The sequence below is a fragment of the Pseudomonas sp. 6D_7.1_Bac1 genome (assembly GCF_025465945.1).
Classification (GTDB): Bacteria; Pseudomonadota; Gammaproteobacteria; order Pseudomonadales; family Pseudomonadaceae; genus Aquipseudomonas.
Genome location: NZ_JANLNW010000006.1, coordinates 114,396 through 211,757, shown reverse-complemented (window position 1 = coordinate 211,757; position 97,362 = coordinate 114,396). Strand labels below are relative to the sequence as shown.

The following is a 97,362-nucleotide window of genomic DNA, read 5'->3' as shown; positions in this document are numbered from 1 at the left end:
CACTTAATTTTGCTTTTCTATCAATGAGTTGCAGAAAGCCCAAAAAACGGTGTTTCCCCCTCTATATAGGAAGGGGAAAACACCGCCTCTATATAGAAGGAATCCTCAGAGCACTCCAGCCTCTTTAAAAGCAGCAACCGCGGCAGCCTCAAGACCCAACACACGCTGCAGCACCTCAAGCGTGTGCTCACCTAACAGAGGAGGGGCACTGCGGTACTCCACTGGCGTCTCAGACAAGCGAATAGGACTGGCAACCTGCGGCACCAATCCAGCCAACGCATGAGGAAGCTCGATCGCCAAGCCACGCGCCTTAACCTGCGGATCGGCAAACACCTGCGATAGATCATTGATCGGCCCGCACGGCACACCCGCCTGTTCCAGCTGCGCCACCCACTCGACAGTAGTCTTGAAGACCGTTGCCTGGCGAATCAGCGGAATCAGTACCGCACGATTCGCAACCCGCAGCTTGTTCGTCGCAAAGCGAGGATCATCCGCCCACTGCGGCTGACCAGCCACTTGCGCAAACTTGCGAAATTGCCCGTCATTACCCACCGTCAGAATGAAGCCACCATCCGCCGTCGGGAAGTCCTGGTAGGGAACGATGTTCGGGTGAGCGTTACCCAAGCGCTTGGGAGCAATGCCGGTAGTCAGGTAATTCATCGCCTGGTTAGCCAGGCACGCCACCTGAACGTCCAACAGCGCCATGTCAATGTGCTGACCACCACCCTCATGCTCCCGATGAGCCAGCGCCGCCAGGATCGCGACCGTCGAGTAGAGCCCTGTCAGAATATCCGTCAGCGCCACGCCGACTTTCACCGGCCCGGCACCCTCATCACCTTCAGGGCGACCGGTCAGGCTCATCAAGCCACCCAGGCCCTGGATCATGAAGTCATAGCCTGCGCGCTTGGCATAAGGACCGGTCTGGCCGAAGCCAGTGATCGAGCAATAGATCAGATCAGGGTTAATCGCCTTGAGCGATTCATAGTCCAGCCCATAGGCCGCCAAACCACCGACCTTGAAGTTCTCGATCAGGATGTCGGACTTGGCCGCCAACTCACGAACCAAACGCTGACCTTCGGCTTGAGTAAAGTCGATGGTCACCGACTGCTTGTTGCGATTGGCCGACAAGTAATAAGCCGCCTCGCTGGTGTTCTCGCCGTAAGCGTCCTTAAGAAAGGGCGGCCCCCAGGCGCGAGTGTCATCGCCATTGCCCGGGCGCTCGACCTTTATAACCTCGGCGCCGAGATCCGCGAGGATCTGCCCGGCCCAAGGCCCGGCCAATACTCGCGATAAATCCAGTACCCGCAAATGCGATAACGCACCCATGGCCGCTCTCCTATTAATAGAACGCCTGGAGACCGGTCTGCGCGCGACCCAGGATCAGCGCATGAACGTCGTGAGTCCCTTCGTAGGTGTTTACCACCTCAAGGTTGACCAGGTGACGCGCAACACCGAACTCGTCGGAGATGCCATTACCACCCAACATATCGCACGCCATACGGGCGATGTCCAACGACTTGCCGCAAGAGTTGCGCTTCATCATCGAGGTAATTTCGACGGCAGCGGTGCCTTCATCTTTCATACGCCCCAGACGCAGGCAACTTTGCAGGGCCAGGGTAATTTCAGTCTGCATGTCCGCCAGTTTTTTCTGGATCAACTGGGTGGCTGCCAATGGCCGGCCAAACTGCTGACGGTCCAGGGTGTATTGGCGGGCGGTATGCCAGCAGAATTCGGCCGCCCCCAGAGCGCCCCAGGCGATGCCATAACGTGCAGAGTTAAGGCAGGTAAAAGGGCCTTTCAAACCACGGACATCCGGGAAGATGTTCTCTTCGGGAACGAATACGTTGTCCATCACGATCTCGCCAGTGATGGAGGCACGTAGACCAACCTTGCCGTGGATCGCCGGAGCGCTCAGGCCTTTCCAGCCTTTTTCCAGAACGAAGCCACGGATATCGCCAGCGTCATCCTTGCCCCACACCACAAATACGTCAGCGATCGGGCTGTTGGTGATCCACATCTTGTTGCCGGTCAGGCTGTAGCCGCCTTCCACTTTGCGCGCACGAGTGATCATCGAACCCGGATCGGAACCATGGTTCGGCTCGGTCAGACCGAAGCAACCGATCCACTCACCAGTAGCCAGCTTCGGCAGGTATTTCTGTTTCTGGGCTTCGGTACCAAACTCATTGATCGGCACCATGACCAGAGACGACTGCACACTCATCATCGAGCGATAACCGGAGTCAACACGCTCGACCTCACGGGCAATCAGACCGTAGCTGACGTAATTCAGACCGCTGCCGCCGTACTGCTCAGGAATGGTCGCACCCAGCAGACCGATCTCGCCCATTTCGCGGAAGATCGCCGGATCGGTTTTCTCATGACGGAACGCTTCCAGAACACGCGGCGCCAGTTTGTCCTGAGCAAACTGAGCGGCGGTGTCGCGCACCATGCGCTCTTCTTCAGTGAGCTGTTGATCCAGCAGCAGGGGATCGATCCAGTTGAAGCTAGCTTTACCGGCCATGAGAGAGTCCTCGCGAAGTAGGTCAAATATCGTGGACTGATCCTAGGCGCCGTTGCCGTATTGGGCAAACGAGGATTTTGCATACTGTTGTGCTAATTTCTCACTCCGTAATGGCCTTAAATGGCATCTATGCAAACTATTAGTGAGGTTGCCGTACATGCGCAGGAAGATACCCAGCACTGCCGCGCTGATCAGTTTCGAAGCGGCAGCCCGCCATGAGAGCTTTACCAAGGCCGCTCAAGAGCTATCGCTGACCCAAGGCGCGATATGCCGACAGATCGCCAGCCTGGAGGAGTTCCTCAGCGTCGAACTGTTCCGACGCTCACGACGCGGAGTGAAGCTGACCGAAGCAGGGCTTTCCTACAGTCGGCGCGTTGCAACCCAACTGGACGCCGTTGAACGGGACACGCTGTCGGTGATGGGCCAGCAGGGCGCCAACGTCATCGAGCTGGCGGTTGTGCCAACCTTCGGCACTCAATGGCTGTTGCCACGACTCAAGGACTTCCAGCAGCAACACCCGGAAGTCACGGTCAACCTGACCAACCGCACACGACCCTTTCTGTTTGCCGACACCGACTTTGACGCGGCGATCTACTTTGGTGACGCCGATTGGTCCGGCACCGAATCCCACAGGCTGATGGGCGAGAATCCGATGCCGGTGTGCAGCCCGACACTCATCGGTGATCGCACACACCTCAGCGCCGAAGTCATTGCCGACCTGCCGCTGCTGCAACAGACCACGCGCCCTTATGCCTGGCGCCAGTGGTTCGACTCACAGAGCCTGAATGTCCCCCGCGACATGACAGGTCCGCGTTACGAGCTATTCTCCATGCTGGCTCAAGCAGCGATGCATGACATGGGCATCGCTCTGATCCCTCCATTCCTGATTCAGCGCGAGTTGGCGGAGAAACGACTGGTGATTGCCAACCCTCAGGCACTGTCGAGCATCAAGGCTTATTACCTGATGATTCCTGACCGAAAGGTCGAATCAGCTTCTCTACGCGCATTTCGCGATTGGCTGGTCAACCAGGCACACAGCTACAACCTAGAGGGGCAGGGCTTATCCATCACTTGTTGACCCCGTAGTCAGCAAAACAAAAGCACTACAGATATAACTAATTGTCGCATTTAAGCAGACTGTATCCACGGGAGGCACAATCGTCCCACAAGCGCCTAACGACGTGGCTTTGAGGTGCTGATTCAAAGCAATGCTGCGTCATTCACAGCGCCGATGTGTAAATTCTTGAATTTCGGCAAAAACCCTTACAAGGCACGGCTTACAAGGGATTGAAGCGGTTACTTGCGACATTCGGTCACGGGGTGACTTGTAGTTAATTTTCCGTCACCCGTCATAATCCCTTGAAGGCCACAAAGTTCGCCTGCAAAATGCCGCGCCCCGCCCGAAATACGGCGGGATCGTGCTGATCGGCCGCCCCAGCCGCACCCTCCGCAGTGCGCTGGCCATCTAAGAAAGATCGAAAGCAATAAGATCAAGCAGGAGATTTGACGTGCACATTGGTGTTCCTCTCGAAACCCAGACCGGTGAAACGCGGGTTGCTGCAACCCCGGAAACCATCAAGAAACTGATCGGCCAGGGTCATAAGGTCACTGTGCAAAGCGGCGCCGGCATTAATGCCAGCGTTGTCGACAGTGCTTATGAAGCGGCAGGCGCAATGATTGGCAGCGCCAACGATGCATTTGGCGCAGAGCTGATTCTCAAGGTCGTCGCCCCCAGCGACAGCGAACTGACCCTGATCAAACGCGGCACCGTGCTGGTCGGCATGCTCAACCCGTTCAGCAATGAGACCATTGCCAAACTGGCCGAGTGCGGCATTACCGCGTTCTCCCTGGAAGCGGCGCCGCGCACCTCCCGCGCGCAAAGCCTTGATGTGCTGTCCTCGCAAGCCAACATTGCCGGCTATAAAGCCGTGCTGTTGGCCGCCCATCACTATCCGCGCTTCATGCCGATGTTGATGACGGCAGCAGGCACTGTGAAGGCCGCTCGCGTGCTGATCCTTGGCGCCGGTGTGGCAGGCTTGCAGGCGATTGCTACCGCCAAACGTCTGGGCGCGGTGATTGAAGCGTCCGACGTGCGTCCGGCCGTGAAGGAACAGATCGAATCCCTTGGCGCCAAGTTTGTCGACGTCCCGTACGAGACCGATGAAGAACGCGAATGTGCCGTCGGTGTCGGCGGTTACGCACGCCCCATGCCGGCCAGTTGGATGCAACGTCAGGCCCTGGCCGTGCACGAGCGCGCCAAGCAAGCCGACATCGTCATCACCACCGCACTGATTCCTGGCCGCAAGGCACCGGTATTGCTGAGCGCTGAAACCGTGGCGCAGATGAAACCAGGTTCGGTGGTCATCGACCTGGCAGCCGCGCAGGGCGGCAACTGCCCACTGACCGTGGCCGATCAGGTGATCGTCGCTCATGGTGTGACCATTGCTGGCCCAACCAACCTGGCAGCCCAGGTCGGTGCAGACGCCTCAGCGCTGTACGCCCGTAACCTGCTGGACTTCCTGAAGCTGGTCTTCACACCCGAAGGCCAATTCCAGATCAACCTAGAAGACGACATCGTCGCTGCGTGCCTGATGTGCCGCGACGGCCAAGTCATCCGCAAAAACGCCTAAGCAGGGATTCAGACGATGGAAGAGCTTATCTCCCCCGGTATCTACAACCTGATCATCTTCGTGCTGGCGATTTATGTCGGTTATCACGTGGTCTGGAACGTTACACCCGCACTGCACACACCGCTGATGGCGGTAACCAACGCCATTTCGGCGATCGTGATCGTCGGCGCCATGCTGGCGGCGGCACTGACCGTGACGCCGCTGGGCAAGACCATGGGCACCCTCGCGGTGGCTTTGGCTGCGGTCAACGTGTTCGGTGGCTTCCTGGTCACTCGCAGGATGCTTGAGATGTTCAAGAAAAAAGCCCCGAAAGCCGTAAAAGAAGAGGCGCCTAAGTAATGAGCATGAATCTCGTAACGACGCTCTACTTGATCGCGTCGATCTGCTTCATCCAGGCCCTGAAGGGTTTGTCGCACCCGACCTCGTCGCGACGCGGCAATGTGTACGGCATGCTCGGCATGGCGCTGGCCATCGTCACCACCGTCGGACTGGTGTTCAAACTCGGCTCTGAGTTGGCCACTGCCGGTATCGGCTACGTGATCGTCGGCCTGCTGATCGGCGGAACCGCCGGTTCGATCATGGCCAAACGCGTTGAAATGACCAAGATGCCGGAACTGGTCGCCTTCATGCACAGCATGATCGGTATGGCCGCCGTGTTCATCGCCATCGCCGCCGTGGTCGAGCCGCAATCGCTGGGCATCGTCAAACAACTGGGTGATTCGATTCCTGCCGGTAACCGTCTGGAACTGTTCCTGGGCGCGGCCATCGGTGCCATTACCTTCTCCGGTTCGGTGATTGCGTTCGGCAAACTGTCGGGTAAGTACAAGTTCCGCCTGTTCCAGGGCGCACCGGTACAGTTCGGCGGCCAACACAAAATCAACCTGCTGTTGGGTCTGGCGACATTGGGTCTGGGCATCACCTTTATGATGACCGGCAACCTCGGCGCCTTCGCCCTGATGCTGGCCCTGGCCTTCGTACTCGGTGTGCTGATCATCATCCCGATCGGTGGCGCCGACATGCCGGTGGTGGTCTCGATGCTCAACAGCTACTCCGGCTGGGCAGCGGCGGGTATCGGCTTCTCGCTGAACAACTCGATGCTGATCATTGCCGGTTCCTTGGTCGGTTCGTCCGGTGCGATCCTCTCCTACATCATGTGCAAGGCGATGAACCGTTCGTTCTTCAACGTACTGCTCGGTGGCTTCGGCAACCATGCAGACGCGGCTGGCCCGGCTGGCTCGAAAGAAGCCCGCCCGGTGAAATCCGGTTCGGCAGACGATGCGACGTTCCTGCTGACCAACGCCGACACCGTGATCATCGTTCCAGGCTACGGCCTGGCGGTAGCTCGGGCACAACATGCGCTTAAAGAGCTGACCGAGAAGCTGACCCACCGTGGCGTAACCGTGAAGTATGCGATCCACCCGGTAGCCGGTCGTATGCCCGGCCACATGAACGTCCTGCTGGCCGAGGCCGAAGTGCCTTACGACCAGGTGTTCGAGATGGAAGACATCAACTCCGAATTCGGTCAGGCCGACGTGGTGCTGGTGCTCGGTGCCAACGACGTGGTCAACCCGGCAGCGAAGAACGATCCGAAGTCGCCCATCGCCGGTATGCCGATTCTCGAAGCCTTCAAGGCCAAGACCATCATCGTCAATAAACGCTCGATGGCCAGCGGCTATGCCGGTCTGGACAACGAACTGTTCTACCTGGACAAAACCATGATGGTCTTCGGCGACGCCAAGAAAGTCATCGAAGACATGGTTAAAGCCGTCGAATAAAGACTGCGCAAGCAGCAATACCGAAAAACCCTGGCCTTAGTAGGCTGGGGTTTTTTATTGCCGGCTAAAACCCGACCAAAGGCTCTAAATCAGAGGCCGGCATTCGACCATGGTCGCGGGGCGAATTTTTTTGAAATCACTAGACTGCGCATCTTGCTTCCGTTGCCCGAGATAACAATCCATGTACCGTGATCGTATCCGCTTGCCTTCGTTGTTGGATAAGGTAATGAGCGCCGCTGACGCTGCCGCTCTGATTCAGGACGGCATGACCGTCGGCATGAGCGGGTTCACCCGCGCCGGCGAAGCCAAAGCCGTGCCCCATGCACTGGCCGAGCGCGCCAAGGTCACGCCGCTGAAAATCAGCCTGATGACCGGTGCCAGCCTGGGCAACGACCTCGACAAACAGTTGACCGAAGCCGGGGTGCTGGCCCGCCGCATGCCGTTTCAGGTCGACAGCACACTGCGCAAGGCGATCAACGCTGGCGAGGTGATGTTCATTGACCAACACCTGTCGGAAACCGTGGAGCAACTGCGCAACCAGCAACTCAAGCTGCCGGACATCGCGGTGATTGAAGCCGTGGCGATCACAGAGCTTGGCCATATCGTGCCTACCACCTCGGTCGGCAACTCGGCCAGCTTCGCGATTTTCGCCAAACACGTGATCGTCGAGATCAACCTGGCGCACAATCCGAATCTGGAAGGTCTGCACGACATCTATATCCCGACCTACCGTCCGACCCGCACGCCGATTCCGCTGGTCAAGGTCGACGACCGCATCGGCAGTACCGCGATCCCGATACCACCGGAAAAGATCGTCGCCATCGTCATCACCAACCAGTCCGACTCGCCGTCCACGGTGTTACCGCCAGACAGCGACACCCAGGCCATCGCCGATCACCTGATCGACTTCTTCAAGCAGGAAGTAGCTGCCGGGCGCATGACCAACAAGCTCGGCCCGCTGCAGGCGGGTATCGGCAGCATCGCCAACTCGGTGATGTGCGGGCTGATCGACTCGCCGTTCGAAGACCTGACCATGTACTCCGAAGTCCTGCAGGACTCGACCTTCGACCTGATCGATGCCGGGAAACTGAGCTTCGCTTCGGGCAGCTCGATCACCCTGTCGAGCCGACGCAATGCCGATGTGTTCGGCAATCTTGCGCGCTACAAGGACAAACTGGTGCTGCGCCCGCAGGAGATCTCCAACCACCCCGAAGTGGTTCGTCGCCTGGGCATCATCGGCATCAACACGGCGCTGGAGTTCGACCTGTACGGCAACGTCAACTCCACCCACGTCTGCGGTACGCGGATGATGAATGGCATCGGCGGCTCCGGCGACTTCGCCCGCAACGCGCACCTGGCGATCTTCGTCACCAAGTCGATTGCCAAGGGCGGGGCGATTTCCAGTGTGGTGCCGATGGTTAGCCACGTTGACCATACCGAGCATGACGTCGACATCCTGGTGACCGAGATCGGCTTGGCCGACTTGCGTGGCCTGGCACCACGGGAGCGGGCGCGGGTGGTGATCGACAACTGTGTGCACCCGGACTACCGCGAAGCGTTGAATACCTACTTCGAGGCGGCCTGCGCCGTCGGCGGACACACCCCGCACATCCTGCGCGACGCCCTCAGTTGGCACATCAACCTGGAAGAAACCGGCAGAATGCTCGCCGTGTGATTGATACAGATGGCAGCTGGCGCAAACACACTTTCGTCAGCTTGCCATCGCCAATCAAATATCTTGCAGAAACTGTACTGCTGTACCGGTCATTTCCTACCGTAATTACCTACACTTTCAAGCCAAACACCTAAAAACGCACCATTACAGTGCCGACAGGTACAGTTGCCTCATTTCCGAGCAGTACAGCACCTATTAACAGTTAACTGGTCCCTCACAATACAGGTGAACTGTATCTAGAGAGACTGGCCAAACGAGAGGATCATTGGCATCAGTTAAACCACTACCTAATCCCGCCATAAGCGGAAGGATGTCAACCATGGAACGTACACTCAGTTCCGAACTGTTCTTCGAAGACAACGCTGCAAAATCCCAGGCTGCTATGCCTCTTCGCGTTATCGCCAACCTGATGCTGTGGCAGCGCCGCATCTCCAGCCGCCATCAACTGGCTCGTCTGGATTCGCGTCTGCTGGCTGACGCCGGGATTAGCGAAGCACAACGCTACGAAGAGCTGAGCAAGCCGTTCTGGCGCTAAGTTAGCGTCGCTGGCCCTGACCCACCGGGTCCACCGCCAGCACCCCGAATTGAATACACAAAACCCGTCGTGGGAAACCGCGACGGGTTTTGTCGTTTCAGGGTTGAAAAACGGCTGGTACAGAAGGGCAATCAGACACAGGTACAGTTTAAATAAATCTACAACTGAACCAGTACAATTTAACGCTGGTGTAGCTGCTCTAGCGACTGCGAAGCGACCAACATGGTGTCCCAAGGCTGTTCAATCGGCCTCTCCGCGAGGAATACACCATGAATCGGTTACTTGATACTTCGCTCCCGCGTACTCGCCGACCTTCGTTACTCACACTCGTGATCCGACTGATCACCGCTACCGGTCGAAGCATGGAAAGAGCCCGCACCCGGCGCGTGCTGGCGCAACTTAATGAACAGCAGCTGTCTGACGTAGGTATCAGCCACTCTGATCGACTGGTCGAACTGGATAAACCTTTTTGGCGCTAACTGTGTCTAGATGGGGTGACAGGGCTATTCGAACGGTTGGACAACGGCCTAATATCCGAAGACAACGTGGCGAGCCCCGCGCAGGGTACGTCTGATCTCTCAGACGTTACGCATCACGCAGTGGCTGCCCGACGTTATTCTTGGCGTCACTATTTATGGTTTATTCACAGGAGTTATCCCATGTCCCGTCTTCGTCTGCTCAGCGCTGCAGCCCTGCTGGCCGTGGCTGCCAATTCGCATGCCTCCAGCTTCATTATCACCACTGACACTGTCGTCGGTGCACTCAAGGACAGCTCCGACGCCACAACCAACCTCTCGTCTTCGCTGCGGGACAAGAAGATCGTTCGCGCCGCCCGTGATGACGCGGCCAGTTTCGTGGCCAGCGAAGGCGCGATCCGTGGCGTCCGCCTGGAAAGTGCTCTCGACTACATCCACACACAGGCTCCAGAGTTGAAAGCCACTGACGCACAACTGGCTCAAGCCATTCTGGCCATCTGATCGACGTCGGAAAACGGGGCTCTCACCGAGTGCCTCGTTTCCTCAGCGCTGGCTCTGGCCCGGGCATTGCGCTAGCCTTGACGCTCGTTTCCAGTCGTCGAGTCTCATGCGTTTTCTTTCAAAACCGTTCATCGCCCTCCTGTTTATCTCCACCTGCTGGATCAGCCCGGCCCATGCCCTGGACCTGTCCACGCAGAACCTCGTCGTCACCACGTATGCGACAAGCAAGGTGACCTCCGCGCCCTTCGACCATAAACTGCTGCTCGCCGCTCACGATGAAGCGGCAGCGTTCATAGCCAGTGATGGTCAACTGCGAGGAGCGCAACTGGAGTCCGCCCTGGTTTACCTGCGTCAGACCCAGCCAAAACTTCACGCCAGTGACCTTGAACTGGCGCAGGCAATTCTCGTCCAATAGTTATCCCTGTTCTTCCGGAGTCGTTTCATGCGTAGCCCGCTGATTGCTGCCACCCTTGGTCTGTTGCTGTTGGTCGACGTGGCCCAGGCACACACCCTGGAGGCCACCAGTAACATGATCATCCGCGCCTCCCAGCGCACGCTCGATTTCACCTCCGACACCACCACCTCGATTCGTGACCTGAAAGTCGTGCGCGAAGCCCATGATGACGCGGCCAGTTTCGTCGCCACCAATGGTGATATCCGCGGTGCGCATCTGGAGGCCGCCTTCGACACCTTGCGCACCCGCGTGCCGGAAGCTCGCGACGCCAGTGATCAGGTACTCGCCGAAGCCATCCTCGCACTGTGAGAACACTAGCCACCTGGCTGTTGACCGCGACCCTGTTGCTGCTCGGCAGCACGGCTCAGGCCAGCCTGCAATTACACCTCATCACCGACGGTTTGAGTCCGGCAGAGCAACAGGCCAGCCAGGCGCTGCTGGATGAAGCGATGCAGGCACTGCCGCCACGTTTTATCGAGCAACTGGACCGCAGCATCGATGTCGGCTGGACCACCAACATGCCCGACAACGCCTACGGAGAGGCGTCTCTGGTGTCTGAGCTGGGCCTCAATCGCAACCTGCTCAAGGGGTTGGTCGACGGCAGCGCAGCCACTCAAAAAACCAATCGTCCCCACGGCACCGTACGCCGCGAAATGCTCGCCACGGTGCTGCATGAACTCACGCATATTTATGACCGTGCGCGCTTGTGGAGCAGTGCCGAGCGTTTACTGATCCAACGCTGTACGCGACAGAGCAACAGTTCGGGTCTGGTCGGCATTCCCGATCAGTGCCGTGGTCAGACTGACCGTCGCTTCACCTTGAGCGATGATCCGCGCCTGCTGGACCTTGCCGGCTGGCCGCAATACGTCGGCCGTCGCGGTGAGCGCGAACAGCACAACCGTCAGATCGCCCGCAGCCCGGACCTCTACGAGACGAGCAGCCCCAAGGAGTTCGTCGCGGTCAACATGGAGTACTTCCTCCTCGACCCGAGTTACGCCTGCCGCCGTCCGGCGCTGTATCGCTATTACCAGGAACACTTCGGCTGGGCTCCGCCAGCCAAAGAAAATTGCACGCAATCCTTTGCCTTCCTGAACGCCGGTAACGACTTCGCCAAACAACCCCTGGGCCAGGTCGATCCGGAGCGGGTCTACGCCGTCGACTACCTGCTGGCCGAGGCCAACCAGAATCTGGTCAGTCGCTGGGGTCACAGCATGTTACGGCTGGTGATCTGTGCACCGGGGCGCCCACGCGGGCCGGACTGTCGACTGGATCTGGAATATTCGCTGGTGCTGTCCTACCGCGCCTTTGTCGGTGACGTACAACTGTCGAGCTGGGATGGTCTGGTCGGAAAGTACCCGTCACGACTGTTCGTGCTGCCACTGTCGCAAGTCATCGACGAATACACCAAGACCGAACTGCGCAGCCTGGCCTCGGTGCCGCTCAATCTGTCGCGCAGTGAAATTGGAGAGTTGGTCGAACACGCCGCCGAGATGCACTGGAGCTACGACGGCAATTACTTCTTCCTGTCCAACAACTGCGCGGTCGAGAGCCTGAAGCTGTTGCGCAGTGGCAGTAACAATCCGCAACTGGTCGGCCTGGACAGCATCATGCCCAACGGCTTGCTGCAAGTGCTCAAGGCCCGTGGGCTGGCGGACACCAGCGTGCTCGACGATCCGCGTGAGGCCTTGCGTCTGGGCTATCGCTTCGACTCGTTCCGCGATCGCTATCAGGCCATGTTCGAGGTGCTTAAAAAGCACCTGCCGATCAAACAGGACAAGGTTGAAGACTGGTTAGCCCTGAGTGCCGCAGAACGCCGCCCGTGGTTTGAACAGGCCGACTTGCGCACCAGCGCGGCTCTGCTGCTGTTGGAGCAAGCCAGTTTCCGCCAGCAATTGCTACTGGCCCAGAATGAAGTGAAACAACGTTACCTCGCTGCCCGCGAGTTGAAAAACGGCGGTATGGACCAGGCCAATCAGACCTTGAAGCAGATTCTCACCAACAGCGGTTTCCTCAGTCGTCCGGCAGAACTGCTCGACAGAGGCGGCTACGGCTTGCCGCAGCCCGATGAATGGAAACGTCTGGAGTCGGAAAGCAGCACGCGGCAAAAAAAATTGCAGGTGTTGACCGGAGATCTGGACAAAGAGGTCAGGGTACTGCTTGAGCCAGGCCGAGCGGCCGAGATCGCGGCGAATGAGGCCAACGTCAAACAATTGGGCGAACACTTGCGAGCGTTGCATAAGGCGGCCGGTGGGCTGGAGTTGCCGTGACGTAAACAGCGTCGCCGGCAAGCCGACACCTACAAGTTCTCCTGCGCCTCACTCGGCAACTGCTCATCCAGATGCAGCCATGGCAATCGGCTGTCAGTCCAGATATGCCGGTCGGCCGGCGCCAACTCTGGATGGTCGAGGGTGGCGACGGTCACGTCGATGCTGTCCGGGCTCAAGTGCGTGGTCAACGCCAGGTGTGCGCCGCAGTTCGAACAGAAATACCGCGTGCAGCTTTCAGAAGAGTCGTACCGCGCCGGGATGCCGGTCAGCCACTGAAACGCCGAACGGGGCAGGGTGATCCAGGTCGTGACCAGGCCACCACTGACCCGCCGGCAAATCGAACAGTGGCAGTGGGCAATGTCACGCAACGGCCCGGCGAATTGATACCGCAGTTTTCCACAATGGCATCCGCCTGAGTGCAGCTGGCTCATTCCGATTCCTCCCGTCCTCAGTTTTAACGCCATCAATCCGCTGTCCTGGCCACTACTTTAGTCCCCGTTCACCCACCTTGAACATCAAGCCCGGTGTTTGCCCAACGAAAGCTGGCTGAAAGCTTTCGCGATTAGGATCGCCCGCACTGCCGGCAACAGACCGGTTGGCCAACACGAACGTTGCAACGTTCGCCCGGCCCAATTAACAACAACAATGGTGATTCTGATGTCCGCTCGTACCCGCCTGTTTGCCCCGACTCCTCCCGTACGCCTCGTGCTTTCCGTTCTGCGCTGACCCCACCCGGTTCGCCATTCCCTAGCCGCGCTACGCCTGGAGTATTCCCATGCTGACTTTCCTTGGCTTTGCCATGGTCATCACGTTCATGTACCTGATCATGACCAAGCGCCTGTCGGCGCTGATCGCCCTGATCATCGTTCCGATCCTGTTCGCCCTGTTCGGTGGCTTTGCGCCGAAGATCGGCCCGATGATGCTCGAAGGCATCACCAAGCTGGCCCCGACCGGGGTGATGCTGATGTTCGCCATTCTCTATTTCGCCTTGATGATCGACTCCGGCCTGTTTGACCCGGCCGTGCGCAAGATCCTCAAACTGGTCAAAGGCGACCCGCTGAAAGTTTCCGTCGGCACCGCCGTGCTGGCCCTGGTGGTTTCCCTGGACGGTGACGGCGCCACCACCTACATGATCTGCGTGGCCGCCATGCTGCCGCTGTACAGCCGCATCGGCATGAGCCCGCGGATCATGGCCGGTCTGATCATCCTCGCCGGTGGTGTGATGAACATGACCCCATGGGGCGGCCCGACTGCCCGTGCCGCCAGTGCGCTGCATGTCGACCCGTCGGACATCTTCGTGCCGATGATTCCGGCCATGCTCGCCGGCGTGGTGGCGATCCTGGCGATTGCCTACCTGTACGGTAAACGTGAGCGTGCGCGTCTGGGTGAATTGCACCTGATCGGCGATGAAATCGACCACAGCGAAATCAGCGTTTCGCAATTCCCGGATGCTCGCCGTCCGAAGCTGATCTGGTTCAACGGCGCCCTGACCCTGGCCCTGATGTGTGCCTTGATCGCCGGCCTGCTGCCACTGCCGGTGCTGTTCATGGTGGCGTTCAGTGTCGCGATGATCGTCAACTACCCATGCCTGCAGCAGCAGAAAGATCGCGTTGCGGCCCATGCCGGCAGCGTCCTGGCGGTGGTCGGGCTGATTTTTGCCGCCGGTATCTTCACCGGCATCCTGACCGGCACCGGCATGGTCGATGCCATGTCGAAAAGCCTGCTGGCCGTGATCCCGGACTTCCTCGGCCCGTACCTGGCTGTGATCACCGCACTGGTGAGCATGCCGTTCACCTTCTTCATGTCCAACGATGCGTTTTATTACGGCGTGCTGCCTGTTCTGGCTGAAGCGGCCAGTCACTACGGCATCACCGCCGTGGAAATGGCGCGCGCCTCGATCGTTGGTCAACCCGTGCACTTGTTGAGCCCGCTGGTTCCTTCCACCTACCTGTTGGTGGCGCTAGCCGGGATCGAATTCGGTGACCACCAACGTTTCACCCTGAAGTGGGCGGTGCTGGTCTGCTTGTGCATACTGGTCGCCGCGTTGCTGATGGGAATTTTTCCGCTGTTCAGCACGCTGTAACAGCATCAACTCACCCTGCCGGCAGCCAGTCTGAAGCAGCTGCCGCTGTGGTTTAACACTCGTTCAAAGGAATACACATGGAATGGCTGACCAACCCGGAAATCTGGGTTGCCTTCTTTACGCTGACTGCCCTGGAAATCGTTCTGGGCATCGACAACATCATCATGATCTCGATCCTGGTCAGCCGCATGCCCAAGCACATGCAGGCGCGTACCCGAATCTTCGGTCTGGCACTGGCCATGATCACGCGGATCCTCTTGCTGCTGTCGATCACGTGGGTCATGCGTCTGACCGACGACTTGTTCGTGCTCTTCGGTCAGGGTATTTCCGGGCGAGACCTGATCCTGTTCTTCGGTGGCCTGTTCCTGTTGTGGAAGAGCTCCCAGGAGATGTATCACGCGCTGGAAGGTGAAGACGAAACTGACGATACGCCAAGCGGCAAGGGCGGCAACTTCCTCTATACCATCATCCAGATCGCGATCATCGACATCGTCTTCTCCCTGGATTCGGTCATCACTGCGGTCGGCATGGTGTCCCATGTTCCGGTCATGGTTGCCGCGATCATCGTTGCAGTACTGGTGATGATGATGGCCTCGGGCAAGATCAGCGAATTCATCGACAAGCACCCGTCGCTGAAAATGCTCGCGCTGTCGTTCCTGTTGGTGGTCGGTACCGTTTTGATCGCCGAAGCCTTCGATGTGCACGTACCAAAAGGCTACGTCTACTTCGCCATGGCGTTCTCGCTGGCCGTGGAGGCGATCAACATCAAGATGCGTACCGCCATCGCGAAAAAGAAAAAACAACAGGAACCGGTGAAACTGCGCAAGGACATCCCGAGTCAATAACCGGTGTAGCGAGGGGGCTTTCGAGCCCCTTTTTCACGCCTGCACGAAGCTGTTTTCATGACGGCTTTGTTTCATCGGTACTTTAGCTATGCGATGCTGGCGCCCGGACCGTTCGCCAACTACAGCTTAAGTACAGAACGTAGAACGTCGCAGCACCGTCAATTTGCTCCATCGGGGCGCTGTTCAATCAGGGGGCCCAGTATGCTGACCCTGCTCAATTTACTGTCCGCCGTCGCCTTGCTGGTTTGGGGCACGCATATCGTCCGAACCGGCATCCTGCGGGTCTACGGCTCAAACCTGCGCCATGTCATTGGCCAGAACATGTCCAGGCGCTGGCTAGCCTTCATCGCCGGGATTCTCGTCACCGCCATGGTCCAGAGCAGCAACGCCACGGCGATGCTGGTGACCTCGTTCGTCGGCCAGGGCTTGATGGCACTGACGCCCGCCCTGGCGACCATGCTCGGTGCCGACGTCGGTACCGCACTGATGGCGCGGGTCCTGACCCTCGATTTGTCGTGGCTGTCGCCGCTGCTGATTTTCCTCGGGGTGATTTTCTTTCTGACACGCAAGCAGACTCGTGCAGGCCAGCTCGGCCGGGTCGGCATCGGTCTGGGGCTGATTATTCTCGCGCTGCAACTGATCGTCGAAGCCGCCGATCCGATCACCCACGCTCACGGCGTCAAAGTGCTGTTTGCCTCACTGACAGGCGACATCCTGCTCGATGCCCTCATCGGTGCGCTGTTCGCGATGATTTCCTATTCCAGCCTGGCCGCCGTCCTACTCACCGCCACCCTCGCCGGAGCCGGAGTGATCAGCCTGCCCGTGGCCATCGGTCTGGTGATCGGCGCCAACATCGGCAGCGGTGTGCTGGCGTTTCTCAGCACCAGCATGCAGAACGCCGCCGGACGTCAGGTAGCATTGGGCAGCCTGCTGTACAAAGTGATCGGCCTGCTGCTGATCATTCCAGTGCTCGGCCCGCTGGTGCACTGGATGGACAAACTCAATTACCGTCCGCAAGGCCTGGTGATCGGTTTTCATCTGCTCTACAACACGATTCGTTGCCTGGCGCTGTTGCCCAGCGTTGGCCCAATGGCCAGGCTCTGTGCCTGGCTGTTACCGGAGCGCCCGGAAACCACTGGCCAGACCAAGCCACGCCATCTGGACCCAGCGGCACTCGCCACGCCGAGCCTGGCCCTGGCCAACGCCGCCCGAGAAATCCTGCGCATGGGCGACCTGATCGACAACATGCTCGAAGCCATGCTCGATGTGCTGCGGGGCAAGCAAACCGCCGTCACTCAGGAAGTGCGCCGCTTGGGCGATGACGTCGAAGTACTCTGCAGCGCGATCAAGCTCTATCTGGCGCAGATGCCCCGCGAAGACCTCAGCGAACAGGACAGCCGGCGCTGGGCGGAAATCATCGAGCTGGCGATTAATCTGAAACTCGCCTCGGACCTGATCGAGCGCATGTTGCGCAAGGTGCAGCAGCAAAAGACCTCACTACAACGCTCGTTTTCCGAAGTCGGACTGGAAGAACTGGCCGGGTTGCACCATCAATTGATCGCCAACCTGCGACTGGGGCTGTCGGTGTTCCTCAGTTCCGACAAGGAGAGCGCCCGGCAACTGCTGCGTGAGAAACGCCGCTTCCGTGCGCAGGAAAGACGCTTGGCCCATGCGCATGTCAGCCGCTTGCAACGCAAGATCGTGCAAAGTATCGAAACCAGCTCGTTGCACCTGGAGTTGATCGCCGACATGAAACGCTTGAATTCGTTGTTCTGCGGCAGCGCCTATGTGGTCCTGGAAACCGTCGAAACCAGTGCATTGGCCACCGACGAAATAGCTGACATCCCCCATTCACCCTGAACGTCTAGCGTCGAAGGAAGTCACTTAGCAGGTTGAAGGTAAAGCCGTGTGCCTGCATTTACTCGCCAGGAAGGTTGTTATGCGTTGTTTATTGTTCGCGTGTCTGTTGTTCGGCTCCACCTGCTCGTTCGCCCTGGATCGCTTTCAGGTCGAAGGTTATAAGCTGCCCAACGGTCTGCAATTACTGCTCAAACCCGGCAGCGAACGCGGGCATGTGGCGATTCGTCTGGTGGTGGGCGTTGGCCTGGACGACTTCGCCTGCGCCGACAAAGAGCTGCCGCACCTGCTTGAGCATTTGCTGTTCAGCGGTATCGACGCCAGCGGCGAAGGCGGGCTTGAGGAGCGCATGCAGGCGCTGGGCGGTGAATGGAACGCCTACACCAGCAACGCCGACACCACATTCGTGATCGAAGCCCCGGCAAAGAATCAGCGCAAAGTCCTCGACCTGTTGCTGGCGCTGCTGACCCAGACCCGAATCGACGACAACGCAATCAGCGCGGCCAAACAGGTGGTCGAACGCGAAGACGGCGGCCATTACTCCCACTTGCAGCGCTGGCTTGACCGTCAGGACCTAGGCCACACGGCGAGCAATCAGCTGGCGGTGGAACTGGGGCTCAAGTGCCCGGAGCGCGCCCAGGTAGAGCACCTGACCCGCGGGCAACTGGAGAAGCTGCGCAAGGATTGGTACGCACCGAACAACATGACGCTGATTATTGTCGGCGAGCTCGATCGCCTGCTGCCAGCCTACCTGGAGCGCACCTATGGCGAACTCAAACCGATTGATCCCACCGAGCATTTGCCGCTGCCGGATATCCAGCACCCGGCGCTCGACGAACGCAATCTGATCCACGGCTGGGTCGGTGGTGGCGCCAAACTGCATTGGTTGTTCCCGGAACCGGCACTCGACGATCAGTACGACGAGACGTTCGACCTGCTCAAGGACTACCTCGACTGGGCGCTTTATCGTCAGCTGCGCTTGGCGCACGGGTTGTCCTATGGCCCTTGGGCCGAACGCGAAGTGTTCGGCGGTGTCGGTTTCTTCAGCCTGAATGCTGACCTGGAGCGCGATGATCTGCCACAAGCGCAGCAAGTACTCGATGAGCTGAAAACCGATTTGCTCAAGAACGGCCTCGACCCGGCAGGCTTCGAACGCCTGAAACAGGCCGCCATCGCCCGACAGGCCTGGGCCGTGCAAGGCAACAGCGGGCTGGCCGACTACTACTGGAGCGCCCTTGGCGACTACGAGGACGGACGTTTCGACGACCCGGCCAAGCGCCTGCAAGCGGTCACCCTGGATCAGGCCAACCTGGCCCTGCGCAAACTGCTCGAACAACCCGGTTACCTGCGGATCGAGAAACCGCTGCTCAGTTATGACGAGGTGCTGTGGTTGCTGGGTGGGGTGTTGGGGTTGATGGTGCTGGGACTGATGAGTTGGCGCATCCATCGCAAACAGTGATGGATGTGGCGAGGGAGCTTGCTCCCGCTCGGGTGCGCAGCAGCCGTAAATTCGTCGTCGGAGTTCAACGTTCATAATTGTGTTGGCCGTTTTTCAGGGCCGCTTCGCGCCCCAGCGGGAGCAAGCTCCCTCGCCACAGGTTCTGTACCCGGCCACACGGCAAGCTTTCTCGCAACATCAGTGTGCCATCGGTATCCTGTCGGGGTTTTCCCCTACGACCATTGCGAACTGCCGAATGCCTATCCTGACCCTTTACGTACAGCGCATCCTCGAACTGATGCAGCGCTATCCTGGGGTCATTGCGCTCGGTGGTTTCATATCGGGGGTCGGCAGCTTCATTCTGGTCGACCGCCAACAAAGCCTGGCGTCCTGGATTGCGATTGTCATGCTGGTCAGCTGGCTCTGGCTGATGCTGGAAAACAGCCTGACGGAGCTGTTCGCCAAGGTTTTCAAGCGCGAAATCCCGCAGCCGCTGCTGCGCTATGCGACACAGATGATCCATCAGGAAAGTCTGTTTTTCGTCCTGCCGTTCTTTCTTGTCACCACCACCTGGAACAGTGGGCAGCTGGTATTCACCGGACTGCTCGGGGCCGCAGCACTGGTTTCGATCATCGACCCGCTGTATTACAAATGGCTGGCCCCGCGCCGCTGGCTGTTTCTGGCGATGCACACCCTGACGCTGTTCGCCGCATTGCTGACCGCATTGCCGATCATCCTGAACCTGACCACTGCTCAGAGCTTCAAACTGGCGCTGGGCATCGCCATGCTGCTGTCCTTCCCGAGCCTGGCGTCGATCTTTCCGATTCGCACGCTCCGTGGCGGGCTGAGCGTACTGTGCATCACCCTGGCTATCGGCAGCGCCGGCTGGTTGCTGCGCTCCTGGGTGCCACCGGCCACCCTGTGGATGACGCAAGTGGCGATCAGCACGCAACTGCAGGACCGTACGCCCGGCGACAGCCTCGATGAAGTCAGTGTCGCGCAATTGCGCAAGGACGGCCTCTACGCTTACACCGCGATCAACGCGCCGCGCGGGCTGGACGAGCGGATTTATCACGTCTGGCAATTCAACGGCAAAGAGGTCGACCGCATTGCCCTGGATATCCATGGCGGGCGCAAGGAAGGCTACCGGGCCTGGACCCATAAACAGAACTTCCCCGGTGACTCAGTGGGCGACTGGCAGGTGCGGGTACTGACTGAAGACGGTCAGGTGATTGGCGTCCTGCGCTTTGATGTGACCGACTCAGGTCAAAACGGCAATACGCCGAGCAAGGCAAAGTAACCGGGATCGTGCTATTACGTAGCACTGCGTATCAGCCGAACAAGCACGGAGCGTATGAGCAACAGCACACTGGCCGGCAGTGCCCATCTCGATACTTCGATCACCCCTGCGCGTTTGCGGGTCACGGGTGACTGGACGCTCGCCCATTACGCTGACCTCAAGCGCCTGAGCGATTCGCTCAAAGGCCAGTACGACGACCGCACCCCCATCGACCTCAACAGCCTCGGCGCCCTCGACACCGCCGGTGCCTCGCTGCTGGTCGAACTGCTCGGTGCCGAACGCCTCGGCAAGTCCGCCGAACACCCAAATTGCAGCCTGTCCGCCGCCGACCGTGCGCTGCTACAAACGGTCTATTGCTCGCTGACCGACTTCTGCGTCCCCGTCAAAGAGCCCGAAATCAGCGTCGGTATTCAACTGCTGACCCGCATCGGGCGTGCGGTTGATACCGTCTGGCAGGACACCCTGCAACTGCTGGGCTTTGTCGGCCTGATTCTGGAAACCATCGCTCGCAGTCTGTTTCGCCCCAAGCGCTGGCGGATCACCCCGATGATCGCGCACATCGAACAAACCGGCCTCGACGCCGCGCCTATTGTTGCCTTACTGACCTTCATGGTGGGCGCGGTGGTGGCCTTCCTCGGCGCCACGGTACTCGCCAGTTTTGGTGCGAGCGTTTTCACCGTGGACCTGGTGGCATTCTCCTTCCTGCGTGAATTTGGTGTGCTGCTGACCGCGATCCTGATGGCCGGGCGCACCGCCAGTGCCTTCACCGCGCAAATCGGCTCGATGAAAGCCAACGAAGAAATCGACGCGATCCGCACGCTAGGCCTCGATCCAATGGAGCTGCTGGTGGTGCCGCGGGTGTTGGCGTTGCTGGTGGCGCTGCCAATGCTGACGTTTCTGGCGATGCTCTCGGGGATTGTCGGAGGCGGGGTAGTCTGTGCGATTTCGCTGGGCATCTCGCCGGCGATGTTCCTGTCCTTGCTGCAATCTGACATCGGCGTTCAACATTTTCTGGTCGGCATGGTCAAAGCTCCAATATTCGCCTTCCTGATTGCCTCCGTCGGCTGCCTGGAAGGCTTCAAGGTCAGCGGCAGCGCGGAATCCGTCGGTGCGCACACCACCTCTAGCGTGGTGCAATCGATTTTCGTGGTGATCGTGCTCGACGCAGTCGCCGCGTTGTTTTTTATGGAGATGGGCTGGTGAGTCGTTTACCCCGTGCGCCCTCCGAGTCGGTGATCGAAGTCCGTGGGCTGTGCAATCGCTTCGGCCACCAGAGCGTGCATGAAAACCTCGACCTGGACTTGTACAAAGGTGAAATTCTCGCCGTGGTCGGTGGCTCCGGCAGCGGCAAGTCGGTGTTGCTGCGCAGCATCGTCGGCCTGCGTCGGCCCAGCGAAGGCGTGGTGAAGGTGTTTGGCAAGAACTTGCCGAGCCTGTCTGGGCATGAGCGCTCGATGGTGGAACGACGCTTCGGCGTGTTGTTCCAGAAGGGCGCGCTGTTTTCGTCGCTGACCGTGACCGAAAACGTCGCCCTGCCGTTGATTGAGCACGCCGGCCTGAGCCGTGCAGACGCCGAGCATCTGGCGGCAGTGAAACTGGCCCTGGCCGGTCTGCCGCTGTCGGCGGCCGACAAGTACCCGGCTTCGCTGTCCGGTGGCATGATCAAACGCGCGGCGCTGGCCCGCGCCTTGGCGCTGGACCCGGACATTCTGTTCCTCGATGAGCCGACCGCCGGCCTCGACCCTATCGGCGCCGCGGCGTTCGATCAACTGATCCTGACCCTGCGCGATGCGTTGGGGTTGAGCGTCTTCCTGGTCACTCACGACCTCGACACGCTGTACACCATCACCGACCGGGTGGCGGTGCTGGCGCAGAAAAAAGTGCTGGTGGCCGACGCCATCGACACAGTGTCGGAAACCGACGACGCGTGGATTCACGAATACTTCCATGGCCCACGCGGTCGCGCGGCGCTTTCGGCCGCTTCACAGCTCAACGAGGTATGACATGGAAACCCGAGCTCATCATGTATTGATCGGCCTGTTCACCGTAATCGTGGTGGCCGGTGCGTTGCTGTTCGGTCTGTGGCTGGCGAAGTCCAGCGTCGATACCGCCTTCAAGGATTACGAGGTGGTCTTCAATGAGGCGGTCAGCGGCCTGTCCAAAGGCAGTGCGGTGCAATACAGCGGGATCAAGGTCGGCGATGTGGTGACGTTGCGCCTCGACCCCAAAGACCCACGCCGGGTACTGGCGCAGATTCGTCTGGGCGGCGACACCCCGATCAAGGAAGACACCCAGGCGAAACTGGCGCTGACCGGCATCACCGGCACTTCGATCATTCAGCTCAGCGGTGGTACGCCGCAGAGCCCCGAGCTGCGCGGCAAGGACGGCAATCTGCCGGAGATCGTCGCCTCACCATCACCCATCTCGCGGTTGCTGAACAACAGCGATGACCTGATGAGCAGCGTCAACCAGTTGCTGCATAACGCCAACCAGATGATGTCGCCGGAAAACGTCGATCGTCTGAGCAACACCCTTGAGAACCTGGCGCAAACCACAGGGGCCGTCGCCGAGCAGCGCGGGGATCTGCGCCAGGCGATGCAGCAACTGGCCTCGGTGGGCAAACAGGCCAGCGCCACCCTGGAACAGACCTCGGCGCTGATGCGCAACGCCAACGGCCTGCTCAACGATCAGGGCAAACAGATCTTCGGCAGTGCCGATCAGGCCATGAAGTCGCTGGAGCAAAGCTCGGCGACCATCAACAGCTTGCTGACGGACAATCAGGACGCGCTGAGTAACGGCATGCAAGGGCTCAACAGTCTGGCCCCGGCGGTACGTGAGTTGCGCGATACCCTGAGTTCGTTACGCGCCATCTCTCGTCGCCTGGAGTCCAACCCCAGCGGTTACTTGCTGGGCGGCGACAAGAATAAGGAGTTCACACCATGAAGCCTGTCTACCGCGTCTTCGCCCATTGCACGCTACTGACGAGCTTCGCACTGAGCAGTGCCTGCTCGATTTTACCCAAGACCGACCCGCTGGATGTCTATCGCCTGCCTTCCACGCAGAGTGCTGCGTCGTCGACGCATGCCAACTCTGTGCCCTGGTCGCTGCGTCTGGCTAAACCCCAGGCGGGCGATGTGCTCAACAGCGCAAAAATCGCCGTGATCCCCCAAGGCGATCTGATCAGCAGCTACAAAGCTTCGCGCTGGAGCGATCCGACGCCGATCCTGTTGCGCAATCGACTGCTTGCCGGTTTTGCACAGGACGGCCGCGTACAGCTGCTGAGCACCGACGACAGCAACTTGCAGACGGACCTGGAGCTGGGCGGGAATTTGCAGGCGTTCCAGACGGAATACCAGGGCAACGCCGCGCAAGTGGTGATCAGCCTGGACGCGCTGCTGGTGCGTGGCAATGATCAACGGATCCTCGCCAGCCGACGCTTCGAAGTGCGCCAGCCATTAAGCGATGTGAAGGTCCCCGCGGTGGTGGCCGGGTTCGGTCAGGCCAGTGACACGCTCACGGCGCAGGTGATTGCGTGGACGGTAGAGCAGGGGCAGAAGAACGTATCCGGCAAAAGCGCCGCAAATCCCCTGTAGCAGCTGGCGCAGCCTGCGTTCGGCCGCGTAGCGGTCGTGAAATCATTCACCGCGGTCCGTCAGATAGACACGACATATCGGACATGCGACTGCTGCGCAGCCGAACGCAGGCTGCGCCAGCTGCTACGGGACCGAGGCGGCCTTACGAACCGAGCTTATCCAAAGAACCAGTAGCAAACCCCAATCGCCCCCAGCACCCCGGCGAGCTCCGCCAGCAGTGCGCAACCCACGGCATGCCGGGCACGCTGAATATTCACCGCGCCGAAGTACACCGCCAGCACATAGAAGGTGGTTTCGGTACTGCCCTGGATAGTCGCCGCTACCAATGCCGGGAAGCTGTCCACACCTTGAGTCTTCATGGTTTCGATCAGCATTGCCCGCGCGGCGCTGCCGGAGAAGGGTTTGACCATCGCGGTCGGCAGGGCGTCGACGAAACGCGTGTCCCATCCGGCCCACTGCACCAAATGACGAATCCCGTCCAGACCGAAGTCCAGTGCACCCGATGCCCGCAGCACACCCACCGCGCAGAGCATCGCCACCAGATACGGCAGCAGGTTCTTGGCAACGTCGAAGCCCTCTTTGGCGCCTTCGACGAATGCTTCGTAGACCTTGACCTTGCGCAGCGCGCCGATCACCAGAAACAGCATGATCATCCCGAACATCGTCAGGTTGCCGAGGATCGATGACAGGCTCGCCAGAGCAGTGGCTGAGAGCGTCGCCAGCAGGGCCATGAACCCACCCAATATCAGCGCACCCGGAATCAGATAGGCCAGCACCACCGGGTCCCAGAGCCGCAGACGCTGCATGAGCGACACCGACAGCAGGCCAACCAGCGTCGAACAACTGGTCGCCAACAGGATTGGCAGGAACACCAGCGTCGGATCCGGCGCACCTTGCTGGGCGCGGTACATGAAGATGGTCACCGGCAACAGGGTCAGCGACGAAGCATTCATGACCAGAAACAGAATTTGCGCGTTGCTGGCCACCGTCGTGCTGGGGTTGAGTTCCTGCAACGCTCGCATGGCCTTGAGACCAATCGGTGTCGCTGCGTTGTCCAGGCCCAAGCCGTTGGCCGCGAGGTTGAGGGTAATCAGACCGATGGCTGGATGGCCCGGTGGCACTTCCGGCATCAGGCGCAGGAACAGCGGGCCGAGCGCCTTGGCCAGCCAATCGACGATCCCGGCCTTTTCGGCGATTCGCAGAAAGCCCAGCCACAGGGTCAGGGTGCCGAACAGCAACACCATCACGTCGACCGACAGCTTGGCCATGGCGAAAATGCTTTCCACCAGCGTCGCGAAGATCCCGGCGTTGCCGCCGATCAGCCATTGCGCCAGTGCCGAAACGGCCGCCACGATGAAAAAGCCAAGCCACAGGCCATTGAGCATCAGTCAAATCCCCCAGAAGATTCGCGAATGATAGCGGGGTGGGGAGAAACGACAAACCCCGGATTTCTCCGGGGTTTGTTTGTGCTGCCTGCGAGAACTGATGTGGGAGCGGGCTTGCTCGCGATAGCGGTGTATCAGTCGACATCAATGTTGGCTGTTACTCAGTCATCGCGAGCAAGCCCGCTCCCACAGGTTCGCAATTAGTTGCTGGAGGTTTCGCCAGCCGGCAGCTTTTCTTTGCTGCGCCAGTGCGGCAGGGAGTTCCAGTAGCGCTGACCCTTGGCGTCGTCGTACATGCCTTCCCAACGGGACACGACCAGCACGGCCAGGGCGTTACCGATCACGTTCAGTGCGGTACGGGCCATGTCCATGATGCGGTCGACACCGGCGATAAACGCCAGGCCTTCCAATGGAATGCCCACGCTGCCCAAAGTGGCCAACAGGACCACGAAGGACACGCCCGGCACACCGGCGATCCCTTTGGAGGTGACCATCAGGGTCAGTACCAGCAGCAACTGCTGGCTGATCGACAGATCGATACCGTACAACTGGGCAATGAAGATGGCCGCGATGCTCTGGTACAGGGTCGAACCGTCGAGGTTGAACGAGTAACCGGTCGGCACCACGAAGCTGCAAATGGCTTTCGGCGCGCCGTAGGCTTCCATCTTCTCGATCACGCGCGGCAACACCGTTTCGGAGCTCGCGGTGGAGTAGGCCAGCACCAGCTCATCTTTGAAGATGCGCATCAGCTTGATCACCGAGAAGCCGAACAGGCGAGCAATCAGGCCCAGCACCACAAAGGCGAAGAAGGCGATGGCGACGTAAACCAGGATCACCAGTTTGGCCAGCGGCAGCAGGGACGCGAAACCGAAGTTGGCAACGGTCACGGCGATCAATGCGAAAACGCCGATCGGGGCGTAGTTCATGATCATGTGAGTGACCTTGAACATGCTTTCCGATACGCCCTGGAACATCTTCACCAGCGGCTCGCGCAGGTCCGATTGCAGGCTCGACAGACCGAGACCGAACAACACCGAGAAGAAGATGATCGGCAGCATCTCGCCACGCGCCATGGCGGCAAAGATGTTCGATGGAATCAGGTTGAGGATGGTTTCGATGAACGCGTGTTCATGCTGAACCTCGGCAGCAGTTGCCTGGTACTTGGAAATATCCACAGTGCCCAGGGTGCTCATGTCGATGCCGGAACCCGGGTGGAACACGTTGGCCAGCACCAGCCCCACCAGAATGGCGATGGTGGTAACGATTTCGAAGTAAACGATGGTCTTCAGACCAATGCGCCCAAGCTTCTTCGCATCCCCCACACCGGCAATACCGACGACCAGCGAGGAAATCACGATCGGGATCACGATCATCTTGATCAGACGGATAAAGATATCGCCTGCCGGTTGCAGGACGTTGCTGATCCACCAGGCCTTTTCAGCACTGAAATGGTTGAGCAGCGCCCCAATTGCAATCCCCAGCACCAGACCGATGAGGATCTGCCAGGCGAGGCTAAGCTTTGCCTTCTTCATATCATTACCCTTTCTTATAAATGGACTCGGGAAGATGCGCAAACTGGAACGCTCAAGTGCGAACAGTCTGTGCATCTGCCCCCGTATCAGGTCGCCCGGAGCGCGTAATTACGGCTCTCTGGCAGATAAAAAAGGCGCAACTATTCCGATGCACAGGAGCGACGTCTAATGCCGTAAACGCCTACCCTATGCCGAATCGGCATGAACTTTTTCAACTAAAACGACCGTCCCACCCGGTTCGAATACGACATTTCGGCAGGCATAAGTGCCGTGAACCGGCCATCGCAGAGGAGATTGGAGGTTTTTTGAGCAGCGGAATAGGGACGAAAAACAGGGAAAATACCTACGAGCCATAATGAAAAGTCAGCGGAAATTAGCGCCAAATTTCTCGATATACGGTCGCCCGAAAACACTGCGAAATGCTTTGTGAAGACTGTCGATGTTTTTTGCCGGCAAACGCCGCGATAAAAATCGTTTGGCCGCTCTGGGGCAATGCTTTGCACACATAAGCACGCCGCAGGTTTGCCACGTCATAAGCGACGGGTAAATCTGCGGCGCAATTTTTCCTGACCCGGCCCTTACGCAAGCACTCCCTGTACCCGTAGATCCTGGCGTTAGCCTCGACCGCGGCGGCCAAAGAAGAACGAAGCAACAAACATCACCAGGAACACAACAAAGAGAATCTTGGCGATACCCGTGGCGGTGCCCGCGATACCACCGAAGCCCAGTACGGCAGCGACAATGGCAATGATCAAGAAGGTGATTGCCCAGCTCAACATGGTGATTCTCCTTACGCTTCTATTTAGAGGTACTACTGTTCCCGGCATATGGACATCGCGCCAAGCCTGTTACCTAGAACACCCAACGTTCCTGACGCAGCATCCCGGACTCAGGTTCTGCCTGGTCCATACTCATCACTCTCATCGGGGCCGCATCCGCAGACCGGCTGCCGACTGCGCTGAAATGGGTTTGGGTCAAGTGATGGGTCGGCGCAATCGCTGCCTCTAGCTGCCGGCTTTGTTCCCAGCGCAAGAACTGCTGACCGCCGATCAACGTGATCAACAACGCAAGAACGGCAAACAGCCCTTGCTGGATAGACAGTGGCGAGATACGCAATTGGGCGGCACGTTGGCGATTCATCCCGAACTCCTCCCACACTGGTGGCTATTGGTTAGGGGGCGCTCCTTCATAAATGCCCCGGCTTAACCAGACCATTGCAGCCTGCATGCCAGCTTCTTTACTGAAATAAAAACAAACAAAATCAACTAATTACGATAAATATCAGAATATGTACGGACGCATCCTGCACGATGGCCCACGGCGAGTCGTGCGTAATGCATGATCGATTTTCAGAAATTCGAAAATTTTTGGAATGCATGAAGGGTCACGGATGTCAGAAAAAGAGAGAGGAGAACATCAGCACAGTCACGCGCTTATAAAAAACTAAGAAAATCAGATTGTTATGACTATTACGGGCAGATAACTACCCCGCTCTGACGAGAAGCGCCCAGAATCAACCATGCAACTTGCCCGGTTTTTCCGACACTAAATTAAGATATTCATTTAAGGAGCGTAGGGAAAATGGAATCAGCCAACGAGCATCAAGGCCGCATTCTGCTGGTAGATGATGAATCTGCCATCCTGCGCACCTTCCGTTACTGCCTCGAAGACGAAGGCTATACCGTCGCCACCGCCAACAGCGCGGCCCAGGCCGACGTTTTATTGCAACGGCAGGTCTTCGACCTGTGCTTCCTTGACCTGCGCCTGGGCGAAGACAACGGTCTCGACGTCTTGGCGCAAATGCGCATACAGGCACCCTGGATGCGCGTGGTCATCGTCACCGCGCACTCGGCTGTGGACACCGCCGTCGATGCGATCCAGGCTGGCGCCGCCGACTATCTGGTCAAACCTTGCAGCCCCGACCAACTGCGCCTGGCCACCGCCAAGCAACTGGAAGTCCGCCAGCTCTCGGCACGCCTGGAAGCCCTCGAAGGTGAAGTCCGCAAGCCCAGTGATGGCCTGGATTCCCACAGCCCGGCGATGAAAGTCGTACTGGAAACCGCCCGCCAGGTTGCCAGCACCGACGCCAACATTCTGATTCTCGGCGAGTCCGGTACCGGTAAAGGCGAACTGGCACGGGCCATTCATGGCTGGAGCAAACGCGCGAAGAAACCCTGCGTCACCATTAACTGTCCGTCATTGAGTGCCGAGCTGATGGAAAGCGAGCTCTTTGGCCATAGTCGCGGGGCCTTCACCGGCGCCAGCGAAAGCACCCTCGGCCGGGTCAACCAGGCCGACGGCGGAACACTGTTCCTCGATGAGATCGGAGATTTCCCGATGACCTTGCAGCCCAAACTGCTGCGTTTCATCCAGGACAAGGAATACGAACGGGTCGGCGACCCGGTGACCCGTCGCGCCGACGTGCGGATCCTCGCCGCAACCAACCTCAATCTCGAAGACATGGTCCGCGACGGTCGTTTCCGCGAAGACCTGCTCTACCGGCTGAACGTCATCACCTTACACCTGCCTCCGCTGCGCGAACGGGCCGAGGACATCCTGACCCTGGCCGATCGCTTCCTGGCGCGCTTCGTCAAGGAATACGCACGACCGGCCCGCGTTTTCAGCGACCAAGCACGCGAGGCGCTGCTCGGCTATCGCTGGCCAGGCAACATCCGCGAACTGCGCAACGTGGTCGAGCGAGCGAGCATCATTTGCCCACAGGAACGGGTCGAGATCAGCCATTTGGGCATGGCCGAACAAACCACCAGCAACGCCCCGAGAATCGGAGCGGCGCTGAGCCTGGATGAACTGGAGAAGGCCCACATCGGTGCGATACTGGCCAGCGCCGCAACCCTCGATCAGGCCGCCAAGACACTGGGTATCGACGCCTCGACGCTGTACCGCAAACGCAAACAGTACAATCTGTGAGCGGCGCCTTATGAAACTGGCGATGAAGTTGCGCACACGGCTGTTTCTGAGTATCTCGGCACTGATCACCATGGCGTTGGTCGGGTTGATACTCGGGCTGGTCAGCGTGATGCAGATAGCCAACAACCAGGAAGCGCTGATCCGCGACAACTTCATCACCCTGGATCTGGAACTCAAGCTGCGCCAGACCCTGGGCGATCAGTTGATCATCATGCTCAACGAAAAGCCTGATCTTCAAGCACTGGAAACCTCGGAACGACATTACTTCGAGCTGCTGGACCAAGGCATCGAGCACGAAAACAGCGTCACTGGCGACCACTACGGTTTCCAGCAGGCCCGCGAAGACTACCTGGCCTTTCTCAAAGCCTTCAGCTACTCGCAAGAGCCATCCGCAAAACTGGCCGGCAATCAGGACCTCACCGAAAAATTCAACGTGCTGCGCAACGGCCTGATCGCCGAACACAAACAGGCGCTGGACAACATCAATGACACCCAGCGCAATGCCCGCGAACATGCGCTACTGATTGCCGGTTTACTCGGATTGGTCGGGCTGGCGGTACTGATCATTGGCTTCATCTCCGCTCACGGCATCGCCCGGCGGTTCGGTGAGCCGATCGAGGCACTGGCTAAAGCCGCGGATAACATCGGCCAGGGCAACTTCGATGTCACCCTGCCGATTTCCCCGGCGGCGGAAATGAACCAACTGACCCGACGCTTCGGGATCATGGCCGAAGCCTTGCGCCAGCATCAGGCGACTAATGTCGATGAACTGCTCGCCGGTCAGCAACGTTTGCAGGCTGTGCTCGACAGTATCGATGACGGCTTACTGATGATGGATCGCCAGGGCCATCTGGAGCACCTCAACCCGGTAGCGCAGCGCCAGTTGGGCTGGGACGAAGATCGTCTCGGTTTAAGCCTGGGCACAGTGCTCCAGCGGCCAGAGCTCGATGAACAGCTGCAACTGGTGCTACGTGGTGGAACGCTGGAGCGTGCGCCTGAGGACCTGAGCATCGAAGTCGACGGTGAGTTACGGCTGTTGACTTACAGCCTGACGCCGGTCATCCATACCCAGGGGCATATTCTCGGTGCCGTCATGGTCCTGCACGATGTCACCGAACAGCGGGCCTTTGAACGGGTACGCAGCGAGTTCGTGCTGCGCGCCTCCCATGAACTGCGCACACCGGTCACCGGCATGCACATGGCGTTCGGCCTGTTCCGGGAACGTGCGCACTTTGCCGAGGACTCGCGCGAAGCCGACCTGTTGAACACGGTGAATGACGAAATGCAGCGCTTGATGCAGTTGATCAACGACCTGCTGAATTTCTCCCGTTATCAGAATGGCTTGCAAAAGCTCACCTTGGCGCCGTGCAACATCGATGACCTCTTAGAGCAAGCACAAGGGCGTTTCGCCGAACGGGCCAACGAGCAAAGCATCGAGTTGCTGGTGGAAGTGCAAGCACCGCTGCCGCGACTGCAGGCCGATCAGGCGCAACTCGACCGGGTGCTGGACAACCTGATCGACAACGCTCTGCGCCATACCAGCCACAATGGGCAGATACGCTTGCAGGCGCGCCGGCATGGCGAACGGGTGATTGTCAGCGTCGAGGACAATGGCGAAGGTATCGCTTACGGCCAGCAGGGACGGATTTTCGAGCCCTTCGTTCAGGTCGGGCGCAAGAAGGGTGGTGCAGGGCTTGGTCTGGCGCTGTGCAAAGAGATCGTGCAGTTGCACGGTGGCCGCATGGGCGTGTATTCCCGGCCGGGGCAGGGCACTCAGTTTTATATGGCGCTGCCGCTGTAACGAGTGCTCAGGCCTCGTCATCCAGCCGCCGCGACGCCAATCGACGGCCACGGGTGATCAGTTCAATGAACTGCGTCGCGGTCAAGGCATGGGCAAACAACCAACCTTGGCCGTAGTTCACGCCTTCGCTGCTCAGCAACACGACCTGGGACTCATGTTCGATACCTTCGGCGATCACCTTGAGCTGCAAGGCATGCGCCATGCGAATGATGTGCGGCGCCACACCGCTGCTGGCGGCGTCGTGGCCCAGCGCATCAATAAAGGCCTTGTCGATTTTCAGGCAGTCCACCGGCAGGGTTTGCAGGTAGGCCAGGCTGCTATAGCCGGTGCCAAAGTCGTCGATCAGCACTTGATGCCCGGCATCACGCAAGGCTTGCAGGTTCTCCCGCGCCACCACCACATCGATCAGCCCGCGCTCAGTCACCTCAAACGCGATCTGCCGCGCAGCGACCCGGTGCAGGGCCAGCAAGCGTGCCATGACCTGGCCGATTCGCGGCACCATGACGTCGCAGGCAGCCAGATTGACCGAGATATACAACTGCGGGTTGGCACGAAGCAACTTACCGAGCTGCTCCAGCAATCGCTGCAACACGAAGTCAGTGATCTGACGGATCTGGCCAGTGTTTTCCGCCATGGGAATAAACAGATCCGGACTGGTCAGCGTGCCGTCCGGCCGACGCCAGCGCAACAAGGCTTCGGCGCCGACACAGTTACGGCTTTTGAGGTCGAAGATCGGCTGATACAGGACCTGTAACTCGCCACGCTTGAGGGCTCCCTGCAACTCGCCGCCCAACGACTGCCGCTGACGGGCCAGCAGAAACACCAAACCACCAATGCTCACGCCCAGCACCAGGCTTGCCGGCACCAGCCACCACCACAGCGTGGGCAGGTGCAGTGCGGTTCGAGGACTGATCAACACCAATTGGTACTCGGGATTGTTGGTCGGCATGCGATAGATCAGCCGGGTTTTCGTGACCTGCAACGGTTCACTGCTAAAGGGCGACCAAGGGTCGGTCGGTGGCCAGGCTTGCAGTGCTCCGAGAACCGGGATTGCCCGAGAGCCATGATCGACCAGCACCACCAGGCTGCTGCCGGGCGTCAGATCAACCATGTCGGTCAAATGCCCGCGAGACGTCGCTACACGAAAGTTACCGCGCCCCAGCATCAGCACTGCGCGGTCCTCGTCGGGTTCGGTCGAGGTGTTGAGCCAGTAGCTGTAGGTCGGCCCTTTGATGTCGGGTGGGCGGATCGATGAAAGCGAATCCTGTCGCGGTCGGTTCGAACACAATTGCGTGGCGTCGATATAGGCCGCTTCATACACGAAGCGGTAGTTGAAACTGGCTTGCTGCAAGGTCGCGATCATTTCCACGTCGCAGCCACGCAACGGCTGCGCTTCCAGGTCATCCAGGCTTGCACGCAGCTGGCCAAACAGCTGCTCCAGGCGCTCCAGAAATCGTTCGCCCTGGGCATTCATCTGTTCGCTTTCGCGTTGCTGGACCTGTCGCAGCGCCACGCCCAGGCTACCGGCCAACAGCAATGCGGCACTCAGCGCAGCCGCGAGCATCGCCAAAAACCAAGGGCGATAGAACCAACTGCGCAGGGTTTCGCCAGCGGCTGCCATCATTGAATATCCGAAGGATTACCAATGAGTTATAGCTACTGATTCGGAAAAAGCCCTGACCGTCGGGCGGGCGTCATTATTTTGTCTGGTTGAGCACTTGCAGTATCGCGGCACTTTCCGCGTCTGGCGTACCGTCAAACCGTGAAGGTCGGTAGTGCATCTGGAAGGCCGCCAGCACATGCCGGGTGGCCACATCCAGCTCACCGGTCTGCGGCGTCGCGTAGCCCAGACGTGCGAGCTCTTCCTGGAACCAGATGATGCTTGGAAGCTGCGCTTCGTACAACACTTGCTGACGCGTCACCGCCTGGGCATCGGGCCAGACCGCCAGGCCTTCGTCGGCCAGACGCTTCCATGGAAACAGCGGCCCCGGATCAAGCTTGCGCAGCGGCGCGATGTCACTGTGGCCGATGACGTGTTGCGGGCTGATGTTATTGCGCTTGCTGATGTCCTTGACCAGGAAGATCAAAGACTGAACCTGCGCCTCGCTGTACGGATACCAGACGCGCCCGGCAGGCGTATCGCGAAAACCCGGGTTGACGATTTCGATGCCAATCGAGCTTGAGTTCAGCCAGGTCCGACCCTGCCACTCACTTTCCCCGGCATGCCAGGCCCGGCGGCTTTCATCCACCAGTTTGAAAATCGTGGCGTTCTTGTCGTCGCCAATCAGGTAATGACTGCTGACATCGCCATGGGTCAACAACGCCAGTGAACGCTCCTGCGAGGCGTTGGTGTAATGCACCACAATAAACTGCACGCGGTTGTCGTGATTCACCGAAGGATGGCTGGCGTCGATTCGAGGACCGCTGGCGCAACCCGTCAAGACAAGAAGCACCAATAGCAGAGGAATAGATTTCATGATCAAGGCGATACGCTGAAGTAGTTATGCAACAGTGTAACGTACTGCCTGCTTCTGGGCCGGCAAATGCTTGGCATTAAACAGAATGGACCAATTGTCGTCAGCCCAGCTCCACTCGGTTACGCCCGGCATTTTTCGCCCGGTAAAGCGCCTGATCGGCTCTTTTCAGCACAAGATCACTGTGTTCTCCCGCTTTGAATGCCGTCATTCCCACGGATACGCTGATCGTCACGCGCTCACCCTTGAAGTGAAACGGACAGGCTTCGATAGCCGCGCGCAGGGTTTCCGCCAACCTGGCACCGACCGCCAAAGGGGTGTTGGGTACCAGCAGGACAAACTCCTCACCACCGAAACGGGCAATGAAGTCCGTACCGCGCAGGCGCTTGCGCAGCACGTTGGCAATGATCTTCAACACTTTGTCACCGGCCAGGTGGCCGTAGTTATCATTGATTCGCTTGAAGTGGTCGAGATCGAGCATCGCTAGCAACAGCGAATTGCCGTGTTGCTGCCACTGGGCAATCTCGTGCTCCAGACGCTCACTCCAGGCCGCCCGGTTCGGTAAGCCGGTCAGCGGATCGACCAGGGCTTTCTGGCGTTGCTCTTCAAGGTGTTCGCGATAGCCCTGAGCTTCCTGCTCCATGCTCGCGACCCGCTCGGCCAGGCCTTGCAGGCGTGCCGCCACTTCCTGCTCACGCTCATCGCGCTGCTTCTGGTGCTGATCCATGGTGCCGAGCAGCCCTTCGAGGTGGTTCTCCAGCACATGCTTGAGGCCTTCCAGATCCGCGGCGTCCTGCATGCTGCTCTGCAGGCCATCGACCTGCTCACGGATCTGCGTGTCCATCTCCCGCGCCGCAGAGCGGTTGTCGGCATGACCTTCGCTGGCGGCTTGCAGGTTGCTTTGAAAGGACTCCAGTCGCTCATTGAGTTGCTTGAGGTAGACCTCGAACTCATGCTGACCGCTGTCGGTAATCGCCAGCATCAACACCGCAAGATCATCGAGAATCGGCAGCAACTCGTACCAGTTCAAGCCATTTTGCAGCCGATCGCGCATTGCCTCGGCTTGCGGTCGGTGACGCTCGGGCAACGACAAATCGTCCAGCAGACCCAGCAACGTGTCTTCGATGTGCTTGGCCACCGAGCTGTAGGACGGTTCCGGCGAATCCGGCAGTGCATACAGAGCATCCTGCTCTGGTTGTTCTGGGTCCAGAGCTGCCGGAGCTTCTGCCATCGTCGGCGGGAGCGAAAGGCTGCCGAGTAATAGCAAGGTTTCATCGCCCGCTTGAGGGACAACGGATGTCAGCTCGTCGGGATTGATCACCATTGAGTCGGAAGTCGTCGTCGGGTTGGGTAGCGAAATAGCCTGCGGCTCTTCCAGCGTACCCACATCAGGCAGACCCTGATCCGCTACCAGCGCTTTGGCACGCGGTGCTTCGGCGGCAAGTACAGGAGGAACAAAAGCTACCACTTCAGGCAATGGCTTTGTTTCTTCCAGCAACTGAGGCGGCTCTGGCTCTGGCTCTGGCTCTGGCTCTGTAATCACAGCGTGCGGCACTTGCGCGGCCGGTGACGGGATTTCCTCAACCGTTGGGACAGCAACCTGGATCGGCGTCGGTGACTCACGCACCGGCTCAGGCATCGCTTCTACAACACGGGCCGGCGATTGCTCGACGGGGCTCGGGGCAGGTGCTTCGTGCTGAGGCGCACTGGCTTCACCAGCCTGAGCCTCCGCGTCTCGATTACCAAACAAGCGTTGTAGCAGACCTGGGCGGCTTGGCTCGGCGGGGTTTTCCAACAGGCTCAGCGCCTGACCTTGCAAACCACTGAGCTCACCCAGCAGCAAAGGGATCTCACGCGCCTGGCTGACCCGGCCGTCCAGTTGCTTGGCGAAAGCCTTGAGTGGACGGCTGATCTCGCGCGGCAACGGCAACGTCTGGAGCTGACTGACCAAAGCGGTCAACGCCGTGCCGATTTGATCGACCCGGGTCTCGCGACGCTGCTCGGAGTCGAGCACGGCTTTTTCCAGGCGCGGCAGCAATGCAGCCAACCCTGCATCCATATCGTTGGTGCGGATGACTTCGCGCATTTCCTTCATGCACTGGTCAACCGCACGGTCGGTACCCTCAGCGGCCAGCGTGCTGCGCACCAGCCCGCGACGCAGCAAGTCGAGGCGGGCATCCCAGCGACGCTCGAGCTTTTCCTGCTGTTCGATACTTTTGAGGTATTTCTCTTTCCAGCGCTGTGCTTCGTCGCTCATTCAGGGGTTCCGCGAAAGGCCGGACTCAACGCGGGCAATGCGTCGGCCGTGAGCGAACCCGGCAGACGAATCTCTACCGCGACCGGCAGGTGATCGGAAATCGGTTGTGCCAGCACTTCGACTCGTTCGAGTATCAACGTCGGGCTGAGCAGAATATGGTCCAGACAGCGTTGCGGGCGCCAACTGGGGAAGGTCGCTTCGACTTGTGGCGCGAGCAGACCGAGGTCACGCAGCGGTGAGGTTTGCAACAGATCACTGGCGTGAGTGTTCATGTCACCCATCAGCACTTGATGTTTAAAGTCGCCGATCAGCTCTCGAATGTAGGCCAACTGCATCGTCCGCACGCGTGCGCCCAACGCCAGGTGCATCATCACGACCACCAGCGCCTCCGGCCCCTCGCCGAACCGCACGAGAATCGCACCACGGCCCTTGGGCCCGGGCAGCGGATGATCTTCAATCGCCCACGGGCGCAAACGGCTGAGCACTCCATTGCTGTGCTGAGCGAGGCGACCCAGGTTGCGATTGAGTTGTTGATACCAGTAGGGGAAGGCGCCGAGTTGGGCCAGGTGTTCGACTTGATTGACGTAGCCTGATCTCAGGCTGCCGCCATCGGCTTCCTGCAAAGCGACCAGATCGTAGTCACCCAGCAGATTGCCGATTTTTTGCAGGTTATCCGCTCGACCGGTGTGCGGCAGCAAATGCTGCCAGCTACGGGTCAGGTAATGCCGATACCGCTCGGTACTGATGCCGACCTGGATATTGAAGCTGAGCAAACGCAAACGGCTGTCTGCGGGCAAGCCCGAGGATTCCAGGTGATGCTCGTTGACCTGCGGGTCGTGCAGGCCAACGAGACGTTCAGTGCCCCAGCGTCGCATGGCAGGCGCCGCGCTTAGTGGGCAACCGCTGCTCGCTCTTTGGCGATCAGCTGGTCAGCCACGCTCAAGGTACCTTCAGGACCGCCGGCAGTGCCCAGGTCGAAGCGGTATTTACCGTTGACGACCATGGTCGGTACACCAGAGATCTGATAGGCCACCGCTTTTTTCTTGGCCTCTTCAACTTTGCCTTTGACGGCGAACGAGTTGTAGGTGCTCAGGAACTTTTCCTTGTCGACGCCTACGCCAGCCAGGAACTCCGCCATTTCTTCCGGGGTAGCGAGCTTCTTGCCACCGTGGATCGCTTCAAACACGGCTTTGTGAACCTTGTGCTCCACGCCCATCGCTTCCAGGGTGATGTACAACTGACCGTGCACGTTCCAGATACCGCCGAACATGGCTGGAATACGCACGAAATTCACATCGGCAGGGAGTTTTTCAACCCAAGGATTGATGGTCGGTTCGAATGCATAGCAGTGCGGGCAGCCATACCAGAACAGCTCCACGACTTCGATCTTGCCAGGCACAGCCACCGGAACGGCGCTGCTCAATTCAACATATTGCTTACCGGCTTCAAGCGGTTCGGCAGCTTGGGCGGTCATGCCGAACAGACTGGCAGTGACGAGTGCGGCGCTGAGAATCAGATTACGCATGCTTTACTCCTGGACAAATTGGGTCGCCTCGCGCGGCCTGTTTTCTGATAGGTCATGGCGGGCTTTAGTTGACTAGTGTAACGGCAGCGGCCACAAAAAAGGGCGGCCAAAGCCACCCTTTTTATGCTTGCATCGAAGGATTAATCGAGCGTTAACATTGCGCGAGTTCAGCACCCTGCGCAACGCCCGCTCAACCGGCCTTAGTGCAGGCCTTGAATGTAGCTGGACACTGCTTCGATGTCCTTGTTGCTCATTTTTGCAGCAATGCTTTGCATGATTTTCGTGTCGCCGTCGTTGGTACGGTTGCCTTCACGGAAATCGGTCAGCTGCTTGGCGATGTATTGAGCATGCTGGCCACCCAGATGCGGGAAGGCAGCAGCGGCGTTGCCTGCACCGTTAGGCGAGTGGCAACCGATGCACGAAGGCATGCCCTGATCCAGTTTTCCACCACGGAATAACTCTTCACCGTGAGCCACGACTTTCGGGTCTGCTGCGCCGACGCTGCCTTTCTGGCTGGCAAAGTAGGCAGCGAGGTCGGCCAGGTCCTGATCGCTCAGGTTGGTCAGCAGGCCGGTCATCTCCAGAACGGTGCGCTTGCCCGACTTGATGTCGTGCAATTGCTTGTTCAGGTAACGCTCACCCTGACCCGCCAGCTTTGGAAAGTTTGGCGCCATGCTGTTGCCATCCGGACCATGACAGGCGCCACACACTGCGGCTTTCGCCTGACCAGCGGTCGCATCGCCTGCAGCATGGGCAATGCCGGAGATCCCCAGGGTCAACAGCAGACTCACGATCAATTTGTTCATCAGCTAATCCAACTACGGCTAAGGGTTAAAGAGTTATGGACCGGGATCACTCGTTCATCCACTGGATGATTGCTCGGTAATCCTCGGCACTGCAGTCCATGCACAAACCACGCGGCGGCATCGCCTTGAAACCCTGGGTCACGTGTTGCACCAGCGTCTCCATACCTTGCGCCAGTCTTGGCGCCCAAGCTTCCTGATCACCCTTTTGAGGCGCCGTTGGGAGTTGGCCGGAATGACAGGCTCCACAAACACGGTTGTACACAGCTTCCGGATCCTGTGTAGCCTGAGCGCTGTAAAGCGGCATCACGACACCGGCAGCTAGCAGCCATTTCGTCATAAAACGACCTTTTCAGGGTTGAGAGCGTGCTGCGTTCTAGTGCGCAATCATGGTCAATCGCTCTCGTGAACTTCATCCTACGCCGGGACAAAGCGCACACAAAATCTGCGGCATTATATACTGGCGTCACTGAAACGGAAACGACGCTGCTCTTTGCGACCATTCTCGGCACCGCCCACATCGGAAATCCCATGCAACTCAAGAACCCCATCCTCGGTCTGTGCCAACAGTCCACGTTCATGCTCAGCGCCGCCAAAGTCGACCAATGCCCTGACGACGAAGGCTTTGAAGTGGCCTTCGCCGGGCGTTCCAACGCCGGCAAATCGAGCGCCCTGAACACCCTGACTCACGCCAGCCTGGCTCGCACCTCGAAAACGCCAGGTCGCACGCAACTCTTGAACTTCTTCAAGCTAGACGATGAACGCCGTTTGGTCGACCTGCCGGGTTACGGCTACGCCAAAGTGCCGATCCCGTTGAAGATGCACTGGCAGCGCCACCTGGAAGCCTATCTGGGCAGCCGTGAGAGTCTGAAGGGTTTGATTCTGATGATGGACATCCGTCATCCAATGACCGATTTCGACCTGCTGATGCTCGACTGGGCTGTGGCCAGCGGCATGCCAATGCACATTCTGCTGACCAAGGCCGACAAACTGACCTACGGCGCTGCGAAGAACACCTTGCTCAAAGTTCAAGCGGAAATCCGTAAAGGCTGGGGCGAAACCGTGACCATCCAGCTGTTCTCGGCACCCAAACGCCTGGGCCTGGAAGACGCCTACACTGTATTGGCGAACTGGATGGAACTGGCGGACAAGGGCGCCGAGACAGAAGCTCAATAAGCTTTTAGGGGGATACAGAAAACTGTCTGTGGGACCATCAGGCAAGGCAAAAGCGCGGTTCGAAAGCGGAGTTTAGGGACCTAAATGAGCATTTCGAACCGCGCTTTTAACGCCGCATGATGGTTCCACAGGCAGTTTTCAGGCAAAAAAAACCCCGAATTACGTATGGGGAGGGAGTAATTCGGGGTCTAAATTTCCGGACCGCTAGGGCGGGGTCCAGATATCTGCCAACACTTAACACAACATAGGAGCATCGAAGGGCTTCACCACCCATTCAGTAACTCTGAGTGGCGGTTCACGGATTTAGTTCCGATTAATTTCAAAACCCATTGGGAATAACCCAAAGAATTTTCCGAACTAATAGCCCTTCGCCAGTGATTCGCCGCGACACTATGCCGCGGCATTGCCCTCGACAAAAAGCCACTTCTAACCGGCTTAGTGCGCCTCATCCCAATTGTTTCCGACGCCGACTTCCACCAAAAGTGGCACATCCAGAGTCGCTGCGCCGCTCATGTGAACGCGAATCTCCTCACGAACCTGATCGACCAGGTCTTCGCGAACCTCAAGCACCAATTCATCGTGCACTTGCAGAATCACTTTGGCGTCCAGACCTGACGTCGTCAGCCAGTTATCCACCGCCACCATGGCTTTCTTGATGATGTCCGCCGCGGTGCCTTGCATCGGCGCGTTGATCGCCGTGCGCTCGGCGCCTTTGCGCAGGGCAGGGTTTTTCGCGTTGATATCCGGCAGGTACAGGCGACGACCGAAGATGGTTTCGACAAAACCCTGCTCAGCCGCCTGGGCGCGGGTTCTCTCCATGTACTCAAGCACGCCAGGGTAACGGGCGAAATAACGGTCGATGTAGGCTTGGGACTGCTTGCGGTCGACGCCAATCTGCTTGGCCAGGCCAAATGCGCTCATGCCGTAGATCAGACCGAAGTTGATCGCCTTGGCGCTGCGCCGTTGGTCAGTCGTGACGTCCGCCAGCTCAACCCCGAACACCTCGGCAGCGGTGGCTTTGTGCACGTCCAGGTCGTTGCGGAACGCATGCAACAACCCTTCGTCCTTGGCCAGATGAGCCATGATCCGCAGCTCGATCTGCGAATAGTCCGCCGCCAGCAGCTTGTAGCCTTTGGGCGCGACGAACGCCTGACGAATCCGTCGACCTTCGGCGGTACGAATCGGAATGTTCTGCAGGTTTGGATCACTGGACGACAAACGCCCGGTCGCTGCCACCGCTTGATGGTAGGACGTATGAATCCGCCCGGTGCGCGGGTTGATCTGCTCCGGCAGACGGTCGGTGTAGGTGCTTTTAAGCTTGCTCAAGGAACGGTACTGCATCAGCACTTTGGGCAGCGGGTAATCCTGCTCGGCCAGTTCCGCCAGCACCGCTTCGGCGGTTGAAGCCTGGCCCTTGGCAGTTTTGCTGAGAATCGGCAGCCCGAGTTTTTCGTACAGGATCACACCCAATTGCTTCGGCGAACCAAGGTTGAATTCTTCACCGGCAATGGCAAACGCCTCACGCTCCAGCGCAACCAACTTGTCGCCCAACTCAACGCTCTGGATGCCCAGCAGGTTCGCGTCGACCAACGCACCTTGACGCTCGATACGCGCCAACACCGGCACCAGCGGCATCTCGATTTCGTTCAGGACTTTGTTCAGGCTCGCAATGGCATTGAGTTTTTCCTGCAGGGTCTGATGCAGACGCAGCGTCACGTCGGCGTCTTCGGCGGCGTACGGCCCGGCCAGTTCCAGGGAGATCTGGTCGAAGGTCAGTTGCTTGGCGCCCTTGCCCGCGATGTCCTGAAAGCTGGTGGTGGTGTAGCTCAGGTACTTGAGCGCCAGGCTGTCCATGTCGTGACGGGTCGCAGTGGAGTCCAGCACGTAGGACTCAAGCATGGTGTCGAAGGCGATGCCTTGCACCATGATGCCGCAGCCCTGATCACCACCTATGGCGCAGTTGGCCAGGATGTTCATGTCGAACTTGGCGTGCTGGCCGACCTTGAGCTTGCTCGGGTCCTCCAGAATCGGTTTCAGCGCGCGCAACACAGTGTCGCGATCCAGTTGATCCGGCACGCCCATGTAGGAATGGGTCAGCGGGATGTAGGCCGCTTCGTTGGCCTGTACAGCGAACGACAGCCCGACAAGTTGCGCTTGCTGCGCGTCGACACCGGTGGTTTCGGTGTCGAAGGCGAACAGCTTGGCGTTTTGCAGTTTCTTCAGCCAGATGTCGAAATCAGTCTGGGTGAGGATCGTGGTGTACTTGGGCCCATCGTCGTCGGCCACGGCTTCTTCAACCACCGCCACCACTTCCTGGCCCGCTCGCTTGGCCTCACGCTGAAGGTCTTCGAACCAGCTCTTGAACTCGAGCAACGTGTAGAGCTCGGCGAGCTTTTCACGGTCCGGTTCACGCAAGTGCAAATCATCGAGGCCAACGTCCAGTGGCACGTCGATTTTGATGGTCGCCAGTTGATAGGAGAGGAACGCCATCTCCTTGTGCTCTTCAAGCTTGGCCGGCAGCGTTTTAGCGCCACGAATCGGCAAGGTCGGGACGATATCGAGCTGCGCATACAGCTCGACAAGGCCGCCGTTAACACCCACCAACAGGCCAGACGCCGTCTTCGGGCCGATACCCGGCACGCCCGGAATGTTGTCGGAGGAATCGCCCATCAATGCCAGGTAATCGATGATCTGCTCGGGAGCGACGCCGAATTTCTCCTTCACGCCAGCCACGTCCATCGCGCTACCGGTCATGGTATTGACCAAGGTAATGTGCCCGTCGACCAGTTGCGCCATGTCCTTGTCGCCCGTGGAGATCACCACCGGACGGTCAGCAGCCGCGCTGCTGCGGGCCAGTGTACCGATCACGTCGTCGGCCTCAACGCCTTCGACGCACAGCAGCGGAAAGCCCAGGGCGATCACGCTCGCGTGCAATGGCTCGATCTGCACCCGCATGTCGTCGGGCATGCTCGGGCGGTTAGCCTTGTATTCGGCGTACATGTCATCGCGAAATGTCCCGCCCTTGGCGTCGAATACCACGGCGAACGGGCTGTCCGGGTACTGCTTGCGCAGACTCTTGAGCATGTTCAACACGCCCTTGACCGCGCCGGTCGGCAGGCCTTTGGACGTGGTCAACGGTGGCAGCGCGTGAAAGGCGCGGTACAGGTAAGAAGAACCGTCCACCAGGACGAGGGGGGCTTGGCTCATGAGCAGGATCAACCTTTTCGGCGGGTCCGGCGCTAGAATAGCGGGACCGTTGACGACAAAGGGACAAGGTTATCATGCGCTCACTAAATCGCCTGTTGCTGGCTGGCTTCTTTGCAATGACTCCCCTGGCCGTCATGGCAGCCGATGATGCACCGACGCCTGAGCCGGAAGTCACGATCCACACCGAAGGTGACAAAGTCATTCAGGAGTACCGTCAAAACGGCTTTGTGTATGCAATCAAGGTCACGCCAAAGGGCGGAAAGCCGTACTTTCTGATACGTGCGGACGGAACGGATGCAAACTATATCCGCTCGGATCAGCCGGATATGCTGATTCCGTCGTGGGAAATTTTTACGTGGAAGTAGTTTCTTAACTTTAATCGGCGCTCGCTCAATCGCGGCGCCCGAACTGAGCAGTTTTTAACCATGTCTGTGTTCACCCCCCTGGCTCGGCCCGAGCTGGAAACCTTTCTCGCCCCTTATGGGCTCGGCCGCCTGCTTGATTTCCAGGGGATTGCCGCAGGTAGCGAAAACACCAATTTCTTCATCAGCCTGGAGCAGGGCGAGTTTGTCCTGACCCTGGTTGAGCGCGGCCCCGTGCAGGAAATGCCGTTCTTTATCGAGCTGCTCGACGTGCTGCATGACGCCGACCTGCCGGTGCCTTACGCCCTGCGTACCACCGACGGCATCGCCCTGCGCGAGCTGGCTGGCAAACCCGCGCTGTTGCAACCACGGCTGGCCGGCAAGCACATCAAGGAAGCCAACGCGCAGCATTGCGCGCAAGTCGGTGAGTTACTGGGGCACCTGCACCTGGCGACCAAAGACCACATGATCAAGCGTAAAACCGATCGTGGCCTGGACTGGATGCTCGAAGAAGGCACCCAACTGCTGTCGCACCTGAACGCCGCGCAAAGCAATCTGCTGCAACGCGCCTTGAACGAAATCACTGAACAGAAGACGAAAATCCTGGCGCTGCCTCGGGCCAACATCCACGCCGACCTGTTCCGCGACAACGCGATGTTTGAAGGCACGCACCTGACCGGGCTGATCGACTTCTACAACGCCTGTTCCGGCCCGATGCTCTACGACGTGGCGATTGCCCTGAATGACTGGTGCTCGGACGAAGATGGCTTGATTGATGGCCCACGAGCGAGGGCATTGCTCGGCGCCTATGCGGCACTGCGTCCGTTCACCACCGCCGAAGCCGAGCTCTGGCCGACAATGCTGCGGGTGGCGTGTGTGCGGTTCTGGCTGTCGCGCTTGATCGCCGCCGAGTCCTTTGCCGGGCAGGACGTGCTGATTCACGATCCGATGGAGTTTCAGCAGCGCCTGGCTCAGCGCCAGCAGGTCAGCACGCCATTGCCGTTCGCACTGTAAATTGTGGCGAGGGAGCTTGCTCCCGCTGGACTGCGTAGCAGTCCCATTTTTAGGGCCGCTTCGCGCCCCAGCGGGAGCAAGCTCCCTCGCCACAGGGAAGTGACCCCTTAACTGACTGGCATTAGGGCAAGCCCCCTCGCCACAGGTTCTGCGCTCAGAAGTTACAGCGACTCCAGGCACCCCGCCAAATCATTCCCCAATTTCTCCAGCACCTGCTCGTAGCCCTTGGCCGCCGCCGGCGTGTAACCGCCCAATGCATCCAGCTCCGCCAGTTTCACCGGCAGACCGGCCACTAGCGTCTCGGCCAGGCGTGGGCGCAGTGGCGGCTCGCTGAACACGCACGTCTTGCCGACTTCTTGCAAGCGCGCCCGCATCGCGGCAACGTGCTGGGCACCTGGCTGCACTTCTGCGGCCACGCTGAACACGCCGGTGTGCTTGAGGCCGTAAGCGTCTTCGAAGTAATCGAACGCTTCATGGAACACGAAGTAAGGTTTGCCTGCGATGCCCGCCAGGCGCGCTTTCAAGCGCAGATCCAGCGCGTCCAGACGCTCATCGAAGGCTTTGAGGTTGCTCTGATAGCGCGGCGCATTGGCCGGATCGGCAACACTCAAATCGGCGGCAATTTTTGCCGCGATCACTCGCGCATTGACCGGCGACAGCCAGAGGTGAGCATCAAGGCTGCCGGGGCGGTGGTCGTGATCGTGTTCGTTGGCATCGATAGCGTGGGAGTGGCTGTCTTGCGCGAAGCGGCGCAATTTCAAGCCTGGCAGGTCCTGCACAGCCACCGCCGGCAGGCTGCGGCCTTTGAGCACGCGTGGCAGGAAACCTTCCATGTCCGGACCGATCCAGTAGAGCAAATCCACCGACTGCACCTTCCGTACGTCGGAAGGGCGCAAGGCATAGTTATGCGGCGAAGCGCCCGGAGGCAGCAGCACCTCGGGAACCCCGACACCGTCCTGCACCGCAGCAGCAATCAGCTGCAGGGGTTTGATACTGGTCAGTACATTCACCTCGGCATGAGCAGCACTGATCGCAAACAGACCAGCAGTAAATGTGACGAAAATGGCAAAAAGTCTGGACACGATGACCACTCAAAGAGGCGAGAACGGGTAACATAATAACGTCTCTCACAAAACTCGTCGCCGCTCATGCCTAAAACACCGCTAGCCAGCCGTCCCCACGACCACTCTCACTGCGTGCACAGCGCGTTGTCCGAGGCCGATGTCATTTGCGCACGTCAGGGTCTGCGCCTGACCGCGTTGCGTCGGCGGGTGCTGGAACTGGTCTGGCAAAGCCACAAGCCGCTGGGCGCCTACGACATTCTGGCGGTACTCAGCGAGCAGGATGGCCGTCGTGCCGCGCCGCCGACCGTGTACCGTGCGCTGGACTTCCTGTTGGATAACGGCCTGGTGCATCGCATCTCCTCGCTCAACGCCTTCGTTGGCTGCAATCATCCGGGGCACGCCCACCAGGGCCAGTTCCTGATTTGCCGCGAATGCCATGCGGCCATCGAGCTCGAACAGAAATCCATCAGCGACACCATCATCCACAGCGCCAACGACGTCGGGTTTGTGGTCGAGGGCCAGACCGTCGAAGTGGTCGGTCTCTGCTCGGGTTGCCAGGGGGCTTGATGAGCACTGCGTTGATCCGCCTCAATCAGGTTGCAGTGACCTTTGCCGGGCAAAGCGTGCTGGACAACATTGAGCTGAGCGTCGAGCCACGGCAGATCGTCACCCTGATCGGCCCCAACGGCGCCGGCAAGACCACCTTGGTCCGCGCCGTGCTTGGCTTGCTCAAACCCGACAGCGGCAGCGTCTGGCGCAAGCCAAAACTGCGGGTCGGCTACATGCCGCAGAAACTGCACGTTGACCCGACCCTGCCGCTCTCGGTGCTGCGCTTCTTGCGCCTGGTGCCGGGTGTAGACCGTGCGCGCGCCTTGGCGGCGCTCAAGGAAGTCGGTGCCGAACAAGTGATCGACAGCCCGGTACAGAGCGTTTCCGGCGGTGAAATGCAGCGCGTGCTGCTCGCTCGCGCCCTGTTGCGCGAGCCCGAGTTGCTGGTGCTCGACGAGCCGGTGCAAGGCGTCGACGTGGCCGGACAAGCCGAGCTCTACAGCCTGATCACCCGCCTGCGCGACCGCCACGGTTGCGGAGTGTTGATGGTTTCCCACGATCTGCACCTCGTGATGAGCACCACCGACCAGGTGGTCTGCCTCAATCGCCACGTCTGCTGCTCCGGGCATCCCGAACAGGTCAGCGGCGACCCGGCGTTCGTCGAGCTGTTCGGCAAAAACGCGCAGAGCCTGGCGATCTATCACCACCATCACGACCACGCCCACGACCTGCATGGCTCTGTCGTCAGCGCGGCACCGACCGCTCACACCCACGTTCATGGAGATAGCTGCAAGCATGGCTGATTTTCTGTTGTACGCCCTGCTCGCAGGCCTGGCCCTGGCCGCCGTCGCAGGTCCGCTGGGATCGTTCGTGGTCTGGCGGCGCATGGCTTATTTCGGCGACACCCTGTCCCACGCAGCGCTGCTTGGCGTGGCGCTGGGCTTTCTGCTGGATGTCAGCCCGACCATCGCGGTCACCGTCGGCTGCCTGTTGCTGGCCGTGTTGCTGGTGACCTTGCAACAGCGCCAACCCCTGGCTTCCGACACCCTGTTGGGGATTCTTGCGCCGAGTACGCTCTCTCTGGGGCTGGTGGTACTAAGCTTCATGCATGAAGTGCGGATCGACCTGATGGCCTATCTGTTCGGCGACCTGCTGGCGATCAGCCCGACTGATCTTGCGTGGATCCTCGGCGGCAGCGCGGCGGTGATGCTGTTGCTGGTGGCGCTGTGGCGGCCATTGCTGGCGATTACCGTGCACGAAGAACTGGCCACGGTTGAAGGCCTGCCCGTGGCGGCATTGCGCATGACCTTGATGCTGCTGATTGCAGTGGTGATCGCGGTGGCAATGAAGATCGTCGGCGTGCTGCTGATTACCTCCTTGCTGATCATCCCGGCGGCTGCGGCGCAACGTCACGCCAGATCACCCGAGCAGATGGCCTTGGGCGCGAGTTTGCTGGGTATACTCGCGGTCTGCGGTGGCTTGGCGCTGTCGTGGTTCAAGGACACGCCGGCCGGCCCATCGATTGTGGTGGTGGCTGCCGCGCTGTTTCTGCTGAGTTTTGTCCTGCCCCGTCGAGGGGTGTAGACTTGCTCGTTTTTTGCGCAATTAGAGAGTCGCAGGAATGAAGCCGTTCGCCTCCCGTTATCTGCTCCTTGTTGCATTTTCGCTGCTGCTTGGCGCCTGCCAAAGCACGCCGCCGGCCCCCGAGGTCCCGGACGCACGGGCTACGGCGATCGCGCAGCTCGAGCAAAGCCTGGCCAGCAGTGAACTGGCCACCGCCGAGGATCAACTGGCCGCCTTGCAGGCCGAATCACCCAACGATCAGTCGCTGGAGCAATATCAACGGCAGCTCGCCGAAGCCTACTTGCAACGCAGCCAGATCGTGCTGCAAAAAGGCGACGTGAATGCCGCCGCCACGGCCCTGAGCCGGGCTCGTGCGTTGATGCCCAAAGCCCCGGCGCTGACCGGTGGTGTCAACAACGCCATCACCCATGCGCGCAAAGCTGAGCTCGACCAGGCTGAGGCTGCCCTCAAAGCCGCCGAAGCCAAGCGTGTCGCCAAGGTAATCGACCCCGCCGCTGAAAGCACCACCGTTGCGCTGAACATCACCGATAGCAGGCAACTGCGTCGGCAACTCGATGCGATCGCCGCCGATGTGGTGAGTTACCAGTGCGACGTCAGCATCCAGGCACCGCGCACCGAGGACTACCCTTGGTTGGCCACGCTGCTGACCAAACGGGTGAAGAAGCTGGACTCGGAGTTCGACCTGAAGATCGAACGGCAGATTCTGCGCAATGTCCCGGCACAGATGGTTCTGACGCCACGTAAGCCTTAAAGGAGAAGATCGCAGCCTTGGGCAACTCCGAATATCAATGAGGAGCTGTCGGAGGCTGCGATCTTTTGCATTTACGTCTATGGCGTTATTTCCAAATGACTGGATGAATGCGAAATAAATGCTAAGAACCTCTATACGGACAGGCTAAAATGCCCGCCCGGCTAACCGCTGATCCTTTTCTAACGCGCCCCACAAGGTTCGCTACGTGATCGAGTTTCAAAACGTCCATAAAACTTACCGCGTTGCCGGTAAGGATATTCCCGCGCTGCACCCCACCAATCTGTCGATTGAGAACGGTCAGGTATTCGGCCTGATCGGCCATTCCGGTGCGGGAAAAAGTACCCTGTTGCGTCTGATCAACCGCTTGGAAGACTCCAGCGGCGGCAAGATCATCGTCGATGGCGAAGAAGTCACTGCGCTGGACGCCAATGCTCTGCGCCGTTTCCGTCAGCAAGTCGGGATGATCTTCCAGCACTTCAACCTGCTGGCCTCCAAGACCGTTGCCGACAACGTCGCGTTGCCGCTGATCCTGGCCGGTGAACTGTCGCGCAGCGAGATCGACCAACGTGTGGCCGAGTTGCTGGCTCGTGTCGGTCTGTCCGACCACGCCAGGAAGTACCCGGCGCAACTGTCCGGCGGCCAGAAGCAGCGCGTCGGCATCGCCCGCGCCCTGGCGACCAAGCCGAAAATCCTGCTCTGCGACGAAGCTACCAGCGCCCTCGACCCGCAAACCACGGCGTCGGTCCTGCAACTGTTGGCCGAGATCAACCGCGAGCTGAACCTGACCATCGTGCTGATCACCCATGAAATGGATGTAATTCGCCGGGTCTGCGACCAGGTCGCGGTAATGGACGCTGGCGTGATCGTCGAGCAGGGTCCGGTAGCCGAGGTGTTCCTGCATCCGAAACACCCGACCACCAAGCGCTTCGTTCAGGAAGACGAGCAGATCGACGAAAGCGAGCAGCGCGACGACTTCGCTCACGTGCCGGGCCGTATCGTGCGGCTGACCTTCCAGGGCGACGCCACCTACGCGCCGTTGCTGGGCACCGTCGCCCGCGAAACAGGTGTGGACTACAGCATCCTCGCCGGTCGTATCGACCGCATCAAAAACACCCCCTACGGGCAATTGACCCTGGCGGTCACCGGCGGAGACATGGAAGCGGCCTTCGCCCGCTTCATTGCCGCAGACGTCCACATGGAGGTGCTGCGCTGATGGAAGCCCTGATGAGTTTCTTCGCCAATATCGACTGGTTCGAAATCTGGTTAGCCACTGGCGACACCTTGCTGATGCTCGGTGGATCACTGTTGTTCACTGTGCTGCTTGGCCTGCCGCTGGGCGTGTTGCTGTTCCTGTGCAGCCCGCGCCAGTTGCTCGAAGCCAAAGGTGTTTACGCGCTGCTGTCGCTGATCGTGAATATCCTGCGTTCGCTGCCGTTCATCATTCTGCTGATCGTGATGATCCCGTTCACCGTACTGATCACCGGCACCTCACTGGGCGTCGGCGGTGCGATTCCGCCACTGGTGGTCGGTGCTACACCGTTCTTCGCCCGCCTGGTGGAAACCGCATTGCGTGAAGTCGATCGCGGCATCATCGAAGCGACCCAGGCCATGGGCGCGACCACCCGCCAGATCATCACCAACGCCTTGCTACCGGAAGCCCGCCCCGGCATTTTCGCAGCGATCACAGTGACCGCGATTACGCTGGTGTCCTACACGGCGATGGCCGGTGTGGTCGGCGCCGGTGGTTTGGGTGACCTGGCGATCCGCTTCGGTTACCAACGTTTCCAGACTGACGTGATGGTGGTGACCGTGGTGTTGCTGTTGGTGTTGGTCCAGGTTCTGCAAACCGTCGGCGATAAGCTGGTGGTGCACTTTTCCCGAAAATAAATGCAATCGCCGGCCACGGCTGGCAGGCGCCCGAAAGGGTGCCTCACAAGGAGTTTGCTGGATGAAAAAACTACTCGTCGCGTTCGCTGCCGTTGCAGCGTTCTCCGCTCAGGCCGCTGAAACCCTGACCGTCGCTGCTACCCCGGTTCCGCACGCGGAAATCCTGGAGTTCGTGAAACCGGCACTGGCCAAAGAAGGCGTCGACCTCAAGGTCAAGGTGTTCACCGACTACGTGCAGCCGAACGTACAGGTTGCCGAGAAGCGCCTGGACGCCAACTTCTTCCAGCACCAGCCGTACCTCGATGAGTTCAACAAGGCCAAGGGTACAAACCTGGTCAGCGTTACCGGTGTACACCTGGAGCCGCTGGGCGCTTACTCCAGCAAGTACAAGACCCTCGCTGAGCTGCCAGGCGGCGCCAACGTGGTGATCCCGAACGACGCCACCAACGGCGGCCGTGCGCTGTTACTGCTGGAGAAGGCCGGTCTGATCAAGTTGAAGGATTCGAAAAACATCCTGTCGACTGTCAAGGACATCACCGAGAACACCAAAGACCTGAAATTCCGTGAACTGGAAGCTGCGACCATCCCGCGCGTGCTGACCCAGGTCGACCTGGCGCTGATCAACACCAACTACGCGCTGGAAGCCAAGCTTGATCCGTCCAAGGACGCGCTGACCATCGAAGGCAAAGACTCGCCTTACGTGAACATCCTGGTCGCCCGCCCGGACGACAAGGACAGCGACGCGATGAAAAAACTGGTTGCCGCCCTGCACAGCCCGGAAGTGAAGGCCTTCATTCTGGAGAAGTACAAAGGCGCGGTACTGCCGGCGTTCTGATCTGACGCGATAAAAAAACGGGGACGCATTGACTGCGTCCCCGTTTTTTTATGCCTGAAATACTGACCTTGTGGGAGCGAGCCTGCTCGCGATGGGGCCGTCACTGCCAACATCGATCTTGAATGTCAGTCCGCTATCGCGAGCAGGCTCGCTCCCACATTAGGATCTTGGGTGTTTACTGACGCTTGAGCATCACCGGCAACTGGGCCACCAGTTTTGTGTTGTTCAACGGTGCGCGAATGAACCCGCGCTGGGTGCCGTCCGGCCCGATTACGGCCAGGTTTCCACTGTGGTCGACGGTGTAGTTGGGTTTGCTGGTGTCCGCCGGGATGAACGGAATGCTCACCGCATTGGCGACTTTTTGCAGGTCTTCGACTGACGCCGCAGTCAGGCCGACAAACTGCGGATCGAAGTAACCCAGGTACTGCTTGAGCTGCTTGGGGGTGTCGCGGTTCGGGTCGACGCTGACCAGAATGATCTGCAGCTTGTCGACCGCATCCGCTGGCAGTTCGCTCTTGATCTGCCGCAGTTGCGCCAGCGTAGTCGGGCAGATGTCCGGGCAGAAGGTGTAACCAAAGAACAGCAAACTCCACTTACCTTTCAATGTATTGATCGTAACCGGTTGGCCGTCCTGGTTGGTCATTTGCACATCTGGCAGGTTACGGCTTTGCGGCAACAGGATGATCCCGGCGTCGATCAGTGCAGTCGAGTCGCCTTGGCCTTTGCCGGACAGCACTTTGTTGATGGTCAGCCCCAGGACCAATGCGATCAGGGCAACAAGAATGAAGACGGTTTTCTGGGTTCGAGTCATAGGTTCAACAATAGGTAATGGTCTACAAGCAGGGCGATGAACAGCAGGAACAAGTAGTAAATAGAGTACTTGAAGGTGTTGATCGCCGCGTGCGGCTGAGTGCCACGGTACAGCACCACGGCCCATTGCAGAAACCTCGCGCCCAGCCCGAGGGCGCAGATCAGGTACAGCAAGCCGCTCATGTGGATGACGAAGGGCATCAAGCTCACCGCCAGCAGGGCGAAGGTGTAAAGCAGGATGTGGATCTTGGTGTAATGTTCGCCGTGGGTCACCGGCAGCATTGGAATATCGGCCTTGGCGTACTCCTCCTTGCGGTGAATCGCCAGCGCCCAGAAGTGCGGCGGGGTCCAGGCGAAGATGATCAGCACCAGCAGCAGCGGTTCGGCGCTGACATGCCCGGTGGCAGCAACCCAGCCCAACAGCGGCGGTGCCGCACCGGCCAGCCCACCGATGACGATGTTCTGCGGCGTCGCCCGCTTGAGGAACCCGGTGTAGACCACCGCGTAACCGAGCAACGAGGCAAGGGTCAGCCAGGCCGTCAACGGGTTGGTGAAGGCCAGCAGCAAGGCCTGCCCGGCCACCGCCAGCAGCAGCGCGAAGGTCAGTGCGGCGCTGGGTGAAACCCGGCCTTCGGCCAGTGGCCGCTTGTGGGTGCGCGCCATCACCGCGTCGATGCGCCGATCCACCACATGGTTGACCGCCGCCGCGCCGCCCGCACACAACGCGATCCCCAGGTTGCCGAACACCAGCACCGTCCACGGCACCCCGGCACGCGTGGCGAGGAACATGCCGACCAGCGAGGTGATCAGCATCAACACCACGACCTTGGGTTTGGTCAGCTCCAGATAGTCACGCCAGATCGCCCGGCCCTGCCGTTCGCCGATCAGAGTCGCCATGGCATTTCTCCTTTTATTGTTATGGGCCCGGCCGTGTGTTGACGCGGACTGAAGCGCCAGCGCCCGGGCGCATGCTGCCTGACTCGAACCAGACTGGTTCGTGCGTGATAATTGACCAGCACCATCGTCAACAGAAGCGCCGCGCCGCCCGCGTTATGGGCAACGGCCACCGGTAACGGCAGGTGAAACAGCACATTGCTGATGCCCAAAGTGATCTGCGCCGCGAGCGCCACCAGCACGAGCCCGGCAAGCCGGGTCATGCCGACAACCTTCAACTGCCAGGCCAGCCCCAGCAGCACCAGAGTAACCAGCAAGGCACCGATGCGGTGAGTCAGGTGAATTGCCGTGCGGGCATCGTTGTCGAGCTGCCCGCCCAGATAATTGGGGCCGATGTGTTGGGTCAGGTGAAAGCCGTTGGCGAAATCGGCAGGCGGTAACCATTGGCCATGACAGGTAGGAAAATCGATGCAGGCCACCGCCGCGTAGTTGGAACTGACCCAGCCGCCAAGGGCGATCTGCCCGATCACCAGCAGCAACCCGGCTGTCGCCCAGTACTGCAACCGTCGCGGCACGATCAGCGCCGGTAACACGCCGGACAAGCGCAAGGTCAGCAAAAACAGCAGGCTCAAGGTCGCAAAGCCACCGAGCAAATGCCCCGTCACTACCTGCGGCCAGAGCTTGAGGGTGACCGTCCACATGCCAAACGCCGCTTGGGCAAACACCACCGCCAGCAAGAACAAGGGCAGCTTCAAGGGTTGATCCTGATGATGTCGATGGGTCCAGGCACGCGCCGCCAGCAACACAATCAGCAAACCCAGGGTGCCGGCGAAATAGCGGTGGATCATCTCGTTCCAGCCCTTGTGGGCAACCACCGGGGTGTCCGGAAAATGCAGCTCGGCATGGGCCAGCTGGGCTTCGCTTTTCGGCACGCTGATAAAACCGTAGCAACCCGGCCAGTCCGGGCAACCGAGGCCGGCGTGGGTCAGCCGGGTATAGGCGCCCAGCAAGACGACAATCAGTGCCAGCAACGTGGCAAACAGCGCGAGGCGAAATCCAGGTTTGGCCATGACGATGCCCTTATCCGATGTTCGACAGTTTCAGCAGCAGGTTCAAATCGTTGAGAAGGTCCTTGCCCTTGACCTTGGCGTCGTAACGCAGCACCAGATTGCCGTGAGGATCGATGATCCAGAGTTGCGCCGCGTCATTGCCCTGGGTCGCCTTGGTATACGTCGGCAGATCCAGTGGGTAGCGCTGCAACTGCGGATACTCACGTTGCAGCTTGGCGTCGTAGTCGGCGCTCACCGGCTGCGCAGTGGCCAAGGCATGACTGGCTCGGGACGCCTCGCGACCCAGGCCGACCTGGATCTGCCGCGCCAGATAAACCAGTTGCTGGCAGTCCACCGAGCACTCCTGTGGAGCCGTGACCAGCATCTGCCAACGTTGCTCGTCTGCTTGCACCCCCAGTTCGCTACGGCTCTGCCCATTGCCTATCAGTTCACCGTGATAGCTACGGTTCTCTGGCACCCAGAACTGCAGTTTGTACATGCCAGTGGCGAGGATCATCGGCCCGACGACCACCAGCAGAATCAGGATCAACTGCAACCGCCCGCGCCAACCGGGTTTGCGGCTCGGCACTTCAGCTGTGTTGAGTGGATTCATGGCCGCTCCCATGGTTTTTCTCCCTTGCGTTATGCCATCCGAAGTATAGATAAAGGCCGAACAGTGCCAGCGCCATCGCGAACCACTGCACGGCATAGGCGATATGCTTTTCCGGCCCCATGCCCGTTGCCACGATCGGCCAGCCAGCCTCATAAGCTGCGGGGCCTGCGTCTTCACGCAGTTCGTAGGTGAAGCCCGTACGACCCAGCTCCGCCCAGAGCTTGCCGGGATTGATCACGGTCACCAGTCGAGGCCACTGCGCGTTTATCGGGTCGGCCTGCAATTGGAAAGTCGTTCCCGGGGTGACATAGACCCAGGCATCGAGGCTCACGACGTGTTGCGGCGTGGTGAAAACCGGCGGGATGCGCCGGTCAGGCCACGGCAGCCAGCCACGATTGAGCAGCAGCCAAAGCCCGCTGTCCTGGTCGAGAAAGGGTTGCAGCAGTTCGACCCCGACCTTGTCGCCACGAAAGCGGTTATCCAGCAGATAGCTGTGCTCGGCATCGAACTGCCCGTGCAGGCGAACCCTGCGGAACGCCGGATCGGCGATGCCTTGCAGCTCCACGCTGGCCATCGGCTCGGCAGCCCGGCGCTCGGCGTAACTGTCGAGCATCACGCGTTTCTGCTCACCCCGGCTCAACTGCCAGAAGCCAAGGAAGACCAACAGCGGCAGCAGCACGATCACCACCAGGGTCGGCGCGATGCCCGGCCGAAAACGCTTCATGGCATCGCCAGAAAGTCGTTAAACGGGATAGCTATACTCAAGTGCATCGCCTTTCCCCCGGAGTCTCACCATGCTCAAAGCAGCCATCGTCCTGATGCTGATTGCCACGGTTGTCAGCCTGTTCAGCGGCCTGTTTTTTCTGGTCAAGGACGACAGCAGCTCAAACCGCCTGGTCATCGCCTTGAGTGTGCGTGTCAGTCTGGCCGCCATCACCGTCGGCTTGATTGCCTGGGGCTTTTTCAGCGGCCAACTGGTGTCTACCGCGCCCTGGTAAGCGGCGCGTCAAAGCACGTAAACAAAGACAAACAAGCCAATCCACACCACATCGACGAAGTGCCAATACCAACTGGCCGCCTCGAAGCCGAACTGGTGATCGGCGTCGAAGTGCCCACGCATGATTCGCATCAGCATCACGAACAGGATGATGGTGCCGATGGTCACGTGGGCTCCGTGGAAACCGGTGAGCATGAAGAAGGTCGCACCGTAGACGCCTGAACCCAGGGTCAACCCGAGTTCGTGATAGGCGTGGATGTATTCCTTGGCCTGGAAGCCGAGAAACCCACAGCCCAGCAGCACCGTCAGCGCCAGCCAGAGTTTCAATGCGCCGCGATGGCCCTTTTTCAAGGAATGGTGGGCGACGGTCACCGTGACGCTGGAACTGACCAGCAACACCGTGTTCAGCAGCGGCAAACCCCAAGGGCTGATGACCTCCTTGGGCGGCGGGAAGAGTGTCGGGTCAGGGGTGTGCAGCAACGGCCAGGCGAACTGGAAATTCGGCCAGAGCATGTGCGCGATGCCCTTATCGCCCTCGCCGCCGAGCCAGGGCCCGGAAAGGTTGCGCACGTAGAACAGCGCGCCGAAGAAGGCGATGAAGAACATCACTTCAGAGAAGATGAACCAGCTCATGCCCCAGCGGAACGAGCGATCCATTTGGGCGCTATACAACCCGGATCGGCTCTCCTTGATCACCGTGCCGAACCAGCCGAAGAGCATATAGGCCAGCACCAGGCCGCCGACGAAGAAAATCAGCGGGCCGTGGGATTCGGGTCGGGCAGCCTTGAGGTCGTTGAACCAGGTGCCCAGTCCGAACATGGTGATGAACATGCCTACCGTGGCAATGATCGGCCATTTGCTCTGGGCGGGAACGTAATAGTGCTCATGAGTTGCCATTTATTGTTCTCCTTATCGGGCACGCTTGAACGTCTCAAGGACCGGTATGGGTGCTTGCCACGACCGGCGGATGACGTGCGGTGATATCGAACAGCGTGTAAGCCAGCGTCAGGTGCTTCACATCCTTGGAAATTTCACGGTCAACGATGAAACGTACGGGCATCTCGATTCGCTCACCGGGCTTCAACACCTGCTGGGTGAAGCAGAAACATTCGGTCTTGTGGAAATACACCGCCGCCGTGCCAGGAGAAATGCTCGGTATAGCCTGGGCGCTCATCGGGTGATCGGTCGGGTTGCGGGCGACAAAGATCATCTCGTTCACCGCGCCAGGGTTGACCACCATGTCGTCGGCCTTGGGGTAGAACTCCCAGACCATGTCCACCGCGTTGGTCGACAGAAACTGCACGCGAATCTGCCGCGACCTGTCGACCACCTGTTCGCCCTCGTATTGCCCCCCAGTTTTGCCATTGATGCCGAACGCCTTGCACATCACGTCGTAGATCGGCACCAGGGCAAAGCCGAAGGCGAACATGGCGGCCACCAACAACAGCAAACGGGTGACCAGTTTTCTCAAGGAAATAGAGTCAGCCATGGGCACGGCCCTCTCCCACAAGACCGAGGCTGTTCATTTCACTTCCGGTGGCGTGGTGAAGGTGTGATACGGCGCTGGCGACGGAATGCTCCACTCCAGGCCTTCGGCGCCATCCCACGGTTTGGCCGGTGCCTGCGGGCCGCCGCGGATGCACTTGATGACGATGAACAGGAAGAGAAGCTGCGTTGTGCCAAACATGAAGGCACCAATCGAGGAAACCATGTTGAAGTCGGCGAACTGCAGGTTGTAGTCCGGCACCCGCCGCGGCATCCCCGCCAGCCCGACAAAGTGCATCGGGAAGAAGGTCAGGTTCATGCCGACAAACGACAGCCAGAAGTGCAGCTTGCCCAGGGTCTCGTCATACATGTGCCCGGTCCACTTCGGCAGCCAGTAATACGTGGAAGCGAAAATCCCGAAGATCGCGCCAGGCACCAGCACATAGTGGAAATGCGCCACCACAAAATAGGTGCCGTGGTACTGGAAGTCCGCAGGCGCCATGGCCAGCATCAATCCGGAGAAGCCGCCGATGGTGAACAGAATGACGAAGGCCACCGCAAACAGCATCGGCGTCTCGAAGGTCAGCGAGCCTTGCCACATGGTGCTGACCCAGTTGAACACCTTCACCCCTGTCGGCACCGCAATCAGCAGGGTCGCGTACATGTAGAACAGCTCACCGACCAGTGGAATCCCGACCACGAACATGTGGTGCCCCCAGACGATGAACGACAGGAAGGCAATACTGGCCGTGGCGTAAACCATTGAGGTGTAGCCGAACAACGGCTTGCGAGAAAACGCCGGGATGATCGAACTGACCGCGCCGAAAGCCGGCAGGATCATGATGTACACCTCGGGGTGGCCGAAGAACCAGAACACGTGCTGGAACAACACCGGATCACCGCCACCGGCAGCGCTGAAGAAGCTGGTGCCAAAGTGGATGTCCATCAACATCATCGTCACGCAGCCCGCCAGCACCGGCATCACCGCGATCAACAGGAACGCTGTGATCAGCCAGGTCCAGACGAACAACGGCATTTTCATCAGGGTCATGCCCGGGGCACGCAGGTTGAGGATGGTCGAGATCACGTTGATCGAGCCCATGATCGAACTGATGCCCATCAGGTGGATGGCGAAGATAAAGAAGGTTGCGCTTGCCGGCCCGTAGGTCGTCGACAATGGCGCATAGAAGGTCCAGCCGAAATTCGGCCCGCCGCCCGGCATGAACAGGGTCGACACCAGCAGCAAAAACGCTGCCGGCAAGAGCCAGAAGCTGAAGTTGTTCATCCGCGGCAGGGCCATGTCCGGTGCGCCGATCATGAGCGGGATCATCCAGTTGGCGAGGCCCACGAATGCTGGCATCACAGCACCGAAGACCATGACCAGACCATGCATGGTGGTCATCTGGTTGAAGAACTCTGGCTGGACGATGTGCAGTCCCGGCTGGAACAGTTCGGCACGGATCACCATGGCGAACGAGCCACCCAGCAGGAACATCGTAAAGCTGAACCACAGGTACAGCGTGCCGATGTCTTTGTGGTTGGTAGTCAGTACCCAGCGCATCAGGCCCTTGGCGGGACCGTGGACGTGGTTGTCGACGATTGCATGGCCGCGTTCATCGCTCACAGCATTCATGTCCTGTCTCCTGCAAACGGGTGGGCTGGGCGGCTAGGGGCACCAAGCCCCAAGCGTTCACGAGAACACGCAATAGACCGGGTCATTTGCTTTGCGCCTGTTTGAGTGCCAGTACGTCTTTGGGGGTGATCATGTCGCCTTTGTTGTTGCCCCAGGCATTACGCTCGTAGGTCACAACAGCGGCGATGTCGACCTCCGACAACTGTTTGCCGAAAGCGGCCATGGCAGTGCCGGGCTTGCCGAAGAAAACCCGATTCAGATGGCCCTCTATAGGGCCCGTGGCGATTGGCGAGCCTTTGAGTGCCGGGAACATCGGTGGCAAGCCCTGACCTTCGGCCTGGTGACAGGCCACGCAAGTGGTGTGATAGATCTTGTCGCCGCGCTCCTTCAGTTCGTCGAGCGTCCACTCTTTGCTGGTCAGCTCTTTGAGCTTGGCGGCGTCGGCTTTGCGATCGGCCAGCCAGGTGTCGTAATCGGCCTGGGTTCTGACATCGACCACAATCGGCATGAAGCCATGGTCCTTGCCACACAGCTCGGAGCACTGTCCGCGGTAGATACCGGGCTTGTCGACACGGGTCCAGGCTTCGTTGACGAACCCGGGTATGGCATCGCGCTTGACCGAGAACGCCGGCACCCACCAGGAATGGATCACGTCAGCGGCGGTCACCAGAAAGCGCACCTTGGCACCGACCGGCAGCACCAGCGGCTGATCGACTTCCAGCAGGTAGTTTTCGCCTTTCACGGCCTGGTTGTGGATCTGTTCTTGCGGTGTGGCCAGGTTGCTGAAGAACTCGACATCCTGGCCCAGGTATTTGTAATGCCACTTCCACTGATAACCGGTGATCTGGATGTCGATATCCGACTCACTGGTGTCGTACATCTTGATCATGGTCACGGTAGCCGGAACGGCCATTGCCACCAGAATGATGAAAGGCACCACCGTCCAGAGGATCTCGATCGTCGTACTTTCATGGAATTTGGCGGCCACCTGGCCGGTGGAGCGTCGATGGACGATCATCGACCAGAACATGGCGCCGAAAACGATGATGCCGATCACCACACAGATCCAGAAGATGGTCATGTGCAGGTCAAATACTGCGTGACTGATTTCAGTCGCTCCAGGCGTCATATTCATCGTCCAGGCGGCTTGCGCCTGGCTGAAAAATGACCACAACAGGAGGCCCATCCAGACGTGTGGATGTCGCATCATTGCGGGTTCCCCTTATCGTTCTTGTTATCCCGCCGGCTAACACCGGCGGCAAGGGAGCGGCTTTTTCAGACTACGAACTTGAATCGCCGGGCCTTGCTGCCTATGCAGTCGGGCGTTATCAGCTAACTCTTTTCAAAACCGAGTATAGACAGCGAGTGCGACCTCGCAACGCGATGGCGTAAATCAGCTGAAACACCTTGCACTTGCGCCACAGGCCACGGATGGAGAAGGATGTGGGATCGGTGATGGCAAATCGATATAACGCAGTGGCATCAAAGGTGAAATAATTATGACAAATACGTCTTAGCCACTTTCATAAGCAGGCTAACTTATGTCTTCCCCTATTTCCTTGCCTTCGTTTCCTGGAGTTTTCATGAACACCGCCGCATTGCGCGAGCAGATTCAACGTGCCCAACAACATGAAGCCGATACCGGTCAGCTGACCCGTCAGCTGGAAGTCCAATTGCCGCACCTGCATTCCGCTATCCAATTGCCTGACGTTGACGCGAAAGGCGTGATGACCCGTTTTGTTACCGCTTATATAGAACAAGTGCCGGACCTGCTCGACGCCGCCAACGACGTGGCGCGCGAAGCGGGTATCGAGTCGCAGATCAAGCCGGTGCTGAAGATTGCCGAGCAGTTCTTCCTCCAGCCACCGGCGATCATGGCCGGTCATGTTGGCCTGGATAGCCTGCTGGACGAAGCCTACCTGGCCCATCGCCTGGTAGAAGAGGTTAACGACCTCTACATCAAACATTTCGGCCAGCCACTGATCCCATTGGACATGACTGTCGCCAACCTGATTGCCCACCAACTGATCGGCGAAGAGTTCGCCAATCAACTGGATGAGGCTGTACATCACGCCGTCGACGAGATGCTGAATGAAGAAAGCTTCGCGCTGGAGTCCGTCGAAGCCTACCGCGAGAAGCTCAACAGCCCGGACACTGGCGCCGCCTGGAAGCGCTGGCCGTGCCTGTCACGTCAGCTGGGCGTAGGCCTGGAGCTGGATAAGCCAGCAGCCTGATCTAACTGTAAAAACCTAACACCTGTGGGAGCGGGCTTGCTCGCGAAAGCGGTGGATCAGTCGAGATAAATGTTGACTGCCTGATCGCTTTCGTCGGATCGCCGCCCGGAGCAAGCCCGCTCCCACACTGTTATCTATCTGGCGGAACCTACCCCAACGGTCGTCCGCAATCGCCCCTCCAGCCTGCGCTTCAACCCGCGCGCCTCAATCAGCAGTTTCGAGCCTTTGCTGGCATTGGCCCGGCCCCATTCCTCAAGCAATTCCAGACATGAGTGGTCGATGTAACTCAGGTTATTCAGCGGCACATGCACCGTCGTACCGACCGGAATAGCCCCCAGGACCCGGGTCAACGCCGGCACCTTGAGAAAGGTCGCAGCCCCCACCAGTCGCAACTCCATTTGACTCGCTGCCGGAAGGTCGATCAGGCTGATCTTCAGTCGCGAGGCCTTCCAGGCCAGCTTCGCCAGGGTCAAGCCAAAACCGATCAGCACCCCGGTCAACAGGTCGCTGAAGATGATCGCCAGCGCGGTCGCCGCATAGGTAAACATTGGCATCCGACCATAACGTGCCAGTCCGCGAAACGCCTTGAGGTCCACCAGTTTCACCCCGGTATACACCAGCACACCGGCCAGGCTGGCCACCGGAATGCTTTGCAGCACACTGGACAGCAACAACACAAACGCCAGCAGCCAGACACCGTGAAGGATCGCCGACAACCGCGTCTTGGCACCGGCCTGCACATTGGCTGAACTGCGCACGATCACGCCCGTCATCGGCAGCGCACCGACCAGACCGCACAACATGTTGCCCACACCTTGGGCGGACAATTCGCGGTCGAAATCCGAACGCTCACCGCTGTGCATGCGATCCACTGCTGCTGCCGAGAGCAGGGTTTCGGCGCTGGCGATGAAGGCCACGGCGAAGGCGGCGATCAACAGGTTGGGGTCGGCCAGATTCAGCAGATCGGCCGGCTTTAGCCAGTCAATCGCCTCGGCCAGATTGGCCGGGACTTCGACCCGTTTGACGTTCAATGCCAGCGCCAGACTGGCAAGGGTCGCCAGACCAACACCGAGCAGGGCGCCGGGAATGAAGCGCAGCGATTGCGGACGAAAATTCTCCCACAACCCCATCACCAGAATCGTCGATAACCCAAGCAGGCCGGCCTGCCATCCCAGCCCGCCGCCCAGTGTCGGCAAGGCTTGGGCAACGGTGGTCGGAAACCCGCTGAGGTTATCCAGGCCGGAGGGTTTAGGGACACCGTCGAGCATCACATGCACCTGGGACAGCACGATCAGCACCCCGATGCCCGCCAACATGCCGTAGACCACCGCCGGCGCCGTGACACGGAACCAGCAGCCCAGCCGCAAACGCCCGGCCACCAGCTGTAGAAACCCGGCCAGTAATAGAATCGGTCCGAGCATCGCCACGCCATGCTGGCGCACCAGTTCAAAGACCAGTACCGCCAGCCCCGCAGCCGGACCGCTGACTTGCAGCGGCGAACCGGCCAGCCAACCGACCACCAACCCACCGATAATCCCGGTGATCAGGCCCTTGGCCGGCGGCATGCCGGAAGCGATTGCAATGCCCATGCACAAGGGCAGGGCGACCAGAAACACCACCACCGAAGCCAGCAGCTCCCGTGGCAAAACAGCTTTCAATTGCGCAGCACGCATGAGGTTCTCCTGAGATTTTTCAGGCATGACGAAGCCCGACCGCTTTTCCAGCAGCCTCGACCAGGTCAGACAAGGTGTTTAGGAGGATTTAGAAGCGCGCTTTGGGCGTCGCCACGGGAATCGGATGGCTGCCATCCAGAGGCAGGAAGCAGCCCTGATCCGCGTCATACGCTTTGATTTCGCTGGTTTCGATGCTGTAGACCCAGCCATGGATAAACAGCTGACCGTTGGCCATGCGCGAGGCCACTGAGGGGTGAGTGCGTAAATGCTGCAATTGGGCGATGACGTTTTCTTCGGTGAGCACCTGCATGCTTTCGTTTTCGTCAGCGCAATGGCAGTTCTCCTGGACCATGGTTTTTGCCACTTCGGCATGACGCAACCAGGCTTTGACCGTGGGCATTTTTTCCAGGCTTTGCGGATTGAGTACCGCACGCATGGCGCCACAATCGGAGTGTCCGCAAATGATGATGTGCTGCACGCCAAGGGCCAGCACCGCATATTCGATGGCCGTGGAAACCCCGCCATTCATCTGCCCATAGGGTGGCACTACGTTGCCAACGTTGCGGGTGACGAACAGATCGCCAGGGGCGCTTTGGGTAATCAATTCGGGAACGATGCGAGAGTCCGCACAAGCAATGAACATCGCTCTGGGCCGCTGAGCGGTAGCGAGTTTCTTGAAGAGTTCTTCCTGTTGCGGGAAGACCTCGTGGTGGAAGTGTAAAAAACCGTCAATGATGTGCTGCAGCGCTGCATCGGCGCTTTCGGCCTCGGGCAGGGCTGAAACCGACGCAGCCAACGGCTGTTTATCCTTGTCACTCATAATTCATCCTCTTTGACGGAGTAGGGAAATTTTCCCGTTTTACCTGGGACAAAGCCAGCGACTGGCTGGAAAACATTCAGATCGCCGACAAGTGACCATCCAGTCACTCGATGAACAAGGTAACCAGCGAAACTTAACTCAAACTGAATCAACCGCTCTAGAACGTGCGTTCCAGGTTACAAAAAACGTGACCGGCGTACAAACACACCGCGTTTTTCACTACTCACCATAGGCCAATTGTTGCTAAAGCAACGACATTTGAGCACCCGGCGGACAAAAGGCTTCGCAGTCCAGATTGAAACCTTCACGTTGATTGAGTCCAAGACGTTTTATCGTTTTGGCAAAGCGTTGCGCCAGCAGGTCGGCGAACGGTCCTTCGCCGCGCATACGAGCGCCAAAGCGGCTGTCATACAGTTCACCGCCGCGGCTTTGACGGATCAAACTCAACACATGGGCTGCACGTTGCGGATAGTGAGCCGCCAGCCATTCCTCGAACAGCGGTGCCACTTCCAGTGGCAGGCGCAACATCATGTAGGCCGCACTCTGCGCACCGGCCGCATGCGCTTCGGTCAGCAGGCTTTCCAGCTCACTGTCGTTGATCATCGGGATCATCGGCGAACACAAGACGCCTACTGGAATCCCGGCCTCGCGCATGACCCGAATCGCCCGCAAGCGAGCCTTCGGAGCCGCCGTTCGCGGCTCAAGGATGCGTTTGAGCTCGTCGTCGAGGCTGGTCAGGCTGATCATCACCGCCACCAGCCGCTGCTCGGCCAATTCACTGAGCAGATCCAGATCGCGAAGGATCAGCGAGCCCTTGGTAATGATGGTCACCGGATGCCGGTAACGCAGCAGCACCTGGAGAATTCGACGGGTGATTTTGTGTTCGCGCTCGATCGGCTGATAGGGATCGGTGTTGGAGCCCAGGTTGATCGGCGCGCACTGATAACCGCGCCTGGAAAGCTGCTGCTCCAGTACGTCGGCGGCGTTGCTTTTGGCAATCAGTTTCGTCTCGAAATCCAGGCCCGGCGACAGGTCCCAATAGGCATGGCTGGGACGCGCATAGCAGTAGATGCAGCCGTGTTCGCAACCTCGATAGGGATTGATCGAACGGTCGAAGGGCAGGTCAGGCGAATTGTTGCGGGTGATGATGGTTTTCGCGGTCTCGATCATCACCTCGGTGCCCTGGGTCAGCGGTGCTTCCTGATACCAGCCATCGTCCTCAGCCACCGAGCGGTTCGGCGCAAAACGATTGTGCGGGTTGCTGGCGGTCCCACGACCGCGAGGTGGCAAGGGCGTGAACATTGGAAAAACCTCACTACTGTATACATGTACAGTATCGAAAAATCCGCTGTCAGGCCAGTGCCGTTCGGCTCCTTTAACGAAGGCGCCAAGTTAACGCCCTGTCTGGTTTATATAACTACTGGTTAATCAACCTAGAAGCGTAAGAACAAGAAACATATAACCATTGGTCATCCGATTAACATAGCCCGTACTATCCTTGGCACACGCAACATCACACTGGATAACCATTAAAAGGATTTAACAATGTCTTTCTTTAATCAACGCGGTATCTTTCTACAACTGCTGGCGCCGACCATCGTTAGTCCACAGGAAGCACAAGTCTCGATGCAACTTGCACGAAAAGAGCTGGGTTGGGATGCGAAAAACGAAGTCCAAACCGAGACATTGGTAGACTCGATTTTCGTCACCGCAGTTTCCAGCGACGGCGGTCGATCCTTCAATATCAAGACGGTCAGCAAGGATGTGGACGGTGATGGCGACATTGACGCCGATGACAAGGCCAAGCTGCTGGCATTGGCCAAAGCTTACGCAAGTATTGTCAATCCATGATTGGACTTGATCGCGTAGTGGCTAATACGCTCTACCGATCATAAACCAACGCCTGCGAAACTCATTTCGCAGGCGTTGGTTATTGCAACTTAACAAACATCAATAAGACTTTGTCAGTTGCCCAGACTTATCAACCGCCGTTGATTTCTCCCCCTCTCTGCGCAAGTCGGCGACGTCAGCCGGTTTAATCTGCGGCCCTTTGTTCCCCCAACTCGTGCGAATGAAGTTCACCACGTCTGCCACTTCCTGATCCGACAAACGCCAGGCAAATGCAGGCATCGTGAACGTCGATGGTGCGGTGTGAGTCGCCGGCAAGGTGCCGCCCTTGAGCACGATATTGATCAGTGACGTCGGATCGTCCGATTGCAGCACCGGGTTGCCGGCCAGAGCCGGGAAGACTCGGGTGTAACCGTGCCCGTCGGTACGGTGGCAGGCGGCACAGTTATCGATGTACACCGACGCACCAGGTTTGCTGTCGTCACCTTTCCACAGCGCCTGCGCCACTTGCTTGTCGTACAGGTGCGGCTGATCGTTGGGGTCGTTCGCCGGCAAGGACTTGAGGTATCGGGTGATCGCCGTCAGATCCTCATCGCTCATGTACTGCATGCTGTGCACCACCACATCACTCATGCCGCCGAACACCGCACTGCGGTCGCTGCGGCCGGTCTTGAGAAACTGCACCAGTTGCTCTTCGCTCCAACTCCCAAGGCCGTCCTTGTGATCGCCCCGCAAGCTTTTCGCGATCCAGCCTTCCAGCGGCGCGCTGCCCGACAGAAACGCACTGCCTTCATGGGCGCTCAAGGCTTTTTCCTGCATGGTCAGGGCACGCGGCGTATGGCAGGCACCGCAATGTCCGAGACCCTCCACCAGATAGGCCCCACGGCTGATTGCCACCTCTTCGCCGGCGGCAGGTTGATACGCCTCGACACCCGGCGCAAACAGCCAGCGCCAGCCGGTCAACGGCCAGCGCATGCTCAAGGGCCAAGGGATGTCGCTGTCCTTGTTCTCTTGAGCGACCGGCGCCACACCTTTCATGAAATAGGCATACAGGGCTTTCATATCTGCATCGCTGACGCGGGCATAAGACGGATACGGCATGGCCGGGTAAAGCGTACTACCGCTTTTGGCGACGCCATGGCGCACGGCTTTGTCGAAATCGTCAAAGCTGTAGTCGCCGATGCCGGCCTTGTCCGGGGTGATGTTGGTGGAGTAGATCGTGCCAATCGGGGTTTCCATCGGCAAACCGCCAGCGAACGGCTTGCCATCCTTGGCAGTGTGGCAAGCCACGCAGTCCCCGGCACGGGCCAAGTATTCGCCCTGTTTGATCAAGGTCTGCGAATAATCTTCTGCCGCACTGATCGAGCAACTGCTGAGCAGGGCGAGGGTAGCGATAACGAGTGTCTTCATAGTCATCGCTCCTTAAGCCTGGACCAGCGGGCCGGGGTTCTTCAGGTACTGCTCACGAATCGCCCGCGCCGACCAGTAGGTCAGTGCCGCGACCAGACCGGTAGGGTTGTAACCCAAACCTTGTGGGAACGCCGAAGCACCCGGCACGAATACGTTATGCACATCCCAACTCTGCAAATAACGGTTCAGCGCACTGGTTTTCGGGTTAGTGCCCATGATCGCGCCACCGTTGAGGTGGGTGGTCTGGTAGGAGGCCGTATTGAAGTGCTCACCGACCTTTTTGCCGAGCCAGGCAATGGACTTGGGGTTCATCGCTTCCGCGATCTTGTTCATCTTGCCGACCATGAAGCGGTTCATCTTGATGTCGTTTTCCTGCCAGTCGAAGGTCATCCGCAGCAGCGGCTGGCCATAGGCATCGCGGTAAACCGGGTCGAGGTCCAGGTAGTTGCCACGGTAGGACTGATGCGCACCGTGAGCGTCCATCGACACCTGGTGGGTGTAGTAATCGGCGGTCGCACGTTTCCAGGCACTGCCCCAGGCGGGTGTTCCCGGCGGGTTCGAAGTCCCGGCAATCGGCCGGCTGCCCGCCTGGTTGACCCACATTGGAGATCCACCGACGAAGCCGTGCGGACCGTGGTCGAAGTTGTCGGCGTTGAAGTCATCCACCGCTACACCGTTGCCGCCCGCACCGATGAAATTGTTGGTGTGCACGTCTTTGTCGAAGAAGGCCTTGATGGTGGCCATGTTCTGATAGGCGAAGTTCTTGCCGACCACACCTTCACCACTGATCGGGTCGTACGGTTTGCCGATCCCGGACAACAGCATCAACCGCACGTTGTGAAACTGGAACGCGCCGAGAATCACCAGATCCGCCGGTTGCTCAATCTCCCGGCCCTGAGCATCAATGTAGGTCACCCCGGTTGCCTTGCGCTTGGTGCTGTCGAGATTGACCCGCAGCACGTGGGAGTTGGGCCGCAACTCGAAGTTAGGCAATGGCTTGAGCGCCGGCAGGATATTCACGTTCGGCGAAGCCTTGGAGTACATGTAGCACACGTAACCGCTGCAAAAACCGCAGAAGTTGCACGGGCCCATCTGCGCACCGTAGGGATTGGTGTAGGGCCCGGAGGTATTGGCAGAAGGCAGGTTGTAGGGTTTGTATCCGACAGCGTTGGCAGCATTCTGGAACAACTGCGCGGAATACGTGTTCTTCTGCGACGCCAACGGGAAGTGGTTCGAACGGTCCGGCGCATAGGGGTTACCGCCCTTGCCTTCGCCGACCACCTGGCCATTCACGGACCAGGCCTGGCCCGAGGTACCGAAGACTTTTTCGGCGTAGTCGAAAAACGGCTCCAGCTCTTCATAGCTGACGCCAAAGTCCTGGATGGTCATGTCCTTGGGGATGAAGTGCTTGCCGTAGCGCTCCTCATAGTGACTGCGCATGCGCAACTCGATCGGGTCGACCCGAAAATGCACGCCAGACCAGTGCAAGCCGGCCCCACCGACACCATTGCCCGGCAGGAACGCGCCGAGCTGACGGTTGGGCAGCGCAATGTCATTCACGCTATGGCGAATGGTCACCGTCTCTTTGGAGATGTCCTGAAAGAGTTTCTTGCGCACGCTGTAGGTGAGTTCGTCGATCACCTGCGGATAGTTCCCATCAGGGTAGGTGTCCTGCATCGGCCCGCGTTCCAGCGCCAGCACATTGAGGCCGGCCTCCGTCAGCTCCTTGGCCATGATCGCCCCGGTCCAGCCAAACCCGACGATCACTGCGTCGACCTTCCTCATGGTGGTTATCATGCTTACGCCCTCTCGCCGCGAATCGAAACTGCCGGGAAGGGGTATTGCTCGTTGCGTTCAACCCAATCCATGAAATCGGCGCGGGCGCCGGGGAAGCCGATCATGGTCCAGCCGACCATGCCTTTATTGCCACCGTGGATCGGGTCGCAGAAGAACCCTTCCTTGGTGTTTTGCAGCAAAAGATTGAAAAAAATCTTCGGTGGAACGCTGTCGAATGTCGGTGTACCGGCCTCCAATTGCTTGAGCAAATCGTCTCGGGTAGCGCTGTCTTGCGCAGCAAAGGCTTTCCCGTTGAAAGCCTTCGACCAGGCGTCCGTTGCAGCGATGCCCAAACGGTAGATGTCCTTCGGAACCAGTTTGCTCTGCCAGCCCATCTCCGGCGCAGCGTCCGCGTTGAACGGACCCTGCATGTACCAAAGTGCGCCCGCCGCGTACGGGGTATTCATTTGGCGGTCGATGTATTCCGGCACACCCGCTTCGAGTGCACCCGGACCTTGTTCATCGGCAGGAATCAAGCGTGCGACTGCCGCCTGAAGAAACGCCCACTCTTCAGCGGTGAAGTAGCTCGGCTCATAAACACGGGTGCTGACCGGGGTTTTGCCCGGGCTGGCCGGAGCGGGCTCAGGGGCAGCCAACAAAACCGAGCTGCCCAGACCGGTGCTGGCAACGGTGACCACCGGAATCAAGGTCAGGGATTTGCGTAAAAACTCACGCCGCGGGTTGTCTCGATCTTGATCAGACATGGGGGGTGCACCTCATCAGGCATTCACGGATAGATCAGCCACTTCATGGAGCAGCTTGTCGTTTTGGCAGTAATGCGGGCCGGTCGAGGCCCGATAGAAAGAACATGTCAGCAAACTTTAGTTACAAATGGTAGCAGGCTAAGTATGCGGATGAACCGTTTCAGCTTCAAATTCACAGATTATTTCGCACGCTTCACCGGCGCCTTCAGGCTTAACGATTCTTTGACAAGCACCTCACAGAGCTTTGACTGCTCAGGGTTCAGGCTGGGATTTCGTCGCCCATTCCTTCATCCACGGCCCCCTGACTCATGTCGAAAAACCGCCTCTTGCGAGCACTGTGCCTGTCGTTAATGGCGTTCTTTGCGTTCGATCAGGTTCAGGCTGAGCCACCTCAATCCATCCGTCCTGGTGAGTGGGCCCAGCCCGTCGAAGCGCAGTACGGGCTTTACCAGATGTCACCGACCCTCTATCGCAGTGCACTCCCGGATCGCGGGACTCTGCCGTTGCTGGAAAAACTCCAGGTCGAGACGGTGATCAACTTTCTCCCCGAATCCGATTCCAGCTGGCTATCGATACCTGGGGTCAACCTGGTGCAATTGCCGTACAAAACCAGCCACGTCGATGACAGCGAGGTATTGAGCGCGTTGCGGGCCATTCAAACCGGTCAAAGCAAAGGCCCGGTGTTGATACATTGCAAACGTGGATCGGACCGTACCGCCCTGATAGCCGCGATGTACCGCGTGGTAGTGCAAGGCTGGAGCAAGGAAGACGCGCTGAGCGAAATGACCCAAGGCGGTTTCGACGACAATACCCACTTCAAAAACGGCATTCGCTACATGATGCAGGCCAATATCGACAAACTGCGTACCGCGTTGGCCAACGGCGATTGCAGTACCAGCGTGTTTGCCACCTGCTCGATGAAAAGCTGGCTCAAAACGGTCAATAGCGAAGAGCCGAAGATCTGAGGGGCGCGCCACAACACGCCCCTTACCCGATCAGGTAAGGCGGGTCGTAGACCTGCAATTGAGAATGGTGGTGCTGGATAAATACCGCCCTTGAGCGATCAGGCTCAAAGGCGGATTTCAAAGCGCGGGATGATCAGGACTGATCGTCGGACTTTTTCTTTAGCTTCGGATTGGGAAAGAACTGCACAGCCTGGACCTTGGCGTCCGGGACTTTCAACGCGGTGGTGTTGACCCGCGTCCCCAATTCCTTGGGCACTGACAGACCTTGCTCGTTCAGCGTGTCGGAATAACCGCAGGCCACGCATTCGCGGTGCGGCACATCGTCTTCGCTCCACATCATCAACTTGTCCGGCTCACTGCACGCCGGGCAGACAGCCCCGGCGATAAAGCGTTTCTTGGTTTTGCTCACAGTCCCGTCACTCATGCTGCCGCGTCCTCGTTGAGGCCGCTGTGGCGCAAGAGTGCGTCAATCGACGGCGCACGTCCGCGGAAATCGACGAACAGCACCATCGGCTCCTGAGAACCGCCGCGGGCCAGGATTGCTTCGCGGAACGCACGACCGGTGGCCGCGTTGAGCACGCCTTCTTCCTCGAACTTCGAGAAGGCATCGGCCGACAGGACTTCAGCCCATTTGTAGCTGTAGTAACCCGCCGCGTAACCGCCGGCGAAGATGTGCGCAAAGCTGTTGGGGAAACGGTTGTAGGCCGGTGGACGCATCACCGAAACCTCATCGCGCACGCCTTCAAGCACTTGCAGCACGCTGCGGCCGTCGCCGTGAGTGGCATGCAGTTCGAAGTCGAACAGCGAGAATTCCAGCTGACGCACCATCATCAGCCCGGACTGGAAGTTCTTCGCCGCCAGCATTTTTTGCAGCAGGTCCTGCGGCAGAGGCTCGCCGGTTTCGTAATGACCGGAGATCAGCGCCAGGCCTTCCGGCTCCCAGCACCAGTTTTCCATGAACTGACTTGGCAGCTCGACCGCATCCCAGGCCACGCCGTTGATACCGGACACACCAGAATATTCGACGCGGGTCAGCAGATGATGCAGACCGTGACCGAACTCGTGGAACAGGGTGGTGACTTCATCGTGGGTCAGCAGGGCAGGCTTGCCGCTGTCGGCCGGAGTGAAGTTGCACACCAGATTAGCCACCGGGCTTTGCAGCACGCCTGCGGCGGTGCGGCGATGATCGCGAGCGCCGTCCATCCAGGCGCCGCCGCGCTTGTTGGCGCGGGCATACAGGTCGAAGAAGAAGCGCCCGACGTGTTGGCCGTTCTCCTTGATTTCGAACAGGCGAACGTCCGGGTGCCAGGTGTCGAAGCCTTTCTGCTCGGCGATTTCGATACCGTACAGACGCTGGACGATGGCAAACAGACCGCTCAGTACTTTATCGATCGGGAAATACGCACGCAGCGCTTCCTGGGCGACGCTGTAACGCTGCTCACGAAGTTTTTCACCGTAGAAACCGCTGTCCCAGCTTTGCAGATCCGGGCAGCCCTGTTCGGCGGCGTAAGCCTTGAGTTGTTCCAGATCCTGCGCGGCGAACGGCTTGCTGCGCTTGGCCAGATCGCGCAGGAAGCTCAGCACCTGATCGCTGGATTCGGCCATTTTGGTCGCCAGGCTCAGCTCCGAGAAACTGGCGAAACCCAACAGCTTGGCCAGCTCCTGACGCAGGTCGAGGATTTCTTCCATCACCGGGCTGTTATCGTTCTGACCGGCGTTCGGGCCTTGGTCCGACGCACGGGTGCAGTAGGCAGCGTAGACTTCCTCGCGCAACGCGCGGTCATGGGCGTAGGTCATCACCGCGAAGTAGCTGGGGAACTCCAGGCTGATCAGCCAGCCTTCCAAACCTTTGGCCTCGGCAGCGGCAGCCATTTGCGCCTTGGCCGAGTCGGTCAGACCGGCGAGGGCGGCTTCATCGGTGATGTGCTTGGTCCAGGCCTGGGTGGCGTCGAGCAATTGGTTGGAGAAGCGGCTGCCCAGCTCGGACAGTTTGCTCTGCACCTCGGCGTAACGCTTTTGCTCAAGCGCAGGCAAATCGATACCCGACAGACGGAAGTCACGCAGCGCGTGTTCGAGAATGGTTTTTTGCGCAACATCGAAATCGGCCGCTTCCGGGCTGTTGATCAGGGCTTCATAGGCCTCGAACAGTTCACGGTTCTGGCCCAACTCGGTGGCGTAGGCACTCAGTGCCGGCAGGCAGGACTCGTAAGCCTCACGCAGTTCGGCGCTGTTGCACACGGCATTCAGGTGGCTGACCGGGCTCCAGGCCGCGCCCAGACGATCGTTCAACTCGTCCATCGCCAGCACCAGACCGGCCCAGGTAGGCTGCTTGCCCTGGCTTTTGAGGATCTCGGCGATGGCGGCGCGGTTGTCAGCGAGGATCTGTTCGATGGCCGGTTGTACGTGCTCGGCGCGGATGGCCGAGAACGGTGGCAGGTCGTAGGACTGCAAAAGAGGGTTGTTCACGCTCACGGTTGGCACCTTGGCTGGAAGAAACATGCGGCCATCTTAATTACAATCGACGCCATCCGCAGCTATCAGCAAAAGAGAGAGAGCCTATCGTGTCCCTTCGCAAGTACCAGAACCACACCCCCGTGCTCGGCAAAGGCGCATTTGTCGACAGCTCGGCGGTGGTGATCGGCGACGTCGAAATAGGCGAAGACAGCTCGGTCTGGCCGCTGACCGTGATCCGCGGCGACATGCACCGCATCTGTATTGGCCAACGCACCAGCGTGCAGGATGGCTGCGTGCTGCACATCACCCACGCCGGCCCCTTCAACCCGGACGGCTTTCCGCTGCTGATCGGCGATGACGTGACCATCGCCCACAAAGTCATGCTCCACGGCTGCACGGTCGGCAACCGGATCCTGATCGGCATGGGCAGCATCGTCATGGACGGTGCGGTGGTCGAAGACGAGGTGATCATCGGCGCGGGCAGCCTGGTGCCGCCGGGCAAATGCCTGGAAAGCGGTTTTCTCTATGTCGGTAGCCCGGTTAAACAGATCCGCGCGTTGACTGACAAGGAACGGGCGTTTTTCACCTACAGCGCGGCGAATTACGTGAAGCTCAAAGACCTGCATCTGGCCGAAGGCTACGACCAACCCTAGGCCTACTCAATTTCAGGAATTTTCATGCATTACCAAACCGTTCTATTCGACCTCGATGGCACCCTGACCGACCCGCGTGAGGGCATCACCCGCTCGATCCAGTTCGCCCTGAGCAAACTGGGGATCGACGAGCCTGACCTGACCAGGCTCGAACACTTTATCGGCCCGCCGTTGCTGCAAGCCTTCATGCAGTTCTACGACTTCGACGAGCCCAAGGCCTGGGAGGCGGTAAATTTCTATCGCGAGCGCTTCAAGGTCACCGGCCTGTATGAAAACCGTGTGTTCGACGGCGTCACGCCACTGCTGGAAACCCTCAGCGGGCAAGGGCGGCAGCTGTACATCGCGACGTCGAAGCCGTGGATTTTCGCCCGGGAAATCGCCCGGCACTTCGGTTTCGATCGGCACTTCAAAGTGATCTACGGCAGCGAACTGGACGGCACCCGCACCGACAAGGTCGAGCTGATTGCCCATTTGATGGCCGAAGAAGGCCTGGACCCGGCCACCACGCTGATGATCGGCGACCGTAAACACGACCTGATCGGCGCCAGGCGCAACGGGCTGGACGCGGCAGCGGTGGGTTATGGCTTCGGTAGCCACGAAGAGTTGAGCGCCGAACAGCCGGCGTATCACTTCGAGACATTGGCCGAGTTGCATCAGGCGTTTTTGCGGGGTTAGTTAAATAGCCATCGCGAGCAGGCTCGCTCCCACAGTGGATCGCATTCCAATGTGGGAGCGGGCTTGCTCGCGAAAGGGCCGCTCAGCCATCAGACTTCTCTGACTCTGCCAATGCTTTCAGCGCCGCCTTGCGCTCACCAACTGGCAACGCACCCAATTTCTCGACCGCCGCATAAAACTTCAGCCAATCCCCACCCGACTGTTTGAACACCACGGCAAACGCCGGCACCCATTGGTCATAGAGCCCGAAAGGCAGCAGCTTGGCGTTGTTCATCGGGGCATTGATCCAGGCGTCGTAGCGCTTCTCGCCGGCCCATTGGCTGTCGCGCAGGGTTCGGTAGTCGCTGCGCAAGCGCTCGAACTCGGCCGCTTTGCGCTGGCGCATCTGCTCAGCCGCCAGGGGCAACGCATAGAGCTTTTCGAGCCGCGTACGGGTATCCAGAACCAACCGGGTGAATTGATCAAGCTGATGCGCTTGAGCCTCACTGGCCGGAGGTAAACCGCGCGCCGCGCGCCATTGGCGGGTGCCTTCCTGTTCTACGAAGGTGGCGTAAGACTCGTTGAACTCAGTGTCGTCCTTCACGTAAAACCGCTGATGCGCCAACTCGTGAAAAATCAGCGTCGCCAGGCGCTCGTCGCCCCAGTTCATCATCGAACTGATGATCGGGTCGTCGAACCAGCCCAGGGTCGAATAGGCTTCAACACCGCTGATCGACACGTCCATGCCTTGTTGACGCTGCAGCGCCGCTTCGCCTCGCGCGGCGCTCTGGCTGTAGTACCCACGGTAGGCCACGCACCCGGCGATCGGAAAGCAATGGTTCTGCGGCTTGAGGGAAAATTCCGGCGTGGCGAACACATTCCACACCACGAACGGTCGGCCGATGTCGGTGTAGAGGCGATAGCTTCGGTTGTCCGGCAGGTGTAACTGCCGGCTGGCGAACTCACGGGCCTTTTGCGATTGGGCCAGGCGTGCACGCAGTTTCGCGTCACGCGCAGGGTCGGCAATCACCTCGCTCACTGGCTCACGCGCCCGCAGCAATTGCCACTGACCGCTGGCCAACTGGCTGTAGTAACTGACGCTCGTGCAACCGTTGAGCAGTAAAAGCAACGCGGCTGGAAACAAAACGCGCAAAACGCGATCAAGTAACCGATGGCTTGGAAGCGGCTTGATCACATCGAATCATCCTTGGGGAGTCTGCCCGCAAGACTATCTCGCCTACTGGAGCTTCGCTATGCGCGCGTTATTGCTGACTGCAAACCTGCTGATGTTGGCCGGCTGTGCTGGACTGCCCCAACCCGACCCAACGCAAGCCTGGATCGACCTGGGCCCCCATCAAGACGACACCGTGCTGCAAGCGCTGGAAGTCGATGCCAAGGCCTGGGCCGATAAACGCTACTTCGAAGTGCCACCGGGCAGCCATGAACTGAAGGTGCGTTATCAGTTCGCGGTGCAGCCGACCAACATCGGCCCCGACGCCGAACCGCTGTGGCGCGATTGCCACTTGAGTGTGAAATTCAACGACTTCAGCGCCGGCCAGCGGTATCAGCTGCAAGCAGGGAACATCGGCTTCCAGCCGTGGGCCAAGCTCTATGATCAGCAGCGAAAAGTCGTTGGCCAAGCGCACCCGGCGGGCTGCCAGCGCACCTGATCGGCGCTATGCTTAATACCCGACCACCCGGAATTTCATCATGCGCAGGACTCTGCTTTTTCTCGCCATCAGCTCGCTGGCTGCCTGTATGAGCCCGATGCCAGCCGCGAACCCGAACATGGCCTGGGTCGACTTCGCCATGCCGTCGCCCGGGGGCAAAGTCCTCATGGCCGAGAGCCTGGACAAAAAGACCCTGGATGACGGGCGATTCTTCCAGGTCACGCCAGGCAGCCATGAACTGAAGGTGCGTTTCGACTTCGAGGTGTCTTCCGGAGGCTTTGGCATGGACTTGGATGCGCCAAACCGACTGTGCTACTTGACCGTGCATTACGATCATTTCGAAGCCGGTCAACGCTACCTGCTCGAAGCCCGCTCACTGGGCTTCACGCCCAGCGCCCGGCTGTATAACGCCAAGCGCGAACTCATCGCCGAAGGTAGCGAGACTTTTTGTGTGCAGTAAGGCGAATTATCTGTCGTTCTTCTGGTAGATGATCTTCTTCGTGCCGCCTTCACAAGTGCCAACCACCATGTTCTGATCGTGGACCTCGTCGTTGGTGACGATCTCCAGGGTGTAAGACGACACGTTATTGGCCTGGATCTTGGCTTCAATCTCGGCTTTAAGTTCTTCGCAGGATTTGGGCGCCGCCAGGGCCGATGTGGCCAGCGCACCGCAGATAACCGCCAAGGCAAAACGTTTCATGGTTGAAGCTCCATTCAGGCAGCGCGCACAGTCATGCGCTGAAGCTGCTGTCACTTATTCGACCACAGTTTTACCCAGCGAGTTCTGATTTGTAGCAGCTGGCGTGCCAGCTGCTACCAGGAACGATCAGCTAACGAGCGTCGCATCAAGCGTGATTTTGGCATTCAACACCTTGGAAACCGGGCAGCCTTCTTTGGCTTTTTTGCTCAGTTCTTCGAATTGCTGCTGGCTGGCGCCAGGGATTTTCGCTTTGAGCGTGAGGTGCACGGCGGTGATCGCAAAGCCACCGTCGACCTGATCCAGCGTCACCTCGGCATTGGTATCAATGCTGGTGGCTTTCAGGTTGGCCTCGCCGAGAATCATCGAAAAGGCCATGGAGAAACACCCCGCGTGAGCGGCGCCGATCAACTCTTCCGGGTTGGTGCCCGGGCCGCCTTCGAAACGCGCCTTGAAGCCATAAGGTGCATTTTTCAGGACCCCGGTTTCAGTCGAGATAGAACCAAGGCCGGTTTTCAGATCACCGACCCAATGCGCCGATGCTTTCTTTTTGATACTCATCTCTGCCTCCTCAAAATCCGGCGCGAAGGGTCGCGCCTTCATGGTTTTCGGTTGCCTGGGTTCTGAGGATAGAAGGCTTGGCAAAGTTCACCTTGTCGGATCGAACCGCTTATCCGGTCGGCAAATTCATGTCTGCTATTGAAACTCGGGTATATGCCCACATTGCATGGAACATGCTTATGCATTCGGCAGGTTTTCGTTGGTGAGAAAAGCCTGCGTAACCCATTGGAGAAGCCGGCTTATGAAACAACTGTCCGATACCAAGTTCTCGACGCTGGACCTTGTGCCCGTTCGCGAGAATGGCAGCCCCGCGCAATCGCTGCGCAACTCACTGGATTTGGCGCAACACGTCGAGAAGTGGGGTTATAACCGCTTCTGGGTCGCCGAACACCACAACATGGATGGCATCGCCAGCTCGGCGACGTCAGTACTGCTCGGCTATCTGGCCGGCGGGACGTCGACCATTCGCGTCGGTTCCGGTGGTGTGATGCTGCCCAACCATGCGCCGCTGGTGATCGCCGAGCAGTTCGGCACCCTCGAGAGCCTCTATCCTGGGCGGATCGACCTTGGTCTGGGCCGCGCTCCGGGTTCCGACCAGATGACCGCCCGCGCCTTGCGCCGTGAACGCTCCGGCAGTGCCGACGACTTCCCGGAAGACGTGGCCGAACTGGTGCGCTACCTGGGCCCACGCACGCCGGACCAGCGCATAATCGCGATGCCCGGCACTGGCACCAATGTGCCGGTCTGGCTGCTGGGTTCCAGCCTGTTCAGCGCGCAACTGGCCGGCGAACGCGGCTTGCCTTACGCCTTCGCCTCGCATTTCGCACCGCGTTATATGCATGAAGCGATTCGGGTTTACCGCAATCACTTCAAACCTTCAGCCGTACTGGATAAACCCTACGTGATGCTCGGTGTACCGCTGGTTGCCGCCGACACCGACGAACAAGCCGATTATCTGGCGACCTCGGTCTACCAACGAATACTGGCACTGATGCGCGGCCAAAGCCTGGTCCAGCGCCCACCGGTGAAAACCATGGACGGTCTGTGGTTGCCCCATGAGAAAGAAGCCGTCGGTGATTTCCTGGGTCTGGCCATGATCGGCAGCCCGGCGAAAATTCGCGGCAAGCTTGAGGTGCTGATCGAGCAGACTCAGGCCGACGAGTTGATCTTCACCAGCGACCTGTACGAACACGCTGATCGCCTGCATTCCTACGAGCTACTGGCGCAAGTGATGAAGGGCTAAGCCTTAAACAGCGCCCAGAAAAAAGCCGACGCCATGGCGTCGGCTTTTACATAAACAGCCGACTCAATCTACTTCTTGTAGACGATGACCTTCTTGCCTGCCTCGCACTTGCCGACCACTTTGCCGCCCGCGGCCGCGCCTTTATCAACGATTTCCAGCGAATAGTTTTTGGAGCCCTTGGCGTCGATTTTTGCCGCGATTTCGCTTTTCAACTCTTCGCACGGTTTGCCCGCCGCAAAGGTTGTTCCCGCAATGCTCAACAAACCCACCGCCAACATAAATTTCTTCATCGGTCACATTCCCTGGTCGGATCAAAAGGGGTAAGCGTTAACACTTGAGCGTCTGTCGCTCAAGACAGAAGTAGCGCTTTGCCATTCCCTATGGCAATCGGCCAGCGCACAAGTTCAAAAGCCTAGCTCAACCTCAGCTATTGGCAATCCGGAATCCGACCTTGAGCGTCACTTGAAAGTGCGCCGCCTGGCCGTCCTTGATGTGCCCGCGGGTTTCGGTGACCTCGAACCATTCCATGTGCTTGATGCTTTTGCTGGCCTCGGCCAAGGCGTTGTTGATGGCTTCTTCAATGCTGGTAGGGGACGAGCCAACCAGTTCGACTTTCTTGTAAGTGTGATGGTCAGTCATGGCGCACTCCTTTTTGTGTAAATAGAGCCTAGCAGCGATTTTTCCTCTTACCTGTGTAACCGCTGGAGTCCCGACCCACACATGCCACTCAATCAATGACGGGCTGGCGCAGCTCGTTTTTCAGCCACTGCGCCAACTGCCGAGCGCGGCCGTCCGCGGCGCGCTTGGGTAGCCACAACGCCAGTTGCGCCGGGGTTTCACTAAAGCCCCACGGCGCAATCAGGCGACCGGCCTTCAAATCCTCGGCCACCAATGGTTCAGGGGCAATCGCCACGCCCAGCCCGGCCACCGCGGCCTCCAGCAAATAATACAAATGCTCGAAACCCTGCCCGAGCTTCAGCGCTTTGGCATCGAGGCCGTTGCGCTGCGCCCAACTGGGCCAGGCTTGCGGGCGGGAGGTGGTGTGCAACAAGGGCTCGTTGAGCAACACAGCGGCTGGCGCCTGACGCAGGGTGTCGTAACCGGCAAAGCGCGGGCTCAGCACCGGGCCGATGCGCTCGCTGGCCAATTCATACACCTGCATGTCCGCAGGCCACGGCGGCTCGGCAAACACCAGCAAGGCATCCAACCCCGGCCGCCGTGGGTCGAGATCGCCTTCGCCGGCCGACAGGTGCAAGCGCAAATCCGGCAGGTCGGCATTCAACCGACCCAGACGCGGAATGAACCAGCGCGCCAGCAAGCTGCCGGAGCAACCGAGCACGAACGGTGCGTCGGCGTGGCCTTGCGTCAGCTCACCGCAAACCGTGCGCAAGCGCTCGAAGGCCTCGCTGCTGGCATCGTGTAAACGCACGCCGGCATCTGTGAGTTTCAGGCCGCGTCCATCCTTGACGAACAGGCTCACGCCCAGATGCTCTTCCAGCACTTTCAACTGTCGGCTGACCGCGCCGTGGGTCACGTGCAGTTGCTCCGCAGCCTGACTGACGCTGTTCAAGCGGGCAGTGGCCTCAAAGGCGCGCAGGGCGTTCAGCGGGGGAAGGTCGTGGCTCATGGGATATGTGAGTTTTCCTGACAGGTTACGGCGATCTTATCGGTTTTCAGGCTGGAACGTCAGGGGTAGAGTGAACGCCATTGCCCTGCTACGAATTAACTTTTTTGGAATTCAACTGGAGCGCCCCATGACCCAGACTAATCTGCGCAACGGCCCTGATGCCAACGGCCTGTTTGGCGCGTTCGGCGGCCGCTACGTTGCCGAAACCCTGATGCCGTTGATCCTCGATCTGGCCCGCGAATACGAAGCGGCCAAGATCGACCCGGCATTCAAAGAAGAACTGGCCTACTTCCAGCGCGACTATGTCGGTCGCCCAAGCCCACTGTATTTCGCCGAACGCCTGACCGAATTCTGCGGCGGCGCCAAGATCTACCTCAAGCGCGAAGAGCTGAACCACACCGGCGCGCACAAGATCAACAACTGCATCGGCCAGATCCTGCTGGCGCGGCGCATGGGCAAAAAACGCATCATCGCCGAGACCGGCGCCGGCATGCACGGCGTGGCCACCGCCACCGTGGCTGCGCGTTTTGGTCTGGACTGCGTGATCTACATGGGCACCACCGACATCGAGCGCCAACAGGCCAACGTGTTCCGCATGAAACTGCTGGGCGCCGAAGTGATCCCCGTGGTTGCCGGCACCGGCACCCTGAAAGATGCGATGAACGAAGCCCTGCGTGACTGGGTGACCAACGTCGACAGCACCTTCTACCTGATCGGCACCGTGGCCGGCCCACACCCTTATCCGGCGATGGTCCGCGACTTCCAGGCGGTGATCGGCAAGGAAACCCGCGAACAACTGCAAGCCCAGGAGGGCCGCCTGCCGGACAGCCTGGTGGCGTGCATTGGCGGTGGCTCCAATGCCATGGGCCTGTTCCACCCGTTCCTCGATGACAAAAGCGTCGAGATCATCGGCGTTGAAGCAGCAGGTCATGGCATCGAAACCGGTAAACATGCGGCCAGCCTGAACGGCGGCGTACCGGGCGTGCTGCACGGCAACCGAACGTTCCTGTTGCAGGACGACGATGGCCAGATCATCGACGCTCACTCGATTTCCGCCGGCCTCGACTATCCGGGTATCGGCCCGGAACACGCCTGGTTGCATGACATCGGCCGCGTCCAGTACACCTCGGTAACTGACCACGAAGCCCTCGACGCCTTCCACAAATGCTGCCGCCTGGAAGGGATTATTCCTGCACTGGAAAGCGCCCACGCCCTGGCCGAAGTGTTCAAACGCGCACCAACGTTGCCGAAAGATCACCTGATGGTGGTCAACCTGTCCGGCCGTGGCGACAAAGACATGCAGACCGTCATGCACCACATGGAGCACTCTCAACAAAATCAGTCCCAGCAGGAGAAACACTGATGAGCCGCCTGCAAACACGTTTCGCCGAACTCAAAGAACAGAACCGCGCCGCCCTGGTGACCTTCATCACTGCTGGCGACCCAAGCTATGACACTTCGCTGGGGATCCTCAAAGGTCTGCCAGCGGCCGGCGCCGACGTGATCGAGTTGGGCATGCCCTTCACCGATCCGATGGCCGACGGCCCGGCGATCCAGCTCGCCAACATCCGCGCCTTGGGCGCCAAACAGAACCTGGCGAAAACCCTGCAAATGGTTCGCGAGTTCCGCAAAGACAACGACGACACCCCGCTGGTGCTGATGGGTTACTTCAACCCGATTCACTACTACGGCGTACCGCGCTTCATCAGCGATGCCAAAGAGGCCGGCGTTGACGGGCTGATCGTGGTCGACATGCCGCCCGAGCATAACGCCGAGCTGTGCGACCCGGCGCAAGCGGCAGGCATCGACTTCATCCGCCTGACCACCCCGACCACCGACGACGTGCGCCTGCCAACCGTGCTCAATGGCAGTTCCGGTTTCGTGTACTACGTGTCGGTGGCCGGCGTGACCGGTGCGGGCGCAGCGACCCTGGAACACGTCGAAGAAGCCGTCGCCCGTTTGCGTCGCCACACCGACCTGCCGATCAGTATCGGTTTTGGTATCCGCACACCGGAGCAAGCGGCGTCCATCGCCCGTCTGGCAGATGGTGTGGTGGTGGGTTCGGCACTGATCGACCACATCGCCAACGCAACGACGCCTGACCAGGCCATCGACGGCGTACTGAGCCTGTGCTCGGCGTTGTCCGAAGGCGTACGCAAAGCCCGCGTCAGCTGAGAGTAAAGTTCCTGATACAAAGGAATTAGTACCCGGCGCCGCAGACTAAACAGCAAGACCCAGGGGTTCAGAACCACGTTCTGAGCCCCTTTTTTTGCCGTGGATGCTGTGAGGAAGACCCGAATGAAAATGCCCAAACGCTTGATCGCCAGCCTGGGTGTATTGATGCTCAGCGCCACGCCCTTGCTCCACGCAAGCGCTGATGAACGCGACGATCACGAGCATGATCGTGGCGGCCCGCAGTACGAGCATCGCGGCGATGAACACCGCGAGCATGGCCCTGAATACAGACGGCCACCCCATGATTTCGGCCCCGTGCGCGAAGTCATCCGCGGCAACCACGGGTATTTCGTGCGCGGCGCACCACCACCGCAGGGTATTCGCTGGGTTAGAGGCCAGCCCTTGCCGCGCGGCTACTACGGCGAACGCCTGGACGACCGCGCCCTCGCGCACCTGCCGTATTACCCGGGTTATGAATGGCGACGCATGGGCGGCGACATGGTGTTGATCGAGATGGGCAGTGGGGTGGTTTATGAAGTTCTAGAGGGTGTGTTGTATTGAGTATTGATCGGGGTTTTGTGTAGTCCGAACCGCCGTCATCGCGAGCAGGCTCGCTCCCACATTGAAATGCGTTCCCCTGTGGGAGCGAGCCTGCTCGCGATGAGGCCCTGACAGGCAACACAGCCCTCAAGACTGCTCAAAAAATCGACAAATCCAGCGGCCGGATCGCGCCCATCCAGATCGCATGGTCAGTGTGGTCGGCCAGGTCGTCGCCAGTATCCGGATGCAGAAACACCACCAACCCATGGCGATTGAGCGCCAGCCACGGCAGCACTTCGCCGAGCTGCTCCGGCGCGAAGGCCAATTGGCAGCTCCAGTCCGGGTGCGGGCCGACCGGCCGTTCATGCACCCGGCCCATCTTCAACGGAAACAGCTGCGCGGCCTGCTCACACAGAGCCCGCGCCTGATCAATGGTGTTCGCGTCGAAGTAAACGTGGGCGTGGTAGCCCTTGATCTGTTGCATAGTGTTCTCGTGTCCCGGGATTCATTCCCCAGCCGCAACGCTACACCGCAATAGACGGCAGGGCCAAGCCTGTCAGCGACTCCGCGCTGCTGGCCTGTTCGGTCATCAGCCAGTCGACGAACTGCTGAATCAGCGCGCTGCGGCGTTTACGCTGAGGCAGCACCACGTAATAGCCGAAGCTCGACATCGCCGTCTCGGCAATCGGCCGGCACAACAAACCTTGCGCCAGCAAGTTATCCACAAGGTGCCGCCAACCGATGGCCACGCCCTGACCGCCAATCGCCGCTTGAATCAACAGTGTGTAGTTGTCGAAACGCAACTGCCCCGGCGCAGGCACAGTGGCGATGCCCAACGCACGAAACACGCCGCTCCAGTCGAACCAATGGCTGCTGTTTTCCCCGCGCAAATGCAGCAGCGGCAACTCTTGCAAGGCGTGGGCGGGCAGGGGCGCCGAGCGCTCCTTGAGCAGCAGCGGACTGCACACCGGGAACACTTCTTCGCTGAACAGCCAATGGCTTTCGCCTTGCTTGAAACGCCCATCGCCAAACAGCACCGCCACGTCGATGTCGGTGCGCAGCATGTTGTGGCTGCGTTCACTGGTGACCAGGCTGACGTCCACGTGCGGATTGGCTTGGTGAAAGCGGTGCAGACGCGGCATCAGCCAATACGCGGCGAAGGCAAAGTCGGTGGCCACTTGCAACACCTCATGCTGATGCTGGGCGCTGATCGCATTCAACCCGGCGTCGATGCTCTGCAATCCGGCCTGCACCTGCTCGAACAGGATCGCTCCGGCCTCGGTCAGCTCGATGCCTCGGTAGATGCGGTCGAACAGCCGCGTGCCGAGCTGCTCCTCCAAGCGTTTGATCTGCTGACTGACAGCTGGCTGCGTTGTACCGAGTTCTACCGCTGCCGCCGTGAAGCTGCGATGACGGGCGGCGGCTTCAAAGGCGCGAAACAGGTCCAGGGACAGATCACCAAGGGCGTCATACATAAGCTGTGCTTATCCTAGTCATTGCCGGGCATGGGCTTTACCGCAAAGTGTGTGGGCTACATCCTCGATCACAGCACTTTCGCATAACTGCTCACTATGGAATGCCGTGATCACATGAAGCGCAAGAACATTCTTTTCATCATGGCCGATCAAATGGCCGCGCCCCTGTTGCCGTTCTACGGCTCATCGCCGATCAAGCTGCCCAACCTGAGCCGCCTCGCCGCGCAAGGCGTGGTGTTCGACGCCGCGTATTGCAACAGCCCATTGTGCGCCCCTTCGCGGTTCACCCTGGTCAGCGGCCAGTTACCGAGCAAGATCGGCGCCTATGACAACGCGGCGGATTTTCCTGCGGACGTACCGACTTATGCCCACTACCTGCGACGCCTCGGCTACCGTACCGCGCTGTCCGGCAAGATGCACTTCTGTGGTCCGGATCAGTTGCACGGCTATGAAGAACGCCTGACCAGTGACATCTACCCGGCGGACTATGGTTGGGCGGTGAATTGGGACGAACCGGACGTACGCCCGAGCTGGTATCACAACATGTCCTCGGTGCTGCAAGCCGGACCCTGCGTGCGCACCAATCAGCTGGATTTCGACGAAGAGGTGGTGTTCAAGGCCCAGCAGTACCTGTTCGATCACATCCGCGAAGACGGCGATCAGCCGTTCTGCCTGACCGTGTCGATGACTCACCCACACGATCCGTACACCATTCCCAAAGCCTTCTGGGATTTGTACGACGACCAAGACATCCCGTTGCCGCAAACCCCGGCGCAAGACGAACTCGATCCGCATTCCCAGCGCCTGCTCAAGGTCTACGACCTGTGGGACAAGCCGCTGCCTGTGGATAAGATCCGCGATGCGCGCCGCGCCTATTTCGGTGCGTGCAGCTATATCGACAGCAACGTCGGCAAACTCCTGCAAACCCTTGAGGATACGGGGCTGATCGACGACACCATCATCGTCTTCTCTGGCGACCACGGTGACATGCTCGGCGAGCGCGGGCTCTGGTACAAAATGCACTGGTTCGAAATGGCTGCCCGCGTGCCGCTGCTGGTCAGTGCGCCGGGGCAGTTCGCGGCGGGGCGAGTCAGTGCAGCGGTGTCCACCGCCGACCTGTTGCCAACCTTCGTCGAATTGGCCGGCGGCATGCTGGAACCCGGTTTGCCACTGGACGGTCGCTCGCTGGTTCCGCATCTGCAGGGGCAGGGCGGGCACGACGAAGTGTTTGGCGAATACATGGCCGAAGGCACCATCAGCCCGCTGATGATGATCCGCCGTGGCGCGTACAAATTCATCTACAGCGAAGACGACCCATGCCTGCTCTTCGACGTGCAAAACGATCCGCACGAGCAGGAAGAACTCAGCCAATCCGCGCAACATCGCCAGTTGTTCGACGACTTTCTCGCCGAAGCGCGGGCCAAATGGAACATCCCGGCGATCCACCAACAGGTACTCGCCAGCCAGCGTCGACGACGTTTCGTCACTCAGGCGCTGACCCTCGGCAAGTTGAAGAGCTGGGACCACCAGCCGCTGGTCGACGCCAGTCAGCAGTACATGCGCAACCACATCGACCTCGATGATCTGGAACGCAAAGCACGTTATCCACAACCCTGCCAAAACCAATAACGTAAGGGGAAGAACATGCAAAGGTTATCCACAGTACTGACGGCGGGGCTGCTGGCCTTGAGCAGTGTGTCGGCCTGGGCCGAGCAAAGCTGCGACACGGTGAAGATGGCGGACCCGGGCTGGAGCGACATCGCCGCGACCAACGCCATCACCGGTTTCCTGCTTGAAGGCATGGGTTACAAGGCCAAGGTCGATACCCTGGCGGTACCGATCACCTTTGGCGGGCTCAAGGACGGCCAGGTCGATGTGTTCCTGGGTAACTGGATGCCGGCGCAGCAGGGCTTCTACGACAAATTCGTGGCCAATGGCGATGTCACCCAACTGTCGAAGAACCTCGACGGCACCGAGTTCACCCTGGCCGTGCCGGACTATGTGTGGGACGCCGGCGTGCATGACTTTGCCGACCTGAACAAGTACGCCGAGCTACACCCAAAAGAAGTTGATAAAAAAATCTACGGCATTGGCTCCGGCGCCCCTGCAAACATTTCCTTGCAGGAAATCATCAAGAAGAATGATTTCAACCTCGGCCAGTGGAAACTGGTTGAGTCCAGCGAACAGGCGATGCTCGCCGAAGTGTCCCGCGCGGTGAAAAAGCAGAAATTCGTGACCTTCCTCGGCTGGACCCCGCACCCAATGAACGTGCAACTGAAAATGCATTACCTGAAGGGCGGCGAGAAATACTTCGGCGACACCGGCAGCGTCCACACCCTGACCCGCAAAGGTTATGCACAGGCCTGCCCGAACGTCGGCAAACTGCTGACCAACCTGAGCTTCACCCAGGAGATGGAGAACAGCATCATGGCCGAGGTGGTGAACAAAAAAGTCAGCAACGCCGACGCGGCGAAAGCGTGGATCAAGGCCAATCCGGCGGTGCTGGAGAAGTGGCTGGACGGCGTGAAAACGGCGGATGGGAAGGATGCGTTGCCGGCCGTAAAGGCCAAACTGTAACCGTTGCACCCTTATCGCTGCAGAAGTATCTACGCATCTATTTGCTCTAGCTCGCGTAGCAGCTGCCGAGCCTGCGAGGCTGCGTTCGAGGACGAAGTCCTCGTAAATCCTGCGTACGCGGTTTTCCGGTAAGAACGCGTTGCCTGACTTTACGACCGCTTTGCGGCCGAACGCAGCCTCGCAAGGCTCGGCAGCTGCTACGAATTGATGCGTTGCGTCTGACAGAGCGTTATTGCCGATTCAGGACCGCTACGCGGTCCAGCGGGAGCAAGCTCCCTCGCCACAATGCTTTATCCTGACGCCTTTGAATGACTCCGATCGAGAGGCCCCATGGCAATCCCCAACCGCCATAAACTCTTCCCCTTTCTCAGCTGGCTGCCCCGGCAAACCCGCGATAGCGTCGGCCGCGACCTTGTCGTCGGCCTGAGCGGGGCGATTCTTGCGTTGCCGCAGTCCATTGCCTACGCATTGATCGCCGGGTTACCCGCAGAATACGGCTTGTACGCTGCCATCATTCCGGTATTGATCGCCTGCCTCTGGGGTTCCTCCTGGCATTTGATCTGCGGCCCGACGGCAGCGATTTCCATTGTGCTCTATGCCAGCGTCAGCCCCTTGGCCGTGCCCGGTTCCCAGGACTACATCACGCTGATCCTGCTGCTGACCTTCCTCGCCGGTATTTTCCAGTGGCTGCTGGGTATGTTGCGCTTCGGAGCCTTGGTGAACTTCGTTTCGCACTCGGTGGTGCTGGGCTTCACCCTCGGCGCGGCGGTGGTCATCGCCCTCGGCCAGTTGCCAAACCTGCTGGGGCTGGACCTGCCGAATCAGGCCACGGCGCTGAACAGTTTGATGTCCTTGATCGGCCACATCGGCGAGCTGGATAAACCGTCATTGGCGTTGGGCCTCTTCTCGCTGGCGGTAGGCATCGCGCTGAAACTGTTGGTGCCACGCTGGCCGAGTCTGCTGATCAGCCTGATCTTCAGCGGCCTGCTGGTGTGGCTGTGGCCTTCGATGTTTGGCCATGTGAAGTTGGTCAGCTCGTTTGTTGGCCGGCTGCCACCGTTCAGCCCGTTGCCGCTGGACCTGGACCTGGTATTGCGCCTGCTGCCCAGTGCGGTGGCGGTCGGCATGCTCGGGCTGGTCACCAGCCTGTCGATTGCCCGCTCCTTGTCAGCGCGTTCAGAGCAGTTGCTCGATGCGAATCAGGAAGTCCGCGCGCAGGGGCTTTCGAACATTGTCGGCAGCTTTTTCGCAGGCTCCTTGTCGGCCGGTTCCTTTACCCGTTCGGGTTTGAGTTATGAAGCAGGCGCCTGCTCGCCGCTGGCCGGGGTGTTCTCGGCGCTGTGGGTGGCGTTGTTTGCGGTGGCCGGGGCGGCGCTGATTGCGCACATTCCTATGCCGGCCATGGCCGGGAGCATTCTGCTGATTTGCTGGGGGTTGGTGGACCATCGCGGCATTCGCGCGTTGTTCCGGGTCAGCCGTGCCGAGTTCGTGGTGATGGCGCTGACCTGCGTCGCCACGTTGTTGCTGGAGCTACAAACGGCGATCTACGCCGGCGTACTGGTCTCGCTGTTTTTCTACCTCAAGCGCACCTCGCAACCCCGCGTGCAGCAATGGAGCGAAGGCGATGAGGAGATTTTGCGGGTCGGCGGGTCGATCTTCTTCGGCGCCAGTCACTACCTGCAAGTGCGTTTGCAACGCACTCAAGGGTTGAAGGTGGTGATCGAAGGGCAGTACATCAACTTCATCGACTATTCCGGCGTGGAGATGCTGCATCAGGAAGCGCGACGACTGCTCAGGCAAGACCGCAGCCTGATCCTGCGCCGGGCGCGGGGGCATGTGGTCGAGGAATTGATAAAGCTCGAAGGACCAGAGAAATGTCCGATCCGGTTTGAAGACTGATGCGATGTCGCAGAGCTCTCCTCTGTGGGAGCGAGCCTGCTCGCGATGACGGCGGCAACATCCAGCACTGATGTGACTGACCGATCGCTATCGCGAGCAGGCTCGCTCCCACAGAGAGCTAAGCGGCCAGTTGCCGGCGGAGCTCGGCCAGCACCGGCGCGGTATCCGGGCGCACACCACGCCACAGGAAGAACGCTTCGGCCGCCTGTTCGGCGAGCATTCCGAGGCCATCCATCGATACGGCAGCCCCGTGTTCGCTGGCCCAGCGGCAGAACGAGGTCGGTTCCTTGCTGTACATCATGTCGTAGCAAACAGTCTTGCCCGGGTCGATCAGGCTGCTGGCAATCGGTGGTACATCGCCTGACAGGCTGGCAGACGTTGCATTGATGATCAGGTCCACCGGCTCACGCAGCCAGTCGAAACCACTGGCGAACACCGGGCCGAGATCGGCAAACAGTTCAGCCAGCAACTCGGCTTTTTCCACCGTGCGATTGGCAATGATCACCGACGCCGGTTGCTCGGCCAGCAAGGGTTCCAGTGCGCCACGTACCGCGCCACCAGCGCCCAGCAACAGAATGCGTTTACCGCGCAGGCTGAACCCGGCGTTGACCGTCAGGTCCCGCACCAAACCTGCGCCATCGGTGTTATCACCCAACAGGCTGCCATCCGCCAGTTTGCTCAAGGTGTTGACTGCACCGGCGCGCTGAGCACGCTCTGTCAGGCTACTGGCCAGACGATAGGCCTCTTCCTTGAACGGCACCGTGACGTTGGCACCACGGCCCTCGCGGAAAAACTCCGTGGCACAGCCGAAAAAGTCGTCGAGCGGTGCCAGCAAAGTGCTGTAGTCCAGTTGCTGAGCGGTCTGCTCGGCAAACAGGCGATGGATCAACGGCGATTTGCTGTGGCCAATCGGGTTACCGAATACGACGTAACGGTCCATCAGGATTCCTCGTTCAGGCGTTAGCCAGCCAATCGCGGTCTTGCAGGAAATATTCGGTCAGGCGCGCTTCTTCGCTGCCAGGCTCGGCCTTCCAGTCGTAACCCCAGCGCACTTGCGGCGGCAGCGACATGAGGATCGACTCGGTACGCCCACCCGACTGCAGGCCGAACAGCGTGCCACGATCGTAAACCAGGTTGAATTCAACGTAACGCCCACGGCGGAACTCCTGGAATTCGCGCTGTTTCTCGGTGAAGGCTTGCGCCTTGCGACGCTGGACAATCGGCAAGTACGCGTCGATGTAAGCGTCGCCGATAGCGCGCATGAAAGCGAAGCAGGTGTCGAAGTCCCACTCGTTCAAATCATCGAAGAACAGACCGCCGATACCCCGGGGCTCGTTGCGATGCTTGATATGGAAATAACTGTCGCACCAGTCCTTGTACCGGCTGTAGACGTCCGGCCCGAACGGCGCGCAAGCCTGCGCGGCCACGCGGTGCCAATGCACGCAATCTTCTTCATTGCCATAGTAAGGGGTCAGGTCAAAACCACCGCCGAACCACCAGACCGGCTCTTCGCCTTCCTTTTCGGCGATGAAAAAGCGCACGTTGGCGTGGGACGTCGGCACATGCGGATTGTGCGGGTGAATCACCAGCGACACGCCGAGGGCTTCGAAGCCGCGCCCGGCCAGTTCCGGCCGATGGGCGCTGGCGGACGGCGGAAGACCGCTACCAAAGACGTGGGAAAAGTTGACGCCGCCCTTCTCGATAACCGCGCCGTTTTCAATCACCCGCGTGCGACCGCCACCACCGGCAGGCCGGGTCCAGGCGTCTTCGACGAAACGAGTACCACCGTCTTCGGCTTCCAGCGCGGCACAAATACGGTCTTGCAGGTCGAGCAGGTAGGCTTTAACGGCCTCGGTGCGGGTAGTCATGGCATCACCTTGAATCGGGCAAAGCTACGCGGCGCTCGATCAGAACGGCGGCCGACGCAAATGGGCGCGTAGCATAACACTGCACTCATGACCGTCGCAGTTGACGAAGATCAAGCTTAGGAGTCCGATAGGAACCTTCGCCGAAAGACTGACGGCAAACACACCCAAGGAGAGTGCAGATGGCCAAACGTATCCAGTTCCGAGCCCATGGCGGCCCCGAAGTGCTTGAGTATGTGGACTTCCAACCGGCCGAGCCTGGCCCTCAGCAGGTGCGCGTCAGTAACAAGGCCATCGGTCTTAATTTCATCGACACCTATTTCCGCAGCGGCCTCTATGCACCGCCAGCCCTGCCATCGGGCCTGGGCTCGGAAGGCGCGGGCGTGGTCGAAGCGGTGGGCAGCGAAGTGACTCGTTTCAAGGTCGGCGACCGCGTGGCCTACGGCAGTGGTCCGCTGGGTGCTTACAGCCAGGTGCATGTGTTGCCGCAAGAAAATTTGGTGCATCTACCGGACGCCATCAGCTTCGAACAGGCTGCGGGCGTCATGCTCAAGGGCCTGACCGTGCAGTACCTGCTGCGTCAGACCTATGAACTCAAGGGCGGCGAAACCATTCTGTTCCACGCGGCTGCCGGCGGTGTCGGTTCGCTGGCCTGCCAATGGGCCAAGGCCTTGGGCGTGAAGTTGATCGGCACTGTCAGCTCACCTGAGAAAGCCGCGCTGGCAAAATCCCTCGGTGCCTGGGCAACCATCGACTACAGCAAGGAAAACGTCGCACAGCGCGTACTGGAACTGACTAACGGCAAGAAGTGCTCGGTGGTCTATGACGGTGTCGGCAAGGACACCTGGCTGACCTCGCTCGACAGCGTGGCGCCACGCGGGCTGGTGGTGAGCTTCGGCAACGCGTCGGGCGCGGTGGACGGGGTCAATTTGGGTATTCTCGCGGCAAAGGGTTCGCTGTATGTGACCCGGCCAACACTGGGGACTTACGCCAACAACGCTGAAAACCTGCAAATCATGGCCGATGAGCTGTTCGGGATGATCATCAGCGGCAAGCTGAAGGTGGACATCAGCCAGCGTTATCCACTGGCTGAAGCGGCGAAGGCGCAGATTGAGTTGTCGGCACGGCGGACTACCGGGTCTACGGTGCTTTTGCCATAAAATTTATGGTGTCTGTAAGGCTCGCTCCCACAGTAGATCTTTAGCGAACACAGATTTTGTGTACGACATAGATCCAGTGTGGGAGCGAGCCTGCTCGCGATGGGCTCACCTAGGTCTCAAGCCGGGCGCACCACCTTGCCCGTCGCCAGATCGCGAATCACACTCGGGTTCTTGCGCCCGCCGAGATTGCCGCCCAGCACCAGGTCGATTTGCCCACGGAAATACTGCTCGACACGAATCCGTGTGCGCGCCGCCGGCCTGCCTTGCGGGTTGGCTGAAGTCGACACCAGCGGCCCGACCAACGCACACAAATCCCGCACCTGCGGGTGATCGCTAACCCGCAGCGCCACGGTTTCGTGCACCCCGGTGATCCATTGCGGCAGCATGTTTTGATGGGGCACCAGCCAGGTGTTCGGTCCCGGCCAGGTGCTGGCCATGCGATCCATCCACAGTTCCGGGAAGTCTTCGAACAGGAAGTCGAACTGGCGAATGTTGTCGGCAATCAGGATCAGGCCCTTGTCCACCGAACGACCCTTGATCGCCAGCAAGCGATACACCGCCTCTTCGTCCCACGGGTCGCAACCCAGGCCCCAGACGGCTTCGGTTGGATAGGCAATCACCGCCCCTGCGCGAATTTCTCGTGCGGCTTGTTGCACACGCCAACTGTTGACCATTACCGACTCTCCAAAATAAGGCTGTGCGCAGTTTACCGATCTTTCATGACCGTAGGACCTGTCATCAGTTATTGCCTGTGCCGCGCAATAACTGATGATAGGCCCTAGCTTAGGCGCGCAAACCAGCGTCCGCCTTCACTCACTGCCCGCCCCTCCATTTCAAGCTCCGTCAACGCGGCCAAGACCTTCGGCAACGCCCAGCCAGCAGCGTCTGCCAGGGCCTCGCTGGTATGCGGCGCAGCAAACAACAGGCAGAGCAACGGGTGATCGATGGGGGCCGAGGCTTCTGTGGATAACGGCAGATTCTGCCAACCGCGCAGGCCTTCGAGGATATGTTCAATGGTTTCCACCAACACCGCGCCATCGCGGATCAATTGGTGACAACCACGAGCGCCGGGATGATGGATGGAGCCTGGAATCGCATACACCTCGCGCCCTTGTTCCGCCGCCAGCCGTGCGGTGATCAGCGAGCCGCTGGCGACACTGGCCTCGACCACCAGAACACCGAGGGACAAACCGCTGATGATCCGGTTGCGGCGCGGAAAGTTGCTGGCCTGCGGTCCGGCGTCCAGCGGGAACTCGGAAACCACCGCGCTGCCCTGGGCAATCATCGCATCGGCAATACGTCGATTGCGCTGTGGATAAAAATTTTCCAGCCCGGTGCCGAGCACCCCGACGGTCTGCCCACCGACGTCCAGCGCGGCTTGATGCGCCGCCGCATCGATGCCCAGCGCCAGGCCGCTGGTGATGACAAAGCCAGCGCCCGCCAGGCTGCGGGAAAACGCTGCGGCAGTGTCCATCCCCGGCCTCGATGCGCGTCGGCTACCGACCATCGCCAGCTGCGGTTTTTCCAGGATAGCGGGATCGCCTGCGACGAATAACAACGGTGGAGGATCACTGATTTCTGCCAGCAGCGCCGGGTAGCCCGGCTGGTCAACCATCAGTAAATGCTGGCCCTCACGCTCTAGCCAGGCCAATGCATGGTAGGCGCCATCACGAATGAGCGGGCTACGCCGGGCCTCGGCACACGCCGCCGGCAACCCCAGGGCGCCCCAGGCACTGGCCGGTGCGCTGATGGCTTTTGAGGCCGAGCCAAAGGCTTCGAGCAGCTTTTGAAAACGTCGTGGACCGAGCTCCGGCAGGCGATGCAAACGCAAACGCGCTTCCAGTTCCGCCGGCGAAACCTTCGTGTGTGCAGACAGCGGCATAAGATCATCCTTGATCGTTATTGGTCCTGCTGATTCAGGAACAAGCTGTGGATAAGTCTGTTGGTAACTTGTTGAGTCTTTTACGGATTACGCACCTTGTCCATCACCGCCAGAGAGCGCGAGGCGTTCAGCACCAAGCCATAACTGAGCTTTTCGTAAGTGCGGAAGATCATCAGCAAACCGGCGCGCTCATCCGGGATTTTCACCTGCTCGCCCGTCACCCGGTCACGCACGGTTTCGCCGGTTTTCATCACCACCAGTACGTTGCCCTCGGCCAGACCGTCGCGCAGGCCCTTGTTCAGGGTGACCACGTCAAGCACACCGATTTGCGTAACGCCTCGTGGTACGTCGATGATCAAGCCATGAATATCGGTTTTTGGTGCGCTGGGCATAAAGGTCGAGTTGATCGCCCGCTCTTCGCCGCTGAACAAGCGGTCGCCCAGACGAACCTCCTGGGTGGTGCGTTGCAAGGCGAGGGTCGCTACATCGCCTTCGGTGGCAATGATCTCGCCACCACCAATGTCATCGGCGTTGATCCCCAGAAACTCTCTGCTTTGCGGATCGCTGTAAACCTTGCCCTGACGGAAAATGCCGTACACCGACTGCGCGGGGTCGAATTTACCGCGTGCGTAGATTCGATCGCCCATGCCGCTGAGCACCCGTTCGGCGTCGCCGGCAACGATGTACGGCGCCTTGTTGAAGTCTTCGACGTTGTCGACGATGCGGTTGCTGAGCAGGAAACTGTTGATGGATCGCAACGGAATACTCGGAATGGCGTCGGCCACCGGGGTGCTGCGCACATGTGGCGAGAGCTTGAGGGTGCCCCGTGTTGCCCCGCGATTGAGGGTCAGGCGTGGCTGCCCGTTGATGTAAACCAGCGACAACGAGTCGCCAGGGTAGATCAGGTTGGGGTTTTCGATTTGCGGATTGGCCTGCCAGAGTTCGGGCCATTTCCAGGGTTCGCGGAGGAATTTTCCGGAGATGTCCCAGAGTGTGTCGCCCGCCACCACCGTGTAATGCTGTGGAAAATCTTCCTTGAGTTGTACCTGCCCGTGTGCGAAACCGGCCGAAGCCAGAAGCAGCAAGGCGAGTAGTGATTTCCTCATGCGGTGAATCCCTTTATTATATGCATTCGCGTAGAACGCCAGAGCCCCCGTGGCTCGCTCCCCCCTTGCTAATGAAAAGAAGGGAGCTACGTTTTACAACGGTAGCCTGCATCTTCGGACCCGCCAGGCCATCGGCCCTGACTTTACTTCACACGTGCAGCAATTACGCTTATGGCTATTTTGAACATCCTCGAATTTCCCGACCCGCGCCTGCGTACCATCGCCAAACCGGTGGCCGTAGTGGACGACGAAGTGCGGCAGTTGGTCGATGACATGTTTGAAACAATGTATGAAGCACCCGGCATCGGCCTCGCGGCGACCCAGGTCAACGTACATAAACGCATCGTGGTCATGGACCTTTCCGAAGACCGTAGCGAACCGCGGGTATTCATCAACCCCGAGTTCGAAGTCCTGACCGACGAGATGGGCCAGTATCAGGAAGGTTGCCTTTCGGTGCCGGGCTTCTACGAAAACGTCGACCGCCCGCACAAGGTCAAGATCAACGCCCTGGACCGTGACGGCCAGCCTTTTGAACTGATTGCCGAAGAACTGCTGGCAGTGTGCATTCAGCATGAATGCGACCACCTCAACGGCAAGTTATTCGTCGACTACCTGTCCACGCTCAAACGCGACCGGATCAAGAAGAAGCTGGAAAAGCTCCATCGCCAGAACGCTTGATACCTTCTTCCAAAGGCTTGCTGCGGCAAGCCTTTTTCTTTTCAAGAGACTCCATCCATGACTGAGCCACTGCGCATCGTCTTTGCCGGCACCCCCGAATTTGCCGCCGAACACCTCAAGGCCCTGCTCGACAGCCCTTACGAGATCGTTGCGGTCTACACCCAACCGGATCGTCCGGCGGGCCGTGGGCAAAAGCTGATGCCGAGCCCGGTCAAGCAACTCGCGCTGGAAAACGGCATTGCCGTGCTGCAGCCGCCCACCCTGCGCAACAGCGAGGCCCAGGCCGAACTGGCCGCGCTCAAGCCGGACCTGATGGTGGTCGTCGCCTATGGCCTGATCCTGCCGCAAGTGGTACTGGATATTCCGCGTCTGGGCTGCATCAACAGCCACGCCTCGCTGCTGCCACGCTGGCGCGGTGCGGCGCCGATCCAGCGCGCTGTTGAAGCGGGCGACGCTGAAAGCGGCGTGACCGTGATGCGCATGGAGGCCGGCCTCGACACCGGGCCGATGCTGCTCAAGGTCATCACGCCGATCAGTGCCGAAGACACCGGCGGCAGTCTGCATGACCGTCTTGCCGAAATGGGTCCGCCCGCTGTGCTTCAAGCGATTGCCGGGCTGGCGGCGGGCACCCTGGAAGGCGAAGTGCAGGACGACAGCCTCGCCACCTATGCGCACAAATTGAACAAAGACGAAGCGCGCATCGACTGGAACCGTCCAGCGGTCGAGCTGGAACGTCTGGTTCGCGCGTTCAATCCGTGGCCGATCTGCCACAGCACGCTCAATGGCGAAGCCTTGAAAGTGCTGGCTGCCAGCCTCGCCGAAGGCAAGGGCGCACCGGGCGAAGTCCTCAGCGCCAGCAAGGACGGTTTGATCGTCGCCTGCGGTGAACAGGCGCTGTGCCTGACCCGTCTGCAATTGCCCGGAGGCAAGGCGCTGAGCTTCAGCGACTTGTTCAACAGTCGTCGTGAGAAATTTGCCGTGGGCACCATCCTGGGCCAAGCGGTGGACGCCCAATGAACCCGCGTCTGGCCGCCGCCAAGGCCCTGGCCGCCGTCCTTAACGGCAAGGCTTCGCTGAATAGTTCGCTACCGACGCAGCTGGACAAGGTCGAAGACCGCGATCGCGGCTTCACCCAGGACCTGGCCTTTGGCACCGCGCGCTGGCAACCACGCTTGTCGGCGCTGGCGGCCAAGCTGCTGCAAAAACCGTTCAAGGCGGCTGATGCCGATGTCGAAGCCCTGATGCTGGTCGGCCTCTACCAACTGCTTTACACCCGGGTCCCGGCCCACGCGGCCATCGGCGAAACCGTGGGGTGCGCCGACAAACTGAAAAAGCCCTGGGCCAAGGCCCTGCTCAACGCTGTGCTGCGTCGCGCCCAACGTGAAAGCGAGGCACTGCTGGCCGAGCTTGAGCACGATCCGGTGGTGCGCACCGCCCACCCGCGCTGGCTGCAAAAATCCCTCAAGGCTTTTTGGCCCGAACAGTGGGAAGCGATCTGCACCGCTAACAACGCGCACCCGCCGATGATTTTGCGGGTCAACCGTCGTCATCATTCCCGCGACGCCTACCTCGCCTTGCTGAGCGATGCCGGTGTCGCGGCCAAACCGTGCGTGTTTAGCCGGGACGGCATCGTGCTCGACGTGCCGAGCGATGTGCGCCAGTTGCCAGGCTTTGCCGAAGGCTGGATCAGCGTGCAGGACGAGGCCGCGCAACTGGCGGCGGATCTGCTGGACCTGGCGCCGGGCCAACGGGTGCTCGACGCCTGCTGCGCACCGGGCGGCAAGACCTGCCATATCCTCGAAGTCGAGCCGAAATTGGCCGGTGTGGTGGCGGTGGATCTGGAAGCCAAGCGTCTGGTGCGCGTGCGGGAAAACCTTGAGCGGCTGGGGCTCAGCGCCGAACTGATCGCCGCCGACGGCCGTGACACTCAGGCCTGGTGGGACGGCAAGCCGTTCCAGCGCATCCTGCTCGACGCGCCGTGCTCGGCGACCGGCGTGATTCGCCGTCACCCGGACATCAAGCTGACCCGTCAGCCGGATGACATCGCCGCGCTCGCGGTGCTTCAGGGTGAACTGCTCGACGCAATGTGGCCGACTCTCGAGGTCGGCGGCATTCTGCTTTATGCCACGTGCTCCACACTGCCGACCGAAAACACTGAAGTCATCGAAGCCTTCCTCGCCCGAACCCCGGGTGCCCGCGAGTTGGACATCGCCAGCCAGGCCGGCATCAAGCAACCGCACGGCCGCCAGTTGCTGGCGCAAGAGGGCGGTCACGACGGGTTCTACTACGCGAAATTGATCAAGATTGCCGCCGCGCGCAGCTAAGCGAATTTCAAGGGAGTGACTGGATGAAGATCATCATCCTCGGCGCAGGGCAGGTGGGCGGCACACT

Annotated in this window: 98 protein-coding genes (1 of these 98 cut by a window edge); 52 read left to right on the top strand and 46 right to left on the bottom strand. The window is 59.5% G+C overall.

All coding sequences use genetic code 11. From position 1 onward, the window contains the following. Window positions 1–105: 105 nt before the first annotated feature. Window positions 106–1,326: a CaiB/BaiF CoA transferase family protein gene (locus NTD87_RS02285; protein WP_262111580.1), complete on the bottom strand. Its 1,221-nt coding sequence runs from the start codon at window positions 1,324–1,326 to the stop codon at window positions 106–108. 13 nt (window positions 1,327–1,339) lie between these two features. After that, complete coding sequence (locus NTD87_RS02280; RefSeq protein WP_262111579.1) at window positions 1,340–2,521, bottom strand: acyl-CoA dehydrogenase; 1,182 nt, start codon at window positions 2,519–2,521, stop codon at window positions 1,340–1,342. Between the two features lie 157 nt (window positions 2,522–2,678). Here NTD87_RS02280 and NTD87_RS02275 point away from each other — a divergent pair, with 157 nt between their 5' ends. From NTD87_RS02275 to NTD87_RS02225, 11 genes are all read left to right on the top strand, one after another. Continuing rightward, window positions 2,679–3,599 carry a LysR family transcriptional regulator gene (locus NTD87_RS02275; RefSeq protein WP_262111578.1) on the top strand — a complete coding sequence of 307 codons (921 nt, stop codon included), beginning with the start codon at window positions 2,679–2,681 and terminating at the stop codon, window positions 3,597–3,599. A 430-nt stretch (window positions 3,600–4,029) separates the two neighbouring features. Continuing rightward, window positions 4,030–5,151, top strand: coding sequence for a Re/Si-specific NAD(P)(+) transhydrogenase subunit alpha (locus NTD87_RS02270; protein ID WP_262111576.1), 1,122 nt, complete (start codon window positions 4,030–4,032; stop codon window positions 5,149–5,151). Between the two features lie 15 nt (window positions 5,152–5,166). Then, on the top strand, window positions 5,167–5,490 hold the full coding sequence (locus tag NTD87_RS02265; protein WP_003187010.1) for an NAD(P) transhydrogenase subunit alpha: 324 nt from the start codon (window positions 5,167–5,169) through the stop codon (window positions 5,488–5,490). Further along, on the top strand, window positions 5,490–6,926 hold the full coding sequence (locus NTD87_RS02260) for an NAD(P)(+) transhydrogenase (Re/Si-specific) subunit beta (RefSeq protein ID WP_262111575.1): 1,437 nt from the start codon (window positions 5,490–5,492) through the stop codon (window positions 6,924–6,926). The genes NTD87_RS02265 and NTD87_RS02260 overlap by 1 nt, the downstream gene beginning before the upstream one ends. A 181-nt stretch (window positions 6,927–7,107) precedes the next feature. After that, a complete protein-coding gene (locus tag NTD87_RS02255) occupies window positions 7,108–8,601 on the top strand; it encodes an acetyl-CoA hydrolase/transferase family protein (protein ID WP_262111574.1) in 1,494 nt (497 codons plus the stop codon). 319 nt (window positions 8,602–8,920) lie between these two features. Further along, on the top strand, window positions 8,921–9,136 hold the full coding sequence (locus tag NTD87_RS02250) for a DUF1127 domain-containing protein (protein WP_262111573.1): 216 nt from the start codon (window positions 8,921–8,923) through the stop codon (window positions 9,134–9,136). Between the two features lie 269 nt (window positions 9,137–9,405). Continuing rightward, a complete protein-coding gene (locus NTD87_RS02245; RefSeq protein ID WP_262111571.1) occupies window positions 9,406–9,615 on the top strand; it encodes a DUF1127 domain-containing protein in 210 nt (69 codons plus the stop codon). 180 nt (window positions 9,616–9,795) lie between these two features. After that, window positions 9,796–10,113 (top strand): DUF2388 domain-containing protein, encoded by a 318-nt coding sequence (locus NTD87_RS02240; protein ID WP_262111569.1) that lies wholly within the window; start codon window positions 9,796–9,798, stop codon window positions 10,111–10,113. A gap of 106 nt (window positions 10,114–10,219) precedes the next feature. Next, entirely contained in the window at window positions 10,220–10,528 is a 309-nt protein-coding gene (locus NTD87_RS02235; protein ID WP_262111568.1) for a DUF2388 domain-containing protein, read from the top strand. A 27-nt stretch (window positions 10,529–10,555) separates the two neighbouring features. After that, on the top strand, window positions 10,556–10,876 hold the full coding sequence (locus NTD87_RS02230; protein WP_262111566.1) for a DUF2388 domain-containing protein: 321 nt from the start codon (window positions 10,556–10,558) through the stop codon (window positions 10,874–10,876). Then, a complete protein-coding gene (locus tag NTD87_RS02225; RefSeq protein WP_262111564.1) occupies window positions 10,873–12,834 on the top strand; it encodes a DUF4105 domain-containing protein in 1,962 nt (653 codons plus the stop codon). Before NTD87_RS02230 ends, NTD87_RS02225 begins: the two co-directional genes overlap by 4 nt. Window positions 12,835–12,863: 29 nt before the next feature. Here the strand turns inward: NTD87_RS02225 and NTD87_RS02220 are convergent, their stop codons facing one another. Next, window positions 12,864–13,265 (bottom strand): GFA family protein, encoded by a 402-nt coding sequence (locus NTD87_RS02220; protein WP_262111562.1) that lies wholly within the window; start codon window positions 13,263–13,265, stop codon window positions 12,864–12,866. Window positions 13,266–13,609: 344 nt separating this feature from the next. On the opposite strand from NTD87_RS02220, the gene NTD87_RS02215 reads away from it, so the two are divergent. The 9 genes from NTD87_RS02215 (at window position 13,610) to NTD87_RS02175 (ending at window position 23,950) form a co-directional block, all read left to right on the top strand. Then, the gene (locus tag NTD87_RS02215) at window positions 13,610–14,917 is read left to right on the top strand and encodes a CitMHS family transporter (RefSeq protein WP_262111561.1); all 1,308 of its coding nucleotides are present in this window, start codon (window positions 13,610–13,612) and stop codon (window positions 14,915–14,917) included. A 77-nt stretch (window positions 14,918–14,994) separates the two neighbouring features. Beyond that, complete coding sequence (locus tag NTD87_RS02210; protein WP_262111559.1) at window positions 14,995–15,762, top strand: TerC family protein; 768 nt, start codon at window positions 14,995–14,997, stop codon at window positions 15,760–15,762. Window positions 15,763–15,963: 201 nt separating this feature from the next. After that, complete coding sequence (locus tag NTD87_RS02205; RefSeq protein WP_262111557.1) at window positions 15,964–17,622, top strand: Na/Pi cotransporter family protein; 1,659 nt, start codon at window positions 15,964–15,966, stop codon at window positions 17,620–17,622. 79 nt (window positions 17,623–17,701) lie between these two features. After that, window positions 17,702–19,078 (top strand): M16 family metallopeptidase, encoded by a 1,377-nt coding sequence (locus NTD87_RS02200; protein ID WP_262111555.1) that lies wholly within the window; start codon window positions 17,702–17,704, stop codon window positions 19,076–19,078. 235 nt (window positions 19,079–19,313) lie between these two features. Beyond that, window positions 19,314–20,357 carry a DUF2914 domain-containing protein gene (locus NTD87_RS02195; protein WP_262111553.1) on the top strand — a complete coding sequence of 348 codons (1,044 nt, stop codon included), beginning with the start codon at window positions 19,314–19,316 and terminating at the stop codon, window positions 20,355–20,357. Window positions 20,358–20,411: 54 nt separating this feature from the next. Then, complete coding sequence (locus tag NTD87_RS02190) at window positions 20,412–21,560, top strand: ABC transporter permease (protein WP_262111552.1); 1,149 nt, start codon at window positions 20,412–20,414, stop codon at window positions 21,558–21,560. Then, entirely contained in the window at window positions 21,557–22,360 is an 804-nt protein-coding gene (locus NTD87_RS02185) for an ABC transporter ATP-binding protein (RefSeq protein ID WP_262111551.1), read from the top strand. Before NTD87_RS02190 ends, NTD87_RS02185 begins: the two co-directional genes overlap by 4 nt. Window position 22,361: 1 nt before the next feature. Then, window positions 22,362–23,300 (top strand): MlaD family protein, encoded by a 939-nt coding sequence (locus NTD87_RS02180; RefSeq protein WP_262111550.1) that lies wholly within the window; start codon window positions 22,362–22,364, stop codon window positions 23,298–23,300. Then, complete coding sequence (locus NTD87_RS02175; protein WP_262111549.1) at window positions 23,297–23,950, top strand: ABC-type transport auxiliary lipoprotein family protein; 654 nt, start codon at window positions 23,297–23,299, stop codon at window positions 23,948–23,950. Before NTD87_RS02180 ends, NTD87_RS02175 begins: the two co-directional genes overlap by 4 nt. A 155-nt stretch (window positions 23,951–24,105) precedes the next feature. On the opposite strand, the gene NTD87_RS02170 is transcribed toward NTD87_RS02175, so the two are convergent. The 4 genes from NTD87_RS02170 to NTD87_RS02155 all read right to left on the bottom strand — a co-directional run bounded on the left by NTD87_RS02170 (window position 24,106) and on the right by NTD87_RS02155 (window position 28,007). Continuing rightward, the gene (locus NTD87_RS02170) at window positions 24,106–25,335 is read right to left on the bottom strand and encodes a nucleoside recognition domain-containing protein (RefSeq protein WP_262111548.1); all 1,230 of its coding nucleotides are present in this window, start codon (window positions 25,333–25,335) and stop codon (window positions 24,106–24,108) included. Between the two features lie 200 nt (window positions 25,336–25,535). Beyond that, entirely contained in the window at window positions 25,536–26,867 is a 1,332-nt protein-coding gene (gltP, locus tag NTD87_RS02165; protein WP_262111546.1) for a glutamate/aspartate:proton symporter GltP, read from the bottom strand. 614 nt (window positions 26,868–27,481) lie between these two features. Beyond that, complete coding sequence (locus tag NTD87_RS02160; protein WP_007989444.1) at window positions 27,482–27,646, bottom strand: DUF1328 domain-containing protein; 165 nt, start codon at window positions 27,644–27,646, stop codon at window positions 27,482–27,484. Between the two features lie 73 nt (window positions 27,647–27,719). Continuing rightward, window positions 27,720–28,007, bottom strand: a complete 288-nt coding sequence (locus NTD87_RS02155) for a hypothetical protein (RefSeq protein ID WP_262111544.1) — start codon at window positions 28,005–28,007, stop codon at window positions 27,720–27,722. Window positions 28,008–28,448: 441 nt separating this feature from the next. Here NTD87_RS02155 and algB point away from each other — a divergent pair, with 441 nt between their 5' ends. Further along, window positions 28,449–29,795, top strand: coding sequence for a sigma-54-dependent response regulator transcription factor AlgB (algB, locus tag NTD87_RS02150; RefSeq protein WP_262111543.1), 1,347 nt, complete (start codon window positions 28,449–28,451; stop codon window positions 29,793–29,795). 10 nt (window positions 29,796–29,805) lie between these two features. After that, window positions 29,806–31,596 (top strand): KinB sensor domain-containing domain, encoded by a 1,791-nt coding sequence (locus NTD87_RS02145; protein ID WP_262111542.1) that lies wholly within the window; start codon window positions 29,806–29,808, stop codon window positions 31,594–31,596. A 7-nt stretch (window positions 31,597–31,603) separates the two neighbouring features. Here NTD87_RS02145 and NTD87_RS02140 read toward each other — a convergent pair whose 3' ends face one another. The 7 genes from NTD87_RS02140 to NTD87_RS02110 form a co-directional block, all read right to left on the bottom strand. Next, entirely contained in the window at window positions 31,604–33,220 is a 1,617-nt protein-coding gene (locus NTD87_RS02140) for an EAL domain-containing protein (protein ID WP_262111541.1), read from the bottom strand. Window positions 33,221–33,293: 73 nt separating this feature from the next. Next, window positions 33,294–34,073, bottom strand: coding sequence for an N-acetylmuramoyl-L-alanine amidase (locus NTD87_RS02135; protein WP_262111540.1), 780 nt, complete (start codon window positions 34,071–34,073; stop codon window positions 33,294–33,296). A gap of 100 nt (window positions 34,074–34,173) precedes the next feature. Next, window positions 34,174–36,327, bottom strand: coding sequence for a diguanylate cyclase (locus NTD87_RS02130; RefSeq protein WP_262111539.1), 2,154 nt, complete (start codon window positions 36,325–36,327; stop codon window positions 34,174–34,176). Then, a complete protein-coding gene (locus NTD87_RS02125) occupies window positions 36,324–37,202 on the bottom strand; it encodes an endonuclease/exonuclease/phosphatase family protein (RefSeq protein ID WP_262111537.1) in 879 nt (292 codons plus the stop codon). The genes NTD87_RS02130 and NTD87_RS02125 overlap by 4 nt, the downstream gene beginning before the upstream one ends. Window positions 37,203–37,216: 14 nt before the next feature. Continuing rightward, window positions 37,217–37,852 carry a thiol:disulfide interchange protein DsbA/DsbL gene (locus NTD87_RS02120; RefSeq protein WP_262111535.1) on the bottom strand — a complete coding sequence of 212 codons (636 nt, stop codon included), beginning with the start codon at window positions 37,850–37,852 and terminating at the stop codon, window positions 37,217–37,219. Window positions 37,853–38,052: 200 nt separating this feature from the next. Continuing rightward, entirely contained in the window at window positions 38,053–38,658 is a 606-nt protein-coding gene (locus tag NTD87_RS02115) for a c-type cytochrome (RefSeq protein WP_262111534.1), read from the bottom strand. A gap of 46 nt (window positions 38,659–38,704) precedes the next feature. Then, window positions 38,705–38,995: a c-type cytochrome gene (locus NTD87_RS02110; protein WP_262111533.1), complete on the bottom strand. Its 291-nt coding sequence runs from the start codon at window positions 38,993–38,995 to the stop codon at window positions 38,705–38,707. A 191-nt stretch (window positions 38,996–39,186) separates the two neighbouring features. Between NTD87_RS02110 and yihA the strand changes: the two genes are divergently transcribed. Then, window positions 39,187–39,831, top strand: a complete 645-nt coding sequence (gene yihA, locus NTD87_RS02105) for a ribosome biogenesis GTP-binding protein YihA/YsxC (RefSeq protein ID WP_262111532.1) — start codon at window positions 39,187–39,189, stop codon at window positions 39,829–39,831. 435 nt (window positions 39,832–40,266) lie between these two features. Here yihA and polA read toward each other — a convergent pair whose 3' ends face one another. Continuing rightward, window positions 40,267–43,038, bottom strand: coding sequence for a DNA polymerase I (gene polA / locus NTD87_RS02100; RefSeq protein WP_262111530.1), 2,772 nt, complete (start codon window positions 43,036–43,038; stop codon window positions 40,267–40,269). Window positions 43,039–43,112: 74 nt separating this feature from the next. On the opposite strand from polA, the gene NTD87_RS02095 reads away from it, so the two are divergent. Together NTD87_RS02095 and NTD87_RS02090 are read left to right on the top strand one after the other, a co-directional pair. Further along, on the top strand, window positions 43,113–43,403 hold the full coding sequence (locus NTD87_RS02095) for a DUF2782 domain-containing protein (RefSeq protein ID WP_262111529.1): 291 nt from the start codon (window positions 43,113–43,115) through the stop codon (window positions 43,401–43,403). Window positions 43,404–43,463: 60 nt separating this feature from the next. Then, window positions 43,464–44,414 carry a homoserine kinase gene (locus NTD87_RS02090; RefSeq protein ID WP_262111528.1) on the top strand — a complete coding sequence of 317 codons (951 nt, stop codon included), beginning with the start codon at window positions 43,464–43,466 and terminating at the stop codon, window positions 44,412–44,414. Window positions 44,415–44,575: 161 nt separating this feature from the next. Here NTD87_RS02090 and NTD87_RS02085 read toward each other — a convergent pair whose 3' ends face one another. Further along, window positions 44,576–45,505 carry a zinc ABC transporter substrate-binding protein gene (locus tag NTD87_RS02085; RefSeq protein WP_262111527.1) on the bottom strand — a complete coding sequence of 310 codons (930 nt, stop codon included), beginning with the start codon at window positions 45,503–45,505 and terminating at the stop codon, window positions 44,576–44,578. 57 nt (window positions 45,506–45,562) lie between these two features. Here NTD87_RS02085 and NTD87_RS02080 point away from each other — a divergent pair, with 57 nt between their 5' ends. The 7 genes from NTD87_RS02080 to NTD87_RS02050 all read left to right on the top strand — a co-directional run bounded on the left by NTD87_RS02080 (window position 45,563) and on the right by NTD87_RS02050 (window position 51,084). Continuing rightward, window positions 45,563–46,045 carry a Fur family transcriptional regulator gene (locus NTD87_RS02080; RefSeq protein WP_262111526.1) on the top strand — a complete coding sequence of 161 codons (483 nt, stop codon included), beginning with the start codon at window positions 45,563–45,565 and terminating at the stop codon, window positions 46,043–46,045. Further along, the gene (znuC, locus tag NTD87_RS02075) at window positions 46,045–46,830 is read left to right on the top strand and encodes a zinc ABC transporter ATP-binding protein ZnuC (protein ID WP_262111525.1); all 786 of its coding nucleotides are present in this window, start codon (window positions 46,045–46,047) and stop codon (window positions 46,828–46,830) included. Before NTD87_RS02080 ends, znuC begins: the two co-directional genes overlap by 1 nt. Beyond that, window positions 46,823–47,611 (top strand): zinc ABC transporter permease subunit ZnuB, encoded by a 789-nt coding sequence (znuB, locus tag NTD87_RS02070; protein ID WP_262111523.1) that lies wholly within the window; start codon window positions 46,823–46,825, stop codon window positions 47,609–47,611. Before znuC ends, znuB begins: the two co-directional genes overlap by 8 nt. A gap of 37 nt (window positions 47,612–47,648) precedes the next feature. After that, on the top strand, window positions 47,649–48,362 hold the full coding sequence (locus tag NTD87_RS02065) for a PA5502 family lipoprotein (RefSeq protein WP_262111522.1): 714 nt from the start codon (window positions 47,649–47,651) through the stop codon (window positions 48,360–48,362). Between the two features lie 205 nt (window positions 48,363–48,567). After that, entirely contained in the window at window positions 48,568–49,575 is a 1,008-nt protein-coding gene (locus NTD87_RS02060) for a methionine ABC transporter ATP-binding protein (RefSeq protein ID WP_262111521.1), read from the top strand. Beyond that, complete coding sequence (locus NTD87_RS02055) at window positions 49,575–50,249, top strand: methionine ABC transporter permease (protein WP_262111520.1); 675 nt, start codon at window positions 49,575–49,577, stop codon at window positions 50,247–50,249. The genes NTD87_RS02060 and NTD87_RS02055 overlap by 1 nt, the downstream gene beginning before the upstream one ends. A gap of 61 nt (window positions 50,250–50,310) precedes the next feature. Further along, window positions 50,311–51,084 carry a MetQ/NlpA family ABC transporter substrate-binding protein gene (locus NTD87_RS02050; RefSeq protein ID WP_262111519.1) on the top strand — a complete coding sequence of 258 codons (774 nt, stop codon included), beginning with the start codon at window positions 50,311–50,313 and terminating at the stop codon, window positions 51,082–51,084. A gap of 175 nt (window positions 51,085–51,259) precedes the next feature. On the opposite strand, the gene NTD87_RS02045 is transcribed toward NTD87_RS02050, so the two are convergent. Genes NTD87_RS02045 through NTD87_RS02025 form a run of 5 tightly spaced genes read right to left on the bottom strand, consistent with a single transcriptional unit; the run spans window position 51,260 to window position 55,174 of the window. After that, entirely contained in the window at window positions 51,260–51,895 is a 636-nt protein-coding gene (locus tag NTD87_RS02045; protein WP_262111517.1) for an SCO family protein, read from the bottom strand. Next, window positions 51,892–52,791 (bottom strand): heme o synthase, encoded by a 900-nt coding sequence (gene cyoE / locus NTD87_RS02040; RefSeq protein WP_262111516.1) that lies wholly within the window; start codon window positions 52,789–52,791, stop codon window positions 51,892–51,894. The genes NTD87_RS02045 and cyoE overlap by 4 nt, the downstream gene beginning before the upstream one ends. Beyond that, window positions 52,779–53,858 (bottom strand): COX15/CtaA family protein, encoded by a 1,080-nt coding sequence (locus NTD87_RS02035; protein ID WP_262111515.1) that lies wholly within the window; start codon window positions 53,856–53,858, stop codon window positions 52,779–52,781. Before NTD87_RS02035 ends, cyoE begins: the two co-directional genes overlap by 13 nt. Before the next feature lie 10 nt (window positions 53,859–53,868). Further along, the gene (locus NTD87_RS02030) at window positions 53,869–54,462 is read right to left on the bottom strand and encodes a hypothetical protein (protein WP_262111514.1); all 594 of its coding nucleotides are present in this window, start codon (window positions 54,460–54,462) and stop codon (window positions 53,869–53,871) included. Then, window positions 54,428–55,174 (bottom strand): SURF1 family protein, encoded by a 747-nt coding sequence (locus NTD87_RS02025; RefSeq protein WP_262111513.1) that lies wholly within the window; start codon window positions 55,172–55,174, stop codon window positions 54,428–54,430. Before NTD87_RS02025 ends, NTD87_RS02030 begins: the two co-directional genes overlap by 35 nt. Window positions 55,175–55,244: 70 nt before the next feature. On the opposite strand from NTD87_RS02025, the gene NTD87_RS02020 reads away from it, so the two are divergent. After that, entirely contained in the window at window positions 55,245–55,448 is a 204-nt protein-coding gene (locus NTD87_RS02020; RefSeq protein WP_262111511.1) for a twin transmembrane helix small protein, read from the top strand. Window positions 55,449–55,456: 8 nt separating this feature from the next. Here NTD87_RS02020 and NTD87_RS02015 read toward each other — a convergent pair whose 3' ends face one another. The 4 genes from NTD87_RS02015 to coxB all read right to left on the bottom strand — a co-directional run bounded on the left by NTD87_RS02015 (window position 55,457) and on the right by coxB (window position 59,775). Further along, window positions 55,457–56,344: a cytochrome c oxidase subunit 3 gene (locus NTD87_RS02015; protein WP_262111510.1), complete on the bottom strand. Its 888-nt coding sequence runs from the start codon at window positions 56,342–56,344 to the stop codon at window positions 55,457–55,459. A 34-nt stretch (window positions 56,345–56,378) separates the two neighbouring features. Then, window positions 56,379–56,936 carry a cytochrome c oxidase assembly protein gene (locus tag NTD87_RS02010; protein ID WP_262111509.1) on the bottom strand — a complete coding sequence of 186 codons (558 nt, stop codon included), beginning with the start codon at window positions 56,934–56,936 and terminating at the stop codon, window positions 56,379–56,381. 33 nt (window positions 56,937–56,969) lie between these two features. Next, window positions 56,970–58,565, bottom strand: coding sequence for a cytochrome c oxidase subunit I (gene ctaD / locus NTD87_RS02005; protein WP_262111507.1), 1,596 nt, complete (start codon window positions 58,563–58,565; stop codon window positions 56,970–56,972). Between the two features lie 82 nt (window positions 58,566–58,647). Further along, window positions 58,648–59,775, bottom strand: coding sequence for a cytochrome c oxidase subunit II (gene coxB, locus NTD87_RS02000; RefSeq protein WP_262111506.1), 1,128 nt, complete (start codon window positions 59,773–59,775; stop codon window positions 58,648–58,650). A gap of 373 nt (window positions 59,776–60,148) precedes the next feature. Here coxB and NTD87_RS01995 point away from each other — a divergent pair, with 373 nt between their 5' ends. Next, window positions 60,149–60,799: a hypothetical protein gene (locus NTD87_RS01995; protein WP_262111504.1), complete on the top strand. Its 651-nt coding sequence runs from the start codon at window positions 60,149–60,151 to the stop codon at window positions 60,797–60,799. Between the two features lie 134 nt (window positions 60,800–60,933). On the opposite strand, the gene NTD87_RS01990 is transcribed toward NTD87_RS01995, so the two are convergent. The 3 genes from NTD87_RS01990 to NTD87_RS01980 all read right to left on the bottom strand — a co-directional run bounded on the left by NTD87_RS01990 (window position 60,934) and on the right by NTD87_RS01980 (window position 64,594). Further along, a complete protein-coding gene (locus NTD87_RS01990) occupies window positions 60,934–62,472 on the bottom strand; it encodes a SulP family inorganic anion transporter (protein WP_262111502.1) in 1,539 nt (512 codons plus the stop codon). Between the two features lie 88 nt (window positions 62,473–62,560). Beyond that, the gene (locus NTD87_RS01985; RefSeq protein ID WP_262111501.1) at window positions 62,561–63,292 is read right to left on the bottom strand and encodes a carbonic anhydrase; all 732 of its coding nucleotides are present in this window, start codon (window positions 63,290–63,292) and stop codon (window positions 62,561–62,563) included. Window positions 63,293–63,535: 243 nt separating this feature from the next. Continuing rightward, window positions 63,536–64,594, bottom strand: a complete 1,059-nt coding sequence (locus NTD87_RS01980) for a PA0069 family radical SAM protein (RefSeq protein ID WP_262111500.1) — start codon at window positions 64,592–64,594, stop codon at window positions 63,536–63,538. A 243-nt stretch (window positions 64,595–64,837) separates the two neighbouring features. On the opposite strand from NTD87_RS01980, the gene NTD87_RS01975 reads away from it, so the two are divergent. After that, window positions 64,838–65,143 carry a hypothetical protein gene (locus NTD87_RS01975; protein ID WP_262111498.1) on the top strand — a complete coding sequence of 102 codons (306 nt, stop codon included), beginning with the start codon at window positions 64,838–64,840 and terminating at the stop codon, window positions 65,141–65,143. Window positions 65,144–65,242: 99 nt separating this feature from the next. Here the strand turns inward: NTD87_RS01975 and NTD87_RS01970 are convergent, their stop codons facing one another. Genes NTD87_RS01970 through NTD87_RS01960 form a run of 3 tightly spaced genes read right to left on the bottom strand, consistent with a single transcriptional unit; the run spans window position 65,243 to window position 69,090 of the window. Continuing rightward, a complete protein-coding gene (locus tag NTD87_RS01970; protein ID WP_262111497.1) occupies window positions 65,243–66,550 on the bottom strand; it encodes a c-type cytochrome in 1,308 nt (435 codons plus the stop codon). A gap of 12 nt (window positions 66,551–66,562) precedes the next feature. Beyond that, window positions 66,563–68,347 carry a GMC family oxidoreductase gene (locus tag NTD87_RS01965; protein WP_262111496.1) on the bottom strand — a complete coding sequence of 595 codons (1,785 nt, stop codon included), beginning with the start codon at window positions 68,345–68,347 and terminating at the stop codon, window positions 66,563–66,565. A 2-nt stretch (window positions 68,348–68,349) separates the two neighbouring features. Then, the gene (locus tag NTD87_RS01960) at window positions 68,350–69,090 is read right to left on the bottom strand and encodes a gluconate 2-dehydrogenase subunit 3 family protein (protein WP_262111494.1); all 741 of its coding nucleotides are present in this window, start codon (window positions 69,088–69,090) and stop codon (window positions 68,350–68,352) included. Window positions 69,091–69,398: 308 nt separating this feature from the next. On the opposite strand from NTD87_RS01960, the gene NTD87_RS01955 reads away from it, so the two are divergent. After that, on the top strand, window positions 69,399–70,055 hold the full coding sequence (locus tag NTD87_RS01955) for a protein tyrosine phosphatase (protein WP_262111492.1): 657 nt from the start codon (window positions 69,399–69,401) through the stop codon (window positions 70,053–70,055). Window positions 70,056–70,188: 133 nt separating this feature from the next. On the opposite strand, the gene NTD87_RS01950 is transcribed toward NTD87_RS01955, so the two are convergent. Both NTD87_RS01950 and prlC read right to left on the bottom strand, forming a co-directional pair. Then, the gene (locus NTD87_RS01950; RefSeq protein WP_262111491.1) at window positions 70,189–70,479 is read right to left on the bottom strand and encodes a YheV family putative zinc ribbon protein; all 291 of its coding nucleotides are present in this window, start codon (window positions 70,477–70,479) and stop codon (window positions 70,189–70,191) included. Next, window positions 70,476–72,554 carry an oligopeptidase A gene (gene prlC, locus NTD87_RS01945; protein WP_262111490.1) on the bottom strand — a complete coding sequence of 693 codons (2,079 nt, stop codon included), beginning with the start codon at window positions 72,552–72,554 and terminating at the stop codon, window positions 70,476–70,478. Before prlC ends, NTD87_RS01950 begins: the two co-directional genes overlap by 4 nt. Window positions 72,555–72,616: 62 nt before the next feature. On the opposite strand from prlC, the gene NTD87_RS01940 reads away from it, so the two are divergent. Together NTD87_RS01940 and NTD87_RS01935 are read left to right on the top strand one after the other, a co-directional pair. After that, on the top strand, window positions 72,617–73,162 hold the full coding sequence (locus NTD87_RS01940; RefSeq protein WP_262111489.1) for a gamma carbonic anhydrase family protein: 546 nt from the start codon (window positions 72,617–72,619) through the stop codon (window positions 73,160–73,162). 24 nt (window positions 73,163–73,186) lie between these two features. Next, a complete protein-coding gene (locus tag NTD87_RS01935; protein ID WP_262111487.1) occupies window positions 73,187–73,837 on the top strand; it encodes an HAD family hydrolase in 651 nt (216 codons plus the stop codon). Between the two features lie 82 nt (window positions 73,838–73,919). On the opposite strand, the gene NTD87_RS01930 is transcribed toward NTD87_RS01935, so the two are convergent. Further along, on the bottom strand, window positions 73,920–75,011 hold the full coding sequence (locus NTD87_RS01930) for an aminopeptidase (protein WP_262111485.1): 1,092 nt from the start codon (window positions 75,009–75,011) through the stop codon (window positions 73,920–73,922). 58 nt (window positions 75,012–75,069) lie between these two features. Here NTD87_RS01930 and NTD87_RS01925 point away from each other — a divergent pair, with 58 nt between their 5' ends. Beyond that, window positions 75,070–75,486: a hypothetical protein gene (locus tag NTD87_RS01925; protein ID WP_262111483.1), complete on the top strand. Its 417-nt coding sequence runs from the start codon at window positions 75,070–75,072 to the stop codon at window positions 75,484–75,486. Window positions 75,487–75,526: 40 nt separating this feature from the next. Next, window positions 75,527–75,946 (top strand): hypothetical protein, encoded by a 420-nt coding sequence (locus NTD87_RS01920; protein WP_262111481.1) that lies wholly within the window; start codon window positions 75,527–75,529, stop codon window positions 75,944–75,946. A 6-nt stretch (window positions 75,947–75,952) separates the two neighbouring features. Here NTD87_RS01920 and NTD87_RS01915 read toward each other — a convergent pair whose 3' ends face one another. Together NTD87_RS01915 and NTD87_RS01910 are read right to left on the bottom strand one after the other, a co-directional pair. After that, window positions 75,953–76,186 (bottom strand): DUF1161 domain-containing protein, encoded by a 234-nt coding sequence (locus NTD87_RS01915; protein ID WP_262111480.1) that lies wholly within the window; start codon window positions 76,184–76,186, stop codon window positions 75,953–75,955. Window positions 76,187–76,312: 126 nt separating this feature from the next. After that, a complete protein-coding gene (locus tag NTD87_RS01910; RefSeq protein WP_262111478.1) occupies window positions 76,313–76,744 on the bottom strand; it encodes an OsmC family protein in 432 nt (143 codons plus the stop codon). Window positions 76,745–76,985: 241 nt separating this feature from the next. Between NTD87_RS01910 and NTD87_RS01905 the strand changes: the two genes are divergently transcribed. Continuing rightward, window positions 76,986–77,987, top strand: a complete 1,002-nt coding sequence (locus NTD87_RS01905; RefSeq protein WP_262111476.1) for an LLM class flavin-dependent oxidoreductase — start codon at window positions 76,986–76,988, stop codon at window positions 77,985–77,987. Window positions 77,988–78,055: 68 nt separating this feature from the next. Here NTD87_RS01905 and NTD87_RS01900 read toward each other — a convergent pair whose 3' ends face one another. From NTD87_RS01900 to NTD87_RS01890, 3 genes are all read right to left on the bottom strand, one after another. After that, the gene (locus NTD87_RS01900; protein WP_123427032.1) at window positions 78,056–78,277 is read right to left on the bottom strand and encodes a DUF1161 domain-containing protein; all 222 of its coding nucleotides are present in this window, start codon (window positions 78,275–78,277) and stop codon (window positions 78,056–78,058) included. Between the two features lie 133 nt (window positions 78,278–78,410). Then, window positions 78,411–78,626, bottom strand: a complete 216-nt coding sequence (locus NTD87_RS01895) for a dodecin (protein WP_123427033.1) — start codon at window positions 78,624–78,626, stop codon at window positions 78,411–78,413. An 88-nt stretch (window positions 78,627–78,714) separates the two neighbouring features. Beyond that, window positions 78,715–79,614 carry a LysR family transcriptional regulator gene (locus NTD87_RS01890; RefSeq protein WP_262111472.1) on the bottom strand — a complete coding sequence of 300 codons (900 nt, stop codon included), beginning with the start codon at window positions 79,612–79,614 and terminating at the stop codon, window positions 78,715–78,717. Between the two features lie 127 nt (window positions 79,615–79,741). Between NTD87_RS01890 and trpB the strand changes: the two genes are divergently transcribed. From trpB to NTD87_RS01875, 3 genes are all read left to right on the top strand, one after another. Further along, the gene (trpB, locus tag NTD87_RS01885; RefSeq protein ID WP_262111470.1) at window positions 79,742–80,977 is read left to right on the top strand and encodes a tryptophan synthase subunit beta; all 1,236 of its coding nucleotides are present in this window, start codon (window positions 79,742–79,744) and stop codon (window positions 80,975–80,977) included. Beyond that, window positions 80,977–81,789, top strand: coding sequence for a tryptophan synthase subunit alpha (trpA, locus tag NTD87_RS01880; protein WP_262111468.1), 813 nt, complete (start codon window positions 80,977–80,979; stop codon window positions 81,787–81,789). The genes trpB and trpA overlap by 1 nt, the downstream gene beginning before the upstream one ends. A 123-nt stretch (window positions 81,790–81,912) precedes the next feature. Then, a complete protein-coding gene (locus NTD87_RS01875) occupies window positions 81,913–82,350 on the top strand; it encodes an RcnB family protein (RefSeq protein ID WP_262111467.1) in 438 nt (145 codons plus the stop codon). A gap of 136 nt (window positions 82,351–82,486) precedes the next feature. On the opposite strand, the gene NTD87_RS01870 is transcribed toward NTD87_RS01875, so the two are convergent. Continuing rightward, window positions 82,487–82,813 carry a DOPA 4,5-dioxygenase family protein gene (locus NTD87_RS01870; protein ID WP_262111465.1) on the bottom strand — a complete coding sequence of 109 codons (327 nt, stop codon included), beginning with the start codon at window positions 82,811–82,813 and terminating at the stop codon, window positions 82,487–82,489. A gap of 40 nt (window positions 82,814–82,853) precedes the next feature. Continuing rightward, the gene (locus tag NTD87_RS01865; RefSeq protein WP_262111464.1) at window positions 82,854–83,804 is read right to left on the bottom strand and encodes a choline sulfate utilization transcriptional regulator; all 951 of its coding nucleotides are present in this window, start codon (window positions 83,802–83,804) and stop codon (window positions 82,854–82,856) included. 114 nt (window positions 83,805–83,918) lie between these two features. Here NTD87_RS01865 and betC point away from each other — a divergent pair, with 114 nt between their 5' ends. The 3 genes from betC (at window position 83,919) to NTD87_RS01850 (ending at window position 88,280) form a co-directional block, all read left to right on the top strand. Next, window positions 83,919–85,433 carry a choline-sulfatase gene (gene betC, locus NTD87_RS01860; RefSeq protein ID WP_262111463.1) on the top strand — a complete coding sequence of 505 codons (1,515 nt, stop codon included), beginning with the start codon at window positions 83,919–83,921 and terminating at the stop codon, window positions 85,431–85,433. Window positions 85,434–85,448: 15 nt separating this feature from the next. After that, window positions 85,449–86,381, top strand: coding sequence for a choline ABC transporter substrate-binding protein (choX, locus tag NTD87_RS01855; protein WP_262111462.1), 933 nt, complete (start codon window positions 85,449–85,451; stop codon window positions 86,379–86,381). A gap of 330 nt (window positions 86,382–86,711) precedes the next feature. After that, a complete protein-coding gene (locus tag NTD87_RS01850) occupies window positions 86,712–88,280 on the top strand; it encodes a SulP family inorganic anion transporter (protein ID WP_262111460.1) in 1,569 nt (522 codons plus the stop codon). A gap of 118 nt (window positions 88,281–88,398) precedes the next feature. Here the strand turns inward: NTD87_RS01850 and aroE are convergent, their stop codons facing one another. Together aroE and hemF are read right to left on the bottom strand one after the other, a co-directional pair. Beyond that, window positions 88,399–89,220 (bottom strand): shikimate dehydrogenase, encoded by an 822-nt coding sequence (aroE, locus tag NTD87_RS01845; RefSeq protein ID WP_262111458.1) that lies wholly within the window; start codon window positions 89,218–89,220, stop codon window positions 88,399–88,401. 13 nt (window positions 89,221–89,233) lie between these two features. Continuing rightward, window positions 89,234–90,148: an oxygen-dependent coproporphyrinogen oxidase gene (gene hemF, locus NTD87_RS01840; protein WP_262111456.1), complete on the bottom strand. Its 915-nt coding sequence runs from the start codon at window positions 90,146–90,148 to the stop codon at window positions 89,234–89,236. Window positions 90,149–90,327: 179 nt separating this feature from the next. On the opposite strand from hemF, the gene NTD87_RS01835 reads away from it, so the two are divergent. Next, window positions 90,328–91,305 carry an NADPH:quinone reductase gene (locus NTD87_RS01835; RefSeq protein ID WP_262111454.1) on the top strand — a complete coding sequence of 326 codons (978 nt, stop codon included), beginning with the start codon at window positions 90,328–90,330 and terminating at the stop codon, window positions 91,303–91,305. 116 nt (window positions 91,306–91,421) lie between these two features. Here the strand turns inward: NTD87_RS01835 and NTD87_RS01830 are convergent, their stop codons facing one another. From NTD87_RS01830 to NTD87_RS01820, 3 genes are all read right to left on the bottom strand, one after another. Further along, window positions 91,422–91,979, bottom strand: a complete 558-nt coding sequence (locus NTD87_RS01830; RefSeq protein WP_262111453.1) for an L-threonylcarbamoyladenylate synthase — start codon at window positions 91,977–91,979, stop codon at window positions 91,422–91,424. A 104-nt stretch (window positions 91,980–92,083) separates the two neighbouring features. Then, complete coding sequence (gene dprA / locus NTD87_RS01825; RefSeq protein ID WP_262111451.1) at window positions 92,084–93,187, bottom strand: DNA-processing protein DprA; 1,104 nt, start codon at window positions 93,185–93,187, stop codon at window positions 92,084–92,086. 80 nt (window positions 93,188–93,267) lie between these two features. Further along, window positions 93,268–94,293 (bottom strand): LysM peptidoglycan-binding domain-containing protein, encoded by a 1,026-nt coding sequence (locus tag NTD87_RS01820; RefSeq protein ID WP_262111449.1) that lies wholly within the window; start codon window positions 94,291–94,293, stop codon window positions 93,268–93,270. Between the two features lie 171 nt (window positions 94,294–94,464). Here NTD87_RS01820 and def point away from each other — a divergent pair, with 171 nt between their 5' ends. The 4 genes in view from def to trkA are tightly spaced (at most 57 nt apart) and all read left to right on the top strand, a layout consistent with a single transcriptional unit that may run on beyond the window. Continuing rightward, entirely contained in the window at window positions 94,465–94,971 is a 507-nt protein-coding gene (gene def, locus NTD87_RS01815; RefSeq protein WP_262111447.1) for a peptide deformylase, read from the top strand. A gap of 57 nt (window positions 94,972–95,028) precedes the next feature. Beyond that, the gene (fmt, locus tag NTD87_RS01810; protein WP_262111445.1) at window positions 95,029–95,988 is read left to right on the top strand and encodes a methionyl-tRNA formyltransferase; all 960 of its coding nucleotides are present in this window, start codon (window positions 95,029–95,031) and stop codon (window positions 95,986–95,988) included. Continuing rightward, a complete protein-coding gene (gene rsmB, locus NTD87_RS01805) occupies window positions 95,985–97,295 on the top strand; it encodes a 16S rRNA (cytosine(967)-C(5))-methyltransferase RsmB (protein ID WP_262111443.1) in 1,311 nt (436 codons plus the stop codon). Before fmt ends, rsmB begins: the two co-directional genes overlap by 4 nt. Before the next feature lie 23 nt (window positions 97,296–97,318). Beyond that, a protein-coding gene (gene trkA / locus NTD87_RS01800) for a Trk system potassium transporter TrkA (RefSeq protein WP_262111441.1) crosses the window boundary here: on the top strand, window positions 97,319–97,362 show its beginning. The gene runs 1,330 nt beyond the window's last position; 44 of the gene's 1,374 nt are visible here — the first part of the coding sequence; its start codon is at window positions 97,319–97,321; its stop codon lies beyond the right edge, outside the window.

Coding starts and splice junctions, on each gene's coding strand:
- NTD87_RS01835 (WP_262111454.1), top strand. CDS start 90,328: ATGGCCAAACGTATCCAGTTCCGAGCCCATGGCGGCCCCGAAGTGCTT.
- NTD87_RS01970 (WP_262111497.1), bottom strand. CDS start 66,550: ATGAAGACACTCGTTATCGCTACCCTCGCCCTGCTCAGCAGTTGCTCG.
- hemF (WP_262111456.1), bottom strand. CDS start 90,148: ATGACTACCCGCACCGAGGCCGTTAAAGCCTACCTGCTCGACCTGCAA.
- znuC (WP_262111525.1), top strand. CDS start 46,045: ATGAGCACTGCGTTGATCCGCCTCAATCAGGTTGCAGTGACCTTTGCC.
- NTD87_RS01990 (WP_262111502.1), bottom strand. CDS start 62,472: ATGCGTGCTGCGCAATTGAAAGCTGTTTTGCCACGGGAGCTGCTGGCT.
- NTD87_RS01980 (WP_262111500.1), bottom strand. CDS start 64,594: ATGTTCACGCCCTTGCCACCTCGCGGTCGTGGGACCGCCAGCAACCCG.
- NTD87_RS01870 (WP_262111465.1), bottom strand. CDS start 82,813: ATGCAACAGATCAAGGGCTACCACGCCCACGTTTACTTCGACGCGAAC.
- trpB (WP_262111470.1), top strand. CDS start 79,742: ATGACCCAGACTAATCTGCGCAACGGCCCTGATGCCAACGGCCTGTTT.
- NTD87_RS01910 (WP_262111478.1), bottom strand. CDS start 76,744: ATGAGTATCAAAAAGAAAGCATCGGCGCATTGGGTCGGTGATCTGAAA.
- NTD87_RS02200 (WP_262111555.1), top strand. CDS start 17,702: ATGCGTTGTTTATTGTTCGCGTGTCTGTTGTTCGGCTCCACCTGCTCG.
- NTD87_RS02035 (WP_262111515.1), bottom strand. CDS start 53,858: ATGGCCAAACCTGGATTTCGCCTCGCGCTGTTTGCCACGTTGCTGGCA.
- gltP (WP_262111546.1), bottom strand. CDS start 26,867: ATGAAGAAGGCAAAGCTTAGCCTCGCCTGGCAGATCCTCATCGGTCTG.
- NTD87_RS02235 (WP_262111568.1), top strand. CDS start 10,220: ATGCGTTTTCTTTCAAAACCGTTCATCGCCCTCCTGTTTATCTCCACC.
- NTD87_RS02130 (WP_262111539.1), bottom strand. CDS start 36,327: ATGAGCGACGAAGCACAGCGCTGGAAAGAGAAATACCTCAAAAGTATC.
- NTD87_RS02205 (WP_262111557.1), top strand. CDS start 15,964: ATGCTGACCCTGCTCAATTTACTGTCCGCCGTCGCCTTGCTGGTTTGG.
- NTD87_RS02195 (WP_262111553.1), top strand. CDS start 19,314: ATGCCTATCCTGACCCTTTACGTACAGCGCATCCTCGAACTGATGCAG.
- NTD87_RS02090 (WP_262111528.1), top strand. CDS start 43,464: ATGTCTGTGTTCACCCCCCTGGCTCGGCCCGAGCTGGAAACCTTTCTC.
- trpA (WP_262111468.1), top strand. CDS start 80,977: ATGAGCCGCCTGCAAACACGTTTCGCCGAACTCAAAGAACAGAACCGC.
- choX (WP_262111462.1), top strand. CDS start 85,449: ATGCAAAGGTTATCCACAGTACTGACGGCGGGGCTGCTGGCCTTGAGC.
- NTD87_RS02255 (WP_262111574.1), top strand. CDS start 7,108: ATGTACCGTGATCGTATCCGCTTGCCTTCGTTGTTGGATAAGGTAATG.
- coxB (WP_262111506.1), bottom strand. CDS start 59,775: ATGATGCGACATCCACACGTCTGGATGGGCCTCCTGTTGTGGTCATTT.
- NTD87_RS01890 (WP_262111472.1), bottom strand. CDS start 79,614: ATGAGCCACGACCTTCCCCCGCTGAACGCCCTGCGCGCCTTTGAGGCC.
- NTD87_RS02140 (WP_262111541.1), bottom strand. CDS start 33,220: ATGATGGCAGCCGCTGGCGAAACCCTGCGCAGTTGGTTCTATCGCCCT.
- NTD87_RS02230 (WP_262111566.1), top strand. CDS start 10,556: ATGCGTAGCCCGCTGATTGCTGCCACCCTTGGTCTGTTGCTGTTGGTC.
- NTD87_RS02275 (WP_262111578.1), top strand. CDS start 2,679: ATGCGCAGGAAGATACCCAGCACTGCCGCGCTGATCAGTTTCGAAGCG.
- prlC (WP_262111490.1), bottom strand. CDS start 72,554: ATGTTTCTTCCAGCCAAGGTGCCAACCGTGAGCGTGAACAACCCTCTT.
- NTD87_RS02245 (WP_262111571.1), top strand. CDS start 9,406: ATGAATCGGTTACTTGATACTTCGCTCCCGCGTACTCGCCGACCTTCG.
- NTD87_RS02285 (WP_262111580.1), bottom strand. CDS start 1,326: ATGGGTGCGTTATCGCATTTGCGGGTACTGGATTTATCGCGAGTATTG.
- NTD87_RS02065 (WP_262111522.1), top strand. CDS start 47,649: ATGAAGCCGTTCGCCTCCCGTTATCTGCTCCTTGTTGCATTTTCGCTG.
- NTD87_RS02135 (WP_262111540.1), bottom strand. CDS start 34,073: ATGAAATCTATTCCTCTGCTATTGGTGCTTCTTGTCTTGACGGGTTGC.
- NTD87_RS01975 (WP_262111498.1), top strand. CDS start 64,838: ATGTCTTTCTTTAATCAACGCGGTATCTTTCTACAACTGCTGGCGCCG.
- NTD87_RS02115 (WP_262111534.1), bottom strand. CDS start 38,658: ATGAACAAATTGATCGTGAGTCTGCTGTTGACCCTGGGGATCTCCGGC.
- NTD87_RS02120 (WP_262111535.1), bottom strand. CDS start 37,852: ATGCGTAATCTGATTCTCAGCGCCGCACTCGTCACTGCCAGTCTGTTC.
- NTD87_RS02175 (WP_262111549.1), top strand. CDS start 23,297: ATGAAGCCTGTCTACCGCGTCTTCGCCCATTGCACGCTACTGACGAGC.
- NTD87_RS01995 (WP_262111504.1), top strand. CDS start 60,149: ATGAACACCGCCGCATTGCGCGAGCAGATTCAACGTGCCCAACAACAT.
- NTD87_RS01985 (WP_262111501.1), bottom strand. CDS start 63,292: ATGAGTGACAAGGATAAACAGCCGTTGGCTGCGTCGGTTTCAGCCCTG.
- NTD87_RS01830 (WP_262111453.1), bottom strand. CDS start 91,979: ATGGTCAACAGTTGGCGTGTGCAACAAGCCGCACGAGAAATTCGCGCA.
- NTD87_RS01925 (WP_262111483.1), top strand. CDS start 75,070: ATGCGCGCGTTATTGCTGACTGCAAACCTGCTGATGTTGGCCGGCTGT.
- NTD87_RS01955 (WP_262111492.1), top strand. CDS start 69,399: ATGTCGAAAAACCGCCTCTTGCGAGCACTGTGCCTGTCGTTAATGGCG.
- znuB (WP_262111523.1), top strand. CDS start 46,823: ATGGCTGATTTTCTGTTGTACGCCCTGCTCGCAGGCCTGGCCCTGGCC.
- NTD87_RS01960 (WP_262111494.1), bottom strand. CDS start 69,090: ATGTCTGATCAAGATCGAGACAACCCGCGGCGTGAGTTTTTACGCAAA.
- NTD87_RS02145 (WP_262111542.1), top strand. CDS start 29,806: ATGAAACTGGCGATGAAGTTGCGCACACGGCTGTTTCTGAGTATCTCG.
- ctaD (WP_262111507.1), bottom strand. CDS start 58,565: ATGAATGCTGTGAGCGATGAACGCGGCCATGCAATCGTCGACAACCAC.
- yihA (WP_262111532.1), top strand. CDS start 39,187: ATGCAACTCAAGAACCCCATCCTCGGTCTGTGCCAACAGTCCACGTTC.
- NTD87_RS01820 (WP_262111449.1), bottom strand. CDS start 94,293: ATGAGGAAATCACTACTCGCCTTGCTGCTTCTGGCTTCGGCCGGTTTC.
- NTD87_RS02210 (WP_262111559.1), top strand. CDS start 14,995: ATGGAATGGCTGACCAACCCGGAAATCTGGGTTGCCTTCTTTACGCTG.
- NTD87_RS02265 (WP_003187010.1), top strand. CDS start 5,167: ATGGAAGAGCTTATCTCCCCCGGTATCTACAACCTGATCATCTTCGTG.
- aroE (WP_262111458.1), bottom strand. CDS start 89,220: ATGGACCGTTACGTCGTATTCGGTAACCCGATTGGCCACAGCAAATCG.
- NTD87_RS02215 (WP_262111561.1), top strand. CDS start 13,610: ATGCTGACTTTCCTTGGCTTTGCCATGGTCATCACGTTCATGTACCTG.
- NTD87_RS02080 (WP_262111526.1), top strand. CDS start 45,563: ATGCCTAAAACACCGCTAGCCAGCCGTCCCCACGACCACTCTCACTGC.
- NTD87_RS02030 (WP_262111514.1), bottom strand. CDS start 54,462: ATGGGAGCGGCCATGAATCCACTCAACACAGCTGAAGTGCCGAGCCGC.
- NTD87_RS02260 (WP_262111575.1), top strand. CDS start 5,490: ATGAGCATGAATCTCGTAACGACGCTCTACTTGATCGCGTCGATCTGC.
- NTD87_RS02160 (WP_007989444.1), bottom strand. CDS start 27,646: ATGTTGAGCTGGGCAATCACCTTCTTGATCATTGCCATTGTCGCTGCC.
- NTD87_RS02055 (WP_262111520.1), top strand. CDS start 49,575: ATGGAAGCCCTGATGAGTTTCTTCGCCAATATCGACTGGTTCGAAATC.
- polA (WP_262111530.1), bottom strand. CDS start 43,038: ATGAGCCAAGCCCCCCTCGTCCTGGTGGACGGTTCTTCTTACCTGTAC.
- NTD87_RS01920 (WP_262111481.1), top strand. CDS start 75,527: ATGCGCAGGACTCTGCTTTTTCTCGCCATCAGCTCGCTGGCTGCCTGT.
- NTD87_RS02240 (WP_262111569.1), top strand. CDS start 9,796: ATGTCCCGTCTTCGTCTGCTCAGCGCTGCAGCCCTGCTGGCCGTGGCT.
- NTD87_RS01895 (WP_123427033.1), bottom strand. CDS start 78,626: ATGACTGACCATCACACTTACAAGAAAGTCGAACTGGTTGGCTCGTCC.
- NTD87_RS02155 (WP_262111544.1), bottom strand. CDS start 28,007: ATGAATCGCCAACGTGCCGCCCAATTGCGTATCTCGCCACTGTCTATC.
- fmt (WP_262111445.1), top strand. CDS start 95,029: ATGACTGAGCCACTGCGCATCGTCTTTGCCGGCACCCCCGAATTTGCC.
- NTD87_RS02045 (WP_262111517.1), bottom strand. CDS start 51,895: ATGACTCGAACCCAGAAAACCGTCTTCATTCTTGTTGCCCTGATCGCA.
- dprA (WP_262111451.1), bottom strand. CDS start 93,187: ATGCCGCTGTCTGCACACACGAAGGTTTCGCCGGCGGAACTGGAAGCG.
- NTD87_RS02190 (WP_262111552.1), top strand. CDS start 20,412: ATGAGCAACAGCACACTGGCCGGCAGTGCCCATCTCGATACTTCGATC.
- NTD87_RS01905 (WP_262111476.1), top strand. CDS start 76,986: ATGAAACAACTGTCCGATACCAAGTTCTCGACGCTGGACCTTGTGCCC.
- def (WP_262111447.1), top strand. CDS start 94,465: ATGGCTATTTTGAACATCCTCGAATTTCCCGACCCGCGCCTGCGTACC.
- NTD87_RS01900 (WP_123427032.1), bottom strand. CDS start 78,277: ATGAAGAAATTTATGTTGGCGGTGGGTTTGTTGAGCATTGCGGGAACA.
- NTD87_RS01875 (WP_262111467.1), top strand. CDS start 81,913: ATGAAAATGCCCAAACGCTTGATCGCCAGCCTGGGTGTATTGATGCTC.
- NTD87_RS02050 (WP_262111519.1), top strand. CDS start 50,311: ATGAAAAAACTACTCGTCGCGTTCGCTGCCGTTGCAGCGTTCTCCGCT.
- NTD87_RS02180 (WP_262111550.1), top strand. CDS start 22,362: ATGGAAACCCGAGCTCATCATGTATTGATCGGCCTGTTCACCGTAATC.
- NTD87_RS01950 (WP_262111491.1), bottom strand. CDS start 70,479: ATGAGTGACGGGACTGTGAGCAAAACCAAGAAACGCTTTATCGCCGGG.
- NTD87_RS02110 (WP_262111533.1), bottom strand. CDS start 38,995: ATGACGAAATGGCTGCTAGCTGCCGGTGTCGTGATGCCGCTTTACAGC.
- NTD87_RS02125 (WP_262111537.1), bottom strand. CDS start 37,202: ATGCGACGCTGGGGCACTGAACGTCTCGTTGGCCTGCACGACCCGCAG.
- cyoE (WP_262111516.1), bottom strand. CDS start 52,791: ATGGCGACTCTGATCGGCGAACGGCAGGGCCGGGCGATCTGGCGTGAC.
- NTD87_RS01965 (WP_262111496.1), bottom strand. CDS start 68,347: ATGATAACCACCATGAGGAAGGTCGACGCAGTGATCGTCGGGTTTGGC.
- NTD87_RS01850 (WP_262111460.1), top strand. CDS start 86,712: ATGGCAATCCCCAACCGCCATAAACTCTTCCCCTTTCTCAGCTGGCTG.
- NTD87_RS02015 (WP_262111510.1), bottom strand. CDS start 56,344: ATGGCAACTCATGAGCACTATTACGTTCCCGCCCAGAGCAAATGGCCG.
- NTD87_RS02020 (WP_262111511.1), top strand. CDS start 55,245: ATGCTCAAAGCAGCCATCGTCCTGATGCTGATTGCCACGGTTGTCAGC.
- NTD87_RS01865 (WP_262111464.1), bottom strand. CDS start 83,804: ATGTATGACGCCCTTGGTGATCTGTCCCTGGACCTGTTTCGCGCCTTT.
- NTD87_RS01935 (WP_262111487.1), top strand. CDS start 73,187: ATGCATTACCAAACCGTTCTATTCGACCTCGATGGCACCCTGACCGAC.
- rsmB (WP_262111443.1), top strand. CDS start 95,985: ATGAACCCGCGTCTGGCCGCCGCCAAGGCCCTGGCCGCCGTCCTTAAC.
- NTD87_RS02280 (WP_262111579.1), bottom strand. CDS start 2,521: ATGGCCGGTAAAGCTAGCTTCAACTGGATCGATCCCCTGCTGCTGGAT.
- NTD87_RS02250 (WP_262111573.1), top strand. CDS start 8,921: ATGGAACGTACACTCAGTTCCGAACTGTTCTTCGAAGACAACGCTGCA.
- NTD87_RS02170 (WP_262111548.1), bottom strand. CDS start 25,335: ATGCTCAATGGCCTGTGGCTTGGCTTTTTCATCGTGGCGGCCGTTTCG.
- NTD87_RS02010 (WP_262111509.1), bottom strand. CDS start 56,936: ATGGCTGACTCTATTTCCTTGAGAAAACTGGTCACCCGTTTGCTGTTG.
- NTD87_RS02220 (WP_262111562.1), bottom strand. CDS start 13,265: ATGAGCCAGCTGCACTCAGGCGGATGCCATTGTGGAAAACTGCGGTAT.
- betC (WP_262111463.1), top strand. CDS start 83,919: ATGAAGCGCAAGAACATTCTTTTCATCATGGCCGATCAAATGGCCGCG.
- NTD87_RS02095 (WP_262111529.1), top strand. CDS start 43,113: ATGCGCTCACTAAATCGCCTGTTGCTGGCTGGCTTCTTTGCAATGACT.
- NTD87_RS02025 (WP_262111513.1), bottom strand. CDS start 55,174: ATGAAGCGTTTTCGGCCGGGCATCGCGCCGACCCTGGTGGTGATCGTG.
- algB (WP_262111543.1), top strand. CDS start 28,449: ATGGAATCAGCCAACGAGCATCAAGGCCGCATTCTGCTGGTAGATGAT.
- NTD87_RS01915 (WP_262111480.1), bottom strand. CDS start 76,186: ATGAAACGTTTTGCCTTGGCGGTTATCTGCGGTGCGCTGGCCACATCG.